At 45.3% G+C, this 115,343-nt stretch carries 89 protein-coding genes, 1 tRNA gene, 4 pseudogenes, 1 CRISPR repeat array and 1 other annotated feature (1 of these 96 running past the window's edge); of the genes and pseudogenes, 39 read left to right on the top strand and 55 right to left on the bottom strand.

The genetic code is table 11. The annotated features are described in order from the left end of the window. The 18 genes and pseudogenes from modB to JMY03_RS04575 form a co-directional block, all read right to left on the bottom strand. Positions 1 to 27 carry the 5' portion of a molybdate ABC transporter permease subunit gene (modB, locus tag JMY03_RS04660; protein WP_201601487.1) on the bottom strand. 675 nt of this gene lie to the left of the window's left edge, so 27 of the gene's 702 nt are visible here — the first part of the coding sequence; the start codon lies at positions 25 to 27; its stop codon lies beyond the left edge, outside the window. Between the two features lie 70 nt (positions 28 to 97). Further along, the gene (locus JMY03_RS04655) at positions 98 to 628 is read right to left on the bottom strand and encodes a molybdenum cofactor biosynthesis protein MoaE (protein ID WP_201601484.1); all 531 of its coding nucleotides are present in this window, start codon (positions 626 to 628) and stop codon (positions 98 to 100) included. Positions 629 to 835: 207 nt separating this feature from the next. Continuing rightward, the gene (locus JMY03_RS04650; protein WP_037059218.1) at positions 836 to 1,102 is read right to left on the bottom strand and encodes a MoaD/ThiS family protein; all 267 of its coding nucleotides are present in this window, start codon (positions 1,100 to 1,102) and stop codon (positions 836 to 838) included. A 98-nt stretch (positions 1,103 to 1,200) separates the two neighbouring features. Next, the gene (moaC, locus tag JMY03_RS04645; RefSeq protein WP_201601481.1) at positions 1,201 to 1,740 is read right to left on the bottom strand and encodes a cyclic pyranopterin monophosphate synthase MoaC; all 540 of its coding nucleotides are present in this window, start codon (positions 1,738 to 1,740) and stop codon (positions 1,201 to 1,203) included. A gap of 52 nt (positions 1,741 to 1,792) precedes the next feature. After that, entirely contained in the window at positions 1,793 to 2,323 is a 531-nt protein-coding gene (gene moaB / locus JMY03_RS04640; protein WP_201601478.1) for a molybdenum cofactor biosynthesis protein B, read from the bottom strand. 96 nt (positions 2,324 to 2,419) lie between these two features. Beyond that, a complete protein-coding gene (gene moaA / locus JMY03_RS04635) occupies positions 2,420 to 3,517 on the bottom strand; it encodes a GTP 3',8-cyclase MoaA (RefSeq protein ID WP_240990419.1) in 1,098 nt (365 codons plus the stop codon). Between the two features lie 143 nt (positions 3,518 to 3,660). Then, complete coding sequence (locus JMY03_RS04630; RefSeq protein WP_201601475.1) at positions 3,661 to 4,368, bottom strand: nucleotidyltransferase family protein; 708 nt, start codon at positions 4,366 to 4,368, stop codon at positions 3,661 to 3,663. Then, a complete protein-coding gene (locus JMY03_RS04625; RefSeq protein ID WP_201601472.1) occupies positions 4,361 to 5,632 on the bottom strand; it encodes an XdhC family protein in 1,272 nt (423 codons plus the stop codon). Before JMY03_RS04625 ends, JMY03_RS04630 begins: the two co-directional genes overlap by 8 nt. A gap of 114 nt (positions 5,633 to 5,746) precedes the next feature. Further along, complete coding sequence (locus tag JMY03_RS04620; protein ID WP_201601469.1) at positions 5,747 to 8,260, bottom strand: xanthine dehydrogenase family protein molybdopterin-binding subunit; 2,514 nt, start codon at positions 8,258 to 8,260, stop codon at positions 5,747 to 5,749. Between the two features lie 2 nt (positions 8,261 to 8,262). After that, positions 8,263 to 9,255 (bottom strand): FAD binding domain-containing protein, encoded by a 993-nt coding sequence (locus tag JMY03_RS04615; protein WP_201601466.1) that lies wholly within the window; start codon positions 9,253 to 9,255, stop codon positions 8,263 to 8,265. Beyond that, entirely contained in the window at positions 9,252 to 9,923 is a 672-nt protein-coding gene (locus JMY03_RS04610; protein ID WP_201601464.1) for a 2Fe-2S iron-sulfur cluster-binding protein, read from the bottom strand. The genes JMY03_RS04615 and JMY03_RS04610 overlap by 4 nt, the downstream gene beginning before the upstream one ends. Positions 9,924 to 10,312: 389 nt before the next feature. Then, positions 10,313 to 10,639 (bottom strand): hypothetical protein, encoded by a 327-nt coding sequence (locus JMY03_RS04605; protein WP_156923968.1) that lies wholly within the window; start codon positions 10,637 to 10,639, stop codon positions 10,313 to 10,315. 339 nt (positions 10,640 to 10,978) lie between these two features. Beyond that, positions 10,979 to 11,704: a DUF3726 domain-containing protein gene (locus JMY03_RS04600; protein ID WP_201558015.1), complete on the bottom strand. Its 726-nt coding sequence runs from the start codon at positions 11,702 to 11,704 to the stop codon at positions 10,979 to 10,981. Further along, on the bottom strand, positions 11,701 to 13,524 hold the full coding sequence (locus tag JMY03_RS04595; RefSeq protein ID WP_265089601.1) for a hypothetical protein: 1,824 nt from the start codon (positions 13,522 to 13,524) through the stop codon (positions 11,701 to 11,703). Before JMY03_RS04595 ends, JMY03_RS04600 begins: the two co-directional genes overlap by 4 nt. A gap of 101 nt (positions 13,525 to 13,625) precedes the next feature. Further along, the gene (locus JMY03_RS04590; RefSeq protein ID WP_201601462.1) at positions 13,626 to 15,278 is read right to left on the bottom strand and encodes a BCCT family transporter; all 1,653 of its coding nucleotides are present in this window, start codon (positions 15,276 to 15,278) and stop codon (positions 13,626 to 13,628) included. Between the two features lie 197 nt (positions 15,279 to 15,475). Further along, positions 15,476 to 16,465 carry a membrane dipeptidase gene (locus JMY03_RS04585; protein WP_201601460.1) on the bottom strand — a complete coding sequence of 330 codons (990 nt, stop codon included), beginning with the start codon at positions 16,463 to 16,465 and terminating at the stop codon, positions 15,476 to 15,478. A gap of 193 nt (positions 16,466 to 16,658) precedes the next feature. Further along, positions 16,659 to 18,134 (bottom strand): aldehyde dehydrogenase family protein, encoded by a 1,476-nt coding sequence (locus JMY03_RS04580; RefSeq protein ID WP_201601459.1) that lies wholly within the window; start codon positions 18,132 to 18,134, stop codon positions 16,659 to 16,661. 86 nt (positions 18,135 to 18,220) lie between these two features. Then, a pseudogene (locus tag JMY03_RS04575) lies at positions 18,221 to 18,610 on the bottom strand (RidA family protein). Between the two features lie 211 nt (positions 18,611 to 18,821). On the opposite strand from JMY03_RS04575, the gene JMY03_RS04570 reads away from it, so the two are divergent. After that, entirely contained in the window at positions 18,822 to 19,742 is a 921-nt protein-coding gene (locus tag JMY03_RS04570) for a LysR family transcriptional regulator (protein ID WP_201601457.1), read from the top strand. A gap of 9 nt (positions 19,743 to 19,751) precedes the next feature. Continuing rightward, positions 19,752 to 20,540 (top strand): sulfite exporter TauE/SafE family protein, encoded by a 789-nt coding sequence (locus JMY03_RS04565; RefSeq protein WP_227675483.1) that lies wholly within the window; start codon positions 19,752 to 19,754, stop codon positions 20,538 to 20,540. Between the two features lie 99 nt (positions 20,541 to 20,639). Here the strand turns inward: JMY03_RS04565 and JMY03_RS04560 are convergent, their stop codons facing one another. Continuing rightward, positions 20,640 to 22,415 (bottom strand): FAD-dependent oxidoreductase, encoded by a 1,776-nt coding sequence (locus tag JMY03_RS04560; protein WP_201601455.1) that lies wholly within the window; start codon positions 22,413 to 22,415, stop codon positions 20,640 to 20,642. A gap of 114 nt (positions 22,416 to 22,529) precedes the next feature. Next, positions 22,530 to 23,198 (bottom strand): CopM family metallochaperone, encoded by a 669-nt coding sequence (gene copM / locus JMY03_RS04555; protein WP_201601453.1) that lies wholly within the window; start codon positions 23,196 to 23,198, stop codon positions 22,530 to 22,532. Positions 23,199 to 23,689: 491 nt separating this feature from the next. Here copM and JMY03_RS04550 point away from each other — a divergent pair, with 491 nt between their 5' ends. The 5 genes from JMY03_RS04550 (at position 23,690) to JMY03_RS04530 (ending at position 29,802) form a co-directional block, all read left to right on the top strand. Further along, positions 23,690 to 26,056, top strand: a complete 2,367-nt coding sequence (locus tag JMY03_RS04550; RefSeq protein ID WP_201601450.1) for an FdhF/YdeP family oxidoreductase — start codon at positions 23,690 to 23,692, stop codon at positions 26,054 to 26,056. 111 nt (positions 26,057 to 26,167) lie between these two features. Beyond that, positions 26,168 to 27,160 carry a formate dehydrogenase accessory sulfurtransferase FdhD gene (locus tag JMY03_RS04545; protein ID WP_227675482.1) on the top strand — a complete coding sequence of 331 codons (993 nt, stop codon included), beginning with the start codon at positions 26,168 to 26,170 and terminating at the stop codon, positions 27,158 to 27,160. Positions 27,161 to 27,271: 111 nt separating this feature from the next. Then, on the top strand, positions 27,272 to 28,582 hold the full coding sequence (locus tag JMY03_RS04540) for a molybdopterin molybdotransferase MoeA (protein ID WP_201601447.1): 1,311 nt from the start codon (positions 27,272 to 27,274) through the stop codon (positions 28,580 to 28,582). Next, positions 28,579 to 29,268 carry a molybdenum cofactor guanylyltransferase gene (gene mobA / locus JMY03_RS04535; RefSeq protein WP_201601444.1) on the top strand — a complete coding sequence of 230 codons (690 nt, stop codon included), beginning with the start codon at positions 28,579 to 28,581 and terminating at the stop codon, positions 29,266 to 29,268. Before JMY03_RS04540 ends, mobA begins: the two co-directional genes overlap by 4 nt. 42 nt (positions 29,269 to 29,310) lie before the next feature. After that, positions 29,311 to 29,802 (top strand): M48 metallopeptidase family protein, encoded by a 492-nt coding sequence (locus JMY03_RS04530; RefSeq protein WP_201558030.1) that lies wholly within the window; start codon positions 29,311 to 29,313, stop codon positions 29,800 to 29,802. Between the two features lie 90 nt (positions 29,803 to 29,892). On the opposite strand, the gene JMY03_RS04525 is transcribed toward JMY03_RS04530, so the two are convergent. Together JMY03_RS04525 and JMY03_RS04520 are read right to left on the bottom strand one after the other, a co-directional pair. Then, complete coding sequence (locus JMY03_RS04525; RefSeq protein ID WP_025645878.1) at positions 29,893 to 31,521, bottom strand: long-chain-fatty-acid--CoA ligase; 1,629 nt, start codon at positions 31,519 to 31,521, stop codon at positions 29,893 to 29,895. 133 nt (positions 31,522 to 31,654) lie between these two features. Further along, positions 31,655 to 32,596 (bottom strand): acyltransferase, encoded by a 942-nt coding sequence (locus JMY03_RS04520; RefSeq protein ID WP_025645876.1) that lies wholly within the window; start codon positions 32,594 to 32,596, stop codon positions 31,655 to 31,657. Between the two features lie 344 nt (positions 32,597 to 32,940). Here JMY03_RS04520 and JMY03_RS04515 point away from each other — a divergent pair, with 344 nt between their 5' ends. From JMY03_RS04515 to JMY03_RS04505, 3 genes are all read left to right on the top strand, one after another. Beyond that, entirely contained in the window at positions 32,941 to 33,729 is a 789-nt protein-coding gene (locus JMY03_RS04515) for a class II aldolase/adducin family protein (protein ID WP_227675481.1), read from the top strand. Between the two features lie 2 nt (positions 33,730 to 33,731). Further along, complete coding sequence (locus JMY03_RS04510; RefSeq protein WP_201601441.1) at positions 33,732 to 34,625, top strand: alpha/beta fold hydrolase; 894 nt, start codon at positions 33,732 to 33,734, stop codon at positions 34,623 to 34,625. 84 nt (positions 34,626 to 34,709) lie between these two features. After that, positions 34,710 to 35,189, top strand: coding sequence for a hemerythrin domain-containing protein (locus tag JMY03_RS04505; protein WP_201601438.1), 480 nt, complete (start codon positions 34,710 to 34,712; stop codon positions 35,187 to 35,189). Between the two features lie 33 nt (positions 35,190 to 35,222). Here JMY03_RS04505 and modA read toward each other — a convergent pair whose 3' ends face one another. Beyond that, entirely contained in the window at positions 35,223 to 36,038 is an 816-nt protein-coding gene (modA, locus tag JMY03_RS04500) for a molybdate ABC transporter substrate-binding protein (protein ID WP_201601435.1), read from the bottom strand. Positions 36,039 to 36,499: 461 nt separating this feature from the next. On the opposite strand from modA, the gene JMY03_RS04495 reads away from it, so the two are divergent. From JMY03_RS04495 to JMY03_RS04485, 3 genes are all read left to right on the top strand, one after another. Continuing rightward, positions 36,500 to 37,477, top strand: coding sequence for an energy transducer TonB (locus JMY03_RS04495; RefSeq protein WP_201601433.1), 978 nt, complete (start codon positions 36,500 to 36,502; stop codon positions 37,475 to 37,477). Positions 37,478 to 37,579: 102 nt separating this feature from the next. Further along, positions 37,580 to 38,233, top strand: a complete 654-nt coding sequence (locus tag JMY03_RS04490; protein WP_201601431.1) for a MotA/TolQ/ExbB proton channel family protein — start codon at positions 37,580 to 37,582, stop codon at positions 38,231 to 38,233. 58 nt (positions 38,234 to 38,291) lie between these two features. Continuing rightward, the gene (locus tag JMY03_RS04485; protein ID WP_201601429.1) at positions 38,292 to 38,693 is read left to right on the top strand and encodes an ExbD/TolR family protein; all 402 of its coding nucleotides are present in this window, start codon (positions 38,292 to 38,294) and stop codon (positions 38,691 to 38,693) included. 413 nt (positions 38,694 to 39,106) lie between these two features. Here the strand turns inward: JMY03_RS04485 and JMY03_RS04480 are convergent, their stop codons facing one another. After that, complete coding sequence (locus JMY03_RS04480; protein ID WP_201559522.1) at positions 39,107 to 40,003, bottom strand: 3-hydroxyacyl-CoA dehydrogenase; 897 nt, start codon at positions 40,001 to 40,003, stop codon at positions 39,107 to 39,109. 171 nt (positions 40,004 to 40,174) lie between these two features. Between JMY03_RS04480 and JMY03_RS04475 the strand changes: the two genes are divergently transcribed. From JMY03_RS04475 to JMY03_RS04460, 4 genes and pseudogenes are all read left to right on the top strand, one after another. Further along, positions 40,175 to 42,376, top strand: coding sequence for a PhoX family protein (locus JMY03_RS04475; protein WP_201601427.1), 2,202 nt, complete (start codon positions 40,175 to 40,177; stop codon positions 42,374 to 42,376). A gap of 137 nt (positions 42,377 to 42,513) precedes the next feature. After that, complete coding sequence (locus JMY03_RS04470; RefSeq protein WP_201601425.1) at positions 42,514 to 42,951, top strand: hemagglutinin repeat-containing protein; 438 nt, start codon at positions 42,514 to 42,516, stop codon at positions 42,949 to 42,951. A gap of 24 nt (positions 42,952 to 42,975) precedes the next feature. Continuing rightward, a complete protein-coding gene (locus JMY03_RS04465) occupies positions 42,976 to 44,856 on the top strand; it encodes a hemagglutinin repeat-containing protein (RefSeq protein WP_201601423.1) in 1,881 nt (626 codons plus the stop codon). Then, positions 44,811 to 45,776 (top strand): annotated as a pseudogene (locus JMY03_RS04460) (sigma 54-interacting transcriptional regulator); the annotation flags it as partial. The gene JMY03_RS04465 and the pseudogene JMY03_RS04460, both read left to right, overlap by 46 nt. Before the next feature lie 384 nt (positions 45,777 to 46,160). Here the strand turns inward: JMY03_RS04460 and JMY03_RS04455 are convergent. Next, positions 46,161 to 47,066 carry a LysR family transcriptional regulator gene (locus JMY03_RS04455; protein WP_201601418.1) on the bottom strand — a complete coding sequence of 302 codons (906 nt, stop codon included), beginning with the start codon at positions 47,064 to 47,066 and terminating at the stop codon, positions 46,161 to 46,163. Between the two features lie 236 nt (positions 47,067 to 47,302). On the opposite strand from JMY03_RS04455, the gene JMY03_RS04450 reads away from it, so the two are divergent. Beyond that, positions 47,303 to 49,006 carry an L-lactate permease gene (locus JMY03_RS04450; protein ID WP_201601415.1) on the top strand — a complete coding sequence of 568 codons (1,704 nt, stop codon included), beginning with the start codon at positions 47,303 to 47,305 and terminating at the stop codon, positions 49,004 to 49,006. Positions 49,007 to 49,032: 26 nt separating this feature from the next. Continuing rightward, entirely contained in the window at positions 49,033 to 50,775 is a 1,743-nt protein-coding gene (dld, locus tag JMY03_RS04445; RefSeq protein ID WP_201602149.1) for a D-lactate dehydrogenase, read from the top strand. 44 nt (positions 50,776 to 50,819) lie between these two features. Here dld and JMY03_RS04440 read toward each other — a convergent pair whose 3' ends face one another. Beyond that, positions 50,820 to 51,416 (bottom strand): IclR family transcriptional regulator domain-containing protein, encoded by a 597-nt coding sequence (locus JMY03_RS04440; protein WP_201601412.1) that lies wholly within the window; start codon positions 51,414 to 51,416, stop codon positions 50,820 to 50,822. A 352-nt stretch (positions 51,417 to 51,768) separates the two neighbouring features. On the opposite strand from JMY03_RS04440, the gene JMY03_RS04435 reads away from it, so the two are divergent. After that, entirely contained in the window at positions 51,769 to 52,890 is a 1,122-nt protein-coding gene (locus tag JMY03_RS04435; protein WP_201601408.1) for a Fic family protein, read from the top strand. 522 nt (positions 52,891 to 53,412) lie between these two features. Here JMY03_RS04435 and nirD read toward each other — a convergent pair. The 3 genes and pseudogenes from nirD to nirB all read right to left on the bottom strand — a co-directional run bounded on the left by nirD (position 53,413) and on the right by nirB (position 58,090). Next, positions 53,413 to 53,763 carry a nitrite reductase small subunit NirD gene (gene nirD / locus JMY03_RS04430; protein ID WP_201559461.1) on the bottom strand — a complete coding sequence of 117 codons (351 nt, stop codon included), beginning with the start codon at positions 53,761 to 53,763 and terminating at the stop codon, positions 53,413 to 53,415. Positions 53,764 to 53,850: 87 nt separating this feature from the next. After that, positions 53,851 to 55,119, bottom strand: a pseudogene (locus JMY03_RS13085) (IS256 family transposase). Between the two features lie 385 nt (positions 55,120 to 55,504). After that, on the bottom strand, positions 55,505 to 58,090 hold the full coding sequence (gene nirB, locus JMY03_RS04405) for a nitrite reductase large subunit NirB (RefSeq protein ID WP_307833134.1): 2,586 nt from the start codon (positions 58,088 to 58,090) through the stop codon (positions 55,505 to 55,507). 695 nt (positions 58,091 to 58,785) lie between these two features. Between nirB and JMY03_RS04400 the strand changes: the two genes are divergently transcribed. The 6 genes from JMY03_RS04400 (at position 58,786) to JMY03_RS04375 (ending at position 69,520) form a co-directional block, all read left to right on the top strand. Next, complete coding sequence (locus JMY03_RS04400) at positions 58,786 to 60,288, top strand: NarK family nitrate/nitrite MFS transporter (protein WP_201601396.1); 1,503 nt, start codon at positions 58,786 to 58,788, stop codon at positions 60,286 to 60,288. Between the two features lie 3 nt (positions 60,289 to 60,291). After that, the gene (locus tag JMY03_RS04395) at positions 60,292 to 62,382 is read left to right on the top strand and encodes a bifunctional protein-serine/threonine kinase/phosphatase (RefSeq protein WP_227675480.1); all 2,091 of its coding nucleotides are present in this window, start codon (positions 60,292 to 60,294) and stop codon (positions 62,380 to 62,382) included. Positions 62,383 to 62,458: 76 nt separating this feature from the next. After that, positions 62,459 to 63,904 carry an NAD(P)/FAD-dependent oxidoreductase gene (locus tag JMY03_RS04390; protein ID WP_201601393.1) on the top strand — a complete coding sequence of 482 codons (1,446 nt, stop codon included), beginning with the start codon at positions 62,459 to 62,461 and terminating at the stop codon, positions 63,902 to 63,904. Continuing rightward, positions 63,901 to 67,107 carry a nitrate reductase gene (locus tag JMY03_RS04385; RefSeq protein WP_201601390.1) on the top strand — a complete coding sequence of 1,069 codons (3,207 nt, stop codon included), beginning with the start codon at positions 63,901 to 63,903 and terminating at the stop codon, positions 67,105 to 67,107. Before JMY03_RS04390 ends, JMY03_RS04385 begins: the two co-directional genes overlap by 4 nt. 137 nt (positions 67,108 to 67,244) lie before the next feature. Continuing rightward, positions 67,245 to 68,177: a uroporphyrinogen-III C-methyltransferase gene (gene cobA, locus JMY03_RS04380; protein ID WP_201601387.1), complete on the top strand. Its 933-nt coding sequence runs from the start codon at positions 67,245 to 67,247 to the stop codon at positions 68,175 to 68,177. Positions 68,178 to 68,300: 123 nt separating this feature from the next. Further along, positions 68,301 to 69,520 (top strand): IS3 family transposase gene (locus tag JMY03_RS04375; RefSeq protein ID WP_201601385.1). Its coding sequence is split into 2 segments (ribosomal slippage): positions 68,301 to 68,583 and positions 68,583 to 69,520, totalling 1,221 coding nucleotides; the frame shifts between segments, so codons are not numbered across the junction. Then, positions 68,576 to 68,692: a sequence feature (AL1L pseudoknot), on the top strand. Its footprint overlaps the gene before it by 117 nt. An 88-nt stretch (positions 69,521 to 69,608) precedes the next feature. Beyond that, a CRISPR array of direct repeats spans positions 69,609 to 74,377; the repeat unit is 28 nt; unit sequence TTTCTAAGTCACCTATGCGGTGAGGAAG. Positions 74,378 to 74,555: 178 nt separating this feature from the next. Here JMY03_RS04375 and cas6f read toward each other — a convergent pair. Genes cas6f through cas7fv form a run of 3 tightly spaced genes read right to left on the bottom strand, consistent with a single transcriptional unit; the run spans position 74,556 to position 76,925 of the window. Further along, a complete protein-coding gene (gene cas6f / locus JMY03_RS04370; RefSeq protein ID WP_201601383.1) occupies positions 74,556 to 75,155 on the bottom strand; it encodes a type I-F CRISPR-associated endoribonuclease Cas6/Csy4 in 600 nt (199 codons plus the stop codon). A 10-nt stretch (positions 75,156 to 75,165) separates the two neighbouring features. Then, complete coding sequence (cas5fv, locus tag JMY03_RS04365; RefSeq protein WP_201601381.1) at positions 75,166 to 76,173, bottom strand: type I-Fv CRISPR-associated protein Cas5fv; 1,008 nt, start codon at positions 76,171 to 76,173, stop codon at positions 75,166 to 75,168. An 8-nt stretch (positions 76,174 to 76,181) separates the two neighbouring features. Further along, entirely contained in the window at positions 76,182 to 76,925 is a 744-nt protein-coding gene (gene cas7fv, locus JMY03_RS04360) for a type I-Fv CRISPR-associated protein Cas7fv (RefSeq protein ID WP_227675479.1), read from the bottom strand. A gap of 62 nt (positions 76,926 to 76,987) precedes the next feature. Here cas7fv and JMY03_RS04355 point away from each other — a divergent pair, with 62 nt between their 5' ends. Next, on the top strand, positions 76,988 to 77,746 hold the full coding sequence (locus JMY03_RS04355; protein ID WP_192529359.1) for an IS5 family transposase: 759 nt from the start codon (positions 76,988 to 76,990) through the stop codon (positions 77,744 to 77,746). Here the strand turns inward: JMY03_RS04355 and JMY03_RS04350 are convergent. From JMY03_RS04350 to JMY03_RS04335, 4 genes are all read right to left on the bottom strand, one after another. Beyond that, on the bottom strand, positions 77,724 to 77,999 hold the full coding sequence (locus tag JMY03_RS04350) for a hypothetical protein (protein WP_265089600.1): 276 nt from the start codon (positions 77,997 to 77,999) through the stop codon (positions 77,724 to 77,726). The genes JMY03_RS04355 and JMY03_RS04350 overlap by 23 nt on opposite strands. Before the next feature lie 23 nt (positions 78,000 to 78,022). Then, a complete protein-coding gene (locus tag JMY03_RS04345; protein ID WP_201601379.1) occupies positions 78,023 to 81,046 on the bottom strand; it encodes a CRISPR-associated endonuclease Cas3'' in 3,024 nt (1,007 codons plus the stop codon). 3 nt (positions 81,047 to 81,049) lie between these two features. After that, positions 81,050 to 82,045: a type I-F CRISPR-associated endonuclease Cas1f gene (cas1f, locus tag JMY03_RS04340; RefSeq protein WP_201559446.1), complete on the bottom strand. Its 996-nt coding sequence runs from the start codon at positions 82,043 to 82,045 to the stop codon at positions 81,050 to 81,052. A gap of 171 nt (positions 82,046 to 82,216) precedes the next feature. Further along, complete coding sequence (locus JMY03_RS04335; protein ID WP_201601377.1) at positions 82,217 to 82,537, bottom strand: hypothetical protein; 321 nt, start codon at positions 82,535 to 82,537, stop codon at positions 82,217 to 82,219. A gap of 62 nt (positions 82,538 to 82,599) precedes the next feature. Here JMY03_RS04335 and JMY03_RS13415 point away from each other — a divergent pair, with 62 nt between their 5' ends. Next, positions 82,600 to 82,689 (top strand): helix-turn-helix domain-containing protein, encoded by a 90-nt coding sequence (locus tag JMY03_RS13415; RefSeq protein WP_201602140.1) that lies wholly within the window; start codon positions 82,600 to 82,602, stop codon positions 82,687 to 82,689. 218 nt (positions 82,690 to 82,907) lie between these two features. On the opposite strand, the gene JMY03_RS04325 is transcribed toward JMY03_RS13415, so the two are convergent. From JMY03_RS04325 to JMY03_RS04315, 3 genes are all read right to left on the bottom strand, one after another. After that, positions 82,908 to 82,984 (bottom strand) — tRNA-Val (locus JMY03_RS04325). Positions 82,985 to 83,228: 244 nt separating this feature from the next. Further along, positions 83,229 to 83,852 (bottom strand): hypothetical protein, encoded by a 624-nt coding sequence (locus JMY03_RS04320; RefSeq protein WP_201601375.1) that lies wholly within the window; start codon positions 83,850 to 83,852, stop codon positions 83,229 to 83,231. A gap of 80 nt (positions 83,853 to 83,932) precedes the next feature. Next, positions 83,933 to 84,448, bottom strand: a complete 516-nt coding sequence (locus JMY03_RS04315; RefSeq protein ID WP_201601373.1) for a hypothetical protein — start codon at positions 84,446 to 84,448, stop codon at positions 83,933 to 83,935. A gap of 24 nt (positions 84,449 to 84,472) precedes the next feature. On the opposite strand from JMY03_RS04315, the gene JMY03_RS04310 reads away from it, so the two are divergent. Both JMY03_RS04310 and JMY03_RS04305 read left to right on the top strand, forming a co-directional pair. Further along, the gene (locus tag JMY03_RS04310) at positions 84,473 to 84,757 is read left to right on the top strand and encodes an ABC transporter permease subunit (RefSeq protein WP_449314255.1); all 285 of its coding nucleotides are present in this window, start codon (positions 84,473 to 84,475) and stop codon (positions 84,755 to 84,757) included. A 47-nt stretch (positions 84,758 to 84,804) separates the two neighbouring features. Further along, entirely contained in the window at positions 84,805 to 85,548 is a 744-nt protein-coding gene (locus JMY03_RS04305; protein ID WP_025644028.1) for an amino acid ABC transporter ATP-binding protein, read from the top strand. Positions 85,549 to 85,668: 120 nt separating this feature from the next. Here the strand turns inward: JMY03_RS04305 and JMY03_RS04300 are convergent, their stop codons facing one another. The 8 genes from JMY03_RS04300 to uraD form a co-directional block, all read right to left on the bottom strand. After that, positions 85,669 to 86,169 (bottom strand): EamA family transporter, encoded by a 501-nt coding sequence (locus JMY03_RS04300; protein ID WP_227675478.1) that lies wholly within the window; start codon positions 86,167 to 86,169, stop codon positions 85,669 to 85,671. Positions 86,170 to 86,213: 44 nt separating this feature from the next. Beyond that, complete coding sequence (locus JMY03_RS04295) at positions 86,214 to 86,780, bottom strand: ureidoglycolate lyase (RefSeq protein WP_201601368.1); 567 nt, start codon at positions 86,778 to 86,780, stop codon at positions 86,214 to 86,216. A 137-nt stretch (positions 86,781 to 86,917) separates the two neighbouring features. Continuing rightward, positions 86,918 to 87,751: a bifunctional allantoicase/(S)-ureidoglycine aminohydrolase gene (locus JMY03_RS04290; protein WP_025644022.1), complete on the bottom strand. Its 834-nt coding sequence runs from the start codon at positions 87,749 to 87,751 to the stop codon at positions 86,918 to 86,920. 94 nt (positions 87,752 to 87,845) lie between these two features. Then, the gene (puuE, locus tag JMY03_RS04285) at positions 87,846 to 88,838 is read right to left on the bottom strand and encodes an allantoinase PuuE (RefSeq protein ID WP_201601364.1); all 993 of its coding nucleotides are present in this window, start codon (positions 88,836 to 88,838) and stop codon (positions 87,846 to 87,848) included. A gap of 73 nt (positions 88,839 to 88,911) precedes the next feature. Next, entirely contained in the window at positions 88,912 to 89,295 is a 384-nt protein-coding gene (locus JMY03_RS04280) for a cytosine permease (RefSeq protein WP_025644019.1), read from the bottom strand. Between the two features lie 64 nt (positions 89,296 to 89,359). Next, positions 89,360 to 90,655 (bottom strand): urate hydroxylase PuuD, encoded by a 1,296-nt coding sequence (locus JMY03_RS04275; protein WP_201601361.1) that lies wholly within the window; start codon positions 90,653 to 90,655, stop codon positions 89,360 to 89,362. A gap of 57 nt (positions 90,656 to 90,712) precedes the next feature. Then, entirely contained in the window at positions 90,713 to 91,081 is a 369-nt protein-coding gene (gene uraH, locus JMY03_RS04270) for a hydroxyisourate hydrolase (RefSeq protein ID WP_201601358.1), read from the bottom strand. Positions 91,082 to 91,147: 66 nt separating this feature from the next. Continuing rightward, positions 91,148 to 91,663 carry a 2-oxo-4-hydroxy-4-carboxy-5-ureidoimidazoline decarboxylase gene (gene uraD, locus JMY03_RS04265; protein WP_201601356.1) on the bottom strand — a complete coding sequence of 172 codons (516 nt, stop codon included), beginning with the start codon at positions 91,661 to 91,663 and terminating at the stop codon, positions 91,148 to 91,150. A gap of 309 nt (positions 91,664 to 91,972) precedes the next feature. Between uraD and JMY03_RS04260 the strand changes: the two genes are divergently transcribed. Next, a complete protein-coding gene (locus JMY03_RS04260; RefSeq protein ID WP_201601354.1) occupies positions 91,973 to 92,632 on the top strand; it encodes a TetR/AcrR family transcriptional regulator in 660 nt (219 codons plus the stop codon). Between the two features lie 312 nt (positions 92,633 to 92,944). Here JMY03_RS04260 and JMY03_RS04255 read toward each other — a convergent pair whose 3' ends face one another. Beyond that, complete coding sequence (locus JMY03_RS04255) at positions 92,945 to 94,360, bottom strand: uracil-xanthine permease family protein (protein ID WP_025644009.1); 1,416 nt, start codon at positions 94,358 to 94,360, stop codon at positions 92,945 to 92,947. A gap of 494 nt (positions 94,361 to 94,854) precedes the next feature. On the opposite strand from JMY03_RS04255, the gene JMY03_RS04250 reads away from it, so the two are divergent. The 4 genes and pseudogenes from JMY03_RS04250 (at position 94,855) to JMY03_RS04235 (ending at position 99,375) form a co-directional block, all read left to right on the top strand. Beyond that, positions 94,855 to 96,912, top strand: a complete 2,058-nt coding sequence (locus JMY03_RS04250; RefSeq protein WP_201601352.1) for a TonB-dependent receptor domain-containing protein — start codon at positions 94,855 to 94,857, stop codon at positions 96,910 to 96,912. Positions 96,913 to 97,202: 290 nt separating this feature from the next. Further along, positions 97,203 to 97,430, top strand: a pseudogene (locus JMY03_RS04245) (threonine synthase); the annotation flags it as partial. A gap of 348 nt (positions 97,431 to 97,778) precedes the next feature. Beyond that, entirely contained in the window at positions 97,779 to 98,522 is a 744-nt protein-coding gene (locus JMY03_RS04240; RefSeq protein WP_201601350.1) for a TorF family putative porin, read from the top strand. Positions 98,523 to 98,724: 202 nt separating this feature from the next. Continuing rightward, positions 98,725 to 99,375 (top strand): IS1595-like element ISPssp3 family transposase, encoded by a 651-nt coding sequence (locus tag JMY03_RS04235; RefSeq protein WP_201601348.1) that lies wholly within the window; start codon positions 98,725 to 98,727, stop codon positions 99,373 to 99,375. 96 nt (positions 99,376 to 99,471) lie between these two features. Here JMY03_RS04235 and JMY03_RS04230 read toward each other — a convergent pair whose 3' ends face one another. Both JMY03_RS04230 and JMY03_RS04225 read right to left on the bottom strand, forming a co-directional pair. After that, positions 99,472 to 100,509, bottom strand: coding sequence for a siderophore ABC transporter substrate-binding protein (locus JMY03_RS04230; RefSeq protein ID WP_201601346.1), 1,038 nt, complete (start codon positions 100,507 to 100,509; stop codon positions 99,472 to 99,474). Positions 100,510 to 101,091: 582 nt separating this feature from the next. Then, complete coding sequence (locus JMY03_RS04225; protein ID WP_227675477.1) at positions 101,092 to 101,634, bottom strand: DUF2799 domain-containing protein; 543 nt, start codon at positions 101,632 to 101,634, stop codon at positions 101,092 to 101,094. A gap of 296 nt (positions 101,635 to 101,930) precedes the next feature. Here JMY03_RS04225 and JMY03_RS04220 point away from each other — a divergent pair, with 296 nt between their 5' ends. Both JMY03_RS04220 and topA read left to right on the top strand, forming a co-directional pair. Next, a complete protein-coding gene (locus tag JMY03_RS04220; protein ID WP_201601343.1) occupies positions 101,931 to 102,584 on the top strand; it encodes a hypothetical protein in 654 nt (217 codons plus the stop codon). 290 nt (positions 102,585 to 102,874) lie between these two features. After that, positions 102,875 to 105,649, top strand: a complete 2,775-nt coding sequence (topA, locus tag JMY03_RS04215) for a type I DNA topoisomerase (protein WP_227675476.1) — start codon at positions 102,875 to 102,877, stop codon at positions 105,647 to 105,649. Between the two features lie 244 nt (positions 105,650 to 105,893). Here topA and JMY03_RS04210 read toward each other — a convergent pair whose 3' ends face one another. The 3 genes from JMY03_RS04210 to lon all read right to left on the bottom strand — a co-directional run bounded on the left by JMY03_RS04210 (position 105,894) and on the right by lon (position 109,821). Beyond that, positions 105,894 to 106,451: a superoxide dismutase family protein gene (locus tag JMY03_RS04210; RefSeq protein WP_201601340.1), complete on the bottom strand. Its 558-nt coding sequence runs from the start codon at positions 106,449 to 106,451 to the stop codon at positions 105,894 to 105,896. A 173-nt stretch (positions 106,452 to 106,624) separates the two neighbouring features. Continuing rightward, a complete protein-coding gene (locus tag JMY03_RS04205) occupies positions 106,625 to 107,206 on the bottom strand; it encodes an META domain-containing protein (RefSeq protein WP_201601336.1) in 582 nt (193 codons plus the stop codon). A 239-nt stretch (positions 107,207 to 107,445) separates the two neighbouring features. Beyond that, complete coding sequence (gene lon, locus JMY03_RS04200; protein ID WP_390879999.1) at positions 107,446 to 109,821, bottom strand: endopeptidase La; 2,376 nt, start codon at positions 109,819 to 109,821, stop codon at positions 107,446 to 107,448. 477 nt (positions 109,822 to 110,298) lie between these two features. On the opposite strand from lon, the gene JMY03_RS04195 reads away from it, so the two are divergent. Beyond that, positions 110,299 to 111,672 carry a Na+/H+ antiporter family protein gene (locus JMY03_RS04195; RefSeq protein ID WP_201601333.1) on the top strand — a complete coding sequence of 458 codons (1,374 nt, stop codon included), beginning with the start codon at positions 110,299 to 110,301 and terminating at the stop codon, positions 111,670 to 111,672. 119 nt (positions 111,673 to 111,791) lie between these two features. Here the strand turns inward: JMY03_RS04195 and JMY03_RS04185 are convergent, their stop codons facing one another. Continuing rightward, positions 111,792 to 112,673 (bottom strand): 5-formyltetrahydrofolate cyclo-ligase, encoded by an 882-nt coding sequence (locus tag JMY03_RS04185; RefSeq protein ID WP_227675474.1) that lies wholly within the window; start codon positions 112,671 to 112,673, stop codon positions 111,792 to 111,794. Positions 112,674 to 112,915: 242 nt separating this feature from the next. On the opposite strand from JMY03_RS04185, the gene fumC reads away from it, so the two are divergent. Beyond that, the gene (gene fumC / locus JMY03_RS04180) at positions 112,916 to 114,316 is read left to right on the top strand and encodes a class II fumarate hydratase (protein ID WP_201601331.1); all 1,401 of its coding nucleotides are present in this window, start codon (positions 112,916 to 112,918) and stop codon (positions 114,314 to 114,316) included. A 132-nt stretch (positions 114,317 to 114,448) separates the two neighbouring features. On the opposite strand, the gene JMY03_RS04175 is transcribed toward fumC, so the two are convergent. Continuing rightward, positions 114,449 to 115,282: a DUF6414 family protein gene (locus tag JMY03_RS04175; RefSeq protein WP_201601329.1), complete on the bottom strand. Its 834-nt coding sequence runs from the start codon at positions 115,280 to 115,282 to the stop codon at positions 114,449 to 114,451. Positions 115,283 to 115,343: the final 61 nt, after the last annotated feature.

The raw sequence follows: 115,343 nt of genomic DNA, 5'->3' as shown, positions 1-115,343 counted from the left end.
CGCTGATAAGAGAGAAGGGTCGACCATAGCGCTACAACTATTACAGCAGAAGGGGAGTAATGGTACTCATCAGCTATTATCTATTAGTCATCATGAGTTAACCGTTGTTGCTTAGCCATTTGGGCGACTCATTGTCATAATATTCTTGCTTCCAAACGGGAATATCGGCTTTGATGCTATCGAGGATCCAGCGGCAAGCATCAAACGCCGGATAGCGGTGGGCGGAGATCACACCGATCCAAACGGCAATATCGCCAATCTCTAATGCGCCGATACGGTGAATGGCAACCGCAGCGGTAATCTCAAATTTTTCTTTAGCCTCATCCATGATTTGCCGACCTTGGTTAATCGCCAAATCCTCATAGCCGTAGTAAGTCAAACGCTCGACACAGCTGGCATTATTATGATTGCGCACGCGACCTTCAAAACAAGCAAAAGCACCGCAGCTGTCGTCATCGAGCATGGCTCTAAGGCGCGTCTCGTCAATAGCTTCATCTAATAGCGCAAAACCATCACGCTCAGCGATAGCATAAGCGTCATCAGCACTGCGCTTGATTTGCATCGATTGGCTATGTACGTCTTCTTTATCGCCAATTTTTATTTCGTTGTTTTTATTCTCACCAGTCATTGATATGCTCAGATTATGAATCGGTTCTAGGTTAGTTCGACTATTTCGAGTTGTGTTATTTTTGCTAGGCTAGAGTTGTATAGTCAATCAATATTAAAAGTGGTACAAGGCAGACGAGTGCAAGTACTACAGTAGTAGGCTAAACGAGTCTAACGCTGTAACACTTTAATAGTGGTTCGACTATAGTCTACGACAGATAATTAGCGACTAACCGCCTGCCACAGGGGTAATAAACACCACGCTATCGCCATCATTAATCGGGTCATCCCATTTGGCAAAGTAATCATTTACCGCCACACGCAGATCGGCTTGCGGACGGCTAAAGTGATGCTTATCGCGAAGCTGCTCATATAGCTGAGCTAGTGAAGTATCAGGGGCAAGCGTGACTTGCTCTTGCTGACAATTGGCTTCGTCCGCAAGACTGGCAAAATACAGTACATTGATGGTCATCAAATCATTTGTATTGTCAGTCATCTTACTACTCCTATAGAGCGGCGCTGCATGGAAAAGTGCGGCGTTGCTTGAAATCGTTTATTCGCTAAAATTATTTTTGATAAAACATCACACTTAGACTATGTTACTTGATGGTTATAATCTGACTTGCCACCGGTCTTAGTCATGAGTTTGACTCCATCAATCACGATGTCATGCGACAGCGCTTTGGTCATGTCATAGATGGTCAGGCAAGCGACGCTAACAGCGGTCAGCGCTTCCATCTCCACCCCAGTTTTGTGAGTGACTTTCACCGTTGCATTGACCATGATGCTATTTAAGCTGTCGTCATACTCGAAACCTAAGCCAATTTTATCTAGCGGCAATGCATGACAAAGCGGAATCAAATCATGAGTACGCTTGGCTGCCATAATACCTGCGATATGGGCAGTTTGGGTGATACTGCCTTTTTTTGTCATGCCATCAGCGGCTTTTATTTGACCATAGATGCCCGCTGGAAAACACACCTGACCGACAGCATGCGCTTCTCTAGTAGTAGCTGTTTTGTGGCCCACATCGACCATATGAATCTCACCATCGCTGTCTAAATGCGATAGGGTAGCGTGCGAGCGGTTTGCAGTATTAGCCGGAGCATTTTTATAATCAGAAGATATAGACATGTATTTTTCTTAACTCATTAAAGGTTACTTATATTTTATAAGTCTCAAAACGCTAGTCGTGACCTGGATTGGCGCGCATAAAGTGCGCAACAAAGTTACAAGGACGGGTACGATTATCGAACTGCTCTTTTAAGATATCATTCCAGCCGGTACGGCAAGCACCGGTCGAACCCGGTAGGCAGAAGATGCCTGTGCCATTGGCCATACCAGCGATAGCGCGCGACTGAATGGTTGACATACCGATATCATCTTTGGAGAGCAAACGGAACATCTCGCCAAAACCGTCAATCGACTTGTCAAACAATACGCTGACCGCTTCTGGCATACTATCACGGATAAAAAACCCAGTGCCGCCTGTGGTGATTACTGCATGCACATTAGGATCAGCAATCCAGCCACTAATGAACGCACGAATGTGATAAATATCATCAGTAATCAGCTGACGATCAGCTAAGTGGTGACCCGCCTCAACTAAGCTATCGGCTAAGTACTGCCCTGAGCTATCCTCCTCAAGCGTACGACTGTCAGAGACACAAAGCACAGCAATATTCAGCGGGGTAAATTCTGCAGCAGGCTTAGACATAGATATTCCTAATTCTAATCATTTGATAAGTTTAAATATTTTATTTTGACAGTTTGACAGTTTGCTGTCTTACTATGAGAGCTCCATCTACATACTCTAACCACCGATAATCGATAAGTTATGCATCATGCCGCTATTAGACTCATGCAGATGGTGATGCTCAGGCTTAATTGGCATAAAGCTATGCAAGGTGTTGACTAGACCTTGCACATCGTCGTTTTTTAGATAATCTCGAATATCGTAATTGCCTTCATCAAATAGACACAGATGCACTTTGCCTTGGCTACTCACGCGAAGACGATTACAGTTATCACAAAAGTGCGCGGCATAAGGGGCAATCATACCGATACGCCCGAGATAGTCAGGATGGCTGTATTCTATTGCAGGGCCATCAGCGCTACCGCGATCATGCGACTGCCAACCGCGCTCGAGCAGATAATCCGTAATCATATCAGACTGCGCATGCTGAGCAAAAAACAAATCGCTGTTGTCACTGGTCTGCATAAACTCGATAAAGCGGTAGGTCACAGGACGGTCTTTGACGTAGTCCATCGCGTCAATTAAGTTTTGAAAAGCAGTCTCCGCCATTAAGATACTATTAATTTTGAGCTTAATATCCGTAGTCGCTAGGAGGGTGTCCATGTCGCGCATCAGCTGGGGCTGGGTATTAAAGCCCGTCATCTGATGAAAAGTATCGGCATCGAAACTATCCATACTGATGTTGAGCTGGTTTAGTCCTGCCGCCTGCCAGTTGGCTAGGTGCTTGCCAAGCTTGTAGCCATTGCTAGTCATTGCGACCATCTCGATACCAGCGGTATTCTTGATCGTTTCGATAATCTCTACCACATCGCGTCTGATCGATGGCTCGCCACCAGTGATACGCACCTTTTGCGTGCCCACTTGCGCAAAGCCTTGAATCAAAGTTTTGATTTCAGCGACGCTGAGCTCATCGGAGGGGCGTTTGCCTTGGTAGCCGTTTGGCAGGCAATACTCACAGCGAAAGTTACAAAAATCAGTGATAGAAAGACGTAAATAAGTCAGCCGCCGCGAAAAACCATCGGTTAGCGGTTTACTATCAACCACCGAATGATCAGCGACTAAATGACTGGCACGAGCAGAGTCGACAGAGGATAACACTGAGCTATTCTGTGCTTGTGGATCAAAAATATCAGGCTTTAAAACAGGTGAATACAAAAAGGTACTCCCAATAATGGGGTCATAAAAGAGTATAAGCGATTACGGGCGCTGTTGTCGTCAAAATTATGTATTTCTAAACAGCCCCTAGACTCAATAGCTAAACAAAGCGGCCAATAATGACTGTTCTATAGGCAGTTATATCAATAATCAAGCCATCCTTGCTGTCGAGCATAAGCTAATTGTTTAGGAGTATCAATATCATAGCTAAGATTTGAGTGAGCCACCGTGGTGACTTTCTCAGGAGCTAGCGCTCTAATAAAGTGCCGCAAGCCTTTATCGCCACTGAGCGAGGATTGCCATGATTTTAGTACTTTATAACTGACAACTAATGGCACACCCACGATATCATGCTTATTATCATCAATAATAAATCTCTCATCCAAATTCGGGTAACGACTGGCGACGACTATATTATCTTGTGCTAGAAGTTGATCTAAATGAGGAGCGCTTAATAATACTTGATCCACGCCCATAATCAATACGCGCTTAATGGCTAAATCATGCTGAGATTTTAATGCATCAATAGCTAAAGATAAGCTCTTTGCCATTCCTAATTGTGGATTAGGGTTACTAACGATTTGTATGCTTGAGTTTTGCGCTGTCAAACGGTTAACAGCCGTTTCGATAACGTCAGCAATAGCTGTATCTTGCTGAGGAATGACGACAATAACAGCTTTTGGCTGAGTCACCAAAGCAAGCATCGTCATATAGTTAATTAATGGTTTACCTTGTTTTTCTAGAAGCTGCTTTGGCTGACCTAATCGATGACTTAATCCGCTGGCTAAAATAATGACCGCATGATTTGGAGGTTTGTTTTGATTGAATGATGAGCTATCCTTGTCATTCATAGCTGGCTTTTGGCTGCGCTAACTCTTTAGTAACCGCAACTTGCTCATAAACGACGGCGCTAATTTGCGCGATGATACTTAGCGCTAACGCTTCAGGGCCATCACCGCCAAGCTTATAACCGATAGGGTAGTGCAGCTGATTGATACCGTCTGCCAAGGCGGTAGGATCAGCGCAAGTTGCGCTAATCTCCTTAATCAAACGCTCAGTACGATAGCGCGGGCCTAACTGACCGATGTAATTACAATGATTGGCATTCTTTAACAAGACAGCTAAGCGTGCCCGATCTTGGCTGAGGCTATGCGACATTAGTGCTACCGCTGCATTTTGACTCAGTTTAAGTAGGGTTTCGCTATCGTTAAGAGCCACGTATAACGCAGCATCAGCCTGCGGGAAACGCTGGCGAGTGGCATACTGCGGCCGACTATCGATCACGGTGACGTGCCAATCTTGCAGCTTTGCCATGGTTACTAGCGGCATCACATCATTGCCTGCTCCGCAAACCAAAAGTCGAATCTGCGGTTGCAAATGCTGCACTAACCACTCGGTTTGTATAGCGTTTTTTGAGCTATTGTCATTTGCAACCGAACTTTTTAAAACCAGATAATCAGCGTGTCTTTTACTCACTTTATAAGCAGATAACTCATCGATTACTGGCTTTGGTAAATTTATGGTTTGCTCTGGTATCTCTTGTGAGTTTTTATTGTCATCTAAAAAACTGTCATCTAAAAAACTGTCATCTAAAAAACTGGCGTTTAAATGAACCCTAGTACCAACGGTCACCTCAGAGCTGTTAGAGCGTATTAAAGTAGCGACAGTAGTAGACTCTCCACTTTGACGAACTTTCTGAATTAAATCTAAATACGGCATAGCTGAAGATAAGCGCTCAAATAACACATGAACTTTACCATTGCAGCCTAAGCCAAAGTTCAGCTCGTCTTCTAAGTCTACTGCAAAATCTATAGCATCATTATCTAACTTTTCCTCCAGCTCATCCTCCAAGTCTTCTTCTTGCTCATCACCGGTTTGATAGACCTGCACGCTTGCGCCATGACGCGTCAGCCAAAAGGCGCGTTTAATAATGTGCGGTTCAAGGCAGCCGCCGCTTATCATGCCTACTGAGCGACCATCCTCGCAAATAAGCATCATAGCGCCAGGTTTACGATAAGCTGAGCCTTCAGTGCGCACGACTGTCGCGAGCACCGCATCAACGTGCTGCTGCCGTGCGTCAAAGGCGAGCTGTAGGATGTCTGCGACTTGATTCATATTTTTGCGTTTCTTTTTATACTTTAAAGGATGGAAATAAATAAAACCTGCTTAACGTTAATGTTAATATTTAGCAGGTTTTATTCAACAGGGTCTATACTTCGATGTCGACTATTACTCAGGCATATCGGCTAAGATTTTGTCCAAAGTAATCGGGAAGTCATAAACACGCACCCCGACTGCATTATAGATGGCATTGGCAATGGCTGCCGCTGATCCTGAAATAGAGGTTTCCCCAATCCCTTTAATATGCATAGGGTTGGTATAAGGGTCATCCTCTTCTAACAAAATCACATCCAACTGCGGTACGTCAGCGTTGACCGGCACATGGTACTCGGCAAGGTCATGGTTACATAATCGGCCATCGTGCTTGTCATGAATGACCTCTTCCATCAAAGCAGAACCTATACCAAATACCATACCGCCATAACACTGCGAGGTTGCAAGCTTATGGTTGAGAATACGTCCTGCTGCATACACGCCAGTCATACGCTTGACGCGAATCTCACCGGTGACTTTATGTACCGCGACTTCAGCGAAGTTGGCCCCAAACGAGGCTTGGCGAAGGTTTTTGCCATTTTTACCTGGCTTGATCTGGCCTTTGGCGCTAACTTCTTGCTCGTCAAACTTAGCAATAATATCAGCTAGTGCATAGGACTGATTATCATCAAAGTCGTATTGCTCATTTGCAGGTTTTAATTCAGGAAGCGGGATACCTGTCTTTGCCGACACCTTATCTGCCAAGTCTACAGCCTTATCTACCAAGCCTGATACTTTATCTACCTCGCTTTTATCGACTACTCCTTTTTCCACCAAGTTTTTATCGACAAAATCTGCTACTTTTTCTCTACTTGCTCCAATAGCGGCTTCTGCCTTACTAGGCTCGTGCTCACCTGATTTTTGGATTTGACCGTTATCTATACGAATCGTATCGGCATGTAGACCTACTTTTTTTGCAAGCATTTTGCGTAGCTGCTCACAAGCCAAATAAACCCCACTACCAGCACTGGCCGCGCCAAAACTACCGCCAGAACCTGATGCTGGCGGTAAATCACTGTCGCCAAGTTTCATCTCGATATGATCGATAGGTAGTCCTAATAAATCGGCGGCGACCTGAGTAAATACGGTGTAAGAGCCAGTGCCGATATCAGTCATATCGGTTTCGATAATAGCTTTGACGCCAAGCTCTTTTGAATCATCGACTTGTAGTATCGCACGCGCTTCAGAAGGCTGCAGCATATTGCCACGAGAAGTGCCAGACATACCGGTACCTATCCACCAGTCGCCTTCTAGTCGGCTGGCAGGTTTGGGATTATGCTCATCCCAACCAAATGCTTCAGCGCCTTTTTCCATACAGGCGACTAGCTGACGGGTGGAGAACGGCATCTCTTCGCTAGGGTCTTCTTCAGGTTCGTTCCGGCGGCGCAGCTCAATAGGATCCATCTCAAGCTTGTTCGCCAGCTCATCCATCGCACACTCAACAGCGATCATACCCACCGCTTCACCAGGAGCACGCATAGAGCCTGATAATACGTGATTCATATCCACCATCTGATAGCTGACGCGGCGATTCTCTCCGCGGTACAAAAAGTGAGTGGATAGTGCTGTTGGTTCAAAGAACGCCTCGCCTGGTAAATTGCTGGTCGTGGTATCGTGAATAATGGTATTAATAATACCCTCTTCATTACAACCAATAGCAATACGCTGACGGGTGTTTGAGCGTCTTACCGTCGCCTCCATCACTTGCGGGCGCGTCATAGTAATCAGTACCGGACGACCGACTTCTTTAGAAGCAATAGCGGCAGCAATAGATTCTGGTGCGATACCTAGCTTACTACCAAAGCCGCCGCCGACATAGTATGAGATCAGCTCGACTTGATCTTTCTTCAAATCTAATGCGTCCATTACTTGCTGCTTACAAGAGGCGATCATCTGGTTTGAAGTATATAAGACCAGCTTGTCATCTTCCCAATGAGCCAAAGTAACGTGCGGTTCCATCGGTGAGTTGCTCTGACTTGGGGTATGGTACACACTATCGAGGGTTACCGCCGAATCAGCAAGGCCTTGCTCTGGATCTCCGTGCTTAGCATTCTTATCCGAGCCTTTTTTCTCATTTACCTCATGGGCGTTAGGCAGCTCTTTAGTAAAATCCAAAGCCGCTTGATCGGTTTCGTCTTTATAAGTGACTTTAAGGGCCTTGGCGCCTTCGGTCGCCGCTTCAAAAGTTTCAGCAACAACGACTGCGATGGGCTCACCATGATAAAAAACCTCACTCACACCCTGAGTCGGTGCTTCGGTCTTAGTGCCTTGCTGTGAGTTACGTAAGAAGCGCTTAGGGTCAGTGACGACTTTAATAATACCTGGTATATGGGCAATCGAGTCGCTATCGATTTTTTCAACTTTTCCTTTGGCAACGGTTGAGCCCACCAAGACACCATACACTTTATTGTCTAATTGAATCTCTGCCGAATAATGAGCTTGACCGCTAACCTTTAACGAGCCCTCAACGCGGTTAATTGGTTTACCTACCAAATTACTCGCTGTTTTGCCGAATAACGTCTCAACCGGCTTATCCATCTTCTCTTTGTTAGTGGGCTCTGCCGGTAGTACTGAATCTAATAATGACATGATTATGCTCCCTCGCCCGCTAATGCACGCTTAATAACCTGTTTTAGCAAACGGCGTGTTAGTGGTATTTTAAAATCGTTTTGACCGCTACCTTTGGCATCTTTTAACAACAAATCTGCTGCCTGCTTGATAGTGTCATCGTCGCCCTGCGTATCCGTCAACAAATCTTCCACATCTTCATTGCGCCATGGCTGAGTACCAATACCGCCAAATGCTAAGCGTACTGTCGCCAAATTACCATTATCATCAGCGTCTATCACAGCTGCACACGATACAAGCGCAAAAGCATAAGAGGCGCGGTCACGCACTTTGTCATAAGTGTGTATACCTTTAATAGGCGCTGGCAGCACGACATGCGTGATAAGCTCGCCTGACTCTAAAACGTTTTCGATGTGGGGAGTGTCTTTTGGCAGACAATAAAAGTCTTTTATTGGAATCTTCCGAGTCGAGCCATCGGTTTTTGCAGTCTCAATAGTAGCGTCAAGCAAACGCATAGCGACCGCCATATCGGACGGGTGTTGAGCAATACAAGCGCCACTTGTGCCTAAAATTGCAAGGGGGCGGTTCTCACCGTTAATTGCAGGACAGCCAGTACCCGGTTCACGCTTATTACAAGGGCTATCGGTATGATAAAAGTAGTAGCAGCGCGTACGCTGCAGGAAGTTACCGCCAGTCGTCGCTTTATTGCGCAGCTGTCCGGTCGCCCCTGCTAATATCGCACGAGACAATACCGGATAATTGGCAATCACACTAGGATGCGCGGCCAAATCACTATTGCTTACTAAGGTTCCGATACGTAGGCCGCCATCGGCAGTGTCTTCAATCTGTTCAAGCTCTAAGCGTGTCACATCAACTAGCTTGGTTGGCGTTTCAATCTCAAACTTCATGAGATCAAGCAAATTGGTACCGCCTGCGATAAATGAGGCTTCTTTAGGAGTAGCAAACATTACCGCTTGCTGCGGTTCAAGGGCACGGATATATTCAAAGCGTTTCATGAGCGGCCTCCTGCTGTGCTACTGGCAGTTTTATTGTGGTTTACTGATTGATTACCAAGTTGGGACTGACTGGGCGGCGGTGACCAAATACCTGTCACTGCTGAGTCTTGCAGCGAACCTGTAGTCGTCTCTTCACTAGAAGAAGCACGCTTATTTGACACTTCGCTCTCAAGCACTTGTGAGATGGCATCCACGATATTGGGGTAAGCAGAACAGCGACAAATATTGCCACTCATGCGCTCAGCGATCTCTTGGACTAACAATCCATTCGGGTTTTTGAGATCTGTCGTCACATAGCTTGGCCAGTTTTGTTTCACCTCTTCTATTAAAGCCGTGGCGGAACAAATCTGCCCTGGCGTGCAATAACCACACTGAAAGGCATCATGATCTTTAAATGCTTGTTGCAAGGCTGATAACGACTCAGGCATTCCGATGCCCTCGATCGTGGTGATTTCATCGCCCTCATGCATAACCGCAAGGGTCAAGCACGAGTTGATGCGCTCACCATTGATAAGAATGGTACAGGCACCGCATTGACCGTGATCACAGCCTTTTTTGGGTCCGGTAATTTGTAGATGTTGACGACATAAATCTAGAATTGTCGTGCGCGGATCAAGATCGTCAAAGGAGTAATCTTGATTATTGATATTTAAAGTCAAGGTATTCATGCTGGCTTCCCGCTGGCAGATAATGGCTAAATTTAAGGATAACTAATAAGTTCTCATAAAATAGTAGAGGCAGCAGACTGGGGCGTCTGTGTAGTAAATGTTACTCTCTTGGCGTTAAGAGAGTAGAGCAGAGCGATGAATTCAGCTCTCAGCATCAAGCACAGACCTTACTATTGGCTTACTAAAAGAAAGTAGGATAGGTTTTATCGATGAGCGAAGATATAGCAGTTTGGCGTGCTGTTTACTTTTGTAACGGCATTATTAAATCACTTAGAGTATAGCAATGACGGTAACAAGAGTATCGGCTTGATTTTGAAAACTATTGTCTGCTTGTTTCTACTATTATCTTGATATTTTATCTGCGCTTGCTACTTATCTGCGCTTGCTACTTATCTGCGCTTGCTACGGCGCTTGATCTTTTGCTGCAGACGCTGATCTTTAGGGTGACTTATAGGGTTGATAGATTTGCTAATAGCGCAGACTGTATAGACCACTAACGTTAAGGCGATGATAAAAGGTGTCAGCAGCCATATTAGACTATTAATAATAAACGGTAGAAGTAGGCCATGAAATAGAGCAGTATTGGGTATCAAGGTGTCACATAAGGCATCTATAATGCGTTTGGATATAGGGAACAATAAGGTGCTAACTCCTAATAAATAAAGGAGCTCGATAGAAGCATAACCCTTAGCAAATACTATGAAATAAAACATCATATAAAAGCTAAAGCTCAATAACCAACACTTAATAGAATAGCTGACCTGTAGCATATGCGACCTCATAACGCCAAAACCCGCTGATATCTGACACACTGGCATGATCAATCTTAAAACTACAATGTCAGATAGAATGTAAGAGAAATACGGTTGAACTTATATCTGCAAAATATCATCATAGCAAAAAATTTCTACACTGTTTCTATTATATTCATTTTTTTACATATTTATTTTTAACGGCTGTTTAAACGATAAAAAACTCTCAAAGTGGTTAGCTATGAGGGCTATAAAGGTTGTATTGTATTTAAGATGTTGAGAGCTTAACTCTTCAATGCTTGGTTATACGCCGCCTGCGCCTTTGCTTGAGGTGTCACTATTTTCTACTAAGATAGCCGCCGCCGTTTTTTTGAGGGTCTGCCACTGCTCATCATCGACATAGATGCCTTCTTTCCAAGCGCGATTATGCGTCTCATACAGCTCATCAGTCGATATCTTATGATCAAAATCTCGGCTCTCGTTATCGATATCGAAATTTGACGTTGCAAGCTCAATTATCATATCGTCGGTGTTGTAATTGGCTTGAATGTCATTAAAAAAGTAAATATCAGGATAGGTAAAGCCTTGATTTAGGGTAAATAAAGTGTGCTTCGGCGCGCTACCATTGTCCCATTTGGCAAGGCAGGCGATACCTTTGTTCGATAAATTGACCAGCTCGCTATAAGCCAGCCAGCGATTATGGCAGTTCTCGATATAGATTTTATAATGCTTAAGATCTCCCATTTTTTCTAGCGCGTAGTCCATGATAGCAGGCAGGTGGCAAGCTAAGCTGCTGCTATGCAAATTAAAGCGAATCTCAGTCTCGCTCTCATCAACGATATCGATAGGCGTATCTTGCTCCGTCAAGATATAAGGCGTAGCATTATTGAATTGCTCAACGCCATCAAGCCCCGCCATTTGCAATTCGGCAACCATAGTGGCGACTAGATCGGCTTCGCCCACTTCGCGGTGCATACCGGTAAAGGCTTTGTACACGGTACTGACAATCTCATTGCGTGAGACGATCATAACTCTATCTCCTTCATCGCTTTATCTGCATGGTTGGGCGCAATGGGCATTGTCGGCAGTGGTCCATTGGGTGCATCGGTAGCCAGTATGGTTGGCTGCTCCGCTATAGACCTCTTATCCAAAGGTAGGCTTGGCAGCAGCGGAAACAGCCACTCATCGCTATGGACTTCATTGAACAGCGGCGCACCCTGAAATAACGTCACTCGTACCCAGCGATCGGAGCGTGGATCGAATTTGGTTGCGCCAAACATCGATAGTTTGCAGCGCAGCAGATGAATAGGCAGAGTGTCCTTTTGTAGTACGTTCATTTGGATATCGCCCATCGCTTTATGACCCATTGTCCAAACGCGGCGGGCGATAGTGCGATACTTGGGCTGTTTTAAGATAAACTCTGAAAGCAGCCGCTCAGGCTCGGCTTGTTTGAGCGCTACATATAAGCGGTTCACTTGCCGCGCGATATCTAACGACAGCTCACGATCATCGCCAGGTTCCTCTCCGCGCACGCCCATACGCGGCTCTTCTTTATCTATCGAGCGATACCAAAACCAATAACTGTTATCCGGCTCATTGAAGTCAAGATTAATCGCCCACTGATAACGGCTTTGTAATACCTCGAGCAAGTCTGCAACTGTTTTACCTTTCGGTAGCGACAAGGTCTCATCGGCGTTGACCTTTTCTTGAAAGGCGTCTACTTGCTCAGGATAAAGCTCCATCAAGCAAGAGATAATGACCTCTTGGGCTTCATAACTTAAGTCATTATGCGCGTGCAAAAAATCGCCCCAAGTCTGGTAGCTCTTTATTGTCGTCAGTAAATTATTGCGTAGTAAGGTCAGCTCTTTTACTGCAGTGTTGTTTAACGAGGCTTGTGTCTCATCGATAGTGATGATTTGGGTAAAATGCTGAATAGCGCGGTTGAGTAAAGTTGAGAAATAAGCCGCTTTTTTTGAATTGATTTCGTTGACGAGTGTCGCTTGTAGCGCCTCTTCTCGCGTGGTCAGCCATTGATCGACAATGCAGGGATGATTAATCAAATAAGGCGCCATGCCTAGACCTGTGGCATTACCGATGCCCAAATAGCGCTTTATCTCAGGATGTAGCGTGATGGCCTTGTCACCGCCGCGCTTATGCGCTAAATAGTCGACCCAATCAAGACTGAATTCACGTAATAAATAAACGGCGCACATCTGCGCGCGAAAAGACTGATTAAAATCCTCGCTGTGATTCAGCGGCTCAAAATCATAAATACCAAATTTGCCATTACCATAAACGGCGGTAGTGCGCAGGATGTAGCCCACTTTCGCTAGGATATCGAGATCCGGCTGCTGGCCCTCTGCTAAGCGTGAGACTGTGTGCTCAAACACGCGCACACTCTTGTTCGCGCGCGCCAGCACCATGACCATGTTAGAGTTGCGGCCCGCTTCTTGTAGCGGTACGTTAGCTTTGAGCTGATCGAGTAGCTCTTGCCCAATCTCGCCATACACGAGACCAAAGGTGACATCCCACTTCTGTGCAATCACCCTGTCGTTACGCTCATCATCTGCCAGCTCATTGCAAAACACTACCAAATGATAGACATGCTCAGCGGTCTGCAAGCGGTAAATCACTTGGCCATAACCATTGTCATCTAAATCCCAAAGATAGGTTTTGAGCGTCCATTGCTCTCTATCTATCTTACGTAGCAAAGTACGCACAAAGCTAATGCGCGTCTGATGCATAGCGCCAAGCCGCTCAGCGTCCATGACTACATTAGGGGCACGTAAAGAACGTTTTGCCAGCTCAATGCCTGTCATACTATTATCATTTGCATGATCGAAATTCATAATGCCTCCGTGGTAAGTCGTGTATTGAGCCGGTCATTTAGTACAGTATTAAGTGACGAAATGACCGATTATATTGAGCTTTGCCGGTTAAGGTTTTAAAGTTAATCCAGCTCTTTAACGATAGCCTGTTTTTCTAATCTCTCCTCTTGAATGAGATAGTCAGTCTCCACGCGATTAGGACGATAAAGGTCCTGATCACGTGCCATTTGTTGAGCAATTTGTGGCCCATTCCAAAGCGACGGCAGCAGAATAAAGGAGACAGGCATCGCGGTAATTACAATAAAGGACTGCAAGGCACTGACGCTGCCTGATCCTAAAGAGATTAAAACGATAGCCGTAATACCCATCATTATCCCCCAAAAGGTACGAATCATAGCGTTAGGCTCGCGCTCGCCGCTGATGACCACACTAATAGTATAAGTCATCGAGTCGCCTGTAGTGACGATAAACACCGTAGTCAAAATAAGGAACAGTATTGAGACGATTAATGGGAAAGGTAATGACTGTGTAACGGCTAGCAGGGCACCTGGTAGATTAAACCCTTCAAAAGCGCTACTAACCACACCCGGATTGGCAATCTCAAAAGCAAGGCCTGAACCGCCTACGACCGTGAACCAAAAGCAAGTTACCAGCGGCGCGATGATACAGACCGTAGTGATTAATTGGCGAATGGTGCGACCTCGCGAGATACGCGCGATAAAGATCGCCATCATCGGCCCATAGCCCAAAAACCAGCCCCAAAAGAACACCGTCCAGCCGCCAAGCCAGCCCTCATCACCGCGAAACGTCGCCATCGGAATGAAGTTTTGTACCATCGTGCCGACGCCTTGAATGTAGCCGTTAACAATAAAGTTGCTCGGTCCAAAGATTAAAATAAATAGCATCAGTGCAACGGCTAATATAACGTTAAAGCGGCTTAGTAATTGCATACCGCGCGCCAAACCACTAATCGCCGAAATGGTATAAAGCACAATAGCGCCAACGATAATAATCAGCTGAGTGACAAAGGTATCTGGAATGCCAAATAGCTCGTTTAGCGCGTAACTGGTCTGCAGCCCTAAAAAACCAATCGGACCAATAGTACCTGCAGCCACAGCGATGATACAGCAAGCATCGATAATAGCGCCGGTCTGCCCGGTCAATACTCGCTCACCAAATACTGGATAGAGTAGGGTACGCGGCTTGAGCGGTAGACCCTTATCATAATGCAAATGCATAATTACGATAGCGGTCAAGCTGCCAACAATCGACCACGCCAAAAACCCCCAATGCATAAAAGATTGCGACAAGGCATTAAAAGCGCGCTGCTGTAGATCAGCGGCTTCCCCGTAGACGGGCGGCGCAGCGACAAAATGAGCGATAGGCTCAGCTGCTGCCCAAAATACGCCGCCGCCTGCGAGCAGGGTACAAAACAGAATCGCCATCCATTTAAAGTTGTCCATCTCAGGCTTGGGCAGATTACCCAAAATTACCCGGCCCGTACGACCAGCGCCAACGGCTAGGGCAATAACAAAGGTGGCAAGGAGGAGTATCTGCCAAAAAGGCCCAAAAATATCAGCAGACCAAGCAAAAGCCGTGTTGACGACGACGGCTAGCTGCTCTTCTGCAAAAATAGCCATTAGTACAAACAGGGTAATAAAACCGCCGCTATACCAAAAAGCTGGGTTTTTGAGTCCCAAAGTATCAGTGTTTTCTTCTACTAGAGTAGATGAGCGTCCGAGCTCGTCTTGCTTAAGTCCCTTTAAATCAGCCATGGTTTGGCTTCCTGTAGTTGTCATGACGTCGTCATGCGTTAGCTTAAATCATATCAATGAAATCAGCCGTAAAAGTTCAAGAGCTTCAATGGTATGATGTCAAATAAAGGTTAACGCCAAAAACAACTGATGCCTTATAGCGTCATAAAGGATTGAATAAAATATAAGTCTGAGTATTAAAGATGTGATCAAAAGATTTAAGTCAAAGGCTTAATTCCTTGCTCTAAAAAGTCGAACCAGTTTTGACCGATGATTTTGCCTGCGTCAGCTTCATTGAAACCGTGTTGAAGCAGACCGTTATAGATGTTCTCCATACCTTTCTCGCCAGCAAACCAAGGCAAGTTATCTGGCCAACCTGAATTGTTAGCACTGCCTTCGCCGTAGTCCATCGCCTTTGACCAGCGGCCATTACGCATCCACTCGAGTACGGATTTTGGCTGATTAAGACACAAGTCGCTACCGATGGCTAAGTGCCGGGCGCCGTACTTATCGGCGCAATCAGCAATCATCGTGCAAAAATCATCAAGCGTGCAGTCGCTACCATTGGGCAGATGAAACGGATATAAACTAAAGCCAAGCAAGCCGCCAGCCTTAGTCAAGGCGCTAATCACGGTATCAGACTTATTACGCAGCGCGTCATGGGCAGTAGTGGGGTTGGCGTGACTGATACAGATCGGACGGCTAGAGTGCTCTATCGCTTCAAGCGTGGACTGCTCGGCGCTGTGCGACATATCGATAATCATGCCGACGCGGTTCATCTCTTTAATTGCTTGCTGACCGAAACGGGTCACGCCGCTGTCTTTGGACTCATAACAACCGGTGGCGAGCAGGCTTTGGTTGTTATAAGTCAGCTGCATAATCAGCAGTCCTAAACGGCGCATCACGCTAATAAGGCCAATCTCATCATCGATAGGCGAGCAGTTCTGTGCGCCAAAAAAGATGCCAACTTTGCCTTCCTCTTTCGCGGTTTTGATATCTTCAACATCATAGACAGGTAAAATCAAATCGCTGTTTTTCTCAAAGTGCCTATTCCATTCAGCAAAGCGAGTCATGGTCTGACGCGCATCTTCGTGATAGACTAAAGTAGCATGTACCGCGTTGATACCGCTGGCCTGTAGCATCTTAAAATAATCACGATCCCAATTGCTATATTGCAAGCCGTCGATGACGATATGGTCTTGGTACATCTTGTTATCCTTTTGTGCTTTGATAAAGTATGTCAGGCACTCATTTAAATAAGGCTGTCAATTATTTCGTATAGCAGGTATAAATTTTCCTCGCTTGCTGTTCGCCATGCTCACAGAGGCTTCGAAAAATTCATCCCAGCATACTTAACTTTATATTAGCTATGACAAATTAAGTGCTTTATATTCATTTTTCTTAATACGCCTTTTGATAAGCGGTCTTAACAATGGTATAAAACTCTTTGGCGTATTGACCTTGCTCTCGCGGGCCAAAGCTTGACTGTTTACGCCCGCCAAAGGGCACGTGATAATCCGTACCCGCAGTCGCTAAATTAACCATGACGCAGCCGGCTTGTACTTGCTCTTTAAACAGGGCGCTATTACGCAAGCTTTGGGTGATGATACCGCCAGTCAAGCCAAAACGCGTGTCGTTGGTCATGGCAATCGCCTCTTCTAAATCCTTGGCGCGTATCACGCAAGCTAAGGGAGCAAATACTTCTTCTTGGTTGACATCCCAGCTGTTGTCAGTCTCAGTAAATAGCGTTGGCGCCATATAGTAGCCGTCGTGCTGCTTTTGTAGACGCTCGCCGCCATAGGCGAGATTAGCGCCTGCTTGTTTGGCTTTTTCAACCCAGTCCATATTGGCTGCTAGTTGCTTGTCATCGACCACCGGCCCCATAAAGATACCGTCATCTAATGCGTGACCGACCTTTAGGGTTTTCATACGTTCAACCATCGCCTCGACAAAGGTATCATGGACACTATCCATTACAATCAAGCGAGAGGAGGCAGTACATTTCTGTCCCGAGCCGCCAAATGCGCCGGCAATCGCGGCATCAACTGCGATTTGCATATCGGCATCATCAGCGATAACAAGAGCGTTTTTGCTGCCCATCTCAAGCTGGCAACGCACAAAGTTCGGCGCAGTAGCGGCAGCAACTTTGCGGCCTGTCGGTACAGAGCCTGTAAAGCTGACCGCGTCGATATCGGTTGAGTGAATCAGCGCGTCGCCGACAGATGAGCCGCCACCTAATACTAAGTTGAACGTACCCTCTGGCAAGCCTTGACGGTGGATGATCTCAGCCATCGCCACAGCACTTGCTGGCGTTAAATTAGCAGGCTTCCAAATCACGCTGTTGCCAAAGGCGAGAGCAGGGGCGATTTTCCAAACGGCAGTCGCAGTTGGGAAGTTCCAAGGAGAGATAATTGCCACCACGCCGACCGCTTCGCGAGTGACTTCGACTTTAACGCCTGGGCGGACTGAATCTGCCAGATCGCCCATTTGACGTAAGACTTCAGCGGCGTAGTAATGAAAGAACTGACCGGCACGATAAATCTCACCGCGACCCTCTGCGAATGGTTTACCTTCTTCTAGTGATAGTAGCGTGCCAAGCTCGTCACAGCGCGCAATCATCTCATCGCCGATCGCTTGTAGGATAGATTGTTTTTTTTCAAGCGGCGTCGCTTCCCATTTGGGCTGCGCCTGACGTGCCGCTGCAATGGCGTCTTTGACTTGATCCTTGCTCGCCTGGGCAAAATCACCCAGATTTTCGCTAGTGTTTGAGGGGTTAATATTGGCGATAGTGTCTGTACCGCTTTGCCATTCACCATTGATATAAAGGGATTTCGTTGGGTCTTGCTTTAGGGTGTTTTGTGCAGTTTGAGTAGACATAAATAAATCCTTGATAAGATAGTTTGAATAAACGAAAAAGTTGATTTAACTATAATTATAATTATTGCCAATAAGGCATATAGAGCTTAAGGCACAGCAGCATAAACGACCAGCTCAACCAGCATCTCTTCTCTTGCCAGTCCTGCTATTACGAGCGCAGCACGGTTTGGGTAGGGCGCTTCAAAATATTCGGCATAGACTTGGTTAACGGTTTTGAGATACTCGCGGTCGGTCACATAGATCAGCACTTATAATACCGCGTCCATGCCCACGCCTGCGCTTTGCAAGGTATGCTTGAGGTTATCAAGCGTCTGCCGCGTTTGTGCTTCGATGCCGCCGCTAACGACTTCTCCTTTATCATCGATAGGAATCTGCGCGGTATATAACGTGCCATTGTTAGTAATCCCCCACTCTAAAGGAGATTTGGAAGCGTAAAGTGAGGTTTTTACCGCTTGTTTGGCTGAATGAGTGGTCATAACGCAAGCTTCCTTAGATAACATTAATAGATGTCATAAACAGCTATCACAACTTTAAATCGTTGTTTGATAGTTCTGGTCAATAGTCCTGTGGTTAGCATTTATGCTACTTGTTTTAATATGACAAATCTAACTCATTAAATATTAATAATGATAGATTTTATTTATCATGTAAGTTAAATTGTCAGTGCATGGTCTTAGGTGATGAATTATGAAAATACAACAGCTGCGGCATTTTTTACTCGTGGTAGAAGAGGGCGGTTTTCGCGCTGCCGCAGAGCACGCACACCGCACGCAAGCGGCATTATCAGCTTCTATCAAAGAGCTGGAAAAATCGCTTGGCAAGCCGTTATTTGAAAGCGGTAACAAAGCTACCCTTAGCGCTTTTGGCGAGGTGTGTTTACCCAAAATTACTCAGTTTATGGCGGTGTATCAGGCGCTTGAGGAAGATTTGCAAGCAGTAGCGGCGGGCGATAAAGGTAAGATCAGAGTGGCAAGCGTACCGTCACTTGTGACTAAACTGTTGCCTAGCGTGTTGGCTGAGTATTCCAAAAGATATCCTGACATTGAGATTGTCCTGATAGATGACAATTCGGTTGGGGTGACCAATAGGCTGCTGGCAGGAGAGGTGGATTTGGCTTTGGGGAATTGCCATACCATTAACCAAGCCGATATCGATTTTACGCCTTTGATAGCGGATCCGATCGGCGTGGTTTGCCTAAAGAGTAATGCGCTAACTGATGAGCTACAGAACGCGACAGCCGCGCAAAGAAAAGCAGGGTTTGCGACAGGTCTAAAATGGCAACAACTTATCGAGCAGCCGTTTATTTATAATGGTACTTGTGGCCTGCTGGAGAACACCCCTGCCGAGGTGTTAAACCGGCAAGCGCGCTATACGGTTGAGAATATCACTTCCTTATTTTCTCTATTGCGTCACGGTCTTGGTATCACCACTTTGCCTAAGCTGGCTTTTCCGTCTAATGAGCCTGATCTGATTTGGCTGCCGCTACTCAGGCCAGCTTTGACCCGGCAAATAGGCATTTTTAAGAGAGCGAATAAGACGATCTCACCTGCGGCGCAAACGTTTCATAAGTGGTGCGTGGAGTATGTCAAACAGGATTATTTGTTATAAGGATTGGTAGTGTCTCATTCGATAATGTTTGATGTTTTTGCGGTTTTACAATCGATGGCGACTTGGCACTTAGCAGCCTTGTTTTTTGCAGGCATATTGGCTTTTATCATATCTACTGTGTCAGGTGGCGGCGGTGCTTTGCTGCTGATACCGGTTACCTCTTGGCTATTCGGTGCCTCGTCAGCCGCTCCCATTATTAACCTAGGTACTTTTATAAGTCGTCCTTCGCGGCTGTACTTATTTTGGCAGGATATCGACTGGTCATTGGTAAAATACTATGTACCAAGCGCTGTCATCGGTGCATGGCTGGCAGCATTTTTGTTTAGTCGTCTAAATGCTAATTGGATTCAGCTATTGGTTGGTATTTTCCTTATCTCTACTGTATTTCAATACAGGTTTGGCAAAGTTGATAAGTCTTTTAATATGCCAAAATTAGGCTTTATACCTCTGGGTTTTGTGACCGCTCTTATCAGCACTTTGGTAGGAGGTTTGGGGCCTGTACTCAATCCGTTTTATATGAATACGGGACTCAAAAAAGAAGACCTTATCGCCACCAAAACCGCCAATTCGTTCTTTGTAGGTATCGCTCAGATAGGTAGTTATACTTTTTTTGGTATCTTGACCGCGCAGCTTTGGATATATGGTTTGGTATTAGGATTAGGCGCTATCGCCGGTAATGTCATTGGCAAGCGCTTTTTGGCGGGCATGAGTGTGAAGCAGTTTCGAGTCATGCTGATTTTACTCATGGTAGTCAGTGGTTTGGTAATGATCGTACAGAATATAGAGTGGTTGCTTTAATAGTGTTTACTTCTACAAAACAGATGTATCATCGATAAAAACCCTTAGTGAATATCACGTTCACTAAGGGTTAGTGGCTATCTTAACGTTTACAGTAGTCTAGGACAGCGCATTGGCTGTTTTGCTCATAGCCGTCACTAACGGATCAAGATATTTATAGCGCTTTTGATTAAGCAAAGTTGACGTCTCTAAGCTGACTGGAGTATCTATGTTTAGATAATCAAATAGCGCTTGCGCCGCTTGTTTACCAGAGGTGGCTGCTTGCTCCATCGTTGGGATTTTCCAGCGTCCAGTCACTGAGATAATCTCGCCAGCTAACACTATATTGTCCCACTGCGTCGCAGTATCAATCAGCTCGTCATCGGCATTACGTACGTAGATTTGCGCTAAGTTAACCCAGCGCTTACCGTTCTCTTGCAAGATACCCATCTCTGCCGTTTCGATATCAGCATAGTCTTGCCAATCCTCGGTATAGCGTAGATTGATAGCGTCAATAGAGCCGCCTTTTGCAATAGCTTTACGCTCGGCGGCATCGGTGATACCTAGCTGATAAAGGATTTCCTCGGCAGCTTCCTCAGGGCTACACTCCATAAAGCGCTTGCCAAACAGCGAGCCTTTATTAAACGGTGAGCTACAAGTGGCCGATAGGTTATAGTCAAAGCCGTTAGGAAACTCAACATCCTGCCAAAAGCCGTCACGATGCTGAATTTGAAAGACGATATTCCACGGCGCATCAAAGCATAGATTATAGGACTTACCCAAAAATGGCTCAAAAACTTTTGGCACTTCGCTCAACGGATACTGAGTGCCAAACGACCATTCATCATTGAACGGCTTTTTGACTTGCGGCATGAGCCCCAGTTTCCACAGCACCTCATGCGGTAGCGCCATTACTGCCGCATCAAAACGCTGGTCTTGCAGGGTATGTTGTAATTGACTGTCACTTGCTTGAATATCTATGCTCAGCTGCTCGTTATCATGGTGATGCAGATTGACTATCCGTGTTTGGGTGATGAATTTGACCCCGCGCTTTTTTAGCTTATCAACTAACGCGTCAATGACCTTGGATGTGGGACGATTAAAGCAGTAGGACTTAGAAGCCACGCCTTTTGGCAGCACAGGCGCGTCAAGCATCGGCAGGAACACCAGTACAAAGCTGTCCATGATATCGACCGCTTTACTATGCATGCGCGCGCCCGTCAAAATCCCGAACCAATTGGTTATAAAGCGCTTAGTATGCGCGTCAAAGTCATCGATACCGATAATGTCGCCTGCTTTTTTATGAGCCATTGCTGCACGCTCTTCATCAGAGGCATTGACGTGATGGACGATGCGCTGCACCAGTTGCAGCATGTCTTTTTTGTTGAGATTAAAGGTCTCAATCATCGACTCAATAGTCGCCAAATCTAACGACGCGCGTCTATCGACAGCGACTTTATTACCGCTATTTTTGCTCTGTATCTTTTCGTCATCAAGCGCGTTATTACCACTTTGATAAAACTGATAGTTATCAACAGGCGTCAACATATGCAATAAGCTCGCCCGATCAAAGAGATTAAACAAAGAAAAATAAGTCGAGCTTAAAGCGCGAATAGAGTGCTCTTCAAAACGCTGCGCCTCTTCATTAAAATACCCAATCATTTTGCCACCGCAGCGCGCACGAGACTCCACAACAGTAATCTCTAGATTTGGGTCTTCGGACAGCTCAAAAGCGGCAGTTAGCCCCGAGATACCGCCGCCTGCGATGAGTATTTTACGGTTCGTAGTAGACCTAGTTATATAGTTAGCTGAATGTAAAACTGTTATGGATTTAAACGCGCTACTGGTATAAATTTTACTTGCGTGCTGCGTTCCCAGAGGCTGCGCAAAATTCATCCCAGTAGCGCTATGACATTTTTAGAGTGTATCGACTATACTTCGTTATTTTTATAAGTGTTATATCTTTGTTGATAACTTTGTTTGGCTCTTTGGCTGTGACCGCCTAAGGCGCTATTGAGCGTTAGACTCTACACCGCCGTTAGCTTTGATCCAGTTTTGCATCTGCTCGATCTCCGGCTGCTGAGCGGCAATAATCTCTTGCGCCAATTGCAGCATCTCCGGATCTTTTCCATACTCAAGCTGCACCTCAGCCATATCTACCGCGCCTCTATAGTGGGGGAGCATACCGCGTGCAAAGGCCATGTCGGGATTAGGGTCGGTAATACCAAGCGTCATCTCACCATGCATATCATTCATACCAGTGGCATAAGCTTGCTGCATAGCGCCAGTGTCAGCCATGGGGGCGGCGACATCAGGATGGCTATTTAGCCAGTTTTGCATCTGCTCGATCTCGACTTCTTGTGCGTCGATGATCTTTTGCGCCAGTTGTAGCATCTCCGGGTCTTTACCGTATTTGAGCTGAGTCTTAGCCATATCAACGGCACCGAGATGATGGCCTAACATTCCTTGAGTAAAAGCTGAATCAGGGTCGTTGTAGCCCATGCCCAACATCATCTCACTGTGCATCTTAGTCATAGAGTCATTATAGGCCTGATACATAGCCGTGCTCGATTCACTATGAGCGATATCATCATTGGTCGGCCCGCAAGCGCTAAGTGCTAAGGTGGCACTAAGACTTGCGGTTACTACTGCTAAGCATGAACGCTTAATAGCTATCATGGTACGTCCTTACTTAAATAGGGTGATAAAAATAGAAATAGAGTGATAAAAAGATGTTACTCAGTGTCTTATACGCCCAGTGTCTTTATAAAAGTAGAGTAGAAAGGTGGACGGGATACAAGCATCGGTGATACAGATAGGCAAGCCCAATAAGAGCATCCTAGTTAAGAAAATTGATAAAAATTAAGAGCGATAATGAAATTGGCACCCTTGTAAAGAGCGAATGACAGTCAATATTTATAGCTGCTTTTATAGCTGGTTTTATGCTGTTCTCATGGTGTTTTTATAATGGATAAACAACAATCACGCATATACGCATAACAACCGATACAGATTTAAGTATAAGATTATGCAGGATTAATATGACTCATTTGGTGCTGGTTTAAGGAGTTTTGCTACTTTTTATTATAAGCGCGTTTATTTGCGTAAAAGTAGTGCTAAGATAAAGTCATCACTATCGGTTTTTCACTCATTTGTGCGCGAGGTTTGCTATGCGAAAAATTCCTATTTATTCCCATCCTGCGGCAGGCTGGCCGGCGCTAGTGGCTTCTACGCGCAAACTTATGGATTATAAGTCGTTCTTGCGTGGTAGCCTGAGCGTATTACAAAGCAATCAGCCAAATGGCGGTTTTGATTGTCCAGGCTGTGCTTGGCCGGATCATAAGTCGCATAAGACCCTTGATGTCTGCGAAACAGGGATTAAAGCACTCGCTAGCGAAACCATGTCCGTGAAAGCCGATGCTCAGTTTTTTGCTCGCCATACTGTGACCGAGCTACAAGGCTGGAGCGGCTATGAGCTTGAGCATAGCGGTCGCCTATCTGAGCCGATGCGCTATGATGCCAAACAAGACAAATATCTGCCTATCGCTTGGGATGATGCGTATCAAATCATCGCTGATGAGCTCAATAAACTTGCCTCACCAGATGAAGCGTTGTTTTATACCTCAGGCCGCGTCACCAATGAGCCGGCCTTCTTATACCAGCTCTTTGTGCGCTGCTATGGCACTAACAATCTACCTGATTGTTCCAATATGTGTCACGAACCGACCTCAGTCATGCTCGGTAAGCAGCTAGGCGTCGGTAAAGCAACGGTGATGCTAGAGGACTTCGAGCAAGCCAAACTGATCATTATGTTCGGACAAAATCCAGCAACGAACCACCCGCGTATGCTTGAGATGCTCGCTCACGCGCACAAACAAGGCTGCAAGATTATCTCGGTCAATCCGATGCGCGAGCAGGGCCTAAGCGCCTTTAGAAATCCGCAAAAGCCGAGCCATATGGCAGCGGGCCAAAGCGATGCTATGGTCGATGATGTGGTACAAATCCAAATCGGCGGCGATGCTGCTTTATTGACAGGATTAGCCAAGTGGCTAATTGACAATAATAAAATTGATGAGCGCTTTATCGCCGAGCATACCTCAGGGTATGAGCCTTTGCAGCAGTGGCTTGATAAGCAAACTTGGGCGGATATTGAGCTTGGCTGCGGTATCGAGCAAGCGCAGATTGTCGCGCTAGCCAAGCAAGTCGCCGCTAGCCCTAAGACCATCTGTACTTGGGGCATGGGTATCACCCAGCATGTGCAAGGCGATGATAACGTAGCGATGATTACTAACCTACTGCTGCTGATGGGTATGATCGGTGTCGATGGGGCGGGCGCTTCTCCGGTACGCGGACATTCAAATGTGCAAGGCGATCGCACTATGGGCGTGCATGAGCGTCCTAAGCAAGAGCTGCTCGATAGCTTAGAGCGTGTCTTTGAGCGTGAAATGCCGCGCGAGGATGGCTTCGATGTCGTCGGTGGCGCTAAAGCACTAATCGAAGGTAAGCTCAAAGCCTTTGTCAGTATGGGCGGTAACTATGCAGTCGCCGCTCCTGATATGAGCGCTATTCAGCAAGCGCTCACAACGACCCAGCTCAATGTCTTTGTCGGTACTAAGCTCAATGGCACTATGCTCTATCCAGGCGCGAACAATATTATCTTGCCGTGTATTAGCCGTACTGAGAAGATTATTACCAAAAAAGGCGAGCAGTTTGCCACTACCGAAGACTCTATGTGTCAGGTTTCACGCTCGCAAGGTAACCTCAAACCTATCAGCAAAGACATTAAGTCAGAGGTGCAGATCATCGCGGACTTAGCGGTGCACGTGTTAGGTGATAGCGATATCCCTTGGCAAGCAATGAGCCAAGACTTCGACATCATTCGTGATTATGTGGCACAAGCCATCGATGGTTTTGAGGACTTCAATCACCGTGTGCGCGAGGCGGATCGCGGCTTCCATCTGTATCATCCGGCGCGTCATCGGGTCTGGAATACCGATAGTGGCAAAGCACAGTTTGAAGTACCTAAGTATCCAATTACCTTTGTCGCTCGGCAGATGGCAGAGGCGTCTGAGGACTTGCAAGCTGAGATAGATCATAGCTTGGATGAGAATGCGGCAGCTAATGACTTACAAAAAGTCTGGCAGCTCACTAGCGTGCGCAGTCACGATCAGTTCAATACCATGATATTTGGTCACCAAGATCGCTATCGTCAAACCGAGCGCCGCGATGTGCTGTTTATGCATCCAGATGAGATCAGCCGTTTGGGCTGGCAAAAAGGCGATAAAGTTACTATTTCTCGCCAAGATAGCCATGAGCAAATGCGTACGTTAGGGCCGCTAGTATTGACCGAGATGGACATCGCTGCCAATGCAGTAGCCGCATACTATCCTGAATGTAATGACTTATTCGATTTAGATACCCATGCGCCAAGCTCGCACATACCCGCTTATAAGTCCTCAACGGTGATAGTAGAGCGAGTCAGTACCGAGCAAGTCCGCCAAGACTCTGTTGCCAAGGGTCACGCCGTCTCGGCTTAACGGTTTGTCCGGTGGTAATGATAAGGTGGGTTGTCTTAGTATAACCCACCATTTTTAATATTAAATGATAAGTGAGTTCGCTAACTGATGATGGCTAAAGATAGCACTAACATGACCTACACACAGGTAGAGCAAGACACTGCTTCAACATCTGCAGTACCGCTAGCTCGCAGCCATCCTACGCAAAAACATCACTATACCCTAAAAGACGCTCTAGAGCACGCTCCGAATCTGACACCGTCTGAGAATAAGCGTGCAAAGCCGGTTGCTATCGACAACCAGCCAGCGAGTCTTGCGGTAGAGGCGGCGGTCGCTATCGTTATCAACGGCATTCATTATGCAGTGTTGATGGCGAGCCCCAATCAGCTTGAATATTTGGCGCTTGGGTTTTTGTATAGCGAGGGGCTGATTGAGCAAAGTCGTGATTTGCTCGATTGGGAAGTGACGCACCTAAGCGATGACGCTAAGTTGACGGCTTTTAACCAAGATGCTGTGGGAGTCGATGATGCTGATAACTCTACTGACCACTCTAGTTTTGCGCACTTATTAGATTACGATACCTATCTGGTCGAGCTGGTACTGAGCCAGCGTTGTCATCAGCGCATTCAAGCGCAAAAGCGGCAGCTGGCAGGGCGTACAGGCTGCGGTATGTGCGGTATCACAGGATTGAGTCAAGCTTTGCCGGATCTTAGTGATTATGCCAATAACAGCACTCAGTTAACTGCCAAACCTCGTTTAGAGTATCTACTAAATATTAGAGCGCAAATCGATGCTACGCAGCACACCCATCAGCTAACGGGCGCGGTACATGCGGCGGCGACTTTATACAAAGACAAGCTATATCTGTTCGAAGATGTGGGTCGGCACAATGCATTAGATAAATTGATCGGCTGGCAATTACGACAAAAGGCAGAGGTTGATTGCGTGGTGATGACCTCACGCTTATCGATTGAGCTGGTACAAAAAGCCATAAGGATGCAGCTGCCTTGGCTAGTGGGGATGTCCGCGCCGACTAGTACCGCAGTGCGAGTGGCTGAACGTTATGGCTTAGGGCTTGCAGGGTTTTTGCGTGCTGACAGAGTGACTTATTATTCAAGATATTAGAGCTATGTGAGATTGTTTTTTTTAAAAGCTATTTTTATTAAAGATTTCTTTGTTTTGGCAGTTAACGACTATAATGACGCGTATACATATTTATAAGTGAGTACCCATCTTATGATTACCTTAGAAGCGCTGCAACAAGCGATCACTGAGCGTATTGAGCGCTATAATCAAACGGACTTTCCTGTAACCAAACGCAGGGTACAAAAGATCGATTTGCTTGAGTGCCAAAATCATATTTTGGCGGAGGATATTAGCTCGCCATTCAATATACCCAGACAAAACGTCTCTGCGATGGATGGCTACAGTATCGCAGCGGGTAGCGCGCTCGATGCAGACACTAGTATCGAAATCGTGGGCGAATCGCAAGCGGGAAGTCCTTATACGGGTAAGCTCACTGCGGGACAAGGGGTTCGTATCTTTACCGGTGCTGTGGTGCCAGACGATGGCGATACGGTCATCATGCAAGAGAATACCAACTTTGCTGAGATACGCGAATCCATCGATAAGTCTCAGCCTTATCATATAACGCTGACGCAAGCCGCGAAAGCCGATGATAATATTCGTAAGCAAGGCGAGGAGGTTGCAGAGGGCGAGGTAGTCTTACAAAAAGGCAAGCGTCTTAATCCTGCCGACATTAGCTTACTAGCCAATCTTGGAGTAGCAAAAGTCAAAGTTTATCAGCCGTTAAAGGTAGGCGTCATGGCGACAGGCGATGAGCTAGTCGCTGTCGGTCAGCCGCTACAGAGCCTAGCGCAAATCTATAACTCTAACACCCCAACGCTGAAAACACTCTTGGCAGGATTGCCAGTAACTATCGAAGACTACGGTATTATTCCTGATAATTTAGAGCAGACGATCGCGACTGTCACTACCGCTATGAGAGAATGCGATGTGCTCCTCTCTAGCGCAGGCGTGTCGGTCGGTGACTATGATTTTTTGACGACGGTTATCGAGCAATTAGGCAAAATCAATCACTATAAAGTCGCGATGAAACCGGGCAAGCCTTTTGTCTTTGGTGAGCTATTAGGCGATAGCGATAATAAGCTTGCCAAGCCTGTCTTGTTTTTTGGGCTACCGGGTAACCCCTTATCTACTCTGGTAGGTACGCTACAGCTAGTAATACCGTCTTTGTGGCGGTTATCTAGCGTCAGTGCCGATGATATGCCAATGGTAAGGACAGTACAGGCGACACTAGACAATGACGTGCGTAAGTCAGCTGGACGCAAAGACTTTCAGCGCGGCGTATTAGCGCGAAACAGTGATGGCAGTTTTACCGTAAAAGCCTTTAGCAAACAGCAATCGCACCGTATCAAGCAGTTAAGCCAAGCCAATTGTTTGATTGTTTTGGCAAAAGATAGCGGCAACTTAGCGGCAGGTGAGAGCGTAACCGTGCAGCCATTCCCGTGGTCATCAAACATATGAGATTAGCCGGAGTGGTCATTTTAGCAGGCGGCAACTCTAAGCGTATGGGTACGCCCAAAGCCAAGCTCAAGCTGCCCGGTGGTGAGACGTTACTGAACTATCATGTCAGACATGCGACGCCGCTAAACGTGCCGATTATGATTGCTGATAATGAGCATGGGTTTAAGGTAGATGAAGCGTTAGCGGCTCGCTCCGAAGCGCCTATTTTTCATATCAAGGACTATAGTCAAAATGATAAAAAAGCAGATAATAGCAAGACTGATGATAAGTACAAAAACATAGGCGGGGCTTTAGCCGCCATTGAATCAGCGCTGCAAACGTCCATTTCATTCGTAAAGGATACTAGCTCTAAAAATAGCCTGACTGATTACTTACTGGTTATCAGCTGTGATAGCTTAATTAAAGCCACCGAGCTTTGGCAACATCTAAGCGCTGCTACCAACCGCAGCCTACACGCTAGAGCAGTCGTTTGCCTAAGCGATGATAGCCATTTATATCCGTTATTAGGCTTGTATCAACTCGCTATCGAGCCTGAACTGCGCGCTTATCTCGATAGCGGTCAACGCCGTGTCATGCGTTTTATAGAGCCGATTTGCCAAAAAGTCGCTTTTGATCCGCAGTGGCAGTATTTAACGAATTTTAATACGCCTGAGGACTTTGTCAAAGCATGTCAGGCTCTATCTTAGAATATTTGATACAGTATAAAATAAACCTTATGAGCATTATGTATGACTACCCTTAAATACATCGCCCATTATCCTGAGTCTATTCAAACACAAGTGGCCAAGCTTATCAGTCGTGGTCAGCTTGGCGAGTACCTGAATAATAAATATCCAAACGTGCACCAAATTCAAAGCGACAAAGCGCTGTATCAATATATCAATGAGATAAAAAACGACTACATGCGTAAAAGCGCTCCGTTATCGCAAGTGAAGTACGACAGTAAGCTTAGCACGCTAAAACAAGCGCTAGGCATGCATACTTATCAGTCGCGAGTGCAGGGCAGTAAGCTCAAGTCGCACAACAGCATCACCGTAGCGAGTGTCTTTAAAGACGCGCCGCTCGAATTTCTGCGGATGATAGTGGTTCATGAGCTGGCACACTTTAAAGAAAAAGATCATAGTAAAGCGTTTTATCAGCTGTGCCATCATATGCAGCCAGACTATCATCAAGTTGAGCTAGATACGCGGCTGTGGCTGCACTTACGCGAGTTGTCCTGATTAGATGGTATAGTAATAGTCATTTGATATTCATATAAAAAAGCCTGCGTAGTAGCAGGCTTTTTTGTGACGCGGACTCTATAGTCTAACCTACGAATTTAGCAGCACATCACCATGCTCATCGCGCAAGTCAGTTTTTACCATCTTGCCTGCGCCATTTAACACGATGTTATCGACAAAAACGACTTTGTCAGGAATTTGCCAACTGGCAACTTTGTCTTGATAAAACTCCAATATCTGTGCCTCGGTTACCTCTGAGCCATCCTCTTTTACCACTATCAATACCGGACGCTCACCCCACTGTTCATGCTTTGCGGCAATAGCGGCGGCCATTTTTACCTCAGGATGACCGGCGGCGATGTTTTCAAGCTCCACTGAGGATATCCATTCACCGCCTGACTTGATCAGATCCTTGGATCGGTCACGAATATTCATATAGCCATCAGCGTCGATGGTAGCGATATCACCCGTATCAAACCAGCCATCGTCAGTGATAGCGTCTGGTCTATGAGTGAAGTAGTCATCGATGATCCAGTGTCCGCGAATCTGCAAGCGACCTTGCGACTCGCCATCCTCAGCAACTCTTTGCTCTGGGTTTTCAGTATCCATCAAGCGCAGCTCAACGCCATAAGGCGGACGCCCTTGTGATTTGCGCAGCTCGTTGATCTCCTCTTTACTCAAAGATTTGTGCTTGGCTTTGATTTGATTCATAGTACCAAGCGGGCTGGTCTCGGTCATGCCCCAACCATGTATCGCATCACAGTTGAAGTCTTCACGGAAAGTCTTGATCACGGAGGGCGGACAAGCAGCGCCGCCAACGATAGTCCGCGTCATGCTCTCAAGTTTACTACCATTCTTTTTCGCCGCGTTCAATAAGCCCTGCCAAATGGTCGGCACGCCTAGCGCAATGGTCACCTTATAATCATCAATCACTGAGACCAAGCTGTCACCATCGAGGTTGGGTCCTGGCAAGATCAAAGAGCAGCCGACGATCGCCGCGGCGTATGGCGTGCCCCAAGCGTTGACATGGAACATCGGTACAACGGGCAGTAGCACATCTTGCGCGGATAGCGATGAGACATCCGGCATACACAGTGCGATAGCGTGTAGCACTGAGGAGCGATGGGAGTAGAGTATGCCTTTAGGATTACCCGTAGTGCCTGAAGTGTAGCATAGCGAGCTAGCAGTGGTTTCATCAAGCTCTGGCCAGTCGAATTCAGACTCTTGCTCATTGATGAGTTCATCGAAGAATAGCGCATCTGGGAAGTGCTCTAGCACTGCCTCGTTGCGCTCGCCCAACAAGATAAAATGCTTGATGCCTTTGATATGATCTTTGATAGCGGCAATGAGCGGCAAAAAAGTGATATCAAAGAATAGCACCTGATCGTCAGCGTCGTTAACGATGTAAGCGAGCTGCTCGGGGAAGAGACGCGGGTTGATAGTGTGGCAGATCATACCGCTGCCGGAGATGGCGTACCAAGCCTCTAAGTGGCGGCGGTTGTTCCAGGCCAGAGTCGCGATGCGATCTGAGGACTTAAGACCTAGCGTTTGTAGTGCATTAGCCAGCCGCTTTGAGTTGTCTGAGATGCTCGCCCAATCGCTTTGGGTCATCGTGCCATCGACTTCTTTTGAGTAGACGGCAGTATCGCCATGATAGCGAGCAGCATGCTCAATTAAGCTACTGATCAGTAGCGGTTGATGCATCATTTTTCCTAACATTTGCATATCCTTATCATCGTTAGTAGTACATATCCGTCAGTACCGTTGCTATGACGTCTTATTAGTATACGTCACTCTCACCATTTTAAAATATTTTATGATAATTGGCAGTTCTTTATTATATGTAGCTTATTTACTCTTCAAACTCAGCCAACATCGACGTGATGCGCTCGTCCTTTTGACGCCACAGATGCTCAACCCACGCAAACATCTGCTCTTTAGTAGCAGAGTCGTTCTCATAACCGCCATCTTGTAGACTTGCAAATAGCTCGTCAGGGATTTCGATATGCCGGACATCGACTCCCAGGCGCTTGATTTTCCCTTGCCAAAGCTCACCATAAGTGGGCACGCCATCAGGGTAGACGATGGTCATATCTAAGATACCATCGATCTCATCGCCCAAAGCGTTGATCGCTAGCGCCAGACCTCCAGCTCTTGGTTTAAGCAAATGCGTGTAAGGTGATTGCTGAGTATCACGCTTTTTTGGGGTGAAGCGCGTACCTTCTAAATAGTTGAGCAAAGTAAAAGGCTTATCTTTTAATAGCGCGCAAGCACGTTTAGCCTCAATGATATCTTTACCTGCCAGTGCTGGGTTTTTGGTCACTGCTTGCTTAGAGTGGCGACGCATCATCGGGAAATCTAAAAAGTAAAAGGTCTGACCGACGATAGGGATATATATCAGCTCAAACTTAGTAAAAAACCGCGTCAAAGGCAGACGATCGCGACTAATGTATTGCACAATGCTGGTATCGACCCATGATTGATGGTTGCTCACCAGTAAATATTTGCCTTGGACATCGATATCATCAGGTAGGCTAATGCGCCAGTCCTTTTTGGGTAAGATGGTATCGATCAAGGTATTGTTACTATTAATCCAGTAGTTGGCGATTTTTATCACGGTTTTGTCAGCGATGTCAGCTCCGGTAATGATTTTGGTGGCGCCCATTAGCCAGATAGGAATACTACCGGCGAAACTATTACCAACGATAACCCCTGTCGCTGTCGCTAATGATACCGCTTTACCAAGCTTTGGCGTACGTTCATGCATTTTTTGAAAAAGTGAGTGTAGTCGCATAGCAAACCTTTCCTATTGTTATTGCTGCTTATTGAGCTATCTTAATTGAACTGCTTTTATTCCGTTATTTTTTGATTTGGCTATTATGGTAGCTGTTATTTACGGCGGTAACATTATGACACAATTTTAGCAGAAATTCGGCCGAGCGTAGTTAGGCTAGCGTGACTGGCGGTTACAAAGGGCGGCAGTACGCTAAAACTGACCAAGCGCAATATTATGTCAGGCAGCAAAGGATGATGACTGCTCATTTTTAGGAATAGCTTTAAGCCAATAAAAGTGTTTAGAATGAAGTAACGGACAACAGCGCTTATTTCTAAAGAGCGAACACAGTAAAGGATGACACCATGCAAAATGACATGACAAACGATCTAAATAACTCAGCTGCGACTGTAAAAGACAACGTCAGCGCCGCAGAGTGGCAGATGCGCGTTGATTTGGCCGCTTGCTACCGATTAATCGCCATGTATGGCTGGGATGATTTGGTCTTTACCCATATCTCAGCGCGCGTGCCCGATACAGAAGATGAGTTTCTGATTAATCCTTATGGCTTATTTTTTGAAGAGATTACCGCTTCAAACTTGGTAAAAGTCAATCAGGCCGGCGAAAAAGTTGCGCCATCGAATTACGATATCAATCCCGCCGGTTTTACTATTCATAGCGCCGTACACAACGCCCGTGACGATGCACATTGTGTGCTGCACTTACACACTAGCGACGGCGTGGCGGTGTCAGCTCAAACCGAGGGCTTGCTGCCTTTATCACAGCAGTCGCTCTTTCCGCTATCGAACCTGGCCTATCATGACTATGAAGGGGTGGCGCTAAACCCTGATGAAAAAGTACGTCTGGTCGCAGACTTAGGCGATGCGAATTTCATGATTCTACGTAATCATGGCTTGCTTACTTGCGCCAGCACGGTCGCGGATGCTTTTTTATTTATGTATATCATGCAAAGAGCTTGCGAGGTGCAAATCAAAGCGCAAAGCGGCGGTGGTAATCTGACTCATATACCGCCGCAGATATTAGCCGGTATTCAAGCGGCTTCAAAAGAGGTGACGAGAGGCGCAGGTGGTGATATCGCTTGGCCAGCACTACTCCGCAAACTACGCCGTACCGATCCCTCATTTGCGGAGTAGCTATGATTACTTTGGCGCAGTGGCGACAACAAGGAGAGCTTGAGTCGATCAATGGGCAGCAAATTTTTACTCGCACGGGCGGTAATAAAAGTGCGCCTGCGCTTGTGCTCATCCATGGTTATCCAAGTGCCAGCTGGGATTGGGAGGGCATGTGGCAGGCGCTGACCCAGCGCTACTATGTGATTACGCTTGATATGCTAGGGTTTGGGTTTTCGGCCAAGCCTAAAGACGCGCGCTACTTGATAACGGAGCAAGCGGATATTTTTGAGCATTATTTGCATAAACTTAATATCACGGACTATCACATATTAGCTCACGACTATGGCGATACAGTAGCGCAAGAGCTGCTCGCCAGACAGCGTGAGGGTAGCGCAAAACAGCGTATCGCTAGTGTGTGTTTATTAAATGGTGGTCTGTTCCCAGAAACCCATAAGCCGGTGTTAATCCAAAAACTACTACTCTCGCCTTTAGGGCCATTAGTGTCCAAGCTTATCACTAAACGCAAATTTGCAGACAATCTACGGCGCATCTTTGGACCCAATACGCCGCCGACTCCTGAGGTTGTCGATAGCTTATGGCAGCTGCTCAATCATAATAACGGTCTTGCGGTGATGCATAAGCTCATTGACTATATACCGCAGCGTCAGCAGCACCGTGAGAGGTGGGTTGAAGCCATTATCGAAAGTAATGTTCCGGTCAAGCTTATTAACGGTAGCAAAGACCCTATCTCAGGCCAGCACATGGCTCAGCGCTATCGGCAATTAATATCTAATGCCAATAATGCTAATGCCGATGTCACTGAGCTGGCAGAGTTGGGTCATTATCCGCAGCTTGAAGATGCTGAGGCGGTGACGACAGCTTATCTGCAGTTTAGAGATAGTCTCAATCAGAGTTAGTAGCACTAAGAGATAGTAGCACTCAGAGATAATATCAATCAATGAGGGTTGGCTATTAAAAAGACGTCACGACAAGGACTCACTATGAAACGCGCCGCGCAACTACAGCCTTTATCTCGCCAACATCATTTAGGTCTCAACATCTCTCGCCATGCCAAAGAGTGCTCTGATAATCCTGAAGATATCAGTAAGCACTGGCACAAGCTCACTTCATATATTGATGATTTGCAAAGTCACTTTGCGATTGAAGATCATCTGATCGCGACGGCGCTATTGCCTTATAGTATTAGTAAACCCGAAGTCGCTTCCGCGCTTACCACGCTCAATGAGCAACATAAGTCTCTGCAGGCTCTCGTGAGCCAAGCCCAAAACTCTGCAAACTCTCAAAGCCATCCTATCAGCGCCGCCCAAGTCAAAGCGCTCGCCACTTTGTTATACGATCATATTCGTTTTGAAGAGCGTGACTTGTTTCCTATTGCCGAGCGCTACCTGACAACAGCAGAGTTAGATACGATTTATGCCGCCAGTCCTGATAATGTCAAAAGAGCAGATGAAAATCGTTAAAAATATTGCTGGCTTAGTCGATAGCAAGATTAATTACTGAACCGGTAGATAGCCGGCATCAGCAAAGTACTGTTGCCCAGCCTCAGAGCGTAGATACTCTGAAAATCCAGCAGCGCTAGGTCGCTCACTGAGCACTATACCGTCTTGTAATATCGACGGATAAGAATTCGGTGCTAAGGTATGAAACTGCGTAGGCTTTGCTTTGATAGCTAGCAGCTGTGCCAGCGCAACAAAGCCATAATCGACACTACCGGTATGCGTATATTGAAAAGCTTGGCCGATGTTTTCAGCTTGTATGAGACGTTTTTGAGTCTTCATAGTCTCATAACTATTTTGGGCTTGTAGATAAGCTTTGGCAGAATTACCATAAGGCGCGAGCTGCGGGTTGGCAATAGTCACTTTAGTAGATTTCGCCATCAATAATGCATTTAAAGCCGCTGGTTTAATCTCGCTTAGCGGATGAATAACGCTATACAGCGCCAGTTGACCTTGAGTATAAGTGAAGGGCTGAGCGTCTTTTTGACTGTTCGCCTGATCAGTCGCTAGTGTTTCTGTCGCAAGCTTGGCCGGAAACGCCTGATTCGCAGATAAAAATAAATCGTATGGCGCGCCTGAGGTGATTTGCGCATATAGCTTACCTGATGAGGCGTAAGTGATCTCAATTTCTTGGTTCGGTTGATTATTATCGGTTTTATAGCCTTCGACAACTTTCGGCAAGACGTCCGATAAGTTGGCAGCAGCAGCGATACGTAGCGTTTGAGACGATTCAGTATTCTCTGTAACACTGTCTTTAGCGCACGCTGTCAGCGTAACTGCCAGACAGCTTACGGTTATTATTATTGCTTTCATTACCACTCTAATTTTTAATTGTCCAACCGTCAGTGTATCTAAGAGCCGTCAGTTTTGAAAACGCTATTTCACCGTGTAAAGATAAGTAAGCTCGCTCATTAGCTATTGTTAAGTGTCGTCGATTTATATTGAGAGTCATGGCTTGCTATATTAGTCACCTTAGTAGGACTATTAGTAGCACTAGATTTATTTTTTAGTGAATTTGCCATAACACCAAATTAACACCGAATTAATTATGGTAATAATAATTATTATCATTTATAATACAGCTTTAGTGACGTTGCATTTATAACTGAACATATAAATATGATATTAAAAGGCGCTGCTGACGTAGCAGCCCGATGGCCTGTGTTGCACTGATTGCTCGCAAAACTCTCATCTTAATGTCATCAATATCCATAAGTCTCAAATGACTTATAACGTATAAGATGAATCACTCAAATACAATTTGATAGATCGTTATGACTGAAAGAACGAATAAAAAAAGTTTTCCAACCCTTTATACCGGGACATTTATCGCTGTCATCGCGCTGCACGCTATCACAGGTTGGGCACTTGCGAATGTCAAAACACCAGATGTGACTATCGCTGAGCCTAACGAGGTGTCGCCCTTAGAAATCGAAATGATTACACCGATTATCAAAAAGCCTGAAGTTGTAGAAGTTCAGCCAACACCGGAACCAGTCATTGAGTCAAAGCCTAAGCCGGTAGCTACTGCAGCGCCGCAACCTAAACCTGAACCGCAGGTTAAACCTGAGCCTAAAGTTGAACCAAAACCTAAAGCTAAGCCTGAGCCTAAAACCAAACCCGACATAAAGCCTAAACCTGAACCTAAACCACCAGTTAAGACGCAGCAAACCCAGCAAGAAGTACAAGCCAAAAAAGCAGCTGAGCAAGCGCTAGCAGAAAAACAGCAGCAGGCGATAATAAACGCGCAAAAACAAGCAGAGCGACAAGCCCAAGAAAACGCCAGAAAGCAAGCACAAGAACGAATAAACGCACAAGAATTGGCAAAACAGCAAGAAATAGCCAGACAACAAGCATTGGCTAGACAGCAAGCTGAAAATGAGCGTTTAGCGCAAGCGGAAAAGGCTAGGGAAGCCGCTGCAGAACGTGCACGTGCAGCGCAGGAAGCGGCTCAAGCAAAAGCTGAAGCTGCAGCGGCAAATAGTGAGCCCGTAAGTTTTAGCGGTAGTGATGCATCATGGGCGAGAGAGCCTAATTTTGAGGGTTTAACTCATGAGGCACTCACCTTAAACCTAAGGTTTAGAGTCGACAAGCAAGGTAATATCAGCAATATCACAGTTACGGGTTCAAATGACCGCCGGATAATTCGAGATGCCAAACGTCGACTTGGACGTAGTAAATTAAACCCATTTATACAAAATGGCGTACCGGTTACTGGTATTGTGAATTTGTCTATTGCTGTTAGATCTTAGGGGTTGTCGTCGTATTCCCTAAAAAAGCGCTTTCATCACAGTTAAGAGCTGATAAATACTAACCACTATTTAGTTTGGGCAACCAAAAATAAGGAGTCTACAATGGACTTTGCAATCTACTGGCAATACAGCGATATGGTGACAAGAACTCTGTTTTTCTTGCTGTTAGCATTGTCGATACTCTCTTGGGTGACAGGTATCATCCGTGTTATTCAAAGCCGCAAATTAGCAGCGACGGTTGCTGACGACTTAACGCAGCAGATTCAGGCAAGCCGTGCTGAACTAGCGGCATCCGATAGTAAAGATCAGCGCCTCGTCACTGAGCAGACGCTGCTCAAACATATTGGTCGTTATCGCTTTGCCAGTGAGCGCGGATTGCCAATCTTGGGCACGACGGCGGCCGTTGCCCCGTTTATTGGGCTGTTTGGTACGGTGTGGGGGATCTTTCATGCCTTGCATAACATTGGTACTACCGGGCAGGCGGGACTTGCGCAAGTTGCAGGGCCAGTAGGGGAGGCTTTGATTATGACCGGTCTTGGTATTGCCGTAGCGATACCTGCAGTGGTGTTTTATAACCTAGCTATCCGTATCAACCGCAAAGTTATGTATCATGCTAATGATCGCGCCCATGACCTCCTAGCGCAGTCTACGCGTGATGCGCTACCAAACACAGAGTCTACTCCAAGAGCGGTGACTAGTGAACGAGTTGATGCAACGACTTCTAACAAACAAACACAGCCTCAATATCAGCATTAGTACAAGCATTGAGGATAAGTAGATCTGAGAAGAAGACAACTGAGAATAAGAGACAAATATGGCTTTTCAATTAGGTGATGACGACACACAAAGTATGAATGAGATGAACCTCATTCCGCTCATCGATGTCATGCTGGTATTGATGATTATCTTCTTACTGACGGCGACGGTACTTAATCCAACCGTACCGCTGAATCTGCCGCAAACCAGTGCTGAGATCAATGAGCCGCCAGTCGATCCCATTCAAATCAGTATTGATAAAGATGCAGGCCTGTTTTGGGATGATAAGGCGATTAGTATGGAAGAGCTTGAGTCGCGCTTACAGCAGCAAGGAGTAAGCGGCGATAACCCTTCTATTCAGCTACGCGCCGATAAGGACAGCCGCTATGACAATGTCGCGCAAGTACTAGCCGCTGCCAGTACCGCGGGCCTAACGAAGATTGCGTTCGTTAATGAGTAGCTCATTTTAGAGTATAATAAAAAATAATAATAACAATAAAGCTGGCAAGTACTTTACTCCACACCCTACTAGTGACATAGCTAGTAGGGTTTTCTTTTTTATAGTGATTGCAATAGTCATTGGCATTGACGTTTTACAAATGAATCTTATAAAGATACTCGTTTTTTATTCATACGCAATTTATGGAGAGTATGGTCGATGGTCTTATGATGCTTGATCACAGCGTAGATAGTGTTCACTATGAGCCGTTTGGCCCTAAAATGAGCTTAGAGCTGTCTTGATTCTGACTTCAGTCCTCAACCACAACACTAAGTCTCATTTTGATTGTATTTAATAGCTCTACAATATCTTTTAGGAAGTGTTTGCCTAGTCAGCGCTCAACTGGGCAAACATCCAGCGTAAGAAGCGGTCTACTATTTTAAAAAGTCAGGATTCATATAAGCAGGATTTGGATAGCTATAAAATCCTTCGCCAGTTGCCGCGCCTAGTTTATTTTGATCAATCAGTTGCTCTTTTAGGTACTTAACCGCCTTAAACCTCACAGGGCTTTGAGTCCGCTCAGCAGACATCTTAGTGATGTTATAAGCGGTGTTGATCCCTATGGTATCTAAGATACCAAACGGTCCGACAGGCGCACCGGTCACTATCATCCATGTCTTATCAATGGTATGCGGATCAGCCACTTCTTTGGCTAGTAGTTGCAAACCTGCGTCTATAAACGGCGCTAATAAGCTATTCATAATATAGCCGGGTTGCTCTTTATACAGCGGCATTGGCACCATACCGATATTTGTCGCAAACGCGACTACCTCATCAAATACTTTAGGATCGGTTCTAGGATGCCCCATGATTTCAGCGACGTTATGCATCCAGATCTTATTGGCAAAATGTAGCGCTAGGAACTGAGCAGGCCGTCCTGTTGATTCAGCAAATTGGCTCGGCAGTAAGGTTGAGGTATTGGTCGCAAATACTGTTTTTTCTGGAGCCAGATTGGCCAGTTTTTCATAAAATTCGACTTTAATCTCTGGAATCTCAGGAATGGCTTCAATCATTAAGTCAGCGTCTTTGACCGCTTCTGCAAGATCTGAGGTGTAGCTAAGATTATCAAACGCCGTATCTAACTGCTCTTGCGTCGCTCTTAAATCCTTTCTGAAGGCCTTACACATCCAATTAAACTTTGACTTAGCTTGCTCTAGCACCTCATCACTGATGTCATAAACGATGACATTAAAACCATGATATGCAGCTTGAAAGGCGATTTGATAGCCTAGGACGCCGCTTCCTGCGACAGTTACATTCTTATACGTCATGATGACTCCCTGAAATAATGACTATGATTTTAGAGTTATTATGTGGCTATTGTCAACGTACTGTCATAAATGCTCGGTAGACTTGAGCGTAACTTATATCGTTGTGGTGGATTTGATAAAGCCGCAACCCACCCTTTACGCCACTCTAGCCAAATAGCAAGGTGACTGAACATGACGTTATTGAACAAACCGCTCGCTCATGAAGCCGTAGAAGACTCAAACACGAGCAATAATATCGAATTTCAAACCATCATCAATCGCCGTATGCATCGTCGCCATATCTTAAAAGGCGGTACAGGGCTGGCGGCGGCAGCGTTTTTTGGGGCGCTGCCTTTGGTTGGCTGTAGTGACGACGATGACGACAGCCCATCTCGCCTGCCCAGCGACGATGACCAAGCCGCCATCCCAGCACAAGGAAATCTCAAACGTCCCGACACCCTAAAATTCACTGCAGTGGCGCATTCGACAGCCGATACCATGAGTGTGGCGGAAGGCTATCAGGCAGAGATGATATTGCCACTAGGGACACCGCTGATGTCTGGTATCGCCGACTGGAAGGACAACCGTGAGCAGTCCGCTGAGTCGTTTGAGTGGCGTATGGGCGACAACCATGATGGCATGTGGTTTTTTGGCAAAAAAGGCAATACCTACGATGCCAAAGCCTCTAAAAACGGCCTGCTGGTCATGAACCATGAGTATGTCAATAGCAGCGAGCTTAGCCCATTTGGTTATCATGTCATCTCGGATAACAATGCGGCACCCATTTATCAAAACCGTCGTCTGGCCAGTGATGTGCGCCGCGAGGTCAACTGCCACGGGGTCGCTGTCGTTGAGATGACGCGCCGTGCCGATGGGATGGGTTATGAGATGGTCAAGGATTCAAAATACAATCGCCGTATCACCAGCAGTACGCCCGCCCAGCTGACGGGTCCTGTGGCAGGCTCTGATTTGGTCAAGACAAAGTTTGATCCAACAGGGTTGCAGACGCGCGGCATCAACAACAACTGCGGCGCAGGACTGTCGCCGTGGGGTACCTATCTGACGACAGAAGAAAATTTCTTGGGCGTATTTGCGCGTGGTCAAGACGCCGAGCAGCTAAGCGCAGCTCATAACTACGGGCGTGAGCGCTATGGGGCCAGCGAAAACTTCTCTGGCTGGGAGTATCTGTGGCATACGCCTTATGCCAAAGATGAAATCATAGCTGATGAGTTTGTCCGCTGGGATATGACCGCGACAGGCACTGATGCTACTGAGGATTATCGCAATGGCTTTAATACCTTTGGTTACATCACCGAAATCGATCCTTTTGATCGGCACTCAGCACCGCAAAAACGCACGGCACTCGGTCGTTTTGCACACGAAAACTGCGCGTATGCGCCCGTCGAGTCAGGTAAACCTGTGGTGTTTTATATGGGGGATGATGCGCGCGGCGAGTATATTTATAAGTTTGTCTCAAAGGCGCGATGGTCCAATGCAGATATCGGCGGCGGCCTAAAAGCTGGCGACAAATACCTAAATGAAGGCACGCTGTATGTGGCGGTGTTTCACGAAGATGGTCGCGGCGAGTGGCGGCCACTGGTCCATGGACAAAATGGACTTGATGCGAGCAATGCTGAGCTGCCCTTTGCTGGGCAAGATGAGGTGTTGGTCTTTGCGCGCGCTGCTGCCGATGCCTTGGGTGCGACCAAGATGGATCGACCAGAGTGGGTGTCGGTGAGCCCCATGACAGGCGAGGTGTATGTGACCTTGACCAACAACAAATATCGCGGCGAGCGTGAGGATCAGCCTCTCTCAGCAGCCAACCCGCGCAGCTACGAAGCGCGCGGCAAATCCCGCGGAAATGATAATGGTCATATCATTCGCTGGGCCGAAGCAGGCGGTGACCATGCGGCGACTCGCTTTGAGTGGGATATATACTTGTTTGCCGCGCCCAGTGAGCTTACGGCAGAGAACTTATCGCAATTAAACAAAAACAATGACTTGTCATCGCCTGATGGCCTGTACTTTGATCCGCGCGGGGTATTATGGATTCAGACCGATGATGGTGCGTATACCGACACTACCAGCTGTATGCTGCTTGCGGCATTACCGGGCAAAGTCAGCGATGGTACTACCATCACGACGTCAGCAGGACAGCAAACACGCATTGGCATGCCGGCTAGTAACGACAATATCAAACGTTTTTTTGTCGGTCCTGAGGGCTGTGAAGTGACAGGCATCACTATGACGCCAGATTTTAAAACGTTATTTATCAACATTCAGCATCCTGGCAACACATGGGGCGCGGTGGCTGGAGGTAGTACGCCGCGCTCGGCCACCGTGATGATTACTCGCGAAGATGGCGATGTCATATTGGCAGAATCATTTACTTAGAGCGCTTGGATGACTCGGCTACGGTAGTTAAATGGCTGAAATAGTGAACGGCTGCGATGGTAAAGCGGCGGCACGGTGATTACAAATACGGATAGTGATGTTAGCTAAAACCGCGAGCGTGAACTGAACCCCATAAGTTGTGTTCAACTTATGGGGTTCAGTTCACTGCGGTGAAAACCACTGATAAGGGTTTCTTAAGTAAAACCACCACCCAAGATCGCTATGACATGCAAAGCGATAGTGCCATCAGCAGCAATATCGAAGGTGACAAAGTCATCGTCCAAGCAGGACAAGATATCAACTTTACAGCCGTCAACGCTATCAGTGATCGTGACACCCAGCTGAGCGCTGGTGGTGACGTCAACATTCTAGCCGCTGAGAATACCTCTAGTGAAAACTCGTTTAGTCAAACCAAAAAATCAGGACTGTTTGGCGCTAGTGGCGGCATGGGCTTCACTATCGGCAAGCAGCAAACTGATGATAGTAGTGCTCAAACGGCACTGACGCATACTGCTAGCAACATCGGTGCGATTGACGGTAACGTCATCATCAATGCTGGTGGTACTTACCAATAGACAGGCAGTGGTATTGTCGCGGGTATGGGTGCTGACAGCAATAAAGATATAACAGACCCCGATCGCGGTAACATCGTCATTCGTGCCCAAAACATCGACATTGACAACGTCATGGACGTCTACACCAACCAAAGCGAGCAAAAGTTTAAGCAGACGGGTCTGACTGTTTCTGTTTCTAATAGTTTAGTGGATAATGTCAACGCTATTAGAGATCTAGAAGAGGCTGCTGGTAACACAGGCAGTACACGTATGAAAGGTATAGCAGCGATCAGTGGCCTTTTAAAAGCACAAGCACTTGCAGAGCAAGCACAGGAAACACTTGGTAGTATTCAAAATGGAGTGGGCAATACCCGCATCCAAGCCACCATCGGTAGTCAAAAGAGCCAATCGAACAGCAGCAGCTATACGGAGAAGAGTCAAGGTTCAAGTATTGATACTAACAATCTTGCCTTGATCGCTACAGGGGCAGGGTCAGACAGCAATATCAACATCAATGGCAGTAGTCTAACCGTCAGCAATGATGCCTTATTCCAAGCAGACAATGACTTAAACGTCAATGGTGTCGCGCAAAATAGTAATACCCGTAGCAATAATAAAAGCTCAAGTACCGCCATAGGGGGTTATGCCAGCTTTGGTCAAAACACTAGTGCAGGTATCACTGCCAGTGCCAGTCGTGGCAAAGGCCATGCCAACAGTGACAGCACTACCTATGCCAACAGCCAAATCAACGTTGGCAGCACCACCACATTTGATATCGGTAATGATGTCAACATTAAAGGCGGCATAATCAACACCAATCGCGCCCAAGGACAAATCGGTGGCGACGTCAACATCGAGTCGCTACAAGACACCGCCACCTACGACAGCAAACAAAAGAACATGGGCTTTAGTGCTGATATTGACATCGCAGGTGGTGGCGCAGGCTCTAGTCTATCGGTCAATGGCGGCAAGACTGACCTAAATGCCGACTATCAAGCAGTCGGTGAGCAGTCAGGAATCTTCACAGGCGATGGTGGTATTGATCTTACTGCTGGCGGCAAAACTACACTTATAGGCGGGGCGATTACCACGACTGATGCTGCGCTACAAGCAGGACTCAATAATTATGTCAGCAAAGGTGGCATAGAGACTCAAGACATTAATAACACCACAAGCTATGACGGTAATGCTATTCAAGCAGGACTTAGCCTCGGCGATACAACAGGCAAACCCCAAGCCAATCTAAACGGTCTGGGCTACGGCACAGATAGCGACAGTGACAGCAGTGTCACGCGCGCTGGTATTACAGGTATTGCAGGTAGTCAAGACATCACGACAGACAACCGTGCCGAGTATGCAGGCATCCTTAAGAACAGCTTTAATGCTGGTCGAGTGAATGAGGAGTTAGGTGCGCAGACGCAGATTACGCAGGAGTTTGGGAAAGAAGCGCCGAAGGCGGTGGCTGAGTTCTCACAAAACCGTATTAATGCTATAAAAGCCAATCCTGATTTGAGTATAGATAAAAAGCTTACAGCGATTGCAAAATGGGATGAAGGTGGTATTTACCGAGTCGCGGCTCATACGGCACTTGGCGCATTAGGTACAGGCAGTGTGGAAGGTACGTTGACAGCGGGTGGCGTTGCTGCGGCTGCGCCTACACTAAATGACGTGCAAGCTAAGCTAGCTAAAGCGCTGACTGATAAAGGCATGAATGCAGATATTGCTAATGGCACGGCAAGTGGTGTCATCAGTTTGACACTATTAGGTACAGGTGCTGCTGCTGGATTAGATACATCGAGTACAGTGACTGCGACTAGTATCGATGCGAATAATAGACAGCTGCATCCTGAAAAAGGTGAATATTGGGTTGTCGAACAACTCTACAAGCCAATTTGGTCACCCAAAATGCCGCTTATGAGCAGCTGATTGCCGATGTAGAAAAGGTCGCCACGCGCTCGACCGCCCCGATTTTGCTATTGGGCGCGACAGGGGTAGGCAAGTCGCAGCTGGCACAGCAAATCTATGCGCTCAAAAAAGCCAAAGCCAACAATGCCGCACAAAGCAAATACGCACTGGGAGCATTTGTGGAAGTCAACTGCGCCACCTTGCGCGGTGATACTGCCATGAGCGTGCTGTTCGGTCATGTCAAAGGCGCGTTTACGGGTGCCGCGTCCAGCCGTGAGGGTCTGCTTAAATCGGCGGATGGCGGTTTGCTGTTTTTGGATGAAATCGGTGAGCTGGGACTCGATGAGCAGGCGATGCTCTTGACCGCGCTTGAGGCGCAGCGCTTTTATCCGCTTGGGAGTGATACCCCGATGGATGTGTCGTTTCAGCTGATGGCGGGGACAAACAAGGACTTGCGCCAAGCGGTCGCGGATGGCACATTTCGTGCGGATTTGTTTGCGCGCCTGAACACGTGGACGTTCTTTTTGCCGTCGTTAAAAGACCGTATCGAGGACTTGCCCGCCAATATCGACTATGAGCTGGCGCGTCTTGGCAGTGAGCAGCAGTATCAATACCGCTTTGAGCCTGAGGCGCGGGCGTATTATGAAGCTTTTGCCATGAGTGCGGACGCCACGTGGCAGGGCAACTTTCGTGATTTAAGCGCCAGCATGACGCGCTTAACGACATTGTGCGAGGGCAAAGTGATTCGTATGCCCGATGTTAAGGCAGAAATCACCCGCCTCAAACATCTGTGGGCATTACCCAATAGCGCGCAGCATCAAGCGGATAGGGCGTATGCGCCCAGCCTAACCGAGCAGCAAGCGCACGCGGACACGGTGCTGAGTCGTCATCTATCAAGCGACGACAAAGACGCGCTCGACCCCTTTGACGCGTTGCAGCTCGCGTATGTGATTGAGGTCTGTATCCGTCATAAAAACCAAGCGGCGGCAGGGCGCTATCTGTATGCCAACTCCAGAAATCAGCTAAAAAGTAACAATGACAGCGACCGACTGCGTAAGTATCTGCTAAAGTTTGGGCTGAGGTTTGATGAGCTGAAGTTTGATGGATTGGATAATGGCTTTAATCAGTCAGTAGGTCAATATAGATAATAAGCCTATAAAAGTACATGAAAAACGCTGCTAATTTCATTTCAAAAAACGATGACGTATTTGGTCGTATCGCTATCTAGAATGTCACAGAAAAATATTAAATCAGCCACCCAAACAGGTGGCTTTTTTATGTCTGATAAAACAGTTGGGTGTGAGTCCGCTTATAAAACTAGTGCTTTAGCAGTAGTAGGCTTCTTTGTCTTTTAGCGCGTCTTGCAAATAAGCAACCAATAATTTGAGCTTTTGATCGGGCTGGCGCGCTTTAGGATACACCGCAAACATCCCCATACGCTTGCGGGTAAAATCTTGCAAAATTTGGGTTAAAGTCTGGCGCTGAAAGGCTTTATACACTAGTGCTTGCGGCAAAAAAGCAATGCCCAAATCACTCAGCGCAGCATGTTTGATCGCGCTTAAATGATTGCTATGGAAGCGGCCACTGACGGGCAGCAGCAGCTCCGCGCCGTCTTCAAATAATGGCCACAAGTCGCTACTGGTGTTATCAAATTTATAGATGAGGCAATCATGATTTTGCAGTTGGGCGGGGGTTTGCGGCGTACCATATTTGTTGAGGTAATTTTGGGTGGCGCAAATCACCCATTGACTGTCTATCAGGCGTTTGACAATCAAGGAGGAGTCTTCAAGCTCCGCCGTTCGGATGGCCAAATCAAAGCCATCTTCGACCAAATCAATCAAACGGTTGGTGATGTATAGCTCTACGGTTATCTCAGGATATTTTTTACAAAATTCAGCGATAGCCGTGCTGAGTAGTAAGTCAGAAGAGACCACAGGGGCGGTGACGCGGATATAGCCTTTCATGTTTTCGCCATAGCCGATGACAGCATTTTCCGCTTCTTGAATGGCAAGCTGAGCCAATTTGGCTTTGTGATACAGCGTTCGGCCGGCATCGGTCAAGCTGAGTTTTCGGGTGGTTCGGTAGAGCAATTGTGCATTTAAGTTGGCTTCTAGGCGCGCGATACGTTTGCTCACTACAGAATTGGTCAGCGCCAGTTTGTCAGCAACTTTGGAAAAAGAGCCTTCATCGACCACCAAAACAAACAAAACCATGTCATCAGCTTTAATCATACCGATTCTCTAATCAGGGTAATGTATTTCGTATTATAGCAAAAAAGGAAAATAACCTTGTCTGATCATGCTGTTTATCTTTGCCCTTGTAAAGCGTAGAGTGTGTGAATTCTACCCTAAGCACAATGAGGCTGTTAATCTGAGCGATTGAGTGGCTGTATGTAAGGACTGTGTTTAAGGGCGGCGTTTAAGAGTGGTGTTTAAGGATGCACAGACGATAACAGGGAGAGGGAATTTTGAATCAGACTGTCTATGGGCTACTTGCCCTATTGCCAATCATACTCAGTGGCGTATTTCTTATTGGTCTACAATGGTCGGCCAAAAAAACCATGCCGATCATTTTGGCGGTGACCGCCGTGCTCGCACTTTTTATTTGGGACATGACGTTTAACCGCGTGTCGTCCTCTATTCTTCAAGGGACCGTGATTACGATATCGGTATTATGGATCGTTTTTGGTGCCCTGTTCTTATTAAATACTCTAAAACACACGGGCGCTATTGCAGTGATTCGCGCAGGTTTTATCAACGTATCGCCTGACCGCCGAGTGCAAGCCATCATCATTGCATGGTGCTTTGGGACGTTTTTGGAAGGTGCGGCAGGCTTTGGCACACCAGCTGCGATTGCGGCACCGCTGCTGGTTGCGATCGGCTTCCCAGCTTTGGGTGCGGTGCTCATGGGTATGATGATCCAAAGCACGCCCGTATCGTTCGGGGCGGTCGGTACGCCGATTGTCATTGGAGTCAATAAGGGTCTAGATACCGTGGCCATCAGTGCGCTGCTGGCGCAAGAAGGGATGCAATGGGAAGAATTTTTACAACTGATTACCACCCAAGTGGCGATCATTCACGGGGTGATTGGGACGTTTATGCCGCTGCTGATGGTGATGATGCTCACCCGCTTTTTTGGTAAAAATAAAAGCTGGAAAGAAGGCTTAGCCATTTGGCCCTTTGCTATCTTTGCAGGGTTGGCCTTCACCGTACCTTACGCCTTAACGGGTATTTTCTTGGGTCCTGAATTCCCATCGTTGATTGGTGGACTGATCAGTGTGGCGATTGTCATTCAGGCGGCTAAAAAAGGATTTTTGGTACCAAAGACCACGTGGGACTTTGAAGCCAAAAGCAGCTGGCCAAGCGATTGGATGGGGAAACTGGTGGTCAGCAAAGAAGATGTGGCCACCCCAGCAGGCAAGACCATGTCTACGCTGATGGCATGGTTTCCTTACTTGCTAGTGGCGCTGCTACTGGTGTGTTCGAGAATGTTTGCTGGCTTTAAGGACTTGCTCAGCAGCGCTACGCTAGATTTTAATACGATTTTGGGCGAGGCCGATATCAGTGCAGGTTTTAGTCCTTTATACTTGCCCGGCGGCCTGTTGTTAATCAGCGCCTTAATCGCAGCTTTTGTGCAAACTAAAAATCCAACGCGTGCGCTGGGTGATGCTTTGAGCGAATCAAGCAAAACCGTCTTAAGCGCTGGGTTTGTGCTTATCTTTACCATCCCTATGGTTCGGATTTTTATCAACTCTGGGGTCAATCTATCCGATGTCGCGAGTATGCCAGTTGCCAGTGCTGAGTTGTTTGCAGGGACGTTTGGCAGTGCTTTTCCACTCATCAGCTCAACCATCGGTGCTCTAGGAGCGTTTATCGCAGGCTCGAATACCGTGTCAAACATGATGTTCAGTCAGTTCCAGTATGAAGCGGCCATGAGCTTGCACATCTCGCCCTCACTCATCATCGCCGCACAAGCGGTTGGCGCAGCGGCGGGCAACATGATTGCCATTCACAATGTGGTGGCGGCATCAGCAACCGTTGGGCTGCTTGGGATGGAGGGCGCGACGCTAAGACGCACCATTTTACCAACCATCTATTATGTGTTGTTCAGTGGCATCATCGTTATGGCAGCCATTTATCTCTTTGGCTTTCAAGGACCGCTAACCTTATGAATGCACAGCAAAAAAAAGAGCAAGTAATGAACCGTTATCGATCGACCGTTTTCTATACAAGCCAGCTACCATCAGATCAGGTGTTGGCCAAATTGACCAAAATACTGGGCGCTGCCAATATACAGGCAGATCCAACAAAAAACGAACACTACCGCATGGGCTGGCGTTCAGGCGGCGGTAGCGCGCTGGCAGTGTTGTTTCCGCAAACGCTGCTTGAGATTTGGCAATGTCTGGAAATCTGTGTTGAGGGCAACTGTATCATCATCATGCAGGCGGCCAAAACGGGTCTGACAGAAGGCTCAACGCCCAGCGGTGATGACTACGACAGACCCGTGGTGGTGATCAATACGCTGGCGATAAATAAGCTGTATTTGATCAATGATAATGAGCAAATTATCAGCCTACCGGGTACGACTTTGCATCAATTGCAGAACGAGTTAAAAGCGGTCAATCGAGCGCCGCACTCGGTGATTGGCTCATCGACTTTGGGGGCGTCAATCGTCGGCGGTGTTTCCAATAATTCAGGCGGCGCGCTGGTCAAACGAGGCCCTGCTTATACAGAGCTGTCGCTGTTTGCTCAGATTAATGAACACGGTCAGCTGGTACTGGTGAATCATTTAGAGGTCGATTTGGGCGATACGCCCGAAGAAATCCTCACCAATTTACAAAACGGCTATTTTGACAAGTCACAGTTATCCCAAAGCAACAAACTGGCCTCAGACAAAGAGTATGTCGCCCGAATACAGGATGTCAATGCCGACACGCCGAGCCGCTTTAATGCGGATAAGCGCAGGCTGTATGAAGCCAGTGGCTGTGCAGGCAAGTTGGCCGTTTTTGCCGTTCGCCTGGATACGTATCCCACCGCAACCAAAGAGCAAACCTTTTATGTCGGTAGCAATAGTGTGTATGAGCTGGCACTACTGAGACGACAAATATTATTAAGCTTTAAAAACGTCCCTGAAGTGGGCGAATATATGCACCGCGATATATTTGATGTGTCTGCCAAGTACGGCAAAGACACCTTTTTGAGCATCAAGCATCTGGGTACCAATGCTTTGCCTAAGCTGTTTTCTATCAAAGGCAGTATTGATGCCAAACTGAGTAAATGGTCATGGGTGCCCAATCATTTGACCGATAAAGTTATGCAAATGATCGCCCAAGTATTGCCGCAGCATTTGCCCAAGCGCATGCTTGAGTACCGCAACCAGTATGAGCATCACCTGATTATCAAAATGAGCGATGAGGGCATCTATGAGGCACAGTCTTTTTTAGAGTCGTTTTTTGCAGACTCAGAAACGGGCAGTTATTTTACCTGCACGCAAGCTGAGTCAGACAGCGCCTTTTTGCATCGCTTTGCTGCCGCAGGGGCCGCCATACGTTATGAAGTCATGCATGAAGAGACCGCCGGAGAGATACTGGCGCTCGATATTGCTATCCCGCGTAACACGCTTGATTGGCTGGAAAATTTGCCTGAGAGCATCACTCAGCACTTAGAAAAAAAGCTGTATTACGGTCACTTTTTTTGTTATGTGTTTCATCAAGATTATATTTTAAAAAAGGGCAGTGATGCCAAGCAGATCAAAAAGATGATGCTTGAGCTATTAAACAAGCGCGGTGCCAAATACCCTGCTGAGCATAATGTCGGCCACTTATATGAAGCCGAACCTGATTTGCAGCAATTTTATGAGCGCCTAGATCCTACCAATACTTTTAACCCTGGTATCGGTCAAATGCCAAAAACCAAACGCAACTGCGCGTGCTGTTTATAGCCATTTATGATGGTGATGAAGCTTGAAGTGACAGTCGCTTACTTTTACGCATCACCACCGCCAATCCGCTCCGCCAACGCCTGCAATTTTGGCACTATGATTGCCGCATAGTCGTCCACTGCCCAATTAGCGCTTGGTACACTGGCATTGAGCGAATAGGCGTATTGCCCCGTGGCGATATCATAGACGCCCACCGCGACTGCCAATATATCAGTAGAAAACTCCCCATCAGAGACGGTATAGCCGTATTGCTCATAGTGCTCTGCCGCGCAGGTTAGGGCGCTTTTTGCATGAGTAAACGCTTCATTAGACAAACTTTCTTTTAAATTGTTAATAATGACCGCCTGCCTTGCCCGTGAGCTTGCTGCATAAAACGCTCGCCTAATCGCCGTGCGTGCCACGGGTACCGCTGAGCCGACTTGCAGGTTGACCGATAGGCGAGCGGGGCTACGGCAGCAAGCATGATAGCGCATCTCTCCTTCCACCTCGGTTGCTAGATTCACCGATACCTCATTTTCGCTAGCAAACTGTCTCAGTAATGGCTCAGCGTACGCTACCATGTCATGGCGACTCCATGCCGTGGCACTCAAGCGCACCGCATTACTGCCCAATTGATACTGTCCGTATTCATTAGTACGCAAAAACTCGAGCGTAACCTATACCATGTCAAGGTAGGTCGACCAAAGTGCATATCCTGACAATATCTTACACGCGTTGATATTGTTGGCCTGTAAATATTACTCAATTGAATAACACAATGTAAATTATAATGCAATAAAATTTAACTCGTATTTGGGCACTGTATTTTTATAGTGTTTTTACCTCTACTCAAGCCCTTCTCAGAACAAAAAAACTATGTTTGTTCGTTGAGAATCTATTCTTATTACGTCTGCTATTGTCGTTTTTGAATTTCTACGTATTGTTTCTACTGCTTATTCTCTGCATAATATAAGGAGATTACTGTTCTAATCTCTGCATATCTCTGGGGAACGTATGAAGCATACTACTTATATTCATGAACATCCAAACTGGACTGAATGGCAATGGTCGGACAAGAAGCTATTGCCACTCGTCAGTCGTGTGCGGATATTACAAGGCCATTTACTAGGAAAGCTGCTAACACTAGGGTTCGATCTGAATGTTGAGGCACAATTAGATGCGGTGACCTTAGAGATTATCAAAACTTCTGAGATAGAAGGTGAGACGCTAAATGATGAGCAGGTTCGTTCTTCAGTTGCACGGCATTTAGGGTTAAATAATGCCAGTATGCCAACGACTACTCGTGAGATCGATGCAGTGGTAGAGATGATGCTAAGTGCTACCTATCGTTATCAACAGCCGCTATTGTTCGATGATTTACTCGGATGGCATCGAGCATTATTTCCAGATGGATATAGTGGGCTTTATCGTATTCAAGCAGGCAGTATCCGTGATGATAGTAAAGGACCAATGCAAGTAGTGTCTGGTGGGTATGGTCGTGAGCAGGTTCATTTTGTTGCACCCAGTGCAGATAGGTTGCCAGATGAGCTAGACAAATTTTTATTATGGTTTAACACTTCGCCAAATAAGCAAGAAGATATAGATTTGGTCATAAAAGCAGGTATTGCTCATTTATGGTTTGTGACTTTGCATCCATTCGATGATGGAAATGGACGACTAACACGAGCACTCACAGAACGAATGCTGGCAAAAAGCGATAACAGTGCCCAACGCTTTTATAGTATGTCAGCGCAAATCCTTAAACAGCGTAATGACTACTACAAAATACTAGAGCGTACGCAAAAAGGTGATAAAGATATCACGGATTGGTTGATGTGGTTTTTACAAACGCTAGAGCAATCCCTCATTGTAGCTCAAGAAACTACAGATAAAATTATCAGTAAGGCGGGCTTTTGGCAGACGCATCGACAGCATGCTTTGAATGACAGGCAGGTGAAAATGTTAAATACTTTGCTGACTGATTTTTATGGCAAACTCACCACTAAAAAATGGGCGACCATGACTAAGTGTTCTATAGACACGGCACTAAGAGATATTAATGATTTAATAGAGAAGGATATGATGCAAAAATCCGTAGCATCAGGGCGCAGTACGAGTTATGAGTTGGTTTTATGATAAAAACTATATTGTTCAAGTCTGCTATGGCAGCAATAAAGTATACAAATAAGCGGTAATAGAGACAACCCATTCAGTGACATAATATGAGTGGTTCCATTATGAAGGTCTAAAATATTCGATACGATAAGGAAGTCTTAACTTTATAAGAGGGTTGCATTTAGAAGGTCTTCTTTGTATGTACAAGGGATCAACATAGAGTCCAAGCTGATTGTTCAAGATGATAAAAGCGCTTAGACTTTGCTATACATCTACTGTGCAGTTATTGATTGTATAAAATAAAGCAAGATGTCTTATTCCTGTGTGATAAATGTGCATTGTCATTTTAGTGTTGATTTATGAATAATCACAAATAGCTGTTCTAATCTTATTTAATATCGATAACTTACTAGCAGACATCAATCTCATTAATTTATTAGGGGATGACAAAAGGTTTGATGAAGAATAAAACGGCCTTCGACTCTTAAAATCAAAGGCTGCTTTAATAGTCTAGAAGGTAGTATGTGCTAGACACACAAATACCTAGTTATATTTTACGATGACATCGCTACCCTCAAGCTCTACTTTATACGTGTCGAGTCTAATGCTTTTGTCATCTAAACATTGACCTGTGGCAAGATTAAAGCGTTGCTTATAAATAGGTGAGGCGACATATAGCACATTTTCATCAGAGCCATCCTCGTTGGTAATAGTGGTGCCGCCAATCAGACCTCTAGACAAGACGTTGGCTTGGCTGAACGGATCATAATTATCAAGCGCAAATAACTGTGTTTGCTTGGTGCAAAAAATAGCCACTTGTTTGCCGTTCACGAGCGCACAGACACCTGTCTCGGGAATAATATCATTGATTTTGCATACAGTGAGCTGAGTCATCAGAAGATCCTTAATAGTAAAATATAAATGAGACCAACAACAAAAAATGCTTTTTAGAGACCATCCCGAATTCTGTGTAACTGCCGTTTAGATTAAATGCTTGCTGATACGGTCATCAAACATAATCATAAAGCGATTTAAAGCAGACGTCCAGTTACGGATGGGCATCGACCACTTTTTAGAGGCCTGCTGGGTTGCCAGATATACTACCTTGAATGCTGCCTGATCAGAGGGAAACACCTTACGTTTATTCACCGCTGTCCGAATCACGCTGTTTAAAGACTCAATAGCATTGGTGGTATAGATGGCTTTTCTGATGTCTACTCGGATACTCAAAGAACACCGTTAAGCCCTCCCAGTTATTACTGCCAAGACTTGATGACATAGTGGGTACTTATCGCCCCACACCTCATCAAAGTGTTCAAGATTGGCCTCTGCTATCTCAAGCGTATCAGCGCCGTAGATGGCTTTTTAAATCAGCCGCTATTGCCTTTTATCCGTCCACGGCACAAACTTCATTGGAATAGCGCACCATGTGTACGATACACAGCTGAACCTGTGCTCGCTTTGGATAGACGGTATTGATGATGGCATCAGGAAGCCCTTTTAGACCGTCAACACAAGCGATTAAGATGTCCCGTTGTACGCCACGGTTTTGAAGCTCTCGGTAAGAACACCTAGCCAGAACTTAGCGCCTTCGATTCTCTGAGAGCCACATACCAAGTAAGCAGCTCTTTTTTACCACTAAGATTGACGCCTAGAGCTAGGTAAATGGCTTTGTTGATGATCTGCTTGTCTTGACGTACTTTGACGACAATGCAGTCCAAATAGAACGATAGGATAAACACTACTCAGCGGTCTCCGCAAGTTCTGCCAAGCGGTGATGTCGTCTAAGATGATTATCGGTGACTCTTGAAACTAAGCTACTGGGAGATATCGACATCGTAGAGCCTCTTTGATGCTCTCTACAATCTCGGTAGTGGTTTGGCCCTTGGCGTAAAGGAATATGATTTTATCATCAAGACCTGAGATACGGGTAGTTGATGCTTACTAACAAGCTTACAGGCTCAGCGCTGCTATCACGGTCTCTTTTGGGAGTAGAGATCTCAAGATCGCCTGTGTCGCTACGGACGGTTTTTTTTTTAGTGTGTCTCATTTCAGCGCGCTTCTATCGCGTAGGCTTGGTTCTGCTTTTTCATGCTTGGGGTAGCCGAGATGCTCTTCCATTTCTGCTTCTAAGGCAGTATCGATAAAGGATTGCATGAGCTGCTTTTGAAAGTCTTTGATGTCATCGAAGCTTTTCATGCTGCTGGCCATTTGCTCAGCCAGTTTCTTGATGTCAGATTGGTTAGTCATTGCTTATTCTCCTGTTAGTGGATTATAAGCAGTTACACAAAGTTTGGGAAACTCTCGCTTTTTAGCGTCTAGGGCGTGTTGAACATTCGACCATGGCTGCTAGGCTAGCGTTTGACTATTTTTTAGGGCGATTCGATGTTAAAAATAATAAGTTTAGTCATTCTAAGCGCTTATTTTTAACGATGAAGCGGCAAAAAAGAGTCCTGTCCCCTGCTTTTATCGTTGGGTCTGATGCTAAAATTGCCCCATACTGCGTTACAAATCTCGCTAAGGCATCTGCATTATCGTCGCTTTGTGCCTTGTCTGGAACAATTTTAGCAATCAGCAGTGCCTATTTGCGAATGTTCAACACGCCCTAATATTAATAGACGCTGACACGTTAAGATTACGCCAATTCGGTCACTTTGATTTGCGTCTTTTCGATATCGGTTGCAGGGCGAATCTGCTCTCGCTCAGTGACGAATACCACATTGTCATCGCCTTGCTCACTATTAACAAAATGACGGAAACGTTTGAGTTTTTCGCTATCAGTAATGGTGGCTTTCCATTCACAAACATAGTTGTCGATGAGTAATTGCATCTGTGACTCTAGCTCCTCAGCGATACCTAAACTGTCTTCAATAATGACTGCCTGTAGATACTCAAGTCCACCTTCAAGGCTCTCGCGCCATTTGGATGTACGCTGAAGCTTATCTGCGGTCTTGATATAAAACATGATAATACGGTCGATATATTTGACAACTGTATCCGTATCAAGATCCGTTGCGAATAGCTCGCCATGACGTGGGGTCATGCCACCATTACCACAGACAAAGAGATTCCAGCCGTTTTCAGTGGCAATAATCCCAAAATCTTTGCTTTGCGCTTCAGCGCACTCACGGGTACATCCAGATACGCCCATTTTTATTTTGTGTGGTGAGCGTACGCCTTTGTAGCGGTCTTCTAGTCTAAGTGCTAAACCCACACTGTCATCGACACCGTAGCGACACCAGTTGTTGCCCACACAAGATTTCACTGTACGCAGAGATTTACCATAAGCATGGCCCGTCTCAAATCCAGCATCGACCAGTTGGGTCCAGATATCGGGCAGTTGGTCTAAGCGTGCGCCAAATAAGTCGACGCGCTGACCGCCAGTGATTTTGGTATATAGATTGAACTCTTTGGCGACTTGTCCGAGGATGATGAGTTTATCTGCAGTGATTTCACCGCCAGGTACGCGTGGCACGACCGAATAAGTGCCATCTTTTTGAATATTGCCTAGATAGTAATCGTTGCTGTCTTGCAGTGGCGTGAGTTCGGGCTTGAGTACATAATCATTCCAACAAGACGCCAAAATAGAGGCGACGGTTGGTTTGCAAATCTCGCAGCCATGACCACTACCGTGCTCATCTAATAGCGCATCAAATGTCTTAATGCCTTGTACTCGAATCAAGCTATACAACTCCTGACGTGAGTAAGCAAAATGCTCACACAGATCATTATTAACTTCAAAACCAAGCGCGGTTAGTTGATAGCCTAATGTGTCTTTTACCATGGGCGCACAGCCGCCACAGCCTGTACCGGCACTGGTACATGATTTTACCTCTGCCATGGTATAGGCACCGTCTTCAACGGCGGTACAAATAGCACCTTTGGTAACGTTGTAACAAGAGCAAATCGTAGCGCTATCGGGCAGGTTCTCGATACCCATGGTGGGTTTTTCTACGTTGGGTAGGATCAGGCTTTCAGGATGGGTAGGCAGGTCAATATCGTTTAGAAATAGCTGCAAGAGATTGTTGTAATCCTCAGTGTCACCTACCAATACAGCGCCCAGTAGCCGCTTATTATCCGCTGTGGTTACCAGTTTTTTATAGATACCCTCAGCAGGGTTTTGGTATAAATAGCTCAAACTGTTTTCTGTTGCACCGTGCGCATCGCCGATACTGCCCACATCTACACCCATCAATTTGAGCTTGGTGCTCATGTCAGCGCCTGTAAAGGTCTGAGCGTGATCGCCTGCAATTTGAGCGGCGCAAATACTGGCCATGCTATAACCTGGCGCGACCAAGCCAAAAACGGTGTTGTCCCATACGGCGCACTCTCCAATGGCATATACATTCGGGGCATTGGTACGGCAGGCTTCATCAATCAGAATACCGCCACGGGTGCCGATTTCAATACCGCATTCAGGGTTGCTTTTGATAATGCCATCTTGCGGACGAATACCCGCACTAAAGACGATCATGTCGGTATCTAATGAGGTATCATCAGCGAACTGCATGGTTAAATGACACGATGCTTCATCCGATAGGGTGTTGTCGATAATGGCCTTAGTATTTTTACCTGTTAATACCTTGACCCCAAGGGCTTCAATTTTACGCTTTAAAATATCACCGCCAGCAGCATCGAGCTGTACGCCCATCAGCTGAGGCGCAAACTCGACTACGTAAGTCTCTAATCCTAGTGTGACTAGGGCTTTGGCTGCCTCAAGGCCAAGCAGGCCACCCCCGACCACGACACCTTTTTTGACTTTTGGCTGCTCAGCAGTACTGAGAATATCATCCAAATCTTTAATCGTACGATAGACATGACAGTGCGGATGCTCGCGCCCTGGAATTGGCGGCACAAACGGATAGGAGCCTGTTGCTAATACCAATTCAGCATAGTCTATCTGGGTACCGTCTTCCGTGCTGATACATTGATTGGCGGCATCGATGTTTGTGATTCGCTGATTGAGATGCAACTGAATCTGCGCATCCTCATACCTGCTCAAGTCCACTAAGTTTAGTTTACTCACATCTTTATGTTCAAAATAGCTCGATAGATACACCCGGTCATAAGCTGGGCGATCCTCTTCAGCAAATACGTGAATCTCAAACTGATCGTGTAAGCCTTGCTCTATGGCTCGCTCGATAAAGTGATGTCCCACCATACCGTTACCAATCACCACTAATTTAGCTTTATTCATCGTACTTACTATAGTGTTACTCATATGCCTATCCTCAGTAATGTGTTTGCTTAAATACTTTCATCTAATGTCCCATCCAAAAGTCGCAAGTTAATTTTTAGATGGTTCAATGATAGATAGTCGTTAATACTTAGATGCCTATAACTATTAAGCCCTCAATAATCGTGCCAAACACAATTAATGACATTCAATTATCGAACCCTTATATAGTTAAAAAATATGTAGCCTTACCAGTTTATAAGGTCATGCCAGTACTTTTGGCGATACTATTTTCTGTTATAAGTAGTTGCTTAATATGATCTTTTTAATAGTTGTTATTTACATCCTATGCACCAAAATAGTTGCAAAAATGCACCAAATGCACCAAATGCACCAAATGCACCAAATGCACCAAATGCACCAAATGCACCAAATGCACCAAAATAGTTGCAAAAATGCACCAAATTGGTTTTGATTGTTACTTTAAAGGTGCATCGCTTACTTTACTTAATCGAGAGGTAATTTAGTTTTATCTAAGCAATACTATTTAATTGGGATGCCTTTAGAGTCATCTGGTACAAAGCGTAGCCCTATTAAAAAAGATGATGTTTTATATCTATGTCAATTTTATATTTGCAGCTGGCACATCCATTGCACTCTCTTAATGGTCACAACTGATAAGTTTCTGACTCATAACGTGTTTTTATAACTTTAATGTTAGCCATTTGAGGAAATCGTCTATGCCTTCATCGAAACCTGATGTGCCAAATAAAAACAAGCTGAATATCTTTTCTTTTAGCGGTAAAAACAAAATTCTCCATCTTGGGTGGATGGCGTTTTTTTTCACCTTTTTCGTGTGGTTTAACCATGCGCCATTCTTATCTGCGATTGGGGAGAGTTTGAACCTCACCAAAGACCAGGTAAAAACTTTATTGATATTAAATGTTGCCTTGACTATCCCAGCTCGGGTCATCATTGGCATGTTGACCGATCGCTTTGGTCCTCGGCTTGTTTACACTGCAATTTTAGCCATTGGCGCTATTCCTTGTCTCACCTTCGCTTTTGCGCAAGATTACAACACGTTAGCGCTATCACGCTTTTTATTGGGTTTCGTTGGTGCAGGGTTTGTGGTTGGCATTCGTCTCATGAGTGACTGGTTCCCTGCCAATGAGCTGGGTACAGCTGAAGGTATCTATGGGGGCTGGGGAAATTTCGGCTCTGCCGCCGCGGCACTGCTACTACCGACAGTCGCTATTGCGGCCGCTGCCATCTTTGGCGGTGAGGAAGGTTGGCGTTATGCAACGGCTACTTCAGGGGTGGTTATGCTGCTCTATAGCGTGATTTTTTACAAGATGGTACGTGATACCCCTAAGGGTGCTACGTATTTCAAACCTAAAAAATCGGGTGCCATGATGGTGACTTCATCAGGTGACTTCTGGCTCATGATGGTATTTAAACTGCCAATGTATTTGGCATTGGCCTTATTGGCGTGGAAATTATCACCAGCTGGTGTGAGTTTGCTGAATCAGGCAAGTGTCAACATCGTCTATATTGCGTTGGTGGTGTTATACGTTTATGAATTTATCAGTAGTTATCGTTTTAATAAGGAAGTATTTACCACGCCTGTGCCAAAAGCTCACCGATATGACTTTAAGCAAGTCGGTATTTTGAATATTTTATACTTTGCGACTTTTGGCTCAGAGTTGGCTGTGGTCTCTATGCTGCCACTCTTCTATCAAGAAACCTTTAACTTATCGATTGTCATGGCAGGTGTCTTGGCATCAAGCTACGCCTTTATGAATCTGATGTCGCGTCCTGGCGGCGGCTGGTTGAGTGATAAATTCGGTCGTAAAATCACGCTGTTGATTCTTACCGCAGGTTTGGCTGTTGGTTATCTGTTGATGGGTGTCGTTGACTCTTCATGGCCGATCGCGCTTGCGCTGTTGATTACCATGTTCTGCTCTTTCTTTGTACAGGCGGGTGAGGGAGCAGTGTTTGCTGTGATTCCTTTGATTAAACGTAGTATGACAGGTCAGTTTGCAGGAATGACGGGTGCTTACGGTAACGTCGGGTCAGTGGTCTATCTAACTGTACTGAGTCTGGTATCGTATCAGGCATTCTTCTTTGTGATTGCCGCAACAGCAGTGATTGGCTTCTTGGCGCTGTTTTTATTAAAAGAGCCTGAAGGCGTTATTATTGAAGAGATGCCAGATGGCAGTTTTGCTCAAATACAAGTGAGCTAAATTATGTATGAGAGCGTCAAACAAGCTCCTAAAGGGACAGGTCAGGTAAGCAGTCATAATGCGGACGTTGCATTGTGGCTGCCTGATTTTTGTACGATGGCAGGGCGCAAAGCTGAGAACCAAGATAGCCTACTCATAACGACCTGCTTGCCTTATGGGTTCCCATCGTTATCATCCTTTTCATCATCGTCAGCGCATAGTGGCGATCATCCCTCTTTTACAGCGCCTTTATTGGTGCTAATGGCTGATGGGGTCAGTGCTTGCCAGTTTCCCAAACAAGCCAGTCAGTCAGTGATAAACACAGTGACACACCATATCACCTCAAAACTTGCAGAGATGGTACAGACAGATAGGGTGCAAGCAAATGAGATATCAAGCGAATCTCAAGAGCAATCGCCAAATCCACTACACCGCTTTGATGACGATCAAGTTGCCATCGTGATTAAGGAGGCGGTGCACCAAGCCAATGATGCGCTTTATTTCCCGCAAGCGTATGAGCGCCTGCCAGCTTTATTATCGACTTTATCAGGATTGCTATGCATAGGTGACCGTATTCATCTGTTCCATACAGGCGACTCTCGTATCTATCGTATCGGCATAGACAGTATGGTGCTATTGACCAAAGACCATCATATTCACCACGGACGGGATAAAGGGGCGTTGTCTGCTGCTATCGGTGCTGATACCCGAGTTGAGCTGCAACAGTCGGTGTTTACCTTGCATCAAAACGAGTGTTTGGCGCTCATGACTGATGGGGTTTATGAGTCTATCGCGCCAGCAGAGTTACAGTTTGAGCTGTGTGCTGCGGTACAGGTTATGCACCAATCAGTGGGATGTCCCAATCAAATCATCGACCATCTTCAGATAAGCCAGCGTTTGTGTGAGCACGCCTTTAGCGAGGGCAGTTACGATAATCTCAGTGTGATCATGCTGGGTATGAACGATGTAATCACAAAGAGTAAAACGCACCCAGAAACAGACAACGGCATTGCGCTTGATCAGGGTGTGGATAGCGACAGTAGTCACGCTCAGGATATCAATCACTATCGCTTACCAACGGGCTTGGCAGTAGGGGCACAGATTGATAGTTTTGTGGTCAAAAAAATCATCGCGCGTACGGCTCGCAGTGAGGTGTATTTAGTAGAGGATAACGATCAGCATGCATTTGTTTTGAAATCGCCAAGTCTCAATGTCATTGCTGATGGGCATTATCTACGTGAGTTTTTAAAGGAACGTAAAATCGGTTTGAGCCTGTCCAAGCACAAACGCATTGGTGAGCCCGCTTACAATCAAGTGAACCCCAATAGCGTATCCTCCCATGATTCGCTTTTAACCAGTGATGTCTCTAAAAAACTGAATGCTACTTTCAATGCGTCTAATGCATCGGGGCTTTTGCGCTACTACCCAGTGCCTGCCAGTAGCACTTATTTATATCATTTAACGGAATATATCGAAGGGGAGAGCCTACGAGTTTTTATGGATCGTCAAGCCCCTTGTGATATTTGGCAAACTTACGATTTACTCACTAAGATCGGCATGGCGGTCCGTGTGATGCATCGAAACTACCTACTGCATCAAGATATCAAGCCTGAAAATATATTATTAACTCAATCAGGTGCGGTCAAGTTAATCGACTTTGGCTCTGCTAGCTCCTCCATACTAAAAGATAGTACGCGTCCTCCTAATGGCGATTTGCACTACGCTGCACCAGAATATTACACCGATGCCCCAAAAGGCGTGCATTCTGATTTGTTTTCCATTGCCGTGATTGGTTATGAGTTACTTACAGGTGAGCTACCATTTAGCTCGCAAGAGTTGATGAACCCATCCGCCTCACTGATCGTACCTGCCGAGCGCCTGCGTCAAAACCGAGTGCCCGCTACCAGCCAGCAAGCGTTGATGCGTGCACTACACTCTAGTACGCAGGCAAGGTATCAAGCGATTGGCGAGTTCTTACAAGACTTTAATCCTGATAATAGTAACGATACCAGAGACCCTGAACCGCTGATCATACGTCATCCCTTATTGGTTTGGCACAGCATTTGCTTTATTCAATTTGTCATTATCATATCGTTGCTGATTTATTTTTCATAAAACCTTGTTAAACGTAAATAGTACGACAAGCCATTTTACTCAACGCTGCGTGTTGCGGCTAAGGAATGATTTTCCTATGTCACTTGATTCACCAGAACCAACCCATACTGCTTTCTCTACCAATGCTTCTTCTTCTAGACGTCAGACTACTGCGGGCATCGTTATTATAGGCGCTGGGATGGCAGGCAGTCGTTTTGCCATTGAGCTGGCACGTGCCCAGCAGCAAAGCAGCCAAGAAAAAGGCGCAGCTCATTTACCCATCACGCTGATTAGCAAAGAACCGCAAGTGGGCTACAACCGTATCATGCTGTCACCCGTACTCTCAGGAGAGTCGGTTTTTGAAGAGACATATTTATACGAGCTAGCAGAATATGAGCAATTGGGTATCACGGTATTGGCTGGCACGTCGGTAGATGCAATCGAAACCAATAAGCGGCGTGTCAAATTGAGTGATGGACAAACCCTGGATTATACCGAGCTGGTGCTGGCTACTGGCTCACAAGCTCGCGTCATCCCTTTTGCCAATCATGATGCTAAGGGGGTTCATGTATTTCGAGAGATTGCTGATGTGCAGGTATTGACGGAGTACGCGCGCCAAGCAAAAAAGGGTCTTGTCATTGGTGGCGGGGTGCTGGGTCTGGAAGCCGCTTGTGCTTTGGCGTCTCAAGGGGCAGATATGACAGTGGTTCATGTCGATAGTCATGTTCTCAACCAACAGCTTGATATGCCCGCCGCTCATCTGCTACAAGCAGAGCTCTTCAGTCGAAGTGTCAAGCTGGAGGTGTTAGCCAACACAGAATGTATTACGGTCAATGATCAACACGAGGTTAATGGTCTGTTGTTAAAGGATGGCCGCACACTGCCAGCAGACTTTATTGTCATGGCCGTTGGTGTCATCCCCAATACGACACTGGCCCAGCAAAGCGGTCTTGAGGTTAACCGAGGTATCCTTGTAGATAACTTTATGCATACGAGCTGTCCTCATGTCTATGCGATCGGTGAATGTGTCGAGCTGGACGGGGAGCTATTCGGGATGGTGGCTCCTGTCAATCAACAGGTCGATACCTTGGTGTCTGTCTTAAAAACGCCACGCATCTCAAGTCGCAAGACAGCCAATAGTAACTCACAACTAAATAAATCTAAAAACCACTGGCGTCCCTTTATCAGCAAGCCTTTATCTTTAAAATTAAAAGTATCTGGCATCGCCGCTTTTTCAGCAGGTCAGATTGCTTTTGATGATAGTGAAATGGCACAGATAGAGCGCGTGGTTTATCAGCAAACGAGCCTCGATCATTATCTTTGTCTCTACATTAAAGAAAGCAAACTTATTGGCACGGTACTGTACGGTGATGTGAGTGAAAGCGGGTTTTATAGTCAGCTGATCACTGATGGCAGTGACATATCCTCGATAAAAGAAGACCTTATCTTTGGCGAAGCCTATTGCGATGTAGAGAAAATAGAAGCAGCTGAGCCCGAATCGGTCTTGCCAAGTGATGCACACCTAATAGGAGAGGCCTCATGAGCAGCACCATCTCAAATGACGATCAAGCCCTCAGTGTCGTACCGTCCTCTCGCATTACAACTTACACTGAGGATTTGGTCAGTCCTATTCGTACCACTTGTCCTTACTGCGGCGTAGGCTGCGGCGTACTAGCAAACATCGATGAGGCAGGTGTAGTCAGCGTGACAGGCGATCCTGAGCATCCAGCAAACTTCGGTAAACTCTGCTCAAAAGGCAGTGCATTGGCACAAACATTGGGCACTGAGCGCAGGTTGACTCAGCCTTATTATCAAGACAAACAGCGATCAATTGCAAAAGGACAACCGACAGATACGCAGCCTGTCGAGTGGGAGGCAGTATTGGATGATATTGCCAGTCGTTTGAATAACACTATCGCGACACACGGGCGTGACAGCGTAATGTTTTATGTGTCAGGGCAGCTGCTTACTGAGGATTACTACGTTGCCAATAAGTTCATTAAAGGCTTTATTGGTAATAATAATATCGATTCCAATTCGCGTCTTTGTATGTCCTCAGCAGTTGCAGGGCATAAGCGTGCTTTTGGTGCAGACTTAGTGCCTAGTAATTATGAAGATTTAGAGTCTTGTGATTTATTGGTGCTGGTGGGCTCCAATATGGCGTGGTGCCATCCTATCTTATTCGGACGGTTTTTAGCCGCCAAAAAGCGTGATCCTAATAAAAAACTGATCGTGATTGATCCGCGTCGTACTGATTCTTGTGAATTTGCCGATTTGCACGTGCCCATCACTGTTGGCACGGATACGCACTTATATAACGGACTGCTGCATTATCTTGAGCAAGAAGGCTGTGGTGATAAAGACTATCTTAAGCAGTGTCAGGATGTCACGCCCGCCTTAGAGGCCGCAAAAACATGGACGATTGATAAAGTGGCGACGGCATGCGGTATCAGTGCGGATCTGGTACAGGAGTTTTATGCGCTGGTCGCTGCAAATGATAAAACCGTCACGGCATTTAGCATGGGTGTCAACCAATCTGCAAGTGGTACCGACAAGGTCAATGCCATTATCAATACTCACTTGTATACTGGGCGAGTGGGCCGAGTAGGTGCAAGTCCGTTTTCACTCACCGGTCAGCCAAATGCGATGGGCGGGCGCGAAGTCGGTGCATTAGCTAACCTGCTTGCCGCGCATCTAGACCTAGACAACGAGCAGCATCGTCATTTGGTGGCTGATTTTTGGCAAGCGCCGCAACCGCTTGCCGCAGAAGTTGGGGTAAAAGCTTGCGATGCTGCTGATGCCATACTAGATGGCCGTATCAAAGCCATCTGGATTATGGCGACCAATCCTGTCGTCAGCTTGCCTGAGGCTGATAAGTTTCGCCGCGCATTGGCTACCTGTGATTTGGTGATTGTATCTGACTGCTCCGTCGACAGCGATACGGTTAAGTGTGCAGATATTGTTTTGCCCGCACAGGGTTGGGGGGAGAAATCAGGCACAGTGACCAATTCGGAGCGCCGCATCTCGCGCCAACGGGCTTTAATGCCTGCACTCGGACAAGCAAAGCCTGACTGGTGGATACTGTCGCAAGTCGCTAAACGCATGGGTTTGGCAGGGTTTGATTATCAGCATCCTAGGGATATATTTAATGAGCATATCGCCCTAACTGCTTATAGAAATGATGCCAGCCAAGATATATCAGCGAGCAATCAACCGCGCTATCTTAATTTAGCAAAAGATCTTTCGCCAATGGTAGTAGGGGCGATAGCATCGATAGAGGAAAGCCCAAACCATCTTAAGCAGCAAAATAAAAACGTATTCTCTTTCAGTCACGACGCATATGATGTCATGACACCGTTTCAGTGGGGCGGCGCACGTATTACACCGATCAAAACACGTTTCATTGCCATTACGCCTCCCAGTCACGCGAGTATACCCAACAGGCATCCGCGACGATTAAGATCAAAAAGCGCTGATAGTAAAAAAAATAACAGCAGTCATACGTTTCATCAAGATAGCTCAGGAGCATTAAATCTACGGCTGATTACAGGTAGGCTTCGCGATCAATGGCATACGATGACGCGCACAGGACTTGCACCGCAGCTCAACCAACACGAGTCTGTACCAACACTCACCGTACATCCAAATGATGCCAAGCAGCTCGGTGTTGACCAAGGCGATTATGTACAGCTACGTCCCTGCTATGAGAAAAGCTATGAGAAAAGCTATGAGAAAAACTTATCAATACATAGCCAGCCGCAGCGCATGGTTGCCAGCAATACAACTACAGACAGTCAGGTGCTCGCACAGGTTGGCATCAGCGACAGTATGAGCGTAGGCGATGCCTTTATGCCGATGCATTGGAGCAACGCCTTTGCTCGTTTTGCTCGCGTAGGTACGCTGATCCCAACGGTCGTTGATCCGCATTCAGGACAGCCTGAATTAAAAAATTCTGCAATCAGCGTAATGCCTGTACCGATGAAAACTTATGGCAAGATTTTGGTGCATCCTGATCTACAAGACACCATGATAGTGCATCTGCGTGAGACTTTATTGGATTTTGAGAAAGAGCCTGAGGATCAAGGAGTGCTGATATCTTCTTCTGATACAAATACAACTTCTGAAAGATCAAACTCATTACCCGCATTGACATGGAGTTTAAGTCGTCAAACCAATAGCGTCTTGATTACTTTAGCCAGTCCTATAGACAAAGTCGTCAGTAAACTGCTTGACCCTGAGTACTGGCAAAATTTTATCAATACCTATCAAGCATCTCTCACCGATAAATCGATCAATAGTGCCTTTACTTGCAGCAAGCAAGCAAAGCAGCTTCGCTTCGTCTCGACGCAGGTAGAGGCAAATACTAAAGTGATAGATCGGGCATCGATTAGTACGTCAAAGTCTGACATACCAAGCGATCAGCTACTACTGAGCGTTTGTTTTGCACTGCAGGTGGCGCAGCTGCCCAGTATTCATTGGCTTAACAATTGCTTCGCCAGTACTGATGCGATACCAGAAAATCAACGCTATAAGTGGTTGCTAGCAGGTCGTCCAGCGACAGGGTATGTTGATCCAGGTGCATTAGTATGTTCATGTATGGCTGTTGGAGAGAGTATTATTATCGAGACGATTACCAAGCAGCAGTGTATGAGTGCCCACGCGGTTGGAAAGGCATGCCGAGCAGGGACTAACTGCGGTTCATGTGTGAGTCAAATTAATGCCTTGATCGATAGGTATGCGTCTTAAGTAGTGCTTGTTGCAAAGTTTGAACGTTAATATGGCATAGGGCTTGCACCGTATTTTATATGCTCTTTTTTTCTTAGGTATGCCATTGTTAGGTGCAGAGTTGCGCGTTATTAACAGTGTTATTAGGAGTTATTACCATGACTGATTCATCTACCTTTATTGCCGCATTAACTTCACAAAATTTACCCAATATAAATTGTCATATCAGTGTGAGCGATGAGCCATCAGGTATAGAAAAAAGTGTGAAAACGGGCACGGTACATTTGGTTGGTGCAGGTTCTGGCGATCCTGAGCTACTCACGTTAAAAGCATTACGAGTAATGCAAAAAGCAGAGGTCGTGCTCTATGATAGTTTGGTTTCAGAGGATATCTTAGATATGTGTGCGCTGACGGCAGAGAAGATATTTGTCGGTAAGCGCCGTGCCAATCACGCACTACCACAAGAAGGTATCAATGAGCTACTGGTCAAACACGCGCTAGCAGGCAAAACGGTCGTTAGGCTCAAAGGTGGCGACCCCTTTATATTTGGACGCGGCGGAGAGGAGCTGCAAGAAGTGGTGCGTCATGGTATTCATTTTGAATCTATTCCTGGTATCACTGCTGCTAGTGCGGCCGCAAGTAGAGCAGGTATTCCCTTGACACACCGTGATCATGCGCAAGCCGTAAAATTTGTGACCGCTTGCAAAAAGTTGGGCGCACCTAATAATGACTACGATGAACTCTTAGACAGTACGCAGACGGTTGTCTTTTATATGGGGTTGAATCGACTAGATGAGATGACCCAAGGGCTAATTGCCGCAGGGCGCGACAGTAATACACCTTTTGCTGTGATTAGTCATGCCAGTTTGCCAACGCAGCAGCTTCTTATCGGTACGCTTGGTAATATCGCGGAGCAGCAAGCTGAGGCAAAACTGCCAACACCTGCGCTATTGATTATGGGTGATGTGGTTAATTTATATCATGAGTTTGCAAACTACAACCTTGGTGCGTTAGGCAAAAGTACCTTTATTGACGTTCAAAACGTTGTTAGCAGTCATGATTTAGTCAGTAATTTGGAGGTTGTCACGTAGGATAGAAGCATACTAGTGCCAAGCGATAATAGTGCTTAGCACTTTTATAGTATGTCAGCGCAAACACTTAAACTGAACCGCCCCGGTATTGTCGGAGACTTAACATTCTGAGAGAATACGACAATGAAAAGACAAACCTACACTCCTGAGATTAAAGAACGCGCCGTCCGTATGCTGATCGAAGCAGCAAACGACTATCCCTCCACATGGGCAGCCATTCAAGCCATTGCCCCTAATATTGGCTGCACGCCTGAAACCCTGCGCTCATGGCACAAGAAGCATATAGATCAAACTATCCCTGCATCGGTACAAGCTCAAAGCCAAGAGCAACGTATTAAAGATCTTGAACGTGAGAACAGAGAGCTCAAGCAAGCCAATGAGATTATACGTAAGGCTGCTGGTCTTGAAGCCCAGGCGGAGAAGGGCCGTCCACCGAAATAATGGTCACATTTATCGATGATCACAAGCAGAAATACGGGATCGAGCCAATCTGTAGAGTACTACCGATTGCCCCATCAACCTACTACCGTACTAAAGACTTGGAGAGTTACCCTGAAAAGCGCTCGTTGCGTCAGCAGCATGACGATTATTATATCAACGAGATTAAACGCATCTGGCAGGACAGTAAATGCCGTTACGGTGTTCGTAAAGTCTGGCAGCAGATGAAGGCAGATGGTATTCATGTGGCTCGTTGTACGGTAGAGCGTTTAATGAAGCAGTATGGTATGCAAGGCATCTGGCGCGGTAAGGGCAAGATCACCACCAATAGCCGTGATGACCAAAAATGCGCTGATGACCTGATTAATCGTAATTTTAATGCCCATCGTCCTAATCAGCTATGGGTAGCTGACTTCACCTATATAAAAACAACTAGCGGCTGGGTATATACCGCTTTTATTATTGACGTGTTTGCCCGTAGCATTGTCGGTTGGAAAGTATCTAATCGCATGAACACGGATATGGTTATGGCTGCGCTAAATCAGGCGATAGCAGACAGGAACAACCCTAAGGATGTCATTCATCACAGTGATCGAGGGGTTCAGTACTTATCCATTCGCTATACTGACAAAATGTGTGACTCTGGTATCATCGCTTCTGTCGGCACGACTGGTGATTCATACGATAATGCACTGGCTGAAACGGTCAATGGACTCTATAAATATGAGGTAATTGACTATTTAAAGGAGAACTGGACTGGTATCAATGATGTTGAACTGGCAACCCTTGAATGGGTGGACTGGTTTAATAAAATACGACTGCATAGCACGATTGGTTATGTGTCACCCTTTGAGTTTGAAAAGCGGTATTACGATAATTTCACCCTGTCAGGCATCGCTGCCTGACTCAAGCAAATCAGCCTCCAATAAAGTCGGGGCGGTTCACCTATGCGGTGAGGAAGCGACTCTAAGCACTTCTTGGCGGTCTGCACGCTTTCTAAGTCACCTATGCGGTGAGGAAGATGGGCTGACTGGCGCAACTGGACATTAGATGTTTCTAAGTCACCTATGCGGTGAGGAAGTCAACGGAGTGACCAAGACCTACCGAACCGAGTTTCTAAGTCACCTATGCGGTGAGGAAGCATTATATTTATACTCTCAGCAGGAGGACATTTTTCTAAGTCACCTATGCGGTGAGGAAGAAGGCACGTAAACGCCTATCTAGGGCTGAATGTTTCTAAGTCACCTATGCGGTGAGGAAGCACACAAGACGGTACATAACCCTAAGCATGGCTTTCTAAGTCACCTATGCGGTGAGGAAGATGGATTGAAAAAGTATGCCAAACATTTCACATTTCTAAGTCACCTATGCGGTGAGGAAGCCTACTGTTTGGAGCTTGTCGAAGCTGCCAAATTTCTAAGTCACCTATGCGGTGAGGAAGGTTTTGCTCCAATAGTTCGGGGTTTTGATGTATTTCTAAGTCACCTATGCGGTGAGGAAGCTTGCGCGTGAGTCGCTAAGCAAAAAGGGTATTTTCTAAGTCACCTATGCGGTGAGGAAGTTTATGAGAATCGCAATTAATGCAGCGGTATTTTTCTAAGTCACCTATGCGGTGAGGAAGCACACAACTCTAACTACTTCGCTATTGCTTGTTTTCTAAGTCACCTATGCGGTGAGGAAGGCAGCACCGCCAACCATCAAGCCGACACCTGCTTTCTAAGTCACCTATGCGGTGAGGAAGTTACCAAATTCCAAGTCTAATGTCATTAGATGTTTCTAAGTCACCTATGCGGTGAGGAAGTATGTTATCTGTTCTATAATGACTTTAATAATTTTCTAAGTCACCTATGCGGTGAGGAAGAAGCAGTTACTGTATAAAATCAATAAAGAAAATTTCTAAGTCACCTATGCGGTGAGGAAGGACGAGTTTACAGCACTAAGAGATAAGGCTAATTTCTAAGTCACCTATGCGGTGAGGAAGCCGAGGGTAGTATCAATAAATCTCATGTAAGCTTTCTAAGTCACCTATGCGGTGAGGAAGATTATTGCTAAAGCTATTGGCGTTGAACCTAATTTCTAAGTCACCTATGCGGTGAGGAAGATCATGGCACTAAGCGGCCCGATAGGATTGACTTTCTAAGTCACCTATGCGGTGAGGAAGATTAGTCAACCACCGGTCAGCCAACCGACCAATTTCTAAGTCACCTATGCGGTGAGGAAGATGAAGCGAATGTCATGACGAATGAATTTCATGTTTCTAAGTCACCTATGCGGTGAGGAAGCGTTGTCTCATCGACAGGCAGCGACTCATCACTTTCTAAGTCACCTATGCGGTGAGGAAGTACAGTTAAACAGTTTGCCACAAACAAGACCTTTTCTAAGTCACCTATGCGGTGAGGAAGCCGTCACCCAAGCGAGCGTGCCGATTATCACGTTTCTAAGTCACCTATGCGGTGAGGAAGGTTAATTAATGACGGGGCTTATTTAGTTTTTATTTCTAAGTCACCTATGCGGTGAGGAAGCGAGGAAAATGAACCCAGCGGCAATCATCTATTTTCTAAGTCACCTATGCGGTGAGGAAGCACAGTCGTTAGGCATTGCCAATGATTATGACTTTCTAAGTCACCTATGCGGTGAGGAAGGTGACTTATAGCGTCTACATTGACCACAAGGATTTCTAAGTCACCTATGCGGTGAGGAAGGTCACCTCTATTGCCTCGACGCCATTGTTGATTTTCTAAGTCACCTATGCGGTGAGGAAGCTGGCTGATAAAAGCAATCGCGCCAGCACTTTTTTCTAAGTCACCTATGCGGTGAGGAAGCTTTGACTCGTCCAGCAAACCCATTTCCTAATTTTCTAAGTCACCTATGCGGTGAGGAAGATACAATGAAAGTGGTCGTAACCATACAAGATTTTCTAAGTCACCTATGCGGTGAGGAAGATGTTATCTGCATGTAGGTTTGTATGGCTGACTTTCTAAGTCACCTATGCGGTGAGGAAGACGCAGCTAAAGGCATGGAATATCTAGCAATTTTCTAAGTCACCTATGCGGTGAGGAAGATAATCATCGCGGCGGTTGTCGATCGTCCAGCTTTCTAAGTCACCTATGCGGTGAGGAAGCGTAACTGATAATTTTCAGGGGAGGGACATCTTTTCTAAGTCACCTATGCGGTGAGGAAGCAGTCGAGGTGTTAGACAAGCTATTTTCAGAGTTTCTAAGTCACCTATGCGGTGAGGAAGACTCAATGCCGCTTGCATCTTTGTAGTGTGGCTTTCTAAGTCACCTATGCGGTGAGGAAGGCTAAATGACGACTTTCTAAAACCAAGAAAACTTTCTAAGTCACCTATGCGGTGAGGAAGAGATCAGACGGGGGACAATGAGCACGTGATGTTTTCTAAGTCACCTATGCGGTGAGGAAGCTCCTCGGGATTTATCATTTCTTCCGCTCCATTTTCTAAGTCACCTATGCGGTGAGGAAGGAGGAGTGCGAGCAATGAGTGATTGGGATAGTTTTCTAAGTCACCTATGCGGTGAGGAAGAAGGATCGATTAAGGGCAGTAGATTACCTTTATTTCTAAGTCACCTATGCGGTGAGGAAGTCGTGTGGTCTATCATTAAGGTTAGTTTTAGCTTTCTAAGTCACCTATGCGGTGAGGAAGGGGCAGATTTAGGCTATAAGCCTGTAGAAGGTTTTCTAAGTCACCTATGCGGTGAGGAAGACTGCCACATAGCAGGGGCGGAAAGTGCCACATTTCTAAGTCACCTATGCGGTGAGGAAGCTACCTGCTGTGACACGGTAACGCGGCTTTTTTTTCTAAGTCACCTATGCGGTGAGGAAGCAACATAAATAACATCGTCCGGATCAAACTTATTTCTAAGTCACCTATGCGGTGAGGAAGGGCGGGTATGTGACGCTGACAGCGCTAACAATTTTCTAAGTCACCTATGCGGTGAGGAAGAGTTGCCAGGCGATGTTATGAACGCTTGCTGTTTTCTAAGTCACCTATGCGGTGAGGAAGGAATGGACGGTAGCAAGAAAGGCAAAAAGAAATTTCTAAGTCACCTATGCGGTGAGGAAGCCATACCGTCAGAACAACACACGTAGCTGTCGTTTCTAAGTCACCTATGCGGTGAGGAAGTTTAGGGCTATGCACAAACGGATCTGATTGCATTTCTAAGTCACCTATGCGGTGAGGAAGATTTGAGGGGGGACGATGCCGCATCGAATGGATTTCTAAGTCACCTATGCGGTGAGGAAGAAACAACAAAAGAATCAGAATGCACACTTGTTTTTCTAAGTCACCTATGCGGTGAGGAAGGCAGCTCGTGATTATAAAGACGCTACTGATTTTTTCTAAGTCACCTATGCGGTGAGGAAGCATCACCAAGCTTGCGCTATGGCTTGTTATTTTTTCTAAGTCACCTATGCGGTGAGGAAGCCGCACTCAAAGCGCAATACAACAAACATTACTTTCTAAGTCACCTATGCGGTGAGGAAGCGTCAGCTGTGCGAAGCGGTCAGCGATGTTATGTTTCTAAGTCACCTATGCGGTGAGGAAGCGGACGGTTTAGACCAAGAGCAAGCAACAAGTTTTCTAAGTCACCTATGCGGTGAGGAAGTCAATTATGATCGTACGAATAACAATGCTAGTTTTCTAAGTCACCTATGCGGTGAGGAAGCGTGGCTCGACGCGGCGGACGTGTACTAATCTTTTCTAAGTCACCTATGCGGTGAGGAAGCACAGACTCGCATAGGTGCTTAGTGTCAGGATTTTCTAAGTCACCTATGCGGTGAGGAAGATAACTACAGTGCTATTTATGCTGAATTTATTTTTCTAAGTCACCTATGCGGTGAGGAAGAATACGTATAATTACAGTCGCACCTGTGCTGATTTCTAAGTCACCTATGCGGTGAGGAAGGCTTGCAAGGTAATCTAGCGCAGTCTTATCGCTTTCTAAGTCACCTATGCGGTGAGGAAGTAGTAATCGCGCACAATACTGTAGCAGTCTAATTTCTAAGTCACCTATGCGGTGAGGAAGGCGAGTATTTAATAAAAACTTACTCAAATAAATTTCTAAGTCACCTATGCGGTGAGGAAGCAACGCGCGCATAACTTAGACCCAAAAAAGCATTTCTAAGTCACCTATGCGGTGAGGAAGCCTCAATGTCAAAATTAGCATCAAGTAGTGGCTTTCTAAGTCACCTATGCGGTGAGGAAGTATTCTTTCTCCGTTTTTCTCCATGTATTCTATTTCTAAGTCACCTATGCGGTGAGGAAGACAGTTTATGACTTACCTAATGCCTAAACGCATTTCTAAGTCACCTATGCGGTGAGGAAGTGCGAAAGGTGACATATTCAATGACGTTTCTCTTTCTAAGTCACCTATGCGGTGAGGAAGCACCAGATAACTTTTCGAGTATCAGACATAACTTTCTAAGTCACCTATGCGGTGAGGAAGTGGTATCTATTCTAGCTGTAGCATACCTATTATTTCTAAGTCACCTATGCGGTGAGGAAGAACAGGTACTAGCGGTTTATCTACTAATGGCTTTTTTAAGTCACCTATGCGGTGAGGAAGCTTATGTATTAGTAGACGAACTACATTTACTATTTCTAAGTCACCTATGCGGTGAGGAAGTAAAGCTGAGATATTATCACCTTGTTTTGCTATTTCTAAGTCACCTATGCGGTGAGGAAGACACTAGACGCGATGGCCAGTTGTCAATGCAATTTCTAAGTCACCTATGCGGTGAGGAAGAGGAATTATACCTCAAAAAATTCAGTTACAACAAGGCGTGGAGGTGAAAATACCCTATTTTACCCTCCATTTTCCACCCTATCGTAACTGATTGATTTTATTACAAGTTTTTAAATAGCTCAAAAAAAGGGTTTTTTCTCCCAATTTTTGGGTAATTCATCATTACCTTATAAGTGGCTTACCAATGGGGCAAAGTAACCTTATCTGCCGCATTGTTAATGCCATAACTATTAAACGACCCTTGAGTCTCATTATCTGCCATTTCTTGAATGATAGATAATGCGTAGGGTTGATTGTTGCTGATGCTCCTTAAGTTGATATACGGATAGGGTTTGTTATCCTGTTTGTGTTTGGCGCAGTGTATCAGTGCCGCCTCCATCGTAATGCCTTTGTGCTCAGCGAATGCTTCAGCTTGCTTGAGCACGTTTTTATGGCGGTAGCGTCTGATCACAACGTGCCCTTTGGCTTTGTCACCAACCTCATTGATGCGCTTCACATGCACATAGTCCGTCAATCGCTCCAGCCATTTATCGAGATCTAGAGTCTCTAAATCCTTTTGGCTTTGAGCGAAGACACGTAGTTTATCACCTAACGTAGCAAATACTTTATAGCCTTTTTCTTCATAGCGATAACTTGGGAAACTGACACCAATAGTATTTATATCATGCTTATTTTTTGCTTCCGCTAAAGCAATGTGTATTTGGTTATAAACATCGCTCCACAATTCGTACAGCTTTTTATCACCGTCTATCAGCGTAACTTCTTGATAGTAGTTCATTTATTACTCCCTAACGTAAACGAATATCTGAAACATACGCCAAGCCTTTCTTGCCTAAATAAAATGATGATACACCTGCATCGTCAATCATTCTTTTAAGCTCTTTAGCTTTTGCATCGTCAATATCTAATGTGATTTCAAGCTGTCCACTGGCTTTGGTTAGAGCGTGCTTGATCTTGCCTTCACCCTTTACAAACTCTTCGCGAATGAATGGATTACCATAAATCAGCTTTTTGCCACCTGTGACATAGGTTTTCATAAAATCTTTAGGGGTAAAGCCATTATTAGATATGCCGCTGATGCCGCCTGCTTTAGTTTTTGCACTACTCATATCATATCTTTCTTCTAACCGCTGTAGCTGTAAATACAAGGCAGAGCAATACATGGGTAGGATCAGTTGCTGTTCTTTCTTATTGAGTGGTTTATATTTCTCAAACAATGAAGATAGCTGATCGGAAGCTTGTTTAGTACGTCCTTCAGGTTCAACAGGTTTGACTTTTTTAATATCATCAAGGCGGTTCATGATAGAAATAGGATCAAGCGGCAAAGTACTCTTTATTAAGGTGTTATCAATAATAAAGTCGCAAAGCTCGTCAATATCAAGCGATAAGACACCCCAAAACTCGTTTGAATAATCAGACTGAAATATTGGGTCGTTCACTTTAATCATTCCCGTAAATGAGTTTTGATCTGTACTACCTTTCATATTACGAAGATAGGCGATCTCGCGGTTTATTACTGTTGGTGTATCCTTAAAGCTAATCGCATTCTCAATATCTGAAAAGTAAAAATGCTCACTTTTTCTGGCTTGATAGAGCTTACGCTGATCGCCTATGAGGCGACTTAGTATGCCTAAAACTGTATTTTTACTGACTGATCTATTATGATAGTTTTCAGGCTTTTTAAGCTCAGTCATGGACGCAACATAGTTGCGTCCCCTCTTGGGTAATGCTTCGTCATTGCTACCATCTAAAAACGAATTTCGCCATGACGCTTCATAGTCGATAATGATTCTCATAAGACTTCCTATTCATCGTTATTGGCTTCAAAGTAAATAGCGTAATCCATACTAGGAGTGTTATTGGCTTCATCAGGACTGCGCTTGATACGCATCATTTTGTTGCTATCGTTATAATCTACCTCAACACTATCGACATACATATAGCTTTTAGCTTGGCGTATAGAAAGCTCTTTTATTAGCTCTAATGTAGTATTTACCAAGATATCTATAGCAATTTGATCAAGTAAAATGCCAGTTTCACCTTCATTATAGATGGTGCCTTTTCTAACATAGTTTTGATGAAAAGTAGCTTTTGGCTCTCTATCTGGTGCTAATGATTTAATAAAGTCTTGTACTTGTTCAGCGATAGCATCACCTTGATTATCTTTGATAATCATCGCTGCGCGATCAAATTTGTTGTCTAGTGAGATGAATTGTAGCTGTTCAATACTGATTGAACCAAAAGATAAGTATTCAGTATCACCAAAAGTCGTTTTTGAGAAAAAAGACGAGCTATCACGTTCACCAGCTTGACCAAATTGCTCAAAGTTACCATTACCTAGCTGGTCAACAAAGTCTTCAAGCAATAAGGGGCTAGTGCGTTTGCATTGACTGGCAGGAACTACATACCCACGGATCAAACCTGTAATAGAGGCGATGACCTTATCTAAGCTTTTTTCACCTGCAAAGTGTAAGTCAAAAGCCTGATCACGAAAAAGGTGATGACGGATACAGTTTTGACTAGGGGCTGTATAGAATTGAGAAAACATTGAAAAAAATAAGCAACGCCTTACTCTAATGTTTACCACAACAAAGAAACAAGGCGTCACTTATGGCTCGCACCAAGCTCAACGATGAACATTGGCACAAGCTATTTATTATATTGCGACAAATTAACGTATATAACAAGCCCAATCTAAGACGTACCGTTGAAGGCATGTTGTACCGCATACGAGTAGGCTGTCCATGGCGAGACTTACCTTCTTATTTTGGTCATTGGTCTAGCATATATCATCAATACCGTTACTGGCGTAAAACCGGTAAATGGCAAAAGCTCATGAAGATAGTCACAGCAAACTATGATAGTGAATGGTTATTTATAGACGGTAGCGTGGTCAAAGCTCATCAGCATAGTACAGGCGCAGCCAGTCATCTTGATGAGGCCATTGGTAAAAGCGTTGCAGGTAATAGCAGCAAACTGCACTTAGTGGTCGATGCTTGTGGCAACCCTATACATGTTGAGCTGTCAGGTGGGCAAGTACATGACTCTAAGATGGCAAAGGCGTTGATATTTAGCACGATTAATAACCAGACTAAAGCGGTGATTGCAGACAGGGGCTACGATAGTAGCGATATTAGAGAGTGTATCTTCACGCACTGTGCTCAGTCAGTCATACCTGTTAAGTCGAACTCTAAAAGCTGTAACGACACACTAGATTGGTATTTGTATCGTTGCCGTCATTTGGTAGAAAACGCTTTTGCTAGATTGAAACATTTTAGGGGCATTGCCACGCGATATGATAAGCTCAAAGATAGCTATGCAGCGGCGGTAATGCTCGCTTGTGTCTTTATCTGGTTGCCCCTGATTTGAATTCTATACACACCCTAATGTATAAAGGTGTTTCCTTAAAGTTGATATCAGTTGCTTCTTTTTTATATTTATAACCTGTTTCGTCCTTGATTTTTCCCGTTAGATTGGTGTACCCACGCAATTTAGGTAAAGTGTGATTATCAACGGTACGACCTTCACTACTTAACGTAGTTGGACCATTCCAGTTCACAACACCATGTCCGAATGCCTTTACTTTAAAATCAACGCTTTTAATGCCAGTTACTTTGTTCATTGTTCTCTCCTAGAGTTTATTTCTCAGTCATCAACTGAGGTTGGGTTAGTTAATTTATTAATAGGTACTGTGCCAACAGGTTGTTTGGCTGTTATCACATAATACATCGCGTATTGATGACGCTCCCGCTCTCCACCGATAGGCTCTAAATCCTCAGGGGTATAGCTAAGATAAAGAGGGTGATCAGGGGATCTGGCTTCTGCCAGTAGCATAAAGTCTTTATAAGCTTTACTAGCATCTTCTTTAATATTGTGATGTTTGGCTTGCATAAAACCGACTAAGTCTTTGGCGCTGTCGCCGTACCCTCGAACACGATCAACAGACTCGGTCAAACCAATAGTGACCGTACTGTGGTCAGTATGTTCATCATAAGCATATTCATTAGTGAACGTTGGGTTTAGTTCATCATCAACATTGCAGACCGCCATTTGGACAAATCGGTTATTGCCTCGCAGTGAACTTTTAGATATCTTGGCAGCGCCGTCTTTAGAGCGCTTAGACTTAGGTGGTACACTGATAGGATCAATGACTTTGGCATTGATTAAACTCACACTTTGCTTTAATGTTTTTTGCATATCTTCCGTGACTTTGTCTCGGCAATCCTCATCTGTATAGAATTTTTGATAAACCTGATAAAGCTCGTTTAGAGTGACGGTATCAAGATTGCTGTCATCTAAGTAGTCTTGTAGATAATTTAGCCAGGCAACACTACTATTCCAAACGCAAAGACTGGCTAAAAACTTTGCTTGCCGACTACTTTGTTTACCCTTTTTTGCGCTCTCAGGAATCACGGTCGTATAGATATTTAATTCATTATTCTCACCAAAGCGATCCAATCGGCCTAAGCGCTGTAACCAATTTTCAGGACTGGTCATATCCGTATACATCTGCTGGCAAGTAATATTGAGTGACGCTTGAACAATAGGTCCACTGCGCAATACTTTGTACTTTTGGCTGCCCTTTTCCTTGAAACTGTCAAATACTTGGTTAAACCAATGTACTTTATCAGTACGAGTATATTTGGAATGAAGTAAGATATTGTTCTCGTTGTTCTGGTGCAGTAAAAAGCCAAGCTGAGCATCTTGTGCGGTATTGGTAATAATGAAAGTTGTTTTGTCTACTTCGATAGCGTCATTGACCAACGGGTTTGGATGTTCAGTTTCATCGTAGCTGACAAAATCCAACTTGTAGTCTGACTCATTAAAGCTATCGACTCGCACGACATAGGCGTTGTCGATGTTAAGCACTTCATTGACAAAATAGTCATGAGGCGTCGCTGATACGAGTAAGGTATTGGCGTTAGCACCGCAACACTTTTTCGCTTCTATTAACTCTGCAAATAAGAGATTGAAAGCAGGCATGGGAATCAATTCATGAAACTCATCAAATATTAAATGCGCTTGCATAAAGTCTGTCATTTGAGTGGTGACTTTATGGTGGGAGATAATATTATTAATCACCTGATCTATCGTTGTTAGTACGATATCCCCACTAAAGTAGTCACTCTCGCTAGTGTCAGGCGTATCATTCATACTCATGCCATTAGTTAAGATTTTTTTATATTCTCCTGTAAATATTTCGATACGGCTGTTAGGTAAATACTCAGCTTGGGTTAAGTCAGTTAAGAGTCCTAAGCAAACCTGCACCCGAGGACAAACCCAAATGATTTTATTAGCATTGGTTCGACTTGCCCATTCCAATGCAATTTTAGTTTTACCGCAGCCAGCGGGACCTTGTAGCACGCCGATGTTGTCTGCCTCATCAAACTCAGCAATCTCTTTTAGCTTAGCTAGTTGGCTAGCAGCTTGAGTCTGAGCAAGGTTACGGTCACTGTTTGGATGACGACTGTCAAAACCTGCAAGACACGCATTGACTTTGCGACATAAGTCACTGTCTTCAATAAGGATATTGTCTATAGCCTGTTCTAAACTACCTTCTTTAATATAGTCGGCTAAGTCTTCAGCGAGCATGGCAGATACAATTCTATCTGCACTGATGACCGCTGTACGAATTAAGTTGTTTAAAGCGTTAGGTTTGATATCTATAGTAAATTCATCAATGTCTTCAGCAAGTTCATCGTATATTTTATAGCTTGGTAAGTCCTCTTGAGTGAGCTCAAAATTCTTGTTCCACTTTGGTATTAGATTATCAAAATTAACATCAGTATAGTTTGTACTGATTTGAGCAACATCATTAAGGATTGCTGATAACTCATCCATAATCTTATTTATAGATTGAGATTTTAGGGATTTTACAAATAATTTATGAATGCCTTTTGCCTGCATAAAAAATTTGTCGTCTTTACGATAGGGGCGCGTATGATGCCAGTAAATGCCATGAAACACTTGATCGCGCTGATTTGTGTTTAGTGCGTCAGTAGGTAAGATAGCTTGCGCCAGTAGCCAAGAAATCTCATGATGACGAGGATGTTTTTCAAAGGTAAATTTGGTATGACCTCGAATGCTATTGTCAATATGAACGCCATCGTCAGGTAAGTCAGGCAGCATTTCATCCGATGTGTCCAATGGCTCTTTACCAATTTTGGTTTTTAACCAGCCTTGAAACTGTGGGTCTAACTTTCCTATATCATGTAAGATGCCAGCTATTAACGCTGCTTGAGCAAGCTTTGGATTACTGATTTGCATTTTTTCAATAATTTTATAACCAAGATAGCCAACAGCAAAAAGATGCTGGCTTAACGGTTGCTCATTTGTATTGGCTAGAATATCAGCCGTTGTTATCGGTAAATCCATAAAAACCTCGTTATTAGTCCAATTCACAGGAACCACACCCACCTCATTAAACCGTCTCTTATTACCTACAATCCACACCAGCTCCGTCAGCTGACGAGTCTTATTACGATGACAGCTTACCGCCGTTGATTTGGTCGCTGATTTGCGCAGGAGCTGCTTAACTGTCTTTAATCCATCTTCAGTAATCGCCGTCTGCCACACATTATTACCAATACGGTTGGCAAAGGCGTCTAAGATTCTGCGAGTACGTTTTAGCGATTTTTTCTCGCATTGAGATACAAAGGTAACGATCATTTTCTACACCTGCCAGCTTTTATTCATAGCAATCTGTTTAACAGCTTCAAACTGATAATCCAGCGCATGATGTTTGGTAAATAAGTTTAAGCACTCCTGGCGAAACTCTTGCTCGCTCATATTCTCGCTGGCGCAAATAAAGGCGAGGGGTAGCACTAGCGCATCTTTGATAATATCGGCTATATCAAATACCAATGCCCCGCGCCGTGTCTTGCCATGCATGACTGCAAAACCGTGCGGGATACCTAGCGTCCATGCAGTAGTCGCACCCAGTCCGTAGGCCAGATAGTTGCCGTGATTGAGAAAGCCATTGGCCTTATCGATACCATCGTGCTCACGGGTAAAGCCGTCATAGCCGGTGTTTTTGGCGGCAAGTTTATACAGGTTTTTGGTCAGGCGAGCTTCTAACTGCAATAAGTGCATGACCTCAGTTTGCTGATCGATTTGTCGAATATTGTTATCGATGAGCGCTTTAATGTCATCACGACTGCTATCAAATCCCTGACGTTTTAGATCAACATCTTTGCTCCAAATTGCTTGTAAGTAAGCCAAACGCGCATGTTGTAGCATCTTAGCGGCAGCGAGGCGTTTGTCATCATCCCACCACCAACTGAGCCAACCTTGCACATATTCTGTCGGTCGATATTCGCTTTGCGGGGTCAGCCACTCGACGAAGACTTCGCGCTCAGATCCCATAAATAGCGGCGTACCGCCGCCACCGCAAAACCCTACTAATACGCCTGCTTGCGAAAGCAGACGCATCGCCGCTTGGGTGATGGAGGTGCCCGTACCGAGTAAGATGGAGGTGGTATTGGCAATAGGAATGTTATAGAACAGGTTGGCTTTATCGTCTTCGGTGAGATAGAGAATTCTGCCGTCTTTTTGCATGACGCGGCAGTGCGAGAGGTAGTAGATATTGGCACGTTTGGAGTGCAAAATAGTCTTAAGATCAGAGGAGACAAAGCTATTATCGGTATAAGGATTGCTAGGTTTTGCCATAATAGCTCCGTCTATTGAAAGTATCGTAGAATTTGAATACGGATTTACTTTAACGGAACTTTGTTCGTAAAACAATGAATAATATATTTAAAACGACAGTATATGTCGCTAGTTAATTGAATGTGAAACCAGATAACCTAAGTTATCTGGTAATTAATTACACTTATTAGTCTATCTACTTACAGTAATTTGACCACCTGAAAAGCTGATACACCCCTCACAAAACCAAGAGCGCAAACTTCTTGCATAAGGTATATCTGCTGGTACATCAAGCTCGTATGGACGACCACAGAAATCACAGCGTACATTGTCTAAATATGCCTGACATTTTGTAAGCGTGCTAAATAATAGAAAATAGTTTATACCGTAAGACTGACATAATAACTCTACATGAGCGATATAGTTATTAGGCGAACTATAAGACCAGTAATCACGGCATAAATCTGTAGTAATTTCATTGAGCGTCGGATCAAACACAAAGTCTACACTCATAACACTCTGCTTAAGAACTATAGCGTGATTGTGGTAGAAGCCCATAAAGCTCGCACTCTACTATAGATAAGCTTTGTGAATATCTTGAAGTAGGGGTAGGAGATATCTTTGAATATGTAGATGATAGTAAGTCGGAAATTACTAAAGAATAGATACTACTATAAAGTTTAGAGTTGAGGTCAAAAAGTAGGCTTAGTTTTTAGTGAACTTTCAGAGCTGGTCACGTTTTGGTCACCGTCAGTTTTTTGATCATTTTAATAGAGGGCTCAACAAGAGTAATAATAGAGATTCCAAATGTTATCTTTTCGCTACAGCCTTTATATTACAGGCATAAAAAAAGCCCCAATCTTGAGATTGGGGCTTTCGAATCTGGTAGGCGTAATCGGATTCGAACCAACGACCTCTACCATGTCAAGGTAGCGCTCTAACCAACTGAGCTATACGCCTATTTAGGCCATGCATTTTAGCAAGTTTTTCAGACTTTGCAAGTCTTTTATGAGAATAATTACAGGATATTTAGATAAATAGTTTTTTAGCCAGTTTACCAAGGGTGTATTTGCGTTATGGTAAAGTAGACAGATGTATTACTGACGTAAAAAGGTTAATAGATAGCCTAAACAGAACGTTCTAAACAACGTCTAAAACAAACTAACTAAAACGATCAATGAGCAGTCTGTTTATAGTCTCAGCTTTACGCTTCTGCAGTTTCGAATTTTAGCCCCGAGGTTTTGATACCCCAAATCAGCTCAACGAAAGCGCGATTATTGGTTAAAGGTTCGCCATCGATGATGACGGCATAACCATCATTATCAATCCACAAAAACACAAAACTTGTCTCAGGGATGAGTAGATCCACTTGTTGAAAGAACGAGATGGCGCGGCTATCCAATGACCAGCCGCGCTGCTGCTGCCTAAGCATAAACCCTGAAAAGTCCGCCGCCGCGACACTCAGCATATCCGCTTCTTCTTGACTATAACCAATCCGTGCCAAACAAAAGCCCTCATCTGAGGCGATAGCAGCACGGCGCTTACCTGAGAGGCTGGCGACGACATATGGCAAAAACTGATCTAGCGGTAGGTTAGGCGCAGGTAAAAAGGTTGAGAGCTTCTCAATAAAGCCCTGCTCAACGAAACCCTCAAGCCACAGCTCAGGAAACGCTTTGAGCCAATCGGCGACTAACATAGTCTCTTGGTGCGATAACAGCGCTTGTAGAGCCAATTGCATGGCCGTAGGCTTGGGCTGTGAAAAGGCTTCAAAGACGCCCGCTGGGGTCAACGTGATATAGGTTTTTTCGGCATGAGCAAAACTGGACATAAAGATAACCTTATTTGTAGTGCGTATCTAGTTGCTGAGTGAAAAAGTGAGATAAGAGCTCAGAAGGAGCTAAGCTGTAGTTAGGCGTCTGTTGCTACTGATGCGACTTGGGTTTGCTCCAAGTGCTCTTGACAGCTTTGCCAGCGCTGATCGAACTGCCAGTCGCTCTTACCTAAACGAAACCAGACGATAGAGAAGGCGAGACGATCGTTACAAGCTAAGCAGTGCGCAAAAAACTCGTTCTCTATCTGCTCGATAGTGCTCCAGTCCTCATTATCGCGCGCGCTCATCAGCTCAGTGGTGATATTCTTAGCGATCTCTTTCGCATCATCGCTACTGATACGCAGGCGGTGCGTATCGACATTGAGAGAAGGGGTAATCAGCACGCTCCAGCGCGTGGCAAACTCGCTGCTATGCCGGATATAGTCAATCTTATTAATACAGTTACGAAACGCGCGCTCTATCTGCGGATGCAAGCGGTTCTGGATACGGATAAATATATCCTCAACGTCATAGGGAATGTCGTACCAACAGCCATAAAAAAAGTCAGCGACCGCGCCTTGTAGCGGCTCTTTTTCTTTGAGGAGCAAGGACAATGGGAAGCGGGATCGACAGTAGGTCTGACGTATCTACAGACCTTTCGCCATGTCATTTTGCCGCAAGCGCTTAGAGTATCCGTGCCGCCCTTGTCTAATACCTTTATTAGTTTAGTCAAAGACACCTCGCTAGCTTCTTTAGTGCTGGTCACTGAGCTCTTTAAACAAGCGCAGATCATCACCGCGCGTAACTATGAGTTTATGCTGGTCTATACTGAAGCGGCCTTTATCTATTGGGGAATTTGTCTGTTCTTGACCTTTATCCAAGGCAAGCTTGAGACGCGTCTTGATCGCTATGTGGCAAAATAGCTTAACCATTAACTGCTAGCTTTTCATTTGTAAACGGAAACGTCTTTATGATTCAAATCACGAACATCCACAAAGCTTTTGGTACCAATCAAGTGCTAAAGGGCATAGATTTGAGCATTGATAAAGGTAAGGTGGTGGTGATATTAGGGCCATCAGGATCAGGCAAAACTACTTTTTTACGCTGTATCAATGCGCTGGAGATCCCTGACCAAGGGGTGATCGCTTTTGATGATAATAGCTTAAGTGTAGATTTTAGCGCTAAGCCAAATAAAAAAAAGCTATTGGCCCTGCAGCGTAAGTCGGGCATGGTGTTTCAGTCTTACAATTTATTTCCGCACAAGACGGCGCTACAGAACTTAATGCTTGGGCCGACCGTAGTGCAAGGCGTCTCAAAAGCTGACGCGCAGGCGCAAGCGCTAGCACTACTCAACAAGGTGGGGCTTGCGGACAAAGCCGATCTGTATCCGTTTCAGCTATCAGGTGGTCAGCAGCAGCGCATCGGCATTGCCCGCGCTTTGGCCATTGAGCCGTCGCTGTTGCTATTTGATGAGCCGACCTCAGCGCTTGATCCGGAGTTGGTACAAGATGTGCTTGAGACCATGAAGCAGCTGGCAAGTGAGGGCTGGACGATGGTTGTGGTCACACATGAAATCAGCTTTGCGCGCGATGTCGCCGATCATGTGGTATTAATTGAGGATGGCCATGTGGTTGAGGAGGGCAGCGCTCAGCAGATGTTTGAGCTATCCACTCACCCGCGTACGCAAGCGTTTTTGCAGCGTATTGAACAATAGTAGATTTACAGCCATTCAAATCATCTATCAAATCTTATAGCACTAGCTTTAATTTTAAGCGAAATAAAGCTCCAACTGTGGTGTCATGGTTGGGGCTTTTTTGATAACGATTAATAAATACTAGACTTTTTGCCGTCGTCGCAGCCACCGTGGCACTCGAGTAGTAGTACCGTTAAGTAGCGCATTAAATAGCGCGGCGAGTAAGATAAGCATGACGCCTAAATACTGAACAAGGCTAAGCGACTGGTTCAATAGTAATATTGCTAAAGCAATAGCAGTCAGCGGCTCAAAAATAGTAAACACCGAAGCGCGAGAAGCGGGTAGTTTTTCTAGCGCTTTCATATATAAGGCAAACGGCACGACCGTACCAATCAGTGCGAGCCCTAATGCGTAGCTTAAGCTCAATACAGGCAAGCTCAATAACTTGCTATAAGTATGATACGTCTCAGGTAATAATAACAGTACGCTGGCGCTAATCACGATGGAGGTAAAAAACACTAAGGGAGCCGGATGCGCGTAGTGCATAGCGCGTTTGCCAAGCACACCATATAACGAATAACACACCCCTGCTAATAGTCCTAACCCTATGCCCCAGTTGACTTGCGCGCCATCTCCTGCCATCGTCAGACCTACCCCAAATAAAGCTAATCGTTCAGTACCGACATCTAAACCTGTTCTTGCTCTACTGGTTGCGCTTTAGGGTCAGGTTGCTCGTTTTCGATCTCAATCTTGACGCCCCAATCATCAATATTTAGCTCATGGCAGTTATTACCAGGACCATTGATGCGATCGACGACTAAGAAGTCGCAATCAGCACCTAGCGCTAGTAGTGGGTGGTGCCAGACATTTCTATCGTATTGCACTCCTTGATGCGACTTGGCATAAAACACGGTCAAATCATCAGCTGATTTTGGCGGCTCGCCTGCAGGGGCCACGACTACGACGTAGTCTCGGCCATTCATGGAAAAGAAGGCTTGCGTGCCAAAAGGATGATATTCCATCACGGATAACCTGATAGGGTGGTCGCGCTTTTTGGCCCGAAAAATACTTAGGCCAACTTCACCGCCATCTAGCGCTACTTTGGTAATAGCGTGATGACGACAAGCATAACCTCGGTTGATATGGTAACAATTATCAGGCGTTTGTTGCTCATCATCATAAGGTTCAATCACCGTGCCATAGGGAGCAAACTCAGCTTTAGTTAAAGGTTTTGCAACGATCGTAGTACTCATGACTTTGCCTTACTTTTATTATGACTACCTGCAAATTCCTTACAAATTTGCAGGCGACTTAAATCGCCATTTAAATGCAAATGGCGTATTAGAATGAATGCTGGTATTTGACACGATCTACTATTCCAGATGACCTATTATTCTGGACGAATAAAAGGCATATGTCTATTCACATCTTTATAGAGTAAGTATCTAAAGGGACCAGGGCCGCCAGCGTAGCAAGACTGCGGGCAAAACGCACGTAGCCACATAAAATCACCGGCCTCAACTTCGACCCACTCAGCATTTAAGTGGTAGACCGCTTTGCCTTCTAGCACGTATAAGCCGTGTTCCATTACATGCGTTTCATCAAATGGAATCACGCCGCCTGGCTCAAAAGTAACGATGTTTACATGCATATCGTGGCGCATATCAGACTGCTCAGTGAACCGCGTGGTTTTCCAGACGCCATTGGTATCTGGCATGGCAATCGCTTCGACCTCATGGTCACTGGTAACAAAAGCTTCAGGTACATCGATGCCTTCTACATACTGATAGGCTTTACGGATCCAGTGGAACTTGACGTGGGTGTCGCTATTGTTTTTCAGCGTCCATTTGCAGCCAGGAGGTAAAAACGCATAACCACCGGCCTCCATATGATGCGTCTCTCCCTCGATAGTCACGTCCATCTCACCTTCAACGACGAATAATACGGCTTCGGCTTTCGCATCGAGCTCAGGCTTGTCAGAGCCGCCATTGGGTGCGACTTCGACGATATATTGTGAAAAGGTTTCTGAAAAACCGCTTAACGGACGAGCAATCACCCACATACGCATACCTTCCCAAAAGGGCAGGTAACTAATCACGATGTCAGTGAGAACACGTTTAGGGATAATAGCATAAGCTTCAGTGAAGACAGCGCGATCGGATAGCAGCTGGGTTTGCGGCGGTAAGCCGCCAGTTGGTGCATAATACGTGCTTTTTGTTGACATAGTTAAGAGTCCTTAGTCATTAGGGGCCGTGATAAATTTGAGTCTAAGACCATGATGATATCTATTCCGATGATATCGATCATAGTTACAATAGTTACATCCAGTCTGCGGTATTATCCTTAGTCGCTGGATGGTTGTCGTACCAGTGTTTAGCGATCTCATCGCGGCGACAGACCCAAACGTCAGGCTTATTGGTAATATATTGCAAGAATTTTTTGAGTGCGACAATACGCCCAGCGCGGCCTATGATACGGCAATGCAGGCCAATGGTAAGCATTTTGGGCGTGTTTTTGCCGTTTTTATCCCCTTCCTCATACAGCGTGTCAAAGCTGTCTTTGAGATACTGATAAAAAGGCTCAGCATTGGTGAATCCAGGGCTGGATGAGAAACGCATATCGTTAGTCTCAAGCGTATAAGGAATAACCAGATGCGGCTTACGTAATATTTTATCGCCATCTTCGCACTTGACATTTAGCCAATAAGGCAGCTCATCAGCGTAGGAGTCAGAGTCATAACTATAGCCGCCTTGCTCGACGACCAGCTCACGAGTATTGGGACTGTCACGTCCGGTATACCAGCCTATAGGCTGCTTGCCGAGCATACGCTCAAAGATCTCAGTAGCACGGTGCACATGCTCACGCTCGATTTCGCGGTAGATATACTGGTAAGTGATCCAGCGCAGGCCGTGGCTAGCAACTTCGTGGCCATCTTCTAGTACACGTTCAATGATATGCGGGGTTTTTTCTGCGGCCGCAGCACAAGTGAATGTCGTGATGGGAAGGCCATACTCTTTAAAGACATCCAAGACGCGCCAAACGCCGACGCGGCTACCGTATTCAAACGCCGATTCGATAGACTGATGACGATTGTTAAACGAAGGCGTGCCCAATATATCAGATAAAAACCGCTCTGATTCGCTATCACCGTGGATGATACTATTTTCTGCACCCTCTTCAATATTCAAGACGAACTGAACAGCGATTCTAGCGCCGCCAGGCCAGTTGGCTTTAGGGGGAGTATCAGCATAGCCTTTTAGATCACGCGGATAAGCGGAGTGATCAAAGTCGCTGGTGATTTTTTGCGTCATAATGTTTTTCCTTCTATTCATACTGTTTGCTAACCATCTAGCTATTTATTAGCGCCTTAACAGTACACAGTGCTTATTTGTGCGTTAAAGTTTTATTGAGCTCAATGCCATATTTGCGCATGAGAAGCCAGTAAATTAACCCGCCGATTGCTGCGCCTAATAAGAAGCCGTAACCTTCGAATTTTGCCAAGTTCGGTACGAGTACTGTCGCGACAGAAAACAAAGCGCCGATAGCAAAGGCGATAAGACCACGGATATTCCAGCCTTTGGTATAATAATAAGCGCCCGTTGGCTGCGCAGAAAACAAGTCATTCATGTTGATGTTTTGACGTCTAATAATGTAGTAATCGATGACCAAAATTCCAAAGAATGGCGCGATGATAGCGCCCACGACGTTGACAAAACCGACGATACCAATTTTACTGATGACTGATAACCAAAGCGCGCCGACGGTCAAGCGAATTATTCAATATTGTCTATTGGCCTACCGTTGCCGTCTTATTTTAACCGCTCAAAGCATTCTATAGCCCAGCGGCATACGCCACAATTTGAGCGCGCTCCTCATCGGTTAATTGAGTGATATTGCCTAATGGCATATAGCCGGTTTGTACCGCAGTGACCACTTTAGCTTGATGAGTTTTTATATCTTCAGGGGTTTGCAATATAATGCCAGCAGGCGGCGCGTTAAAGCCTTGCTGCGTCGGCTGCGCCATGTGACAAGTTGCGCATTTTGCTTGTACCACACTCATAACCGCATCGTTAGCTGAGACAGTTACGGCTTCCCCAGTGCTATCAGCCGCAGCTATTGCTGGATTAGTTGCGTCAGTAGGTGTCGGCGTCTCAGGGGCAGCTTCCACAGGAACCGCAGACTGTACGGGTGGTACAGGAAGCGGCTCAATAGGTGCAGGGCGCATCCAAATAATCAATAAAACAGTCAATAAAGCTGGAATCCATAGGAATTTGGGCTGCGTATTGCCCAGATGCTTTTGGTTAAAATAGTGACGTACAAGTGCCGTAATGACGCCTACAAACACTAGCACTAACCAGCCATGAGCATGCGAGTACATCATCGGATAGTGGTTACTAATCATGGTAAAGATAAGCGGCAGGGTAAAATAATTATTCATCAAAGAGCGGTTCTTGGCCATAAGTGCCAAGTCTGCGACTTCTTTACCCGGCTTTTCGCCTCTACGTACGCAGTCCACTAGCGCGCGCTGAGCGGGCATAATCCCAAAAAACACGTTACCCGCCATAATCGTACCTAAAATAGCACCGACATGGATAAAAGAGGCGCGATCACTAAACAGCTGGTATGAGCCCCAAGTTGCAAGCACTAGCAGGATAAAGATAGTAGAGCTAAACACTAACGCATTCTTGCCGATGCGGCTACGGACGATAACCTCATAGACAAAGTAGCTACCGAACAAGAAGAGTAAGCTGGTCGAGATAGCGCCAACATGACTACCAAAAGCGACTTTGCTGGGGTCAATCAGATAGGCGGTCGCATTGGCGTAGTAGACAATCGCCATCATCGCCGCACCAGTTAGCCAAGTGGTATAAGCTTCCCACTTGAACCAATGCAGCGTCTTTGGCATCTCTTCCGGTTCGAGCTTATATTTAGCGATTTCATAAAACCCGCCACCATGTACCGCCCACAAGTCGCCAGAGATACCTTTATCGGCTTTCCACTGCGGCGGCTTACGTAAGCTCAGATCGAGCCAAACAAAATAAAAGGACGCACCAATCCATGCTACGCCGGCGATAACGTGAAACCAGCGAAAAAATAAAGCGACCCAATCAAGAAGATATGCACCCATGCGACTACTGTCCTTTTATACGATGTCTTAAATACTGCGTTTGATACGAAAAATAAATTACGAGCCGCGATAAGTGCTGTAACCGTGAGCACTTAGCAATAGGGGCACATGATAGTGACTGTGGTCACTGACCACAAAGTCGATGATGACTTGTGGATAAAAAGCTGTGAGGTTTTGGGTATCAAAATAGGTCTGCGTATCAAAGGTAAGGGTATAGCGACCCGTGCTCAGTTCACGATCAGCTGCGCTCACGGCCTCATCAAACTGCCAGCTATCTGGGCTTACGCGGCCATCACTATTGGTAGTGCCATGAGCCAAAAGCGTGGCGTTTGAATGGTTATCGACTCGGCGTAGAGCAACTGCGATATCGGCGGCAGGTTTGCCCAAATGAGTGTCTAAGATATGCGAGGAAAGAGAAGCGGACATAATAAATCCTTTGATGTTTTTGGTATTTTCAGTGTTTTAAAAGTACGGTTAGTTGAGCTAAACGGCTTATTCAAATAATTTGTTTAAACGCAAGCGCGTGATTTTATTTTGTTCTGTCGAAGCGTTGACAAGCTCAGTGGCGCGCTCATTCGGCAAACGCGCTAATAGTAAGTCGAGCATTTGCTTAGCGCTTTTGCCTGTGGCAAAGACGATAAAGATAAAGCCAAACTTATCAAGATAGGCTTGATTGCCTTGTGCTAGAGCTTCAAGAACCTCATCATCTGCTTCATTCGCGCCTGATTGTTCATGAGCAGCGCTATCTGCAGTATTGCGGTACTTTTCTTTGAGCGTGGCGACATTACCGATTTGCGGATGGCCGTCAAGCGCCTCTAACAGGTCCGACTCTTGCTGTTGCACTTTGCTCCATACCGTATCGCTATGAGCGATCAGAGCCTCTAGCGTCTCGAATGGTCGAGCGCTTGCTACGTTATGCGCCCAGCGAGAGCTGGTACAGCAAGTAAGTAGTGCGGAGGTGGCTTGGTCTTGGTCAAAGTCGTTGAATTGCGCTAAGGTTAAACTCACGATGAAGTCCTTTTCTTGTAGGGTGGAAGCCTCATAGCCTTTCAAATCATAGCGTATCAAAAATAAGGACATGCCTTAGGTGTTTGGCAGTCTATTGGTATGCTAAAGTGCTATCGCTGAGAGTGATAATAAAAGTATAAATAAGTCGCCAAATGGTTTATATTGGCTATTCTGCTTAAAGTTGACCAAATGGTCAACTACTTTATACAATATATCATAATTTATCGCATTTAGTACTCAATAATTTAAGCGTTATTAGCATTACTTAACCACTAAGCTGTCATTATTTGCTTTTTATAGGATACATTTATGACTTTTACCACCGATGATTTGAGCACTTTAGATAATGGCACTCACCGCAGTCAGCAAGACATTCGCGCTCATAATCAAGCCGTCATTCTCAAGGCTGCTGAAGAGGAGTTTGTGCTAAAAAGTTTCCGCGGCGCTACGATGCAGGGCATTGCCGATCGTGCCGGACTCCCCAAAGCCAATGTACATTATTATTTTAAGAATAAAAAAAACCTCTATGAAAAAGTACTGCGCGCCATTATTGAGGAGTGGAACGAGGGTCTTGTAACAATGACGGTAGATAGCGACCCAAAAACCGTCATTGAGAAGTTTGTCAGAACTAAGCTGCACCAAGCTTTTGCTCATCCCAATCGCCATAAGCTTTTCGCTCTTGAAGTCATCGGCGGCGCTCCGCATTTGCATGATTTTATGTCGCATACGATGCAAGACTGGGCGCTTGATAAGGTGGAGGTGATGAAAACTTGGCATCAGCAAGGCAAGATAGGTATCAAAGATCCGCTTCAATTGCTTATTCTGATTTGGGCGACCACCCAGCGTTATGCTGAATTTGAAACTGAGATTGTTGGTTTGTTACAAAAACAGGCGTATGAGGAGAATGATGAAGCGCGAGCAGCCGAGTTTTTGATACCGTTTATCTTACGCGGCTGTGGACTTGAGTAATTAGCGCTCCAGCGGTATAGCAATGCAATAATGCTAAGCCAGTGAGGTACTCAATGCTATAACTTCGTTTTTAGATTCATCAATACAAAACCGCCATAAAATAATCTTATGGCGGTTTTTGTACTTTTTATTCTAACAATCTGCCTTAGTAATAATCTATCCTAGCGATAGTCTATGACGACATTATCACTACCATCACTGTTATAGTCGAACCACTATTAAAGTGTTACAGCGTTAGACTCGTTTAGCCTACTACTGTAGTACTTGCACTCGTCTGCCTTGTACCACTTTTAATATTGATTGACTATATCATTAAGGTGCATGACTGCCTGTCTTTAAGCCATCATCTATATGCTGATCAGCCGTATCAAATTCAGCACCATAGCTCTTAGGCAAGATAGTATCCAATAAGATAGCAACCACACCAGACATCGTTACCGCTGAGCCAAAGATATTGCGGAACATCTGCGGCATTTGTGCAAACACATCAGGGACAAAGGCGACGCCCAAACCCAGACCCAGTGAGGTGGCGATAATTAATACATTACGATGAGTGAAGTTGACTGTCGCTAGAATACGAATACCTGCAGTCGCTACGGTCGCAAACATCAGTAGCGTCACCCCGCCAACGACTGGCTTTGGCAGCTGAGTAAAAATAGCACCAAGAAAAGGAAACAGACCCATAACAAATAAAATGCCTGCTACAAAAAAACCGACATAACGGCTGGCGATACCGGTCATCTGAATGACCCCGTTATTTTGGCTAAAAGTCGTCACAGGAAAGCTATTAAATACCCCAGCGATGGCGGAGTTGACACCATCGCCTAATACTCCGCCCTTGATACGTTTTTCGTATAGCGGGCCTTTGATCGGTTCACCTGAGATCATCGAGGTTGCAGTGAGATCTCCTGAGGTCTCGATACTGGTAATGATGTACATAAAGGCGATTGGAATAAAGGCCTGCCAGTCAAAACCAAAACCGAACTTGAACGGAACAGGCACGGTAAAGAGAGGGGCTTCAGCGACCAACGAGAAGTCGATACGGCCCATAAACATAGCGACAGCCAAACCCAGCATCAGTCCAATGAAAATAGCGCTTGAGCGAATGACTTTATTATTGACGATACTGATCAGTACGACGCTGACCAAGACCCCGCCGCCAAGCATAAGGTTAGGAATGCTACCAAAATCTTCTGCACCCACTCCGCCTGCTAGATCAGTCAGACCTACCTTAGTCAGCGACAGACCAATGGTCACAATAACGCAGCCGGTCACAATCGGACTCATAAGCGACTTGAGCTTAGTGATGAACTGACTCAAAAATATCTCGACAAAAGCACCAAGAAAGGTCACCCCGAAGATAACTGAGAGAATCTCCTCAGGACTACCGCCGCGGTTTTTGACCACAAACCCTGCTGCTAGTACTGCGGCTAAGAAGCCAAAACTAGTGCCTTGTAGCGCCATAAGTCCAGAACCAACGGGACCGACTTTGCGTGTCTGGATGAAGGTGGCGACGCCAGATACCATCAGTGCCATACTAATCAGGTAGGGGATGTGCTCCCCTAGACCTAAAGCACCGCCGATGATTAACGAGGGCGTAATCACCCCAACAAAGGCGGCTAGTACATGCTGTACTGCGCCCAAAAATGCTTTTCCCGCGGCAGGGCGATCGTGCAGTCCATACAGTAAGTCTGGATTTCCTTGCGTCTGTACAGTCGTTTCACTCATGATAACTTCCTTTTATATGACCTTTGCAGTCCTTTGGAATAAAGAGTAGTACTTGTCCATATGCTAATAAACCAATAAATCAAGAATAATTGTTTAGTTACTCTATCGAACCTTAATGACATAACCTGACCATTTAGTCAGCTATCTGTAGGATATAGTGAAAGGGTTCATTATTGCAACGCTTTTTTAGCCTAAAAGCGGCAATTATTAACAATAAACGCTGCTAGTAAACTTAGTGACGAGCTTATTTCTATATCAAAGCTTTAATTCATTGTTGCCAAATTATAAATACTTCGCTATTATACTTTCCGAAATGTTAATGATAATAATTATCGTTAACATTATTATAGAGGGTAGTGGATAGTTATAGCAGTTGAGCTGCGAATGAGATACATCATTCGTTAACAGCCGATCAAAAATGCGGCTTTGCTGTTTTATACATCGTTCACTAACTTTTGGGCATAGATTTGGCAGTTAAATTAAGTGAGTATTTTATGGGCGTAGTAACGTTTTCAAGTCGATTATCGGTTTTATCTATAGGGGTAGCCACAGCGCTATTTTCACAAATGGCTAATGCTGCAGAAGACATGCCAAGTACTACGCTACAGACCATTACGGTAACGGCAAACACCTCAGTACGTGAAAATGTACAAGAAGACTCAGTCTATATCGACAACTATACGCCCGCAGCGCAGGCAAGCCACTTAAGCGATTTTTTAGATGTGATACCTGGAGTCGAGGTCGGTGGCACCTCAACGGTGAATCAGCGTATCAGAGTGCGTGGTCTTGACGATACCAATCTTAAAGTCACCGTCGATGGCGCGCGTCAAGAGGGTGCCCTCTTTTATCATATGGGCGATGTCACTCTTGATCCTGACTTGCTAAAACAAGCTGAGGTAGCGGTCGGTAATAACTCAGTCACGCTGGGTAACGATGCCTTAGGCGGCGCGGTCGCGTTTGAAACGGTCGATGCTGCAGATTTATTAAAGCCCGGTCAAAAGATCGGCGCAAAACTAAAGGCAGGTTATGCCAGTAATAATGATGAGCTACTTACGTCAGCGACTGTGTATGGTGCGCCAACAGACAATATCGACCTATTGGCTTATTATGGCAAGCGCGATACCGACTCTGGTGAAGATGGCGACGGCCGTGAGCTTTATGAGGACAGTGAGAGCGAAAACATCTTATTAAAAGCAGGCGCGTATATTGGTGACGATCATCATGTCGGTGCAAGCTTCAGCCGTACCGAAAAAGAAGGTGTTTTCCCTTATCGACCAGATTTTCCAAGTTTTCCTAACAGTCGTGGTCCTGATGTCATCCCACAAGAAATAAAGCGCGATACTTATACGCTCGATCATAACTTTAATCCAGCAAACTCACTCATTGACGTTGATACCACCGTTTATCAAACAGAAACGCAGATTCTGCGTGATTCTGAAGACGTAGGCAACTTTGATTTTGATGCAAAAGTAAAAACCACAGGTGTTAAGATTGAAAATACCAGTGTTATTGACACAAATAGCGGTCGTCATAAGCTAATCGCAGGCGCTGAGTACTACGAAAAAGAATCTGAGATGGCACGTGATGGTTCTGCAACTGCGAATGATGATGCCAATAACACCTCAGTCTATCTAGAAGACCAATGGCAAATGGGCAAACTAACGCTGACACCAGGTGTACGCTACGACCGCTATGAGTCTCCTGAATTTGTGGCGGGCGGTTCTACTTATGACAATGTGGTTGGCGCGTTTGCTGCAAGCTACGAGGTTGCGCCGCGTACCCAAGTGTTTGCCAGCTATACCCAGCTGTTTAATGGTCCAGATTTAGGCCCAACTGTCTTTAACAGCAATGGCGAGGGTATTTATGTCAATGATGACCTTAAGCCAGAAGAAGGCTATAACTCTGAGGTAGGTGTGACCACCACGCTACGCGATCTAACCATTGCTGATGATGCGCTACAATTGAGTGCAAAATACTTTAGATCCAATATCGAGAACTATCAGCAGTTTATGCGTACAGGTAGTCGCCCTGGTAGATTTGGGATTGACTGTGAGACCGGCGCGATAGGCGGTGACTGTCAAGGTATGTTCAACAGTGATGAAGACTATAAAATAGATGGTGTTGAGCTGGCTGCTAACTACACTACTCGTGACTTTGGTATGGGGCTGAGCTACTCACGTGCTCGTAGCGAAGGCGATAAGACAGGCAATAGTATCCCATCAGTAAGTGGCAGTGGTGCTGACTCAGGCGATCGCTACATGGTGAACTTAGATTATGCAGCTAATGATATGGTTGATTTGGGCTGGCGCAGTACTTATGTAGCATCTATTACTGATAATCAAGGTGAGACTAAGCCAAGCTATGATGTGCACGATGTGTATGTGAACTATTCACCACGTCAGCTCGAGAATGTCAAAGCCACCGTTGGGGTTTATAACCTGTTTGATGAGACTTATGCCAGTCACGCTTCACGCTTAAATACGGCTGATGCTACGGCTACAGATTTTGAGATGGGTCGTAATATCAAAACCTCTTTGACCTATCAATTCTAAAAGTCGTTAACTCTAAAATCTATCAGCTCTGACTGCATAATCGTAGTGTGACTGATGAAAAATAAAAAGCCAGCTGTCTGACGAGGAGAGCTGGCTTTTCTTATCGTAATTTTAGACCTCACCAAGATGGTTGTATGACTGTGCTACTGGTATAAATTTTCTTTGCGTGCTGCTTACACAGAGGCTGCACAAAATTCATCCCAGTAGCACTGTATCGTTTTTAAAGTGGGTTAACTAGACAGCTAAAAGGATAAAAAATGACCAAACCTAATCCAAGAGTATTAGAAGTAAAAGGCGTATTCGTTGAGCCTGCATCGGCGGCTTCAATCGGCGGTGCAATCCGTGATATTAAAGCAGGTAAAATCGCTGAAGGTTCGGTGATCGTTTGCACAGTGACGGGTAATGGTCTAAAAGATCCTGACACTGCGATCAAACAATGTGCCGATGCCGTGATGCTCACCATCAATGCCACATTGGATGATGTCAGAACATCAATCCTATCAAATATGGAAAAATAATTTTTCATGCTTTGCTCAGAAGAAAATACTTAAAAAGCCAACCAACTGCGGTTGGTTTTTTTTATTGCATCGTGCAGAATATAAACTGTATAAGAATAATTCCTATTTACAAACAATTTGATACAGTTTGATTTGTTTTGGTGCAAAATCAATAAATCGCCCAATATTTGTGCAATACAATAATGCTTCAAAGTTGGTTTTGTAAGTTATTGCAGTTTTATTGCAAAGAAATAAGATAAAACAGTAACTTAATAAAGTTGGCACGCCCTTTGCAATTTCAATAACAAGTTCAGAGTCAAATCATTTCGATTTGAACATTTGTAATAAACAGCTTGGGGGAATACCAACATGAACTTTAAACTTTCTACATTAGTGGCTGCATCTTTACTCACTTGTGCAAGTGGCTTGACTATGGCAGCTGAAAGCGATGTATCATTCTCTGGTACTGCAGCAATGACTTCAGATTACCGCTATCGTGGTATGACACAAACTGAAAGCGACCCTGCCGTTCAAGTTGGTTATGGATTAACCCATAGCTCTGGCTTATACGCAGGTGTCTGGGGCTCGAATGTCGGCTTTGGTAGCTCATTAGAGCTCGATCCATATGTAGGTTATAGCACTGAACTTGGCTCTTTGGCGTCTAAACCAGTTTTAGATGTCGGTTTATTGTACTACGGCTATCCAAGTGCTTCTGATTTGAATTGGCTTGAGCTGTATGCACGTCTAGGTTTTGCAGACACCATCACTGTTGGTGACAGTTTGCTTGCAAGCGTGAATTTCACTAATGATTTTTTTGGCTTAGATACTGATGCATGGTATTTAAACCTGACTTATAGCATGCCATTGAGCGCATCTTTCGGTGGTGTAGCAAGCTTAGGTTATACCACTGCTGACGATTATGATTTCAGTGATAACGCTAGTGGCGATGATAACTACATCGACTGGAAAGTTGGTGTGACTTACAGCTTTGCTTCTGTTGAAGACCTGTCAGCTGAGCTTGCTGCTGTCGGCACAAATATTGACGCCGACACCAACCCGTACAAACGTGGTGTAGAGACTGGTGCTGTATTTACAATTACTAAAGCATTCTAAGTTGTAAATAGCATAGGCTAGAAAATTAGCCTTGCGATAAAAAAATCCTGTCTTACTTCAAGGCAGGATTTTTTTATGGAGAATTGGTTCTAAATACGTCTTGGCATGTTAAATGCTTAATATTTATATCGAATAAAGATTGTTTGAATAGATTAAAAAGAAGGGGCTGTCCTAGATAAATAAAATTATTTAGGATAGTACTATGAGAAAGAGTAAACTAAGTTGGTATAAACAAAACAGACTCATCGAGTTATTTGTTGCCGGTTCTACCGCCAGAACAGCAGCAAGCTTAGTTAGTGTTAATAAAACGACAGCCAGTTATTACTTTCATAGGCTAAGACTGCTTATTTACGAGAATAGCCAAGACCCTGGTCTATTTGAAGGCGAAATCGAAGTAGACGAATCATACTTTGGTGGCACTCGTAAAGGCAAGCGAGGGCGAGGTGCTGGTAGCAAAGTGCCCGTGTTTGGTCTACTAAAGCGTAATGGCAAGGTCTACGCTTGTATTATACCCAATGCTAAAGCAGATACTTTGATCCCAATCATAAGAGAAAAAGTGAAGCCTGATAGCATTGTTTATACTGACTCATTTAAAAGCTATAACGCATTAGATGTCAGTGAGTTTACTCATTATCGTATTAACCACTCCAAAACCTTTGTTAATGACAAGAATCACATTAATAGTATAGAGAACTTTTGGAACCAAGATAAACGGCATCTACGCAAGTTTAACGGAGTTCCAAAAGAGCATTTTCACCTCTATTTAAAGGAATGTGAGTGGCGTTTTAATCACAGTGACCCAAAGTCGCAATTACTACAATTAAAACAATGGGTTAAACAGGGTTTGAACTAGTTATCTAGGACAGCCCCATAATAAATGATGAAACAGCTATAAAGTCTGAGCCATAGCTGCAACTTTAGACCAATATAATATAGCGCTTATCAACGCTTAGTTGGCTTTAGTAAAAGCGTCTTTGATCGTGGTTAGATCCTGCATCCATTGGTGGTAGCCGCCGAAAGCAAGATAGGAGTCTGGGCTCAGATAAACCACTTGATCTTTGCTCCAAGCATTGGTTTGGGCGACCAGCGGATTGTCTAAGACTGCTTTGGCACCCACGCTGTCTTCACCGATAGCGGCGCTACGATCGACGACGAATAGCCAATCAGGGTTGGTCTTTTGTAGATATTCAAAAGAGATCGGCTGACCATGAGGACCGTCTTTGATTTGATCGTCAGCGATCGGCACATTGACGACATTATGAATAAAGCCATAGCGTGAGTCAGCGCCATAGACAGACATTTTATTGCCATTGACCATCACCACCAGACCGGTGCCACTGTCTTTGGTGACCGCTTTGGTCTCTGTGATTAGGCTGTCGATATCGTTTTGTAGTTTGGCCGCTTGCGCGCTTTTACCAAATAGTGCACCTAAATCATGCAGGCGCTGTTTGCTGGACTCATAGATATTAGCCGTATCAATAGTCATATCTAAGGTTGGAGCGATGCTTGAGAGCGCATCGTATTTTTCCGCCATACGCGAACCGACCAAGATAGCTTGTGGCTGCATGGCGTTTAGGGCCTCAAGATCAGGCTCAAATACCGTACCCACCTGTTCAGGATCAGGCTGAGTCTCTGAATGCAAGTTGTCTAAAGGCAGGTCACTTGGCACCCCAGCGACAGCGATATCAAGCGCTGCCAAGTCTTGCAGCAACGTCATGTCATAGACTACAAGCGGCGCGGGATTAATCGGTAGGCTGACATCGCCTCGTACGGTATCTACTTCGATAGTTTTGACTGAGACTGCGTCATTATCTGCGACATTGGAGGCCGCGTCAGCGGTGTGGTTTTCGACTTTGGTATCATCAGTTTCACTAGTGTTAGAGGAGCAGCCTGTCAAACTGATACTGACCAGTAGCGCGGCCGTCACAGTCGCTAGCAGTGGACGTTTAAATATAGAAGTTTGAGCAGTAATATTATTATTAGACATAAAAGACTCGGAATATCGTGATAGTTAAGATGCAGCTTATAGGACTATAAAAGTTATCAGCCAATAGAAAATAAAAAAGAGCCCGCCTGACACCAATAAAAAAGCGCTAAAGCACTGCTCGTTAATCAAGAACCAAATAGAATGCCCTTGATTTAATAGGTTAATGACTGGACGTTTTGCAATTAACTGCTAAGAAGTATGAATAGACGCTCATGATAAAGTAACTCAGAAATTTTATCAATGATAATGATTGTCATTTGTATCATAGTTTGTATCTATGACTATGCAGTGGCAATTTGAGTGAAGTGCTGAACGTCGGTAATTGCAGATAGATAAAGACGGGGCTTTATACAAGGCAGTCGCTCGGATAACAACAGCGAGTTCTTGAATCACATAGAAGAGAGTTTTCTTTGCAGATAACTCGTGGACAAACCACTCAATAAGTAGCCATTAAAAAAACAGGCTACCGATATAGACCAATAAGCTTAGTATTAGAAATATCACTAGTATAAGAATAAAGAATATGAGAATAATAAGGCTGACCTCCAACCGTACTTATTGAGGTTTTGTGCTCTGTCTTTTTTACCACCCATACCCAAAGGGTGTATAAAAAGGAGTGTAACCAAAACGGCCTCCATAGCCAAACGGATAAGGCGAGCGCAGATAGTCCAAATCACGCTGACGGATATAGTAATAGCGTCCTTGCGCATAAGCCTCTTCTAGCTTCTCTATTCCTTCAAGCGGACAGACGGGCTGCCAATCATAGCCCTCACGGCCAAGCTTATACGCATTAAGCTCAGTACAGTAGTTTTTTAGGCCTTGCTGGCGACCTTGCTCCCATAGTACTCGATTGGGCGTAGCGCCAATCACGCTTGCACATTGATTGGCATATTGACCAAAGTAAGCGCCTGAGCGTCCACGTAAGCCGTCGGCGTAGCCCACTTCTTGCCAGTTACTGGTTTGGCACTGCTGCGGGGTAAGGCTTTGCGTAGTGGCACAGCCAGATAAGGTTAAAACCGCCGCAGTGATGAGAGAGACAGCAGCACTAGCTTTGCCAAGTGTCTTCACTGATAACAAAGGCGCCGACGACGAAGCTGACTGGCATTTTGTTAGATAAGGCATCATAAACTTTCTCACTTGAACGAGTCATAATATAGGTTATGATAGCAGCTTTTATTATACTAGCTATCGAGGTTGTGTTAGAGATAGGTATGTTTTTATGAACTAAGTTTATGATTTTTAAAGCATAATATGATTGAAGTCATCTCAATGAGCTAAGCAATATTAGTAGCCTATAGATAGCTAAGCTTGATTTTTTAACTTTCGTACTTATTATGAGTAGCACCTATTACTGTCAGGCGTCGCAAGTAACGGTCGCCTGTACTATCTTCAACAGTCCCTAATCAAAAAAGGCAGAATTTATGGGAATATGGATTGCTATCCTTATTGTACTTTTTGTATTAGGGAGTATGATGGCGCTCAAGCCTAACGGTATCGATCAGCGTTTGGATAAACTACGCATGACTGCGCGGCGCTTACAGCTCAACCCAAAGCTTGTGACTTGTCCTGAATGGCTTCCCGGCCGCGATGAGGAGTATGGCCGCGGTATGATGGGGCAGTATTGTTTGGTACTAGACAATGTGCAGCTGCCGCATACACGCTATCGAGTGATAGACGGGCAGTGGCGTCCCGATAGTCGTTTCGTTGATGAGAGTGTTGATGCGGTCGCGCTTAATATTCCAAGCGCTATTCGTAATCATGCTGGCAGTCAAAACAACACTATCAAAAAGACGAATTTTGGCTTAGATAAGACGCCCTTAGATCTACCTGTGGGCATTGAACCTTTTGTTAAGGGCCTATGGACTAAGGCCAATAGCATCATTATATATTGGGAAGATGTCTCCTACGTGCGGCCTATGACCAATCCAAGCTACCGCGCCCAAATGATCGAAGAGGACTTACTCGCTCTAAAATCGAAGCTTGAAGAGTGGGCAGAGCAGATAAAAAAGCCAGCATCTCGTACTAATAGTGCGGATAATGATATAAGAGTTACGGCTGATAATTATACTCATTAACAGCACACTCATAGCAAACTAACTGTTTTTGATAGTGCAAATGACTGTCCAAAAAACAGTCAGTTTATTAAGCACTTTATTTAATAAGTTGACATTTTAACGCTTAGCAGTGTAACTTCCTTATAGGCTTGATCTTATTTTATTGATATTTACCAGTTATTTTACATTTTATAACTATTTTTTTATAACCGTTTTGTAGGCAGCGCTTAAGATAATTTCATTTGTAGGTATAAAAAGCTTGGCTGCCAATTCCTATTTTATTTTTACCCTTTATTATGGTGTCGTCAAATATGGCAAAAACCACAACAAAAAAAACAACGAAGTCTGCTACTAGCGAAACCAAACCTAGCAAAGCCGCCGCAAAGACTACCGCTACCAAAACGACGAAAGCGAAGGCTACTAAAGCAGCTAGTGTCAAGGCTACTAAAACGACCACTGCCAGTGCAGGCTCTAAAGGCAAGTCGCTGGTGATTGTCGAGTCACCAGCCAAAGCCAAAACGATTAATAAGTACTTGGGCTCAGACTTTGTGGTGCGCTCGAGTATTGGTCATGTGCGTGACCTTCCTGTAGGCGCTAGCAAAGGCACCAAAAAAGCTGCTGCTAATAAAGATGAGAGCTTATCTAAAGAAGAAAAGGCGCAGCAAGCGCTTGTCCGCCGTATGGGTATCGATCCAGAGCACGATTGGGCGGCGGTCTATGAAGTACTGCCTAATAAAACTAAAGTGATTAAAGAGCTAAAATCTCTAGCCAAAGACGCTGACAAAATCTATCTGGCAACGGATATGGATAGAGAGGGGGAGGCCATTGCTTGGCACCTCAAAGAAGTCATCGGCGGCGCGGATAGTAAATATGAGCGCGTGGTGTTTAACGAGATTACCAAAAACGCCATTCAAAATGCCTTTAAGCAGCCATCCAAACTCGATATCGATCGCGTCAATGCTCAGCAAGCCAGACGTTTTTTGGATCGCGTCGTCGGCTTTATGGTCTCGCCAATTCTTTGGCAAAAAGTCGCTCGCGGTCTATCCGCAGGACGCGTACAGTCCGTGGCGATGCGCTTAGTCGTGGAGCGTGAGCATGAAATTCGCGCTTTTATCCCCGAAGAGTATTGGCAGATTCATGCCGATACTCACGTTGCTGACGATAAAAAAACCAGCAAAAAAGAGGGCGATGAAAATGGCATACGCTTAGAAGCGACTAAACAAAACGACAAAACGCTAAAGCTTGTCAATAAAGAGCAGACGGATAAAGTTCTACAAGTCCTCAAAGACAACGACTTTATCGTTAAACAGCGTGAAGAAAAACCCACTCAGTCGCGTCCTAGCGCACCCTTTATCACCTCAACTTTGCAGCAAGCAGCCAGTACGCGTCTAGGGTTTTCGGTCAAAAAGACCATGATCTTAGCGCAGCGCTTGTATGAAGCCGGTCATATTACTTATATGCGTACCGATTCGACGTTCTTGTCAGGAGACGCTTTAGCAGGGGCGCGCGGCTTTATCGAAGACAGCTATGGGCAAAAGTACGTACCCGAAAAGCCAAACTTCTACGGTAACAAACAAAACGCGCAAGAGGCGCACGAAGCGATTCGTCCCTCGAATGTCAACATGAAATCGACGCAATTAAAAGGCGTTGAGCGTGATGCTATTCGTCTATATGAGCTGATTTGGCGGCAGTTTGTGGCTTGTCAGATGACGCCTGCTAAGTATCTATCAGTCAATCTTTTGGTAGAGGCGGGTAATGTTGAGCTAAAAGCGCGCGGCCGTACGATGACTTTTGATGGCTATACTCGTGTTATGCCGCCGGCCAAAACTGATGATACGCTGCTCCCTGATGTCAAAAAAGGCGATAAGCTCACCCTAGATAAGCTCGATCCGAGCCAACACTTTACCAAGCCGCCACCGCGCTATACTGAGGCAAGTCTGGTCAAAGAGCTTGAGAAAAAAGGTATCGGTCGTCCCTCGACTTATGCTTCTATCATCTCGACCATTCAAGATCGCGGCTATGTCAAGCTTGAAAACAAGCGTCTATTTGCCGAAAAGATGGGCGATATCGTCACTGATAGATTGACCGACAGCTTCCCTGACTTGATGGATTATACCTTTACCGCGGCGCTCGAGGACAAGCTTGATCATGTTGCTGAAGGTGATAGCGACTGGAAAGATGTACTAGATAACTTCTATGTTGATTTTAAGCATAAAGTCGAGCATGCCAAAGACAAAGACGGTATGCGTCCAAACGATCCCACCGATGTGCCCGATGTGCACTGCCATATATGTGATCGCCCTATGCAATTACGTACCGGCTCTACAGGTGTATTCTTAGGCTGCACGGGTTATAACTTACCGCCAAAAGAGCGCTGTAAAGGCACTAAGAACCTCATGCCAGTTGAAGCGTTTGCCAGTCTTGACGATGGCGACACAGATGATGAGGCCGCTGAAGTCAAAGACTTGATGGAGAAAAAACGCTGCCCGAAATGTGGTACTGCGATGAATGGCTATATCGTCGATGGCGGTCTCAAGTTGCACGTTTGCGGTAATAACCCAGACTGCGATGGCTATATTTTAGAAGAAGGTAAGTTTGAAGTCCCTGGCTCTGATGCGCCAACCATTGATTGCAACAAGTGTGATGGGCAGATGGAGCTTAAGACTGGACGCTTCGGGCCTTACTTTGCTTGTCAAAACTGCGACAACACCCGTAAAGTATTAAAGACTGGCGAGCCTGCGCCGCCGCGTATGGATCCTATTCATCTGCCGGATCTTAAGTCCACTAAGCACGATGATTATTTTATCTTGCGTGAGGGGGCAGCTGGTATGTTCTTAGCTGCGTCTAAGTTCCCAAAAGTGCGCGAGACACGTGCGCCGAAACTCGCTGAGCTGCGTCCTATTCAAGATAAAATGGATGATAAGTTCCAGTATTTATTTGAAGGGCCCGATGAAGATCCAGATGGTAACCCGACTATTTTGCGCTGGTCACGTAAGAAAAAAGAGCAATACATCGGCTCCGAGAAAAACGGCAAGGCCACGCGTTGGGGCGTCTACTGGCGTAAAGGCGAGTGGGTAGAAGAATAGTAATATAGCCAGTTTGAAGTAAAACGGTTATAAACTGGGGCGCTACTGGTATAAATTGTGCTTGCGTGCTGTTATCACAGATGCTGCGCAAAATTCATCCCAGCAGCGCCATGTCATTTTTAAAAGGTATCGATTATATCTTTTGTTCACTCTAATAGTTATTAAACGCCATAAAAAAACCTCTTAGCCGGCTAAGAGGTTTTTGTTATTCATAATATAAAGTCTTATATTAGCAAGTCTTATCTTAGACAGTACCGATGATACCACAAGCTACGCGCGCACCTGAGTCACCTGAAGGCTGACTCGTATAATCATCAACGCCGCCATGAACGATAAAGGCTAAGCGATTGACACTGTATTTACCCGTTTTTGTAGCTGCTATCTTTTTACTGACGTAGTTTATTGTGGCTACGCCATCTTCGTTAGCGGTTAAGTTTGGCAAGTCACCCGCGTGACCATTCATGTCGTCTGGGTTTGAGTGCGGGTTATTGTCAGGATTGAAATGTCCACCTGCCGCTTTACCCATGTTGGCACAACTACCAGTCTCATGAATGTGTAATGATACAGTCTTACCTGGCTGCAAGTTCATCAGCTTACCATAGACTTGTACGCCGCTCTCTACTGGACGCAAATAGACTTGACCTATTTCGCGATTGCTTGCATCGGTAGTTTTAATCACCGACTGTAGCGTAGGTTGATCGATAGGATTACCCGTTTGCAATTGGCCTTCGACCGTTTGACAACCGGTTACCGCTAGAGCTGAACCACATAATAGGGCACTTGTAAGCATTAACTTATTCATTATTCTCTCCCATTGTAATTATTTTGTTTTTTGAATTTGGTACAACATGCGTTGATGTCAAAAACAGTATAGCGAGAGAGTATCGACAACTATTGGGCAAAAGCGCAACAATCGGTTAATAAATGTAAGTTATTAGCGTAGAGTTTTAATAAGCCCATGGCTTTGTATTTAATCTATTTATCGATAAGGGCGCTGTTTTTCCAAATTAAAGTCTCACCGGTAGCCATTACTTGAGTAAGTAAATAATAAGGTAAGCTTGGATTGTCAATATTGCTATTTGCAAGCTGTGTTAAGGTGAGCTGACTACGACTTGATTGCTCAAGCGCTCTGATCTTGTCTTCTGCCGCCTCGCGTTTAGGGCCGCAGCCCATCATGGTTTGTGGCCCTGAGCCGATCAGTAGAATATGGTCAGGCGTTAAAGTATAAGGGCCACCGACACCATTACAGTCAGAGCTAAAGCCGACGTGATACTCATCATTAAACCTATAACCAAAATTAGCCACTACTGGAAAGCCGGGACGACTGAGCTCTGTAATCGTCTGATTGTCGCTATCAGTTGCGCTGACCAGTCGCCATCGATAATGCCCCAATAACTCGTAAGTAATAGGCAGATCTGCAATAGGTTCAGTGCCTTTTGGCGCTTTTGTGATTGTAGGAGCAGGAGCCTTATTGAGGATTTGACAGCCAAGCAAAGCTGTTACAGAAAATACTATGATTAAAACTGTAACCTGCAATTTTTTTATGAGATGCGTCATCAACTTTATCCTTAAGTTTTTTTGTTCAGAGGTCTACTTTATTCACGTGACTTTTTTTGTCGTTCTGCCAAATAAGCGTTCCGCTCGTTTTTTTAAAACCATTACGGCTGATCAAACAAACATTTGCCTAAAATATAGCACAGCTTTGAACCAAAGTAGGTTATAAAATCGCAGGCATAAAAAAGCCGCTTACTCTAAAGTAAACGGATCTCGTTAAGTAGAACTTTGATAGTTATCGCTTAGCTATGTAGTGACTTTTTTGAAGTTGTATCTACTACTGCTTTGGCAGGCTTTAGCGGTTTTGGCATACTGACTAATGCTGCTTTGAGCACTTCATCGATAGTCGCTACCGGCTGAATGGTTAGACCCTCTTTAACATTGTCAGGAATATCCGCCAAATCGCGCTCGTTAGTCGCTGGAATCAACACGTGCTTGATACCACCGCGATGCGCCGCTAGTAGCTTCTCTTTAAGACCACCGATACGCAGGATTTTACCGCGTAGGGTAATCTCACCCGTCATCGCAATATCAGGACGGATAGCGATACCGGTGATGGCTGAGACTAGCGCTGTGGTCAATGCACCGCCAGCTGAAGGCCCATCTTTTGGCGTTGCACCCTCTGGCATATGCACGTGAACGTCAGTAGTTTTAAAGGTTTCATAATCGATACCTAAGCTATCACCGCGTGCTCGTACCACGCTCATTGCGGCACGAATCGACTCTTTCATCACGTCACCGAGAGAGCCTGTAAAGGCCAGCTCACCTTTACCTTTCATCGCTACCGCTTCGATAGTGAGGAGCTCACCGCCAACTTGTGTCCAAGCAAGGCCAGTGACCCGGCCGATCTCAGCGTCTTTTTCAGCAAGACCATAGTCATACTGATGCACGCCAAGGTAGTCATTGATATTGCTATCATCGACAACTACGAGCTCACGATCATCTTTTTTCGGAGCACGCGCGCCATGATTCTCAACCGAACCGCGAACCACTTTACGGCAGATCTTATTGACTTCACGCTCAAGGTTACGCACACCCGCCTCTCGCGTATAGCTACGCACGATACTATGCAGTGCCGCTTCGACAATTTCAATCTCACCGTCTTTTAGACCGTTTTGCTTAATCGCTTTTGGCACAAGATACTTCTGGGCGATATTGACCTTTTCTTCTTCGGTATATCCCGGCAGACGAATGACTTCCATACGGTCTAAGAGCGCAGGCGGGATATCCATACTGTTGGCCGTACAGATAAACATCACTTGTGAGAGATCCAAGTCCATATCTAGGTAATGATCATTGAAGCTATCATTCTGTGATGGATCGAGCACTTCAAGCAAGGCTGAAGCTGGATCACCACGGAAGTCTTGCGCCATCTTATCGACTTCATCTAATAAGAATAGCGGGTTTTTGACTTCTACTTTTGCCAGTGACTGTACGATTTTACCCGGCATCGCACCGATATAAGTGCGGCGATGACCGCGGATTTCCGCTTCATCACGCACGCCGCCGAGTGCCATACGTACGAACTTACGACCGGTTGCCCGCGCGATAGATTCACCCAATGACGTTTTACCGACACCAGGAGGACCTACCAGACACAGAATCGGACCACGAAGCTTTTTCACTCGCGACTGCACGGCGAGGTACTCTAAGATGCGATCTTTGACATCTTGCAAGCCATAGTGATCTTCATCGAGGACATTTTTGGCTTTATCTAAATTGATCGATACTTTGCTCGTGGCATTCCACGGCGTGTCTAATATCCACTCAATGTAGTTACGCACCACTGAAGACTCACTAGATGCAGGCGGCATCATTTTTAGCTTCTTCAGCTCTTGCTCCGCTTTTTTGCGCACGTCTTCTGGCAGATCTGCCTCTTCTAAGCGCTGTTCAAGCTCGCTGACATCGTCCTCACCATCGAACGCGCCGTCATTCATCTCTGACAGCTCGTTCTTTATGGCTTTCATCTTCTCGTTTAAGAAGTACTCGCGCTGATTGTCTTCCATTTGCTGACGCACGGCATCTTGAATATCTTGTTCGATATTCTGCTCAGCGCTTTGCTTAACCAGATACTCGGTTAAAGTATTGATATGCGCTTTGAGATCGTCCTTTTCTAAGAACGATTGCTTCACGTCCAAATCCATCGAAACCCGAGTAGAGATAAAATAGATGAGCTCTAATAAGTCATCGATACGCTTGGCCACGCGAGTCAGCTCTCGTGCGTTACGCAGACGTGCTTCGGCATAAGCTTCAAACAAGCCAGTCAGCGCTTTGATAGTGTTTTTTTGTTGGCTATCATCGAGCTTAACCTCAAGATCAGCGCGCTCAAAAGTTGCCATCAAGACGTCGTCTTGGCTGTCTGCATGGTTTTCTATAGCATCAACGCGGGCACGATATTGGCCTTCGATCAGCACCTTGATGCAGTTTTCATCGCTATCATGCGGCATCGTGCTGACGATGCGGCAAACCGTACCATACTGATAGAGGTTATCTTGGTCGATATCTTCGGTCAGCGAGTCTTTTTGTGCGACGACGAGTACTTTATCGCCATATTCTGCTTGCGCAAGCTCCACCGCTTTGACCGACGGCGTGCGACCTACAAATAGGGCGATTTGCATGTGCGGATAGACAACCACATCACGTAGTGCCAATAGTGGCAAATGATTGTCTGAGCCATTATCGGCAGTGTTTTTATCAACATTTTGTTCATCAGTATCAGGCGTTGCTGCTGACACATCGATGTCGATATTGTCTTTATCAATATTATAGTCAGTCATATATTCATTCCTTATTCACTAGACTTGTTCAGTCAAGTTAGTGTTTCATGATAGATAAATGGTGTTCTTAGATTAAATTACAAGGCTTATCCTTTAATGCACTACAAATAAGGGCAAGGAAAATGATAACGCGACTTTTGGCTTTAAGACGTGCTTTTAACTCTATTCTGAGCTTTGTCTAGGTATCAGGCTATCGGGTTTTGCGCATAGGCTTTATCGTTAGAATCAGGTAAAATAGCGCCCGTCTTATAGATAGGTTGATTTTGAATTTTTTGATGAGACGACAAGTAATATTGAGGCTAAATAGGGGCAAAGAGTATGACCATTAATGCGGTGCTACTAGCGGTAGTGATTATGCTTGGGCTGTCACTGGCGCGAGTCCATGTGGTACTCAGTTTGCTCATCGGTGCTATAGCGGGCGGCTTGCTCGCCGGTTTAGGTATCACCGCAACTTTAGAAGCCTTTCAAGAAGGCATCCAAAACGGGGCAGGTATTGCCCTCTCTTATGCATTATTAGGTGCTTTTGCGGTAGCGATTGCGCATTCAGGATTGCCGCAGTCTTTGGCAGGGGCGGTCATTAAGCGTATTGATGCGGGCGGTACCAGTCTCATGATTAAGTACACGCTATTTGCAGGCCTTGTGATGATGAGCTGTTTTAGCCAAAACCTCATTCCCATTCACATTGCCTTTATACCGCTGCTCGTGCCGCCGCTATTGCTCGCCTTTAATCGTATGCAGATAGATCGCCGACTTATTGCTTGTCTGATTACCTTTGGCCTTGTCACCACTTATATGTTTATCCCGTATGGCTTTGGTGATATTTATCTCAACCAAATTATGCTCAAAAACGTCGGTGAAGCCGGTATCGATATTAGCGATATCTCCGTCACTAAGGCGATGGCGATTCCAGCGCTCGGTATGTTTCTTGGCCTTTTGACTGCGGTGTTTATCAGCTATCGTAAGCCGCGCCAGTATCAGCAATTAACGATAGATAAAGACGCTCGCGATGTTGTGATCGATAAAGAGTCCATTAGCGATAATTTGAGTCAAACTGCCACACGTGCGCCCATGCAAGGCAAACTTAAAACGCTTATCGCGCTAGCGGCTATTGTTACCGCTTTTGTGGTGCAGCTGTATACCGACTCGCTGCTCTTAGGCTCGATGTTTGGTTTTGCGGTATTTATGGCGACTGGTGTGGTCAAATGGCGTGAAGCCGATAGCGTGTTTAACGACGGTATCAAGCTGATGGCGATGATTGGCTTTATTATGATTACCGCGCAAGGTTTTGCTGAGGTGATGAAAGCGACAGGGGAGATTGCGCCGCTGATTGATGGTGCGACTAACTTGTTTGCAGGAAATAAAGCGATCGCTGCATTTGTCATGCTAGGGATTGGTTTAGTAGTCACCATGGGTATTGGCTCGTCGTTCTCGACCATTCCGATTGTGGCGGCGATCTATGTACCGCTATGTATATCACTAGGATTTTCACCACTAGCAACCGTCGCTATTATTGGTACGGCTGGCGCGTTAGGTGATGCTGGCTCGCCCGCGTCCGACTCGACGCTTGGGCCAACGTCTGGTCTAAACGTTGATGGTCAACATGACCATATCAGAGATAGCGTGATACCAACCTTTATTCATTACAATATACCGCTACTGGCGTTTGGTTGGATAGCCGCGATGGTGCTTTAATTCATAATCTAAACTTTGGCAATAGATATAAAAAAGGCGAGTGATTTGATCATCATTCGCCTTTTTTGATTTTTTATAAAGGTTTAATTTACATTTTTCAGTCTGCTGTTCGATGTAAGTCATTTTTCACTGTTATTATCACCCTCATCAAAATCCTCATCAAAATCCCCAATCTCACCATTCAAACTGCTCAAAAACGCATCGCTTTGCGCTAGCAGCTCATTCAAACGCGCCTCATTAATAACGCTTGATAGCTCATCAGAGTCAAAGTTTTGTTCTTGACTGTAATAAAGCATTTCCCTAGCGTCATCATTACCTAGTGTTTGTAAGTAGCTGTCAACCGTATCGGCGCTAGAGGTTTCTAGTTCAGACTCATCAATATGAGTGGGTTTAAACCACCTTATGCCGTTTGGCGTAATTAAGCCATCTAATGGCACATCCCACGGCTGACGCGCTAATTGTTCAACCACTTGAAAGTCATAACACCAGCCAATTTTTAATGGTTTCTTGACCCCTGAGCGATAGCTTTTGCCAAGCGTCGTATCATAAAAACCACCACCCATGCCCATACGATTGCCTTGTTTATCTACCGCTACGAGTGGACAGATGATGACGTCCAGTTCTGTTGCCCATAACAAATGCCGATGTCGGTTTTGCGGCATCCCTAAACGATGAATATAGGTCGGTACGTTGATAAGTTTTGAGTGATAAATAGGCACAAAGCGCAAGCGTTTATCGTCGTCTCCTTTATTGTCACGACCGAGCGAGCCGACCACTGGCAGATATGCCCGGTAGCCTGAGCGCTGACACCAGTCCAGTAGCGGCTGAGTAGGAAGCTCACCAAAGCCATCATAATATAAGCCAATACGCGCACGCGGAGGCAAGCGCTGTTGCAATTTAACCAAGTACAAACTTGCCATGCGTGCGTATTGTCTGCGCTCACCATCTGTTAGTTGGCGGCGCAGGCGAGTAAACTGACGTCTAGGTGGATTGGTTATCATAATAGTATTTGCAGTATTGGTTAAAAAGATATGTGGCGATCAATCACTTTTACTTAGTATCTATTTGTTCAGTGTCTAGTTGTTCAGTGTCTAGTAAGTATAAATACTCGCATCGGCTTGGAGAAATTTATGATAAGCCATGCTATCATAACCTCACTTTACAGCCTATTTTCCTTATGTGCAGCTTTAGTTGCACTTTTTATGATAAACCATTTATTAACTACTAATAAAAGAGGATCGTTATGTCACAAAATCAGGCCACCCGTACCGAAAAAGACACCATGGGCAATGTCGAAGTCCCAGCAGACGCTTATTGGGGCGCGCAAACCCAGCGTAGCCGTGAGAACTTCAAGATTGGCGGTGAGACCTTGCCGCGTCCGATGATTGAAGCGATGGCATTAGTCAAAAAGGCCGCTGCGATTACTAATGCTAGCCTAGAGCGTATCGAAGGCGATAAGCGTGATCTTATCGTGCAAGCCGCTGACGAAGTCATCAACGGCGGTCTTACCGATCAGTTTCCATTAGTCGTTTGGCAGACGGGTTCGGGTACACAGTCGAACATGAACATGAACGAAGTGCTTGCTAACCGTGCCAATGAAATCGCAGGCTCTGAGCGTGGCACTTACGCACCGATTCATCCTAACGATCACGTCAATCACGCTCAGTCTACTAATGACAGCTTCCCAACGGCGATTCGTGTCGCTGCTGCGCGTCAGATCAATAGCCTACTTGTCCCAGCGGTCAAAGCGCTACGTGATACCTTAGATAAAAAGTCCAAAGAGTTCGATAGTATCGTCAAAATCGGTCGTACGCACTTGCAAGACGCCACACCATTGACGCTAGGTCAAGAGTTTAGCGGCTATGTCAGCCAGCTTGACCATGCACTCACGCGTATCGACAACGCACTACAAGGCTTATATGAGTTACCACTCGGCGGTACAGCGGTTGGCACGGGTCTAAACGCTCATCCTGATTATGCGGTAAAATCAGCGGAGCAATTAGCTGAGCTAACAGGCTTGCCATTTGTCACATCCCCAAATAAATTTGAAGCACTAGCTGCTCGTGATGCCGAAGTATTTGCTTCTGGCGCACTCAAAACCCTAGCAGGTAGCTTAAACAAAATCGCTAACGACGTACGCTGGCTCGCCTCAGGTCCTCGCTGTGGTCTCGGCGAATTGACGATTCCAGAGAACGAGCCAGGCTCTTCTATCATGCCAGGTAAAGTGAACCCAACCCAGTCAGAAGCGATGACTATGGTTGTGGCACAAGTCATGGGTAACGACACGACTATCAGCATGGCGGGCGCGTCAGGTAACTTTGAGCTCAACGTTTATAAGCCCGTGATTGCCTTTAACTTACTACAGTCCATCCAATTATTAGGCGATGCGTGCAATAGCTTCAATGACAACTGTGCGGTGGGTATCGAGCCTGTTAAAGAAAAAATCGATGACTTCTTGCATAATTCGCTCATGCTTGTGACCGCATTGAACCGTCATGTCGGTTATGAAAATGCAGCGAAAATCGCTAAGACGGCGTATAAAGAAAACAAAACGCTCAAGCAAGTCGCCGTTGAGCTTGATCTCATGAGTGAAGCGCAGTTCGATGAGTGGGTCACTCCTGCCGATATGGTGCATCCTAAGTAAGTTATCTCATACTTTCTTAGAAAAAAAGACCTTGTCATGTGGCAAGGTCTTTTTTTTAAGGTCGTTAGATCTATAAAGTCTCTCAGAAGGAAACGATGTTAATTTAGATTTCTTTCGCGAATGATTTAAAATTTATAGAGTAGGCTGAATGTTTCTAAAAATAGCAATCGGTGTAATCCCAAACGAACTTTTAGGTCGTCCAGCTAAACTTTTGAGTTCATTAACAAAAACCTTAATCATATCTTGAAGTTCAGAGTCATTTTCACCTTCATAAACAACATCATCATTAGGTAAAGCATCTAATATTCCAAGTAGATACCATTCGCCCGCCATAAACTCGCCATGTTTAAAGTTTATATCATGTGTTGGTGTAGATAATTCATCTCTATTCAAAGTCATCCAAACTTCTTCAACACTTTCGTCTGACTCTACTATGAAGCGGCTTTGAATAGCGAAAGGGACGTTCCTTATAAAATCAATTAGATCTTTTTTTATTTTTTCAAGATTTTTAGCTTGCTCTCTATCTTCTTTTTTATTCGAAGTTCGAAGTTCTCTTGAATGAAAATTTAAAGCGGGTTCTACAATAGCACTCAACATATTCACATCTACAATGCCAAGTTTTCCCTTTAATAAAACCAATCGTCCAAGATTAGATTCACAGAGTACTTTACTGACAAAACCTAGCTCATCTAGCTTATTGATCATTTCTCTTGGCATGGTGTCAATAGCGTTATAAAAACGTTCTCCACCGCTTTGAGCTTGTTCACTAGAGCCTAACCTTCCACCCGTCACTGTAGGTACACCTACGGTTGCCTCCATAGTTTTACCGTCTGTAATACCATGAGTTTCTTTGTAAGATTCAATTGAACCATTGCCGTTTAGCTGAGCGTAAAAAGAGCTAATCTTCTTATTATCTAAGTAAAAAAAGTCAAAGAGTGATTCTATGAGTAGTGGTTCTGACTCCACGGTCTAATTCCTTTTTATTCGAATTTTTATGTTTGTTAAATCTGGATAATGAATTATTAAG

Origin of the sequence: Psychrobacter submarinus, from assembly GCF_904846685.1 — a bacterium.
Lineage (GTDB): Bacteria > Pseudomonadota > Gammaproteobacteria > Pseudomonadales > Moraxellaceae > Psychrobacter > Psychrobacter submarinus.
This window is presented reverse-complemented; position numbering and strand designations above follow the sequence as displayed.

Excerpts from the sequence above, each read along its gene's own strand:
- JMY03_RS04300 (WP_227675478.1), bottom strand. The coding sequence starts at position 86,169 with ATGGCAGGAGATGGCGCGCAAGTCAACTGGGGCATAGGGTTAGGACTA.
- JMY03_RS04485 (WP_201601429.1), top strand. The coding sequence starts at position 38,292 with ATGGCTTTTCAATTAGGTGATGACGACACACAAAGTATGAATGAGATG.
- JMY03_RS04490 (WP_201601431.1), top strand. The coding sequence starts at position 37,580 with ATGGACTTTGCAATCTACTGGCAATACAGCGATATGGTGACAAGAACT.
- JMY03_RS04545 (WP_227675482.1), top strand. The coding sequence starts at position 26,168 with ATGACCTACACACAGGTAGAGCAAGACACTGCTTCAACATCTGCAGTA.
- JMY03_RS04600 (WP_201558015.1), bottom strand. The coding sequence starts at position 11,704 with ATGATCGTCTCACGCAATGAGATTGTCAGTACCGTGTACAAAGCCTTT.
- JMY03_RS04390 (WP_201601393.1), top strand. The coding sequence starts at position 62,459 with ATGTCACTTGATTCACCAGAACCAACCCATACTGCTTTCTCTACCAAT.
- JMY03_RS04495 (WP_201601433.1), top strand. The coding sequence starts at position 36,500 with ATGACTGAAAGAACGAATAAAAAAAGTTTTCCAACCCTTTATACCGGG.
- puuE (WP_201601364.1), bottom strand. The coding sequence starts at position 88,838 with ATGACGCAAAAAATCACCAGCGACTTTGATCACTCCGCTTATCCGCGT.
- JMY03_RS04235 (WP_201601348.1), top strand. The coding sequence starts at position 98,725 with ATGAGAAAGAGTAAACTAAGTTGGTATAAACAAAACAGACTCATCGAG.
- JMY03_RS04525 (WP_025645878.1), bottom strand. The coding sequence starts at position 31,521 with ATGTTAGGAAAAATGATGCATCAACCGCTACTGATCAGTAGCTTAATT.
- nirB (WP_307833134.1), bottom strand. The coding sequence starts at position 58,090 with ATGAGTAACACTATAGTAAGTACGATGAATAAAGCTAAATTAGTGGTG.
- JMY03_RS04395 (WP_227675480.1), top strand. The coding sequence starts at position 60,292 with ATGTATGAGAGCGTCAAACAAGCTCCTAAAGGGACAGGTCAGGTAAGC.
- JMY03_RS04275 (WP_201601361.1), bottom strand. The coding sequence starts at position 90,655 with ATGGGTGCATATCTTCTTGATTGGGTCGCTTTATTTTTTCGCTGGTTT.
- topA (WP_227675476.1), top strand. The coding sequence starts at position 102,875 with ATGGCAAAAACCACAACAAAAAAAACAACGAAGTCTGCTACTAGCGAA.
- moaB (WP_201601478.1), bottom strand. The coding sequence starts at position 2,323 with ATGTCTAAGCCTGCTGCAGAATTTACCCCGCTGAATATTGCTGTGCTT.
- moaC (WP_201601481.1), bottom strand. The coding sequence starts at position 1,740 with ATGTCTATATCTTCTGATTATAAAAATGCTCCGGCTAATACTGCAAAC.
- JMY03_RS04290 (WP_025644022.1), bottom strand. The coding sequence starts at position 87,751 with ATGTCAACAAAAAGCACGTATTATGCACCAACTGGCGGCTTACCGCCG.
- modA (WP_201601435.1), bottom strand. The coding sequence starts at position 36,038 with ATGAAAGCAATAATAATAACCGTAAGCTGTCTGGCAGTTACGCTGACA.
- JMY03_RS04585 (WP_201601460.1), bottom strand. The coding sequence starts at position 16,465 with ATGTACCAAGACCATATCGTCATCGACGGCTTGCAATATAGCAATTGG.
- JMY03_RS04255 (WP_025644009.1), bottom strand. The coding sequence starts at position 94,360 with ATGAGTGAAACGACTGTACAGACGCAAGGAAATCCAGACTTACTGTAT.
- JMY03_RS04510 (WP_201601441.1), top strand. The coding sequence starts at position 33,732 with ATGATTACTTTGGCGCAGTGGCGACAACAAGGAGAGCTTGAGTCGATC.
- JMY03_RS04210 (WP_201601340.1), bottom strand. The coding sequence starts at position 106,451 with ATGAATAAGTTAATGCTTACAAGTGCCCTATTATGTGGTTCAGCTCTA.
- JMY03_RS04515 (WP_227675481.1), top strand. The coding sequence starts at position 32,941 with ATGCAAAATGACATGACAAACGATCTAAATAACTCAGCTGCGACTGTA.
- mobA (WP_201601444.1), top strand. The coding sequence starts at position 28,579 with ATGAGATTAGCCGGAGTGGTCATTTTAGCAGGCGGCAACTCTAAGCGT.
- JMY03_RS04615 (WP_201601466.1), bottom strand. The coding sequence starts at position 9,255 with ATGAAACGCTTTGAATATATCCGTGCCCTTGAACCGCAGCAAGCGGTA.
- JMY03_RS04655 (WP_201601484.1), bottom strand. The coding sequence starts at position 628 with ATGACTGGTGAGAATAAAAACAACGAAATAAAAATTGGCGATAAAGAA.
- JMY03_RS04505 (WP_201601438.1), top strand. The coding sequence starts at position 34,710 with ATGAAACGCGCCGCGCAACTACAGCCTTTATCTCGCCAACATCATTTA.
- JMY03_RS04260 (WP_201601354.1), top strand. The coding sequence starts at position 91,973 with ATGACTTTTACCACCGATGATTTGAGCACTTTAGATAATGGCACTCAC.
- JMY03_RS04570 (WP_201601457.1), top strand. The coding sequence starts at position 18,822 with ATGAAAATACAACAGCTGCGGCATTTTTTACTCGTGGTAGAAGAGGGC.
- nirD (WP_201559461.1), bottom strand. The coding sequence starts at position 53,763 with ATGACTCAGCTCACTGTATGCAAAATCAATGATATTATTCCCGAGACA.
- JMY03_RS04230 (WP_201601346.1), bottom strand. The coding sequence starts at position 100,509 with ATGTCTAATAATAATATTACTGCTCAAACTTCTATATTTAAACGTCCA.
- cas6f (WP_201601383.1), bottom strand. The coding sequence starts at position 75,155 with ATGAACTACTATCAAGAAGTTACGCTGATAGACGGTGATAAAAAGCTG.
- JMY03_RS04205 (WP_201601336.1), bottom strand. The coding sequence starts at position 107,206 with ATGACGCATCTCATAAAAAAATTGCAGGTTACAGTTTTAATCATAGTA.
- JMY03_RS04580 (WP_201601459.1), bottom strand. The coding sequence starts at position 18,134 with ATGTCTACTCAAACTGCACAAAACACCCTAAAGCAAGACCCAACGAAA.
- JMY03_RS04590 (WP_201601462.1), bottom strand. The coding sequence starts at position 15,278 with ATGGCTGATTTAAAGGGACTTAAGCAAGACGAGCTCGGACGCTCATCT.
- JMY03_RS04455 (WP_201601418.1), bottom strand. The coding sequence starts at position 47,066 with ATGATTAAAGCTGATGACATGGTTTTGTTTGTTTTGGTGGTCGATGAA.
- JMY03_RS04595 (WP_265089601.1), bottom strand. The coding sequence starts at position 13,524 with ATGAATTTCGATCATGCAAATGATAATAGTATGACAGGCATTGAGCTG.
- JMY03_RS04185 (WP_227675474.1), bottom strand. The coding sequence starts at position 112,673 with ATGATAACCAATCCACCTAGACGTCAGTTTACTCGCCTGCGCCGCCAA.
- copM (WP_201601453.1), bottom strand. The coding sequence starts at position 23,198 with ATGATAGCTATTAAGCGTTCATGCTTAGCAGTAGTAACCGCAAGTCTT.
- JMY03_RS04560 (WP_201601455.1), bottom strand. The coding sequence starts at position 22,415 with ATGAATTTTGCGCAGCCTCTGGGAACGCAGCACGCAAGTAAAATTTAT.
- JMY03_RS04225 (WP_227675477.1), bottom strand. The coding sequence starts at position 101,634 with ATGATGCCTTATCTAACAAAATGCCAGTCAGCTTCGTCGTCGGCGCCT.
- uraH (WP_201601358.1), bottom strand. The coding sequence starts at position 91,081 with ATGTCCGCTTCTCTTTCCTCGCATATCTTAGACACTCATTTGGGCAAA.
- JMY03_RS04540 (WP_201601447.1), top strand. The coding sequence starts at position 27,272 with ATGATTACCTTAGAAGCGCTGCAACAAGCGATCACTGAGCGTATTGAG.
- JMY03_RS04220 (WP_201601343.1), top strand. The coding sequence starts at position 101,931 with ATGGGAATATGGATTGCTATCCTTATTGTACTTTTTGTATTAGGGAGT.
- cas5fv (WP_201601381.1), bottom strand. The coding sequence starts at position 76,173 with ATGAGAATCATTATCGACTATGAAGCGTCATGGCGAAATTCGTTTTTA.
- JMY03_RS04400 (WP_201601396.1), top strand. The coding sequence starts at position 58,786 with ATGCCTTCATCGAAACCTGATGTGCCAAATAAAAACAAGCTGAATATC.
- JMY03_RS04480 (WP_201559522.1), bottom strand. The coding sequence starts at position 40,003 with ATGACGTATAAGAATGTAACTGTCGCAGGAAGCGGCGTCCTAGGCTAT.
- JMY03_RS04305 (WP_025644028.1), top strand. The coding sequence starts at position 84,805 with ATGATTCAAATCACGAACATCCACAAAGCTTTTGGTACCAATCAAGTG.
- JMY03_RS04335 (WP_201601377.1), bottom strand. The coding sequence starts at position 82,537 with ATGAGTGTAGACTTTGTGTTTGATCCGACGCTCAATGAAATTACTACA.
- JMY03_RS04605 (WP_156923968.1), bottom strand. The coding sequence starts at position 10,639 with ATGATGTTTTATTTCATAGTATTTGCTAAGGGTTATGCTTCTATCGAG.
- JMY03_RS04250 (WP_201601352.1), top strand. The coding sequence starts at position 94,855 with ATGGGCGTAGTAACGTTTTCAAGTCGATTATCGGTTTTATCTATAGGG.
- JMY03_RS04620 (WP_201601469.1), bottom strand. The coding sequence starts at position 8,260 with ATGTCATTATTAGATTCAGTACTACCGGCAGAGCCCACTAACAAAGAG.
- JMY03_RS04610 (WP_201601464.1), bottom strand. The coding sequence starts at position 9,923 with ATGAATACCTTGACTTTAAATATCAATAATCAAGATTACTCCTTTGAC.
- lon (WP_390879999.1), bottom strand. The coding sequence starts at position 109,821 with ATGCAAATCGCCCTATTTGTAGGTCGCACGCCGTCGGTCAAAGCGGTG.
- JMY03_RS04650 (WP_037059218.1), bottom strand. The coding sequence starts at position 1,102 with ATGACTGACAATACAAATGATTTGATGACCATCAATGTACTGTATTTT.
- JMY03_RS04475 (WP_201601427.1), top strand. The coding sequence starts at position 40,175 with ATGACGTTATTGAACAAACCGCTCGCTCATGAAGCCGTAGAAGACTCA.
- JMY03_RS04530 (WP_201558030.1), top strand. The coding sequence starts at position 29,311 with ATGACTACCCTTAAATACATCGCCCATTATCCTGAGTCTATTCAAACA.
- JMY03_RS04320 (WP_201601375.1), bottom strand. The coding sequence starts at position 83,852 with ATGTCCAGTTTTGCTCATGCCGAAAAAACCTATATCACGTTGACCCCA.
- JMY03_RS04350 (WP_265089600.1), bottom strand. The coding sequence starts at position 77,999 with ATGAACAAAGTAACTGGCATTAAAAGCGTTGATTTTAAAGTAAAGGCA.
- JMY03_RS04435 (WP_201601408.1), top strand. The coding sequence starts at position 51,769 with ATGAAGCATACTACTTATATTCATGAACATCCAAACTGGACTGAATGG.
- cas7fv (WP_227675479.1), bottom strand. The coding sequence starts at position 76,925 with ATGTTTTCTCAATTCTATACAGCCCCTAGTCAAAACTGTATCCGTCAT.
- JMY03_RS04195 (WP_201601333.1), top strand. The coding sequence starts at position 110,299 with ATGACCATTAATGCGGTGCTACTAGCGGTAGTGATTATGCTTGGGCTG.
- JMY03_RS04520 (WP_025645876.1), bottom strand. The coding sequence starts at position 32,596 with ATGCGACTACACTCACTTTTTCAAAAAATGCATGAACGTACGCCAAAG.
- cobA (WP_201601387.1), top strand. The coding sequence starts at position 67,245 with ATGACTGATTCATCTACCTTTATTGCCGCATTAACTTCACAAAATTTA.
- JMY03_RS04385 (WP_201601390.1), top strand. The coding sequence starts at position 63,901 with ATGAGCAGCACCATCTCAAATGACGATCAAGCCCTCAGTGTCGTACCG.
- JMY03_RS04465 (WP_201601423.1), top strand. The coding sequence starts at position 42,976 with ATGGGTGCTGACAGCAATAAAGATATAACAGACCCCGATCGCGGTAAC.
- JMY03_RS04355 (WP_192529359.1), top strand. The coding sequence starts at position 76,988 with ATGGCTCGCACCAAGCTCAACGATGAACATTGGCACAAGCTATTTATT.
- JMY03_RS04630 (WP_201601475.1), bottom strand. The coding sequence starts at position 4,368 with ATGAATGACAAGGATAGCTCATCATTCAATCAAAACAAACCTCCAAAT.
- fumC (WP_201601331.1), top strand. The coding sequence starts at position 112,916 with ATGTCACAAAATCAGGCCACCCGTACCGAAAAAGACACCATGGGCAAT.
- JMY03_RS04240 (WP_201601350.1), top strand. The coding sequence starts at position 97,779 with ATGAACTTTAAACTTTCTACATTAGTGGCTGCATCTTTACTCACTTGT.
- JMY03_RS04550 (WP_201601450.1), top strand. The coding sequence starts at position 23,690 with ATGCGAAAAATTCCTATTTATTCCCATCCTGCGGCAGGCTGGCCGGCG.
- JMY03_RS04295 (WP_201601368.1), bottom strand. The coding sequence starts at position 86,780 with ATGAGTACTACGATCGTTGCAAAACCTTTAACTAAAGCTGAGTTTGCT.
- dld (WP_201602149.1), top strand. The coding sequence starts at position 49,033 with ATGAACCGTTATCGATCGACCGTTTTCTATACAAGCCAGCTACCATCA.
- JMY03_RS04345 (WP_201601379.1), bottom strand. The coding sequence starts at position 81,046 with ATGATCGTTACCTTTGTATCTCAATGCGAGAAAAAATCGCTAAAACGT.
- cas1f (WP_201559446.1), bottom strand. The coding sequence starts at position 82,045 with ATGGCAAAACCTAGCAATCCTTATACCGATAATAGCTTTGTCTCCTCT.
- JMY03_RS04625 (WP_201601472.1), bottom strand. The coding sequence starts at position 5,632 with ATGAATCAAGTCGCAGACATCCTACAGCTCGCCTTTGACGCACGGCAG.